The 113904-nt window shown below is 69.7% G+C and carries 94 protein-coding genes and 2 pseudogenes (1 of these 96 only partly in view); 36 read left to right on the forward strand and 60 right to left on the reverse strand.

Annotation, left to right across the window (positions count from 1 at the left end; all coding sequences use genetic code 11):
• Window positions 1-209 precede the first annotated feature (209 nt).
• The 11 genes from tagF to phnD (AB6807_RS35965) form a co-directional block, all read right to left on the reverse strand.
• Entirely contained in the window at window positions 210-848 is a 639-nt protein-coding gene (gene tagF / locus AB6807_RS35915) for a type VI secretion system-associated protein TagF (protein WP_371088315.1), read from the reverse strand.
• Window positions 845-4456 (reverse strand): type VI secretion system membrane subunit TssM, encoded by a 3612-nt coding sequence (tssM, locus tag AB6807_RS35920; protein ID WP_371088316.1) that lies wholly within the window; start codon window positions 4454-4456, stop codon window positions 845-847. The genes tagF and tssM overlap by 4 nt, the downstream gene beginning before the upstream one ends.
• Entirely contained in the window at window positions 4453-5826 is a 1374-nt protein-coding gene (locus AB6807_RS35925; RefSeq protein WP_371088317.1) for a DotU family type VI secretion system protein, read from the reverse strand. Before AB6807_RS35925 ends, tssM begins: the two co-directional genes overlap by 4 nt.
• A 31-nt stretch (window positions 5827-5857) precedes the next feature.
• Window positions 5858-7189: a type VI secretion system baseplate subunit TssK gene (tssK, locus tag AB6807_RS35930; protein ID WP_116913942.1), complete on the reverse strand. Its 1332-nt coding sequence runs from the start codon at window positions 7187-7189 to the stop codon at window positions 5858-5860.
• A 187-nt stretch (window positions 7190-7376) separates the two neighbouring features.
• The gene (locus tag AB6807_RS35935; protein WP_371088318.1) at window positions 7377-7829 is read right to left on the reverse strand and encodes a DUF2628 domain-containing protein; all 453 of its coding nucleotides are present in this window, start codon (window positions 7827-7829) and stop codon (window positions 7377-7379) included.
• Between the two features lie 137 nt (window positions 7830-7966).
• Window positions 7967-9007 (reverse strand): DUF6708 domain-containing protein, encoded by a 1041-nt coding sequence (locus AB6807_RS35940; protein ID WP_371088319.1) that lies wholly within the window; start codon window positions 9005-9007, stop codon window positions 7967-7969.
• Window positions 8968-12009, reverse strand: a complete 3042-nt coding sequence (locus AB6807_RS35945; RefSeq protein ID WP_371088320.1) for a T6SS effector BTH_I2691 family protein — start codon at window positions 12007-12009, stop codon at window positions 8968-8970. Before AB6807_RS35945 ends, AB6807_RS35940 begins: the two co-directional genes overlap by 40 nt.
• A gap of 46 nt (window positions 12010-12055) precedes the next feature.
• On the reverse strand, window positions 12056-12976 hold the full coding sequence (locus AB6807_RS35950; protein WP_371088321.1) for a hypothetical protein: 921 nt from the start codon (window positions 12974-12976) through the stop codon (window positions 12056-12058).
• A gap of 9 nt (window positions 12977-12985) precedes the next feature.
• Complete coding sequence (locus AB6807_RS35955) at window positions 12986-15451, reverse strand: type VI secretion system Vgr family protein (RefSeq protein WP_371088322.1); 2466 nt, start codon at window positions 15449-15451, stop codon at window positions 12986-12988.
• Between the two features lie 154 nt (window positions 15452-15605).
• Window positions 15606-16637, reverse strand: coding sequence for a phosphate/phosphite/phosphonate ABC transporter substrate-binding protein (phnD, locus tag AB6807_RS35960; protein WP_371088392.1), 1032 nt, complete (start codon window positions 16635-16637; stop codon window positions 15606-15608).
• A 68-nt stretch (window positions 16638-16705) separates the two neighbouring features.
• Window positions 16706-17785 (reverse strand): phosphate/phosphite/phosphonate ABC transporter substrate-binding protein, encoded by a 1080-nt coding sequence (gene phnD / locus AB6807_RS35965; RefSeq protein WP_371088323.1) that lies wholly within the window; start codon window positions 17783-17785, stop codon window positions 16706-16708.
• Window positions 17786-17982: 197 nt separating this feature from the next.
• Here phnD (AB6807_RS35965) and AB6807_RS35970 point away from each other — a divergent pair, with 197 nt between their 5' ends.
• From AB6807_RS35970 to AB6807_RS35985, 4 genes are all read left to right on the forward strand, one after another.
• A complete protein-coding gene (locus tag AB6807_RS35970; protein ID WP_286517192.1) occupies window positions 17983-19872 on the forward strand; it encodes an ATP-binding protein in 1890 nt (629 codons plus the stop codon).
• 227 nt (window positions 19873-20099) lie between these two features.
• Window positions 20100-21221: an ABC transporter substrate binding protein gene (locus AB6807_RS35975; protein ID WP_371088324.1), complete on the forward strand. Its 1122-nt coding sequence runs from the start codon at window positions 20100-20102 to the stop codon at window positions 21219-21221.
• Window positions 21218-23191, forward strand: a complete 1974-nt coding sequence (locus AB6807_RS35980) for an ATP-binding protein (protein ID WP_371088325.1) — start codon at window positions 21218-21220, stop codon at window positions 23189-23191. The genes AB6807_RS35975 and AB6807_RS35980 overlap by 4 nt, the downstream gene beginning before the upstream one ends.
• An 87-nt stretch (window positions 23192-23278) precedes the next feature.
• Window positions 23279-24121: a hypothetical protein gene (locus AB6807_RS35985; protein ID WP_371088326.1), complete on the forward strand. Its 843-nt coding sequence runs from the start codon at window positions 23279-23281 to the stop codon at window positions 24119-24121.
• Here the strand turns inward: AB6807_RS35985 and AB6807_RS35990 are convergent.
• Entirely contained in the window at window positions 24010-25914 is a 1905-nt protein-coding gene (locus tag AB6807_RS35990; protein WP_371088327.1) for a glycosyltransferase family 2 protein, read from the reverse strand. The two genes, AB6807_RS35985 and AB6807_RS35990, sit on opposite strands and share 112 nt — an antisense overlap.
• A gap of 107 nt (window positions 25915-26021) precedes the next feature.
• Here AB6807_RS35990 and AB6807_RS35995 point away from each other — a divergent pair, with 107 nt between their 5' ends.
• Window positions 26022-26909: a hypothetical protein gene (locus AB6807_RS35995; RefSeq protein ID WP_371088328.1), complete on the forward strand. Its 888-nt coding sequence runs from the start codon at window positions 26022-26024 to the stop codon at window positions 26907-26909.
• A 10-nt stretch (window positions 26910-26919) separates the two neighbouring features.
• Here AB6807_RS35995 and AB6807_RS36000 read toward each other — a convergent pair whose 3' ends face one another.
• From AB6807_RS36000 to AB6807_RS36020, 5 genes are all read right to left on the reverse strand, one after another.
• Entirely contained in the window at window positions 26920-32505 is a 5586-nt protein-coding gene (locus tag AB6807_RS36000; RefSeq protein ID WP_371088329.1) for a filamentous hemagglutinin N-terminal domain-containing protein, read from the reverse strand.
• A gap of 2 nt (window positions 32506-32507) precedes the next feature.
• The gene (locus AB6807_RS36005; protein WP_371088330.1) at window positions 32508-34229 is read right to left on the reverse strand and encodes a ShlB/FhaC/HecB family hemolysin secretion/activation protein; all 1722 of its coding nucleotides are present in this window, start codon (window positions 34227-34229) and stop codon (window positions 32508-32510) included.
• 123 nt (window positions 34230-34352) lie between these two features.
• A complete protein-coding gene (locus AB6807_RS36010) occupies window positions 34353-36521 on the reverse strand; it encodes a CHAT domain-containing protein (RefSeq protein ID WP_116912366.1) in 2169 nt (722 codons plus the stop codon).
• A 213-nt stretch (window positions 36522-36734) separates the two neighbouring features.
• Window positions 36735-38930: a catalase HPII gene (katE, locus tag AB6807_RS36015; protein ID WP_371088331.1), complete on the reverse strand. Its 2196-nt coding sequence runs from the start codon at window positions 38928-38930 to the stop codon at window positions 36735-36737.
• Window positions 38931-38962: 32 nt separating this feature from the next.
• Window positions 38963-39112, reverse strand: a complete 150-nt coding sequence (locus AB6807_RS36020; protein ID WP_165840442.1) for a hypothetical protein — start codon at window positions 39110-39112, stop codon at window positions 38963-38965.
• 389 nt (window positions 39113-39501) lie between these two features.
• On the opposite strand from AB6807_RS36020, the gene AB6807_RS36025 reads away from it, so the two are divergent.
• The gene (locus AB6807_RS36025) at window positions 39502-40317 is read left to right on the forward strand and encodes a transglutaminase family protein (protein WP_286517181.1); all 816 of its coding nucleotides are present in this window, start codon (window positions 39502-39504) and stop codon (window positions 40315-40317) included.
• Window positions 40318-40455: 138 nt separating this feature from the next.
• Here AB6807_RS36025 and ligD read toward each other — a convergent pair whose 3' ends face one another.
• The 3 genes from ligD to AB6807_RS36040 form a co-directional block, all read right to left on the reverse strand.
• Entirely contained in the window at window positions 40456-43053 is a 2598-nt protein-coding gene (gene ligD / locus AB6807_RS36030) for a DNA ligase D (RefSeq protein WP_371088332.1), read from the reverse strand.
• A gap of 15 nt (window positions 43054-43068) precedes the next feature.
• Window positions 43069-44061 carry a Ku protein gene (locus tag AB6807_RS36035; RefSeq protein ID WP_371088333.1) on the reverse strand — a complete coding sequence of 331 codons (993 nt, stop codon included), beginning with the start codon at window positions 44059-44061 and terminating at the stop codon, window positions 43069-43071.
• Window positions 44062-44134: 73 nt separating this feature from the next.
• Window positions 44135-45151, reverse strand: a complete 1017-nt coding sequence (locus AB6807_RS36040; RefSeq protein WP_371088334.1) for a succinylglutamate desuccinylase/aspartoacylase family protein — start codon at window positions 45149-45151, stop codon at window positions 44135-44137.
• Between the two features lie 188 nt (window positions 45152-45339).
• Between AB6807_RS36040 and AB6807_RS36045 the strand changes: the two genes are divergently transcribed.
• Entirely contained in the window at window positions 45340-45603 is a 264-nt protein-coding gene (locus tag AB6807_RS36045; RefSeq protein WP_286517177.1) for a hypothetical protein, read from the forward strand.
• A 41-nt stretch (window positions 45604-45644) separates the two neighbouring features.
• On the opposite strand, the gene rpe is transcribed toward AB6807_RS36045, so the two are convergent.
• On the reverse strand, window positions 45645-46340 hold the full coding sequence (rpe, locus tag AB6807_RS36050) for a ribulose-phosphate 3-epimerase (protein WP_116912373.1): 696 nt from the start codon (window positions 46338-46340) through the stop codon (window positions 45645-45647).
• Window positions 46341-46400: 60 nt separating this feature from the next.
• Here rpe and apaG point away from each other — a divergent pair, with 60 nt between their 5' ends.
• From apaG to AB6807_RS36070, 4 genes are all read left to right on the forward strand, one after another.
• The gene (apaG, locus tag AB6807_RS36055) at window positions 46401-46796 is read left to right on the forward strand and encodes a Co2+/Mg2+ efflux protein ApaG (protein WP_116912374.1); all 396 of its coding nucleotides are present in this window, start codon (window positions 46401-46403) and stop codon (window positions 46794-46796) included.
• A gap of 123 nt (window positions 46797-46919) precedes the next feature.
• Window positions 46920-48938 (forward strand): site-specific recombinase, encoded by a 2019-nt coding sequence (locus AB6807_RS36060; RefSeq protein ID WP_371088335.1) that lies wholly within the window; start codon window positions 46920-46922, stop codon window positions 48936-48938.
• Complete coding sequence (locus tag AB6807_RS36065) at window positions 48935-50206, forward strand: cation:proton antiporter (RefSeq protein ID WP_116912376.1); 1272 nt, start codon at window positions 48935-48937, stop codon at window positions 50204-50206. The genes AB6807_RS36060 and AB6807_RS36065 overlap by 4 nt, the downstream gene beginning before the upstream one ends.
• The gene (locus tag AB6807_RS36070) at window positions 50203-51411 is read left to right on the forward strand and encodes a YbdK family carboxylate-amine ligase (RefSeq protein WP_116912377.1); all 1209 of its coding nucleotides are present in this window, start codon (window positions 50203-50205) and stop codon (window positions 51409-51411) included. The genes AB6807_RS36065 and AB6807_RS36070 overlap by 4 nt, the downstream gene beginning before the upstream one ends.
• Window positions 51412-51453: 42 nt before the next feature.
• Here the strand turns inward: AB6807_RS36070 and AB6807_RS36075 are convergent, their stop codons facing one another.
• Window positions 51454-52452 (reverse strand): GlxA family transcriptional regulator, encoded by a 999-nt coding sequence (locus AB6807_RS36075; RefSeq protein ID WP_371088336.1) that lies wholly within the window; start codon window positions 52450-52452, stop codon window positions 51454-51456.
• Between the two features lie 112 nt (window positions 52453-52564).
• Between AB6807_RS36075 and AB6807_RS36080 the strand changes: the two genes are divergently transcribed.
• Together AB6807_RS36080 and thiL are read left to right on the forward strand one after the other, a co-directional pair.
• Entirely contained in the window at window positions 52565-53191 is a 627-nt protein-coding gene (locus tag AB6807_RS36080; protein ID WP_371088337.1) for a cysteine hydrolase family protein, read from the forward strand.
• A 27-nt stretch (window positions 53192-53218) separates the two neighbouring features.
• Window positions 53219-54175, forward strand: coding sequence for a thiamine-phosphate kinase (gene thiL, locus AB6807_RS36085; protein ID WP_371088338.1), 957 nt, complete (start codon window positions 53219-53221; stop codon window positions 54173-54175).
• Between the two features lie 46 nt (window positions 54176-54221).
• Here thiL and AB6807_RS36090 read toward each other — a convergent pair whose 3' ends face one another.
• Complete coding sequence (locus AB6807_RS36090) at window positions 54222-54932, reverse strand: DUF3053 domain-containing protein (RefSeq protein WP_371088339.1); 711 nt, start codon at window positions 54930-54932, stop codon at window positions 54222-54224.
• Window positions 54933-55044: 112 nt separating this feature from the next.
• A complete protein-coding gene (locus AB6807_RS36095) occupies window positions 55045-56505 on the reverse strand; it encodes an MFS transporter (protein WP_371088340.1) in 1461 nt (486 codons plus the stop codon).
• 132 nt (window positions 56506-56637) lie between these two features.
• Between AB6807_RS36095 and AB6807_RS36100 the strand changes: the two genes are divergently transcribed.
• Genes AB6807_RS36100 through AB6807_RS36115 form a run of 4 tightly spaced genes read left to right on the forward strand, consistent with a single transcriptional unit; the run spans window position 56638 to window position 58611 of the window.
• Window positions 56638-57216 carry a phosphatidylglycerophosphatase A gene (locus tag AB6807_RS36100; protein ID WP_371088341.1) on the forward strand — a complete coding sequence of 193 codons (579 nt, stop codon included), beginning with the start codon at window positions 56638-56640 and terminating at the stop codon, window positions 57214-57216.
• 5 nt (window positions 57217-57221) lie between these two features.
• On the forward strand, window positions 57222-57776 hold the full coding sequence (locus AB6807_RS36105) for a CinA family protein (RefSeq protein WP_371088342.1): 555 nt from the start codon (window positions 57222-57224) through the stop codon (window positions 57774-57776).
• Between the two features lie 29 nt (window positions 57777-57805).
• Window positions 57806-58300 (forward strand): nuclear transport factor 2 family protein, encoded by a 495-nt coding sequence (locus AB6807_RS36110; protein ID WP_116912384.1) that lies wholly within the window; start codon window positions 57806-57808, stop codon window positions 58298-58300.
• Window positions 58297-58611: a GNAT family N-acetyltransferase gene (locus AB6807_RS36115; protein WP_371088343.1), complete on the forward strand. Its 315-nt coding sequence runs from the start codon at window positions 58297-58299 to the stop codon at window positions 58609-58611. Before AB6807_RS36110 ends, AB6807_RS36115 begins: the two co-directional genes overlap by 4 nt.
• Here AB6807_RS36115 and AB6807_RS36120 read toward each other — a convergent pair.
• Window positions 58601-59800, reverse strand: coding sequence for an MFS transporter (locus AB6807_RS36120; RefSeq protein WP_371088394.1), 1200 nt, complete (start codon window positions 59798-59800; stop codon window positions 58601-58603). The genes AB6807_RS36115 and AB6807_RS36120 overlap by 11 nt on opposite strands.
• 58 nt (window positions 59801-59858) lie before the next feature.
• Window positions 59859-60650 (reverse strand): UPF0149 family protein, encoded by a 792-nt coding sequence (locus AB6807_RS36125; RefSeq protein ID WP_371088344.1) that lies wholly within the window; start codon window positions 60648-60650, stop codon window positions 59859-59861.
• A gap of 55 nt (window positions 60651-60705) precedes the next feature.
• Here AB6807_RS36125 and AB6807_RS36130 point away from each other — a divergent pair, with 55 nt between their 5' ends.
• A complete protein-coding gene (locus AB6807_RS36130) occupies window positions 60706-62397 on the forward strand; it encodes an FMN-binding glutamate synthase family protein (RefSeq protein ID WP_116912387.1) in 1692 nt (563 codons plus the stop codon).
• A gap of 64 nt (window positions 62398-62461) precedes the next feature.
• Entirely contained in the window at window positions 62462-63367 is a 906-nt protein-coding gene (locus tag AB6807_RS36135; protein WP_371088345.1) for a hypothetical protein, read from the forward strand.
• Window positions 63368-63459: 92 nt separating this feature from the next.
• Here the strand turns inward: AB6807_RS36135 and AB6807_RS36140 are convergent, their stop codons facing one another.
• The 15 genes from AB6807_RS36140 to AB6807_RS36210 all read right to left on the reverse strand — a co-directional run bounded on the left by AB6807_RS36140 (window position 63460) and on the right by AB6807_RS36210 (window position 79776).
• Entirely contained in the window at window positions 63460-65802 is a 2343-nt protein-coding gene (locus AB6807_RS36140; RefSeq protein ID WP_371088346.1) for a spermidine synthase, read from the reverse strand.
• 8 nt (window positions 65803-65810) lie between these two features.
• Window positions 65811-67031, reverse strand: coding sequence for a TadE/TadG family type IV pilus assembly protein (locus tag AB6807_RS36145; protein WP_371088347.1), 1221 nt, complete (start codon window positions 67029-67031; stop codon window positions 65811-65813).
• Window positions 67032-67058: 27 nt separating this feature from the next.
• Complete coding sequence (locus AB6807_RS36150; RefSeq protein WP_371088348.1) at window positions 67059-67403, reverse strand: DUF192 domain-containing protein; 345 nt, start codon at window positions 67401-67403, stop codon at window positions 67059-67061.
• A 19-nt stretch (window positions 67404-67422) separates the two neighbouring features.
• Window positions 67423-68310 (reverse strand): type II secretion system F family protein, encoded by an 888-nt coding sequence (locus AB6807_RS36155; protein WP_116912392.1) that lies wholly within the window; start codon window positions 68308-68310, stop codon window positions 67423-67425.
• Window positions 68311-68328: 18 nt separating this feature from the next.
• Entirely contained in the window at window positions 68329-69186 is an 858-nt protein-coding gene (locus AB6807_RS36160) for a type II secretion system F family protein (RefSeq protein ID WP_116912393.1), read from the reverse strand.
• Entirely contained in the window at window positions 69183-70823 is a 1641-nt protein-coding gene (locus AB6807_RS36165; RefSeq protein ID WP_286517161.1) for an ATPase, T2SS/T4P/T4SS family, read from the reverse strand. The genes AB6807_RS36160 and AB6807_RS36165 overlap by 4 nt, the downstream gene beginning before the upstream one ends.
• Window positions 70824-70887: 64 nt before the next feature.
• On the reverse strand, window positions 70888-72555 hold the full coding sequence (locus tag AB6807_RS36170; RefSeq protein ID WP_371088349.1) for a type II and III secretion system protein family protein: 1668 nt from the start codon (window positions 72553-72555) through the stop codon (window positions 70888-70890).
• A gap of 55 nt (window positions 72556-72610) precedes the next feature.
• Window positions 72611-73579, reverse strand: coding sequence for a Flp pilus assembly protein CpaB (gene cpaB, locus AB6807_RS36175; RefSeq protein ID WP_116912396.1), 969 nt, complete (start codon window positions 73577-73579; stop codon window positions 72611-72613).
• Window positions 73580-73585: 6 nt separating this feature from the next.
• Window positions 73586-73810 carry a hypothetical protein gene (locus AB6807_RS36180; RefSeq protein WP_371088350.1) on the reverse strand — a complete coding sequence of 75 codons (225 nt, stop codon included), beginning with the start codon at window positions 73808-73810 and terminating at the stop codon, window positions 73586-73588.
• 17 nt (window positions 73811-73827) lie between these two features.
• A complete protein-coding gene (locus tag AB6807_RS36185) occupies window positions 73828-74559 on the reverse strand; it encodes a hypothetical protein (protein ID WP_286517157.1) in 732 nt (243 codons plus the stop codon).
• A gap of 35 nt (window positions 74560-74594) precedes the next feature.
• Window positions 74595-75590, reverse strand: coding sequence for a hypothetical protein (locus AB6807_RS36190; protein ID WP_371088351.1), 996 nt, complete (start codon window positions 75588-75590; stop codon window positions 74595-74597).
• Entirely contained in the window at window positions 75587-77449 is a 1863-nt protein-coding gene (locus AB6807_RS36195; protein ID WP_116912399.1) for a pilus assembly protein TadG-related protein, read from the reverse strand. Before AB6807_RS36195 ends, AB6807_RS36190 begins: the two co-directional genes overlap by 4 nt.
• A gap of 60 nt (window positions 77450-77509) precedes the next feature.
• Window positions 77510-77815, reverse strand: a complete 306-nt coding sequence (locus AB6807_RS36200) for a Flp family type IVb pilin (protein WP_116912400.1) — start codon at window positions 77813-77815, stop codon at window positions 77510-77512.
• Window positions 77816-78011: 196 nt separating this feature from the next.
• Window positions 78012-78956, reverse strand: coding sequence for an AraC family transcriptional regulator (locus tag AB6807_RS36205; RefSeq protein ID WP_116912401.1), 945 nt, complete (start codon window positions 78954-78956; stop codon window positions 78012-78014).
• 388 nt (window positions 78957-79344) lie between these two features.
• Entirely contained in the window at window positions 79345-79776 is a 432-nt protein-coding gene (locus tag AB6807_RS36210; RefSeq protein ID WP_116912402.1) for a putative toxin-antitoxin system toxin component, PIN family, read from the reverse strand.
• Window positions 79777-79946: 170 nt separating this feature from the next.
• Between AB6807_RS36210 and AB6807_RS36215 the strand changes: the two genes are divergently transcribed.
• On the forward strand, window positions 79947-80465 hold the full coding sequence (locus AB6807_RS36215; RefSeq protein WP_371088352.1) for a surface-adhesin E family protein: 519 nt from the start codon (window positions 79947-79949) through the stop codon (window positions 80463-80465).
• Here the strand turns inward: AB6807_RS36215 and AB6807_RS36220 are convergent.
• Window positions 80462-81739 carry a class I SAM-dependent RNA methyltransferase gene (locus AB6807_RS36220; RefSeq protein ID WP_371088353.1) on the reverse strand — a complete coding sequence of 426 codons (1278 nt, stop codon included), beginning with the start codon at window positions 81737-81739 and terminating at the stop codon, window positions 80462-80464. The two genes, AB6807_RS36215 and AB6807_RS36220, sit on opposite strands and share 4 nt — an antisense overlap.
• Window positions 81740-81821: 82 nt before the next feature.
• On the opposite strand from AB6807_RS36220, the gene AB6807_RS36225 reads away from it, so the two are divergent.
• The 4 genes from AB6807_RS36225 to AB6807_RS36240 all read left to right on the forward strand — a co-directional run bounded on the left by AB6807_RS36225 (window position 81822) and on the right by AB6807_RS36240 (window position 85716).
• Window positions 81822-83666, forward strand: a complete 1845-nt coding sequence (locus AB6807_RS36225; RefSeq protein WP_371088354.1) for an ATP-binding protein — start codon at window positions 81822-81824, stop codon at window positions 83664-83666.
• A gap of 142 nt (window positions 83667-83808) precedes the next feature.
• Window positions 83809-84402, forward strand: coding sequence for a cytochrome b (locus AB6807_RS36230; RefSeq protein WP_371088355.1), 594 nt, complete (start codon window positions 83809-83811; stop codon window positions 84400-84402).
• Window positions 84399-84995, forward strand: a complete 597-nt coding sequence (locus AB6807_RS36235; protein ID WP_371088356.1) for a YceI family protein — start codon at window positions 84399-84401, stop codon at window positions 84993-84995. The genes AB6807_RS36230 and AB6807_RS36235 overlap by 4 nt, the downstream gene beginning before the upstream one ends.
• A 79-nt stretch (window positions 84996-85074) precedes the next feature.
• Window positions 85075-85716 (forward strand): YceI family protein, encoded by a 642-nt coding sequence (locus AB6807_RS36240; RefSeq protein ID WP_371088357.1) that lies wholly within the window; start codon window positions 85075-85077, stop codon window positions 85714-85716.
• Window positions 85717-85758: 42 nt separating this feature from the next.
• On the opposite strand, the gene AB6807_RS36245 is transcribed toward AB6807_RS36240, so the two are convergent.
• On the reverse strand, window positions 85759-86004 hold the full coding sequence (locus AB6807_RS36245) for a hypothetical protein (RefSeq protein ID WP_132748990.1): 246 nt from the start codon (window positions 86002-86004) through the stop codon (window positions 85759-85761).
• Window positions 86005-86141: 137 nt separating this feature from the next.
• On the opposite strand from AB6807_RS36245, the gene AB6807_RS36250 reads away from it, so the two are divergent.
• On the forward strand, window positions 86142-86798 hold the full coding sequence (locus AB6807_RS36250; RefSeq protein ID WP_371088358.1) for a LysE family translocator: 657 nt from the start codon (window positions 86142-86144) through the stop codon (window positions 86796-86798).
• A gap of 45 nt (window positions 86799-86843) precedes the next feature.
• On the opposite strand, the pseudogene AB6807_RS36255 reads toward AB6807_RS36250, so the two are convergent.
• The 7 genes and pseudogenes from AB6807_RS36255 to argS all read right to left on the reverse strand — a co-directional run bounded on the left by AB6807_RS36255 (window position 86844) and on the right by argS (window position 95024).
• Window positions 86844-88446 (reverse strand): annotated as a pseudogene (locus AB6807_RS36255) (phospholipase D family protein).
• 43 nt (window positions 88447-88489) lie between these two features.
• On the reverse strand, window positions 88490-90100 hold the full coding sequence (rpoN, locus tag AB6807_RS36260) for an RNA polymerase factor sigma-54 (protein WP_371088359.1): 1611 nt from the start codon (window positions 90098-90100) through the stop codon (window positions 88490-88492).
• Between the two features lie 17 nt (window positions 90101-90117).
• The gene (gene lptB / locus AB6807_RS36265) at window positions 90118-90912 is read right to left on the reverse strand and encodes an LPS export ABC transporter ATP-binding protein (RefSeq protein ID WP_116912413.1); all 795 of its coding nucleotides are present in this window, start codon (window positions 90910-90912) and stop codon (window positions 90118-90120) included.
• Entirely contained in the window at window positions 90909-91634 is a 726-nt protein-coding gene (gene lptA, locus AB6807_RS36270) for a lipopolysaccharide transport periplasmic protein LptA (RefSeq protein WP_371088360.1), read from the reverse strand. Before lptA ends, lptB begins: the two co-directional genes overlap by 4 nt.
• A 143-nt stretch (window positions 91635-91777) precedes the next feature.
• Window positions 91778-92425, reverse strand: a complete 648-nt coding sequence (locus AB6807_RS36275) for a thiol:disulfide interchange protein DsbA/DsbL (protein WP_116912415.1) — start codon at window positions 92423-92425, stop codon at window positions 91778-91780.
• A gap of 149 nt (window positions 92426-92574) precedes the next feature.
• Window positions 92575-93330 carry an SPOR domain-containing protein gene (locus AB6807_RS36280; protein WP_371088361.1) on the reverse strand — a complete coding sequence of 252 codons (756 nt, stop codon included), beginning with the start codon at window positions 93328-93330 and terminating at the stop codon, window positions 92575-92577.
• Window positions 93331-93338: 8 nt separating this feature from the next.
• A complete protein-coding gene (gene argS / locus AB6807_RS36285; RefSeq protein WP_371088362.1) occupies window positions 93339-95024 on the reverse strand; it encodes an arginine--tRNA ligase in 1686 nt (561 codons plus the stop codon).
• Window positions 95025-95159: 135 nt separating this feature from the next.
• Between argS and AB6807_RS36290 the strand changes: the two genes are divergently transcribed.
• Window positions 95160-95504, forward strand: a complete 345-nt coding sequence (locus AB6807_RS36290; protein WP_116912417.1) for a hypothetical protein — start codon at window positions 95160-95162, stop codon at window positions 95502-95504.
• A gap of 82 nt (window positions 95505-95586) precedes the next feature.
• Here AB6807_RS36290 and AB6807_RS36295 read toward each other — a convergent pair whose 3' ends face one another.
• The 5 genes from AB6807_RS36295 to AB6807_RS36315 form a co-directional block, all read right to left on the reverse strand.
• On the reverse strand, window positions 95587-96039 hold the full coding sequence (locus tag AB6807_RS36295) for a DUF2214 family protein (protein ID WP_116912418.1): 453 nt from the start codon (window positions 96037-96039) through the stop codon (window positions 95587-95589).
• 91 nt (window positions 96040-96130) lie between these two features.
• Window positions 96131-97057 (reverse strand): LysR family transcriptional regulator, encoded by a 927-nt coding sequence (locus AB6807_RS36300; protein ID WP_371088363.1) that lies wholly within the window; start codon window positions 97055-97057, stop codon window positions 96131-96133.
• Between the two features lie 92 nt (window positions 97058-97149).
• Window positions 97150-98130 (reverse strand): tripartite tricarboxylate transporter substrate binding protein, encoded by a 981-nt coding sequence (locus AB6807_RS36305; protein WP_116912420.1) that lies wholly within the window; start codon window positions 98128-98130, stop codon window positions 97150-97152.
• 5 nt (window positions 98131-98135) lie between these two features.
• On the reverse strand, window positions 98136-99353 hold the full coding sequence (locus AB6807_RS36310; RefSeq protein ID WP_371088364.1) for a CaiB/BaiF CoA transferase family protein: 1218 nt from the start codon (window positions 99351-99353) through the stop codon (window positions 98136-98138).
• On the reverse strand, window positions 99346-100293 hold the full coding sequence (locus tag AB6807_RS36315; protein WP_286517141.1) for a hydroxymethylglutaryl-CoA lyase: 948 nt from the start codon (window positions 100291-100293) through the stop codon (window positions 99346-99348). The genes AB6807_RS36310 and AB6807_RS36315 overlap by 8 nt, the downstream gene beginning before the upstream one ends.
• A 150-nt stretch (window positions 100294-100443) precedes the next feature.
• On the opposite strand from AB6807_RS36315, the gene AB6807_RS36320 reads away from it, so the two are divergent.
• Window positions 100444-101196: an IclR family transcriptional regulator gene (locus tag AB6807_RS36320; protein ID WP_371088365.1), complete on the forward strand. Its 753-nt coding sequence runs from the start codon at window positions 100444-100446 to the stop codon at window positions 101194-101196.
• 291 nt (window positions 101197-101487) lie between these two features.
• Here the strand turns inward: AB6807_RS36320 and hisC are convergent.
• Window positions 101488-102471 (reverse strand): annotated as a pseudogene (gene hisC / locus AB6807_RS36325) (histidinol-phosphate transaminase); the annotation flags it as partial.
• A 203-nt stretch (window positions 102472-102674) separates the two neighbouring features.
• On the opposite strand from hisC, the gene AB6807_RS36330 reads away from it, so the two are divergent.
• Both AB6807_RS36330 and AB6807_RS36335 read left to right on the forward strand, forming a co-directional pair.
• Entirely contained in the window at window positions 102675-104849 is a 2175-nt protein-coding gene (locus tag AB6807_RS36330; RefSeq protein WP_371088366.1) for a malate synthase G, read from the forward strand.
• A gap of 229 nt (window positions 104850-105078) precedes the next feature.
• Window positions 105079-106437 (forward strand): MFS transporter, encoded by a 1359-nt coding sequence (locus AB6807_RS36335; protein ID WP_371088367.1) that lies wholly within the window; start codon window positions 105079-105081, stop codon window positions 106435-106437.
• A gap of 82 nt (window positions 106438-106519) precedes the next feature.
• Here AB6807_RS36335 and AB6807_RS36340 read toward each other — a convergent pair whose 3' ends face one another.
• Both AB6807_RS36340 and AB6807_RS36345 read right to left on the reverse strand, forming a co-directional pair.
• Window positions 106520-107278 (reverse strand): hypothetical protein, encoded by a 759-nt coding sequence (locus tag AB6807_RS36340; RefSeq protein ID WP_371088368.1) that lies wholly within the window; start codon window positions 107276-107278, stop codon window positions 106520-106522.
• Entirely contained in the window at window positions 107271-107417 is a 147-nt protein-coding gene (locus AB6807_RS36345; RefSeq protein ID WP_371088369.1) for a hypothetical protein, read from the reverse strand. Before AB6807_RS36345 ends, AB6807_RS36340 begins: the two co-directional genes overlap by 8 nt.
• Window positions 107418-107703: 286 nt before the next feature.
• On the opposite strand from AB6807_RS36345, the gene AB6807_RS36350 reads away from it, so the two are divergent.
• Both AB6807_RS36350 and AB6807_RS36355 read left to right on the forward strand, forming a co-directional pair.
• On the forward strand, window positions 107704-107925 hold the full coding sequence (locus AB6807_RS36350; protein WP_286517135.1) for a hypothetical protein: 222 nt from the start codon (window positions 107704-107706) through the stop codon (window positions 107923-107925).
• Complete coding sequence (locus AB6807_RS36355; protein WP_116912429.1) at window positions 107922-108500, forward strand: fasciclin domain-containing protein; 579 nt, start codon at window positions 107922-107924, stop codon at window positions 108498-108500. Before AB6807_RS36350 ends, AB6807_RS36355 begins: the two co-directional genes overlap by 4 nt.
• Before the next feature lie 58 nt (window positions 108501-108558).
• Here AB6807_RS36355 and AB6807_RS36360 read toward each other — a convergent pair whose 3' ends face one another.
• A complete protein-coding gene (locus AB6807_RS36360; RefSeq protein WP_371088370.1) occupies window positions 108559-109488 on the reverse strand; it encodes a LysR substrate-binding domain-containing protein in 930 nt (309 codons plus the stop codon).
• Window positions 109489-109570: 82 nt separating this feature from the next.
• On the opposite strand from AB6807_RS36360, the gene AB6807_RS36365 reads away from it, so the two are divergent.
• The 5 genes from AB6807_RS36365 to AB6807_RS36385 all read left to right on the forward strand — a co-directional run bounded on the left by AB6807_RS36365 (window position 109571) and on the right by AB6807_RS36385 (window position 113632).
• The gene (locus AB6807_RS36365) at window positions 109571-109972 is read left to right on the forward strand and encodes a DUF2917 domain-containing protein (RefSeq protein ID WP_371088371.1); all 402 of its coding nucleotides are present in this window, start codon (window positions 109571-109573) and stop codon (window positions 109970-109972) included.
• Window positions 109973-110100: 128 nt separating this feature from the next.
• Window positions 110101-111285 (forward strand): acetyl-CoA C-acetyltransferase, encoded by a 1185-nt coding sequence (locus tag AB6807_RS36370; protein WP_371088372.1) that lies wholly within the window; start codon window positions 110101-110103, stop codon window positions 111283-111285.
• Window positions 111285-112088 carry an enoyl-CoA hydratase-related protein gene (locus AB6807_RS36375; protein ID WP_371088373.1) on the forward strand — a complete coding sequence of 268 codons (804 nt, stop codon included), beginning with the start codon at window positions 111285-111287 and terminating at the stop codon, window positions 112086-112088. The genes AB6807_RS36370 and AB6807_RS36375 overlap by 1 nt, the downstream gene beginning before the upstream one ends.
• Window positions 112089-112154: 66 nt before the next feature.
• Complete coding sequence (locus AB6807_RS36380; RefSeq protein ID WP_371088374.1) at window positions 112155-113411, forward strand: 6-phosphofructokinase; 1257 nt, start codon at window positions 112155-112157, stop codon at window positions 113409-113411.
• The gene (locus AB6807_RS36385) at window positions 113408-113632 is read left to right on the forward strand and encodes a cysteine-rich CWC family protein (protein ID WP_371088375.1); all 225 of its coding nucleotides are present in this window, start codon (window positions 113408-113410) and stop codon (window positions 113630-113632) included. Before AB6807_RS36380 ends, AB6807_RS36385 begins: the two co-directional genes overlap by 4 nt.
• A gap of 10 nt (window positions 113633-113642) precedes the next feature.
• On the opposite strand, the gene AB6807_RS36390 is transcribed toward AB6807_RS36385, so the two are convergent.
• Window positions 113643-113904 carry the end of a putative zinc-binding metallopeptidase gene (locus AB6807_RS36390; RefSeq protein ID WP_371088376.1) on the reverse strand. 1151 nt of this gene lie beyond the right edge of the window, so only the last 262 of its 1413 coding nucleotides appear in the window; its start codon lies beyond the right edge, outside the window — the gene reads right to left on this strand; it ends in the stop codon at window positions 113643-113645.

The raw sequence follows: 113904 nt of genomic DNA on the forward strand, positions 1-113904 counted from the left end.
CGGATCAGGGCTCGCAGCTGTTTGAGCGAAGCGAGTTCTGCGAGACCCCGCGAAACGCGAGCACCGCAGGTTGCCCGCAGCGAAGCGGAGGGACGCAGACAGTGGGGTCGCCTTTTCTTTGCTTACTTTCTTTTTGCGAAGCAAAAGAAAGCAAGTCGCCTGCCGGGGCGAGACCCGGCCTCGGAAAGCAAAAGAAAGAGCGGCCTTCATCACCCCTCCTCCGCAAAGCCAAGAAACAGCGCATCGAACTGCGCCCCGTTCGGCAACCCCTTGCAAGGCACCCTCAGCCCTTCGGCAACAGAAGGATCCCCCAACCAAACAGAAGCCCCCGCCGCAGGCAATCCAACCGACTCCACAACATGCGCCCCTTCAGCACCAGAAGAATCAGCAAACAACCGCTCCAGCACAGCATCGAAGCGCAACGCATCCAGATCCCCATCGAGCCCTTCCAGCGCAGCCTGCGTCGCCAACGCCCACCACCGCAACGCAGCAGCCAGCGCCTCCCCCCGCAACGCGTCCCCCACAGCCTCATCGAGCTCCACGCAAAGCGTGAAAGGAAAGTACCGCCCCACCCCATCCACCGAAGGCATCAACACCCCGATCCACCCCCGCGCCCCGGCCACCCGGGGCCCCAGCGCAAAACACCAGATCGGCGCTTCCAGATACCGCTCGGTCCAGTCGGCATGCCGGTCGCGCAGCCCCGCCAACCCGCGCTGCAGCCACGCATCCCACACCGAGCGAAACGACTCCGGCAACCGCCGATGCGCAAAGTCCCCCATGCCCGGCAACTTGCCGAACCACCCGGGCAGCGCGGTGGAAACAAAGGGCGACGAAGCGGCCAGGGTCACAGCCCCTCCGGACACGAAAACTCCCGCAGCTCGCGCAGGCGGATCGGGTGCTGCACGCTGTTCGTCGTCACCTCGAAGCGCGTCTTGCGCGCGCCGACCTGGAAGGTGATGAAGAACTTCTCCGGCGCATCGCCCGCCTCGAGCTGCCCGTCGTCCAGCGCGCGGAACAGCGCCCAGGGCCCGTCCACGGCCGCGCCCGAGCTGCCGGTGGTCGACGGCGGGCTCACCTGGATGCGCACCTGGTTGCTGCCCTTCGGGCCCGGCCACTGCACCGCCATCGGTACCACGGGGCCATGCGCGTACTTCACGAGCTGGCCGTCGACGTCGAGGATGAACTGGGTGATGCCCGCGTCCATCTCCACCGGCTTGAAGTCCAGCCGCATCGACGGGCCGCGCCCGCCGCCGCGGAAAAAGATCTCCTTGATGCGCGCGGCGCGCTCGAACTGGGCCAGCGCCTGCGTGGTGACGGCGCCGCGCTCGGCCACGGGCTTGTAGCGCCAGGGCTTGGTGCTGGTGTCGACCAGCGCGGCCAGGCGCTTCTGGAAGAAGTCGTCCATCAGGCCGCCGGGGCCGAACATCTGGCCGAAGTCCTCGGGCAGCACGTCGCGCTTGCTGGCCTGCACGAAGGGGTAGCGCCCGGCGATGGCGCGCGCGCAGAACTCGGCCACGGGGCGCAGGTCCTGGCTGAGGTTGCCGCGCTCGGCCACCTGCGCCTGCGTGGCGCCGGCCTGGCTCAGGTTCTCGACCATCGAGCGCACGGGCTCGGGCAGCCGGCCGGCGTCGGACTTGAGCTTGCCGGCCACGTCGCCCGGCGGCGGCGAGGTGCGGCCCTTCACGGCCGTGTCGACCGCGTTGAGGTACACGTACACCTCGTTGAAGAGCTTGAGCGCATCGTCGATGGGCGCGGGCTGGTTGGGGCCGCCGGCGGTGACGAGGCGGCGCAGCGACTCGAAGCGGTCGTCCACGATGCTCTCGATGCGCTTGCCCGGCGCCACCTGGCGGCCGGGGTCGCCGCCGAACAGGTCTTCCAGGCCCTTGCGGGTGTTGCGCACGGTTTCGGTGGCCTTGCTAACCACGTCCTTGCCGGCATCGGCCGCGGGAATGAGCGTGGTCTGCCTGACCACCGCGCGCAGGAAGTTCGCGAGTGGCGAATCGACGCCCGAGAGAATGCGCGCGGTCTCGATGTTCTTGTCGAGCCCGCTCACGCGAATCAGCCGCACGTCGGCCAGCAGGGCCTCCCACTGCTTCACGTACTCCTCGAGGTACAGGCGGCGCACGCGGTCGGTGAGCGCGCCCAGCGCGGCCACGTCGCGCAGGCGGTCGGCGGCGTTGCGGTCCTGCCCCAGCACCCACGGGTCTTCGTTGGCCAGCAGGCCGGTGAGCACGGTGACCTCGTTCTGGAAGCGCTTGTGATACCCGTCGTAGGTGAACATGCCCGGCACGCCCTCGGTCAGCGGCTTGCCGCTGATGCGCTCGAACACCAGCGGGCCCGAAGGGCCGGTGGCCTGGGCCACGCTGAAGGCGGGAATGTCCTTGGTGGCGCGCTGGCGCTTCAGGCGGCTGAACACGCGCTGCTCCAGCGGGTAGCTCGCGAGCACGGCACGCACGCTGCGCACCAGGTTCTCGTCCATCTTCAGCGGCGAGCGCGGCGGGCCCTGGGCGATGAGCACGTCGAGCTGGTCTTCGAGCTGCCTGCGCTGGTCTTCGGGAATGCCGCGGTCGAGGTTGCGCGACCAGTCGAGCGTGATCCAGGCCTTCAGCGCCTCGGGGTCGAAGTGCTCGGGCTGGTAGAGCATCAGGTAGCTCTTCAGGGCCTCGTAGGTGAACTCGAGGTTGTCCTTCTGCGCGGTGCGCAGCTGGTCTTCGATGCGCTTGGCAATCTGCGGCAGGAAGGCGTCGTTCAGCGCGCGCTGGTGCGTGAGCATGGCGGCGGCGTCGAGCTTGTCGCCCTGGTACAGGCCCAGCGTCATCGACAGCGGCTCGTCGCCCTGGCGGTTGTCGGGCGTCTTCCAGATGTCGCGCAGGCTCTGCAGCACGGGCGCGACCTCGACCAGGTTCTGCACGCGCGCGGGCAGCGCGGCCAGGTTCTGCCTGGCGGGCTCGACGCGGGCCTCGACCGACTTCAGGTAGTTGAGGTTCTGCAGCGTGCTGTAGCCCCAGGCCGCGAGCAGGCCGACGGTGACCAGCGTCATGGCGGTGACGCCGATCACGCGCAGCGTGTGGCGGCGGCGCTCCAGCTTCACGTCGGCGCCGGCCAGCCGCTGCTCGGGGAACACCACCTCGCGCAGCAGCGCGGTAAGGAAGTAGCTGCGCCCGCTGCTCTTCTGCGGCGGCAGCATCGCGCGCTCGATGCCGAAGCTGCGCGCCAGGCTGCCCATCACGCGGTCGATGGGGCTGCCCTCTTGCGTGCCGCTGGTGAAGTACACGCCGCGCACCCACGGCGGCTGCGCGAAGCGCGAGCCGGTGAACACCTGTTCGAGCAGGTCGGACAGCAGCGAACCGATGGAGCCGAACTGCGCCGGAAAACCGAAGATGGCCGCGCGCCGCGTGCCGTCGGTCTCGCGCTGCATGCGCGCGATGAGGCCGTCGTTCACGCGGTCGTGCAGCAGCGCGAACTCGCGGTGGAAGGCGGTGGACAGGCCCTTTTCCTCGGTCTGCACGTTCTCGTCGGCCGGCAGCGTGAAGCCGAAGACCTGCGCGCGCTGCTCCTTGCCGAGGTCGTCGAAGTAGTCGGTGAAACCGTAGAGCAGGTCGCTCTTGGTGACCAGCACGTACACGGGCAGCCGGGTGGTGAGCTTGCTGTCGAGCTCCAGCAGCCGCGCTCGAATCGAGGCCGCGAGCTGCGTGCGCGCCTCGGCGCCCTGGCTCAGCAGGTCGGCCACGCTCACGGTGAGGAACACGCCGTTCAGCGGCCGGCGCGGGCGCGCCTTTTTCAGCAGGCCCAGGAAGCCTTCCCATGCGCTCTTGTCCTCGGCCTGGTGGCTGTCCTGCGTGGTGTAGCGCCCGGCGGTATCGATGAGCACGGCCTCGTCGGTGAACCACCAGTCGCAGTTGCGCGTGCCGCCCACGCCGCGGATGGCGCCGGGACCGAACTTCTCGGCCAGCGGAAACGACAGGCCCGAGTTGACGAGCGCGGTGGTCTTGCCCGCGCCCGGCGCGCCGATGAACACGTACCACGGCAGGTCGTACAGGTAGCTGCCGCCCGAGATCGACATCCAGTCGCGCCAGCCGGGCTTCTTGCCGGCGGCGTGCAGGCGCATCTGCTTGAGCGTGGCGACGGCCTCGCTGAAGCGGGTGTCGAGAATCTGCTGTTCGCCGCCCACGGGTCCACCCGACGCGCCCGCCCTGGCGGCGGGCGCTTTCATGAGCCCGTCGGTCAGGTGCCGGCTCGCACGCCGCGCGCGCCAGCGACGGTACAGCGCGCGCAGCAGCACGACGAGCACGATCACGCCGATGACGACGGCGCGCACGGTTTCGCTTTCCAGCGGCGCGAGCGAGCCGATCTTCACCAGCGGGCCGATCCACCACACCAGCACCGCGACCACGAGCAGGGCCAGCAGCGTGAGCAGCAGCGGGCTGAACAGGAAGCCGAAGATTTTCTTGATCATTTCCCGGCTCCTGGAACGGGAGCGCCTGCCACCGCAGGCGCAGCTGGCGCTGCCGCAATGCGGTCGGGCTCGGTCAGCAGCACGATGTCGACGCGGCGGTTCCTCGCGCGGTTGGCGGGGCTGTCGTTGGCGGCCACCGGCTCGGCGTCGGCCTTGCCGTCGGAGCGCATGCGCGCCGGGTCGACCAGCGTGGTGAGCGCGCCCTTCACGGCGTCGGCGCGCGCGGCCGACAGGTGCCAGTTCGACGGATAGCGCAGCGAGCGGATCGGCTGGTTGTCGGAGTGGCCGGTGATGAGCACGTCGCCCTTCACCTCGGCCAGCGCCTGCCCGATGCGGCGCAACACCGGCAGCGACTGCGCCATCGGCTCGGCGCTGCCGGAGCCGAAGAACGAGTCGCCGCGCAGGCGCACCGTGCTGCGGTCGGCCTCGTCGGTCACGGTGACCAGGCCCTGCTTGATCTCGGGTTCGAGAAAGCGCGCGAGGCGCGGCGTCTTCGCGGGCAAGGCGGGCGGCGCGATCTGCAGGTTGGGCGCGCGCAGGCTGGACACCGCGGCGTACGTGGTGTCGGAGCGGTAGTTGAGCGTGAGCCGCAGCGCGAACCACGCAAGCGCCAGCAGCAGCGCGAAGCCGGCCGCGAACACCCACAGCGGCAGCGACTCGCGCAGCCGCACCGTGCCCGCGCCCTGCCCGCGCCAGTGCGGCGACAGCTCGGGCTCGACGGCGGGGCGGTCCTTGGCGATCAGGTCGGCCAGGCGCTGGCGCACCGAGTCGAGCTGCGCGCGGCCGTTGTCGACCACGCGGTAGCGGCCTTCGAAGCCGAGCGCGAGCACGCTGTAGATCAGCTCCAGCAGCGGGCGGTGCGCGGGCACGTCCTGCGCGAGCTTGGCCAGCAGCTGGAACACTTTTTCGCCGCCCCAGGTCTCGTTGTGGAACTGCACCAGCAGGCTCTGCTTGTTCCAGCCGGCCTGCACGCCCCAGGGCGTGTTGGCCACGGCCTCGTCGAGCGCGGTGCACAGCACGTAGCGCGCGGCCAGCACCGACTCGTTGCTCACGCCCGCGCGGCGCGCGTTGGCATCGAACTGGTTGACGGCGTCGGCGGTAGAGGCGCGCAGCGCCGGCACGTTGGGCGGCTGCACCAGGTTGCGCAGCTTGCCGATCAGCACCAGCAGCTTGCCCGCGGCGGAGACCAGCGGGTTCAGCAGGCCGAGCTCGCCGACGTCGGCGGCGGGCGTCGGGTCGGCGCCGCCGAAGAAAGGTGCGGGTGAGGCGGACGACGCCGCCGGCGACATGCCGCCGGGCGTCCGCGGCTTGGGCTTGATGACCGTGCGCTCGGACTCGAAGGCCGCGAAGGGATCGGGAGGTGTGCTCATGATGGTGGTCCGCGTCCTTCAGCCGTCGCGGCTAGGAACGAATGGCCCAGAACGCCAGGTCCAGGCCGGGGAAGTCGCCCGCGATGTGCATCGCGATACCGCCCGACTGCTCCAGCTGGCGCCACAGGTCGCTGTTGCGCGTGTCGAGCTCGAAGTAGTTGGCGCCCGTGTGAAACGGAATCTGCCGCGGCGCCACCGGCATCGGCGTGAGCGTGACACCGGGCAGCGCGAGGTTGACGAGGTCGCGGATGCGCTCGACCGGGCCGATCTTCACCTGCGTGGGAAAGCGCGCGCGCAGCGCCTCGCTCGGCATGTTCGCGTTCACCGCGAGCACGAAGGTGGCCTTGCGCTGCAGCTCCACGTCGGTCACCACCGCCACGCGCACGCCGTGCTTGCGGTCATGCAGGTCGATGCGAATGGCCGACTGCTCCAGCACCATCGACAGGCTGCGGCGCAAGTCGTCCATCACCGGGCGAAAGCTCAGCGCCAGGTCGTCGTGCACGTAGGGGCCGAAGCGCGCCACGCGGCGCGAATCGCGAAAGCTCGCCAGGTCGCCGGCCAAACCCAGCGCGTGCTCGAAGAAGTGCTGCGGGTGCAGCATCGCGCTCTTCGCGAGGTGCGCGAACACGGCCTCGTTGCGGTTCACGGCCTGCAGCAGCATGAAGTCGGCAATCTCGGCCACGCCGCCTGTGCCGCCCTGCGTCATGCGCCCGGCCAGTGCTTCGCCGCGCTGGCGCAGCAGGCCCAGCAGCTCGTCGAGCCAGGCGCGGATGACCGCATGGCCCGCCACGTCGAGCAGCGGCGGCAGCATCGCGCGGTCGAGCTGCACCTGGTTGTCGACCCGGCGCTCGACCACGCGCACCACGCCCAGCGTGGTCCAGGCGTCGGTCGCTTCGCTGGCGCGCATCAGGCGCGTGTGGAGCTGGCCGAGCTGCAGCATCGCCGTGCGCTCGCCGGCGGTGTTCGAGTCGGGCACTTCCGATTCGAGCACCCGGTGGCGCACCAGCTCTTCGTAGGCCTCGGCATCGGCCTCGCGCGCGCCGGCGCGGCGCAGCGGCAGCGCCAGCACGACGGCCTCGTCGCGCAGCGATGCGGGAATGTCTACGGGTTCGGGCAGCGGATCGACCGCCGGCATGTCGAACACCGTGCCGTCGGCGAACATGCCCACCGCGCGCACCAGCGCCAGCTTGCCCAGCGTGAGCGCGGCGGTATCGATCTCGAGCTCGGCGAAGCCCCAGGCGTAGGGGGTGGTCGAGCGCAACAGCACGTGCCGCGCATGGTCGCCATGACGCTCGCTTTGCTGCAGGTGCTGAGGCTGCAACAGCATCCCCTCGCTCCAGACCACTTTTGTTCGCCAACTCATCCGCGCTCCGTCAACGGCAAGGGTGCCGGGAAGAAAGAAACACGAAGTTTCAGCCGCGGGGGAGCGCAGGCAAATCCGCCTTAAGGCCTATCCAATGGCCTAGGTGGGGCGGATTGGAGGTACGGCGAAGGGAGTAGATGGAGGGGGAAGGCCCGCCGCCGGGTCTGGGGCGGCGACGGGCTTCGGATCAACCGGCGAGCGTGCCGGCTTGGGCGGCTTCGGTCGCTTCGATCGCTTCGATCGCTTGGGTCGCTTGGGTCGCTTGGGTCGCTTCAGGTTCGGGGCTTTCGACGCGCATCCAAAGTGCCTCCTGCGCATTCGCGGCACGGACCACGTCCACGCATGCGTAGCCCTTGCCGACCTGCCAGCTGCCGCGCAGCGAATTCCCGATGCTGCCGAGCACGATGCTGTTCACGATGCCGAAGAGCGACGCAATGACAAGGGTGGTGGCATTGCTTGCGCCCAACCCAGGCGCACCGAACCCGATCAGCATGCCAAATGCGAGGACGCCGAGCGCCAGCGGCCACACGCCGTGGCACAACGCCCATATCCAGCCGAAGAGAAAAGCCGTCCAGCTCCAACCCTCCTTGATGGCCTCCCTGTGCCCTGACGGGTGCTCGAATACCTTGTAGATCTTCATTTTTTTGAACTCACGTTTCCCTGGTTTTTTTAGTCACGGCGTTTGGCCGCCTCCACGACGTCGGCGCCTTCGGCCTGACGAGGTCCTCCTTCTTTTTTTTCTCTCCCGGTTTGGTGGTCAGCCCGACAACGGCCGGGCTACAGCTCGGGCGGTGGACCGGGACGCAGGCTGCGATGTGTGTCGGTGCGCAGGTCGAGCTCGTTGATCAGTCGGCCGATGGCGCGCTTGATCTCTGGGGGCCATTCGACCTTTTGCGCAGTCCAGACGGTCAGCCGGTTGAAGAACAGCCAGGTCATGTACAGCGGCACGGTGACAGGCATGGCGATGTACCTGTAGAGCGTCTTCCAGGGCTGTTCCTTCCAGCGCCTGGCGGGTTGATCGAGGAAGGGGACGACGGCGCCGAAGTCGCTCCAGGGGACGTAGGCGCCCATGTTCGAGACCGGAGGCAATTCGCCTTCGACGAGCGGTGCGGAACCTTCCTCCATGTAGCGGCGGATGTACTCCCACAGTGCGGGTACGAAATCGACGTCGGCGAAGATGATGTGGTCCACGATGGTGGGGTCGTCTTCGCTCCTGCGCACCAGGAAGACCAGGTGATGCAGTCGGCGAGCGGAGGCGGTGCTGGCTTGCAGGGTGGTCTGGTGCTCGGCGTCTACCAAGTCCCAGTCATAGGCGACGAGCCTGGACTTGCGCGGGCCGAAGAATCCCCGGCGGCGCCCGCCGGATTGCAGCACCTTGTAGATGTTGCGATGCCTACGGTCGAAGTAGATGGGGCTGTCGACGGGGGCGAAGAGTTCGAGGTAGGCGAAGAATGCGAAGAACATCCAGGAGCCAAGGAACCCAAAGGCAAGAGTTGCATATCCTTTGTGTTTGAGCAGCCCGTCAAGAAAAAACTCGACGATGACCCAGTTGAAAAGCACCGCCATAACGAAGCAATCCGCGAGGTAGTGGCCGCCAGCACCTGTCAGATGGATCCGATGAAATTCGATGGTTTCGGGGTACACACCTGTCAGACGACCACCATGACTTGCGACGTCACTCGCGCTGCGCCGCTTGCCGAAGCGCTCCGCGAGACCGACCGTTTTTCCATCGTTGCGGTCCGCGTCTGTACTGCGCCCGCCGACATTGAAACCGCCAATCATCGAGCGCGACCAAAACTGTTGTTCATGGGATCCCATGGATCCAGAGCTGGTTGAGGCAAAGGCGCGGGGTGTGCTTTCAGCAGCCGGATGATTTCTTGGTCGTCGATGGCTTTTTGACCCAGTCCCAATATTTGCTCGTACTGCTGCAGTTCCATGTCAATGCTGGTGTAGGGGCCGTCACCATCGCGGCCAAAGTAACCTCGCGCAATCCAACGTTGCAGCTCGGTGCGCTCAGCGAGCACTGCCCATACGGTTGCTACCACGCCGCCAACCAACAGCAGCAACGCCGTACCGCTGACTACGCTGGCTACCCCGGCTACCAGCACTTCGGCGCTCATTCCAACAAGCACGGTCAGGAAAACTCGCTGCAGCCCCTTTTTCAATAGCGTCTCTGCAACCTGTTGCGCTGCCGTTCCAAGCGCGAGGTTGGTCGCACCGCGAGTCACAATGTTTCGATAGATCAGCCGCATGGCAATGCCATTCAAGGCAAATGCAAAGCCGGCTGTCGCATGACCCACATACGCGACCACGTCGCCGTTGCGTTCCGCTTCCTGCGCCTTGCGAAACGACATCACCATATTCAACAACCCGCCGGCCACACCCGCCAACGCCGCCCCCGCCCTGAGCCGGCTCAAGGAACCGCTGACCCGCGCCATCGCCGCGCCCGCCGCGACCCCGTTCCGCGACACCATCTGCATCTGAAGACCCGCGGCCCGCAAGTCCAGCGCACCGCCAATGACGCCCGCGCTGCCGTCCGCCACGCTGAGCAAGCGGTCGAGCAGCTTGCTGTTGTCGCCCTTGTCCAGATCCTTCAACAGGTCCCGTAGGGACCATATAAGACCCAGGCCCTGCACGATCATCACGGCGCCGGCAAACGCCTGGTCGGTTCTGAGCAGCTTCGCCTCGTCGTGCACGGCCTCCTGGGCGACATAGGCGTTGACGTTCCTGACCGTCGCCCTGTCGTAGGTCTGCAGGTCGGTGGCCTTTACCTGCTGCTCGAACTGCGCCATGTTCAGGCCGCCCAGGCTGCGCGCCGACGCGCCGGGCAACTGGGGCGCCTCGCTTGGAATCAGGCGCAGGTTGCCGGTCTGGGCTTCGAGCATGGCCATCTGCCTGACGACGATCCGGCTGCCCACTCGCTTGTTGCTCATCGCGTTGCGGTCGGCAGCGGAGTAGTCGAAGGGGTTCTTCTCCATGTATTCCAGCACCTCCTCCATCAGCCACTCGAACCGGATGACGACAGGAATGCTCGGCTTGCCGCCTTCCGCGGCGGTGCGCATGGCACCGAGCAGCGTCTGCTCGGCAAGCGCGAGGGCTGGCAGCCGCTTCAGGAACTTCTGGGCTTTCTCCGGGATGGTCAATCCGTCCGCCCATTTGAGGCTGGCGCCGAACTGAAATGCCGCCGCTGCAATGGCGCTCAGTTGCCCGGCGCACAGGCCCAGCACAAGGGCGTTCATCCAGCTGTACCTGGGCCCCCATTCGGCGGTGACCAAGCCCTTGAAGATGTCCAGCGCCTTGTCGCGCATGTTGTTCTCGTTGTCGCGGTCGGCATCGCCGATCAGCATGGCATGCACCCTGTCGATCACGCTCTTCTGGTTGCCGAACATGGCTCGCAAGGCCACGGGGGCCTGGTCGGTGATGGCGTTGCCGAACACCTGCTCCAGATATTGGGCGTGGCAGCCGGCTTTGCTCAGCGGCTGGGGCGTGTGGATCTGGCAGCTCTCCGCGGCATAGATGGCGCCCGGGCTCATGGGGGCTGTCCGCTTGTTGGGGTCGTTCTCGTCGAAGTGGTGCGCGAAGTAGTGCTGCGTTGCGAGGGCGTTGGCCGCAAGGAGCCAGTCTTTCTCGTGCAACGCCAGGCGATCGGCCGCCATGCACTGTTCAGCGTCGAACCGGTGCCTCCAAGCCTGGCGCTTCTTGTCGTCGATCTGGCCGGCGAGCGCCCGCCATTGAACGGCGCCTTCGGAGCGTCCGTTGAAGTCGGCGCGCCGTTGGCGTGCAAGGCGGTCGGGGCCGATGAGCCGGCCGTTGGCACTGCCGTCCGGCGCCGTTCCCTGGGTGGCCATCCAGGCGTAGCCGCGCTCGCGGACGCTTGGCGCTGCGTTCGATATTTCCTTCCAGCGAGCCTCCGACATGCGCCCTGCGAGCGCCGACTGCGCGTCGGCCATGGCACCTGCTTCGATGGACGCCTTGAGGCTGCTCAGAAGCTGGTTTGTCATCAACGGCCATGCCACGTCGGGCGCCAGCAAGGCCTCCTTGTCGCGCCTGTCTCGCGCCAACCGAATGCCATTGAGATCAGCCGCAAGCCCGACCGGATCAGGAACCGCCACCACCATCGGCGGCCCTTCATGCCCCTCGCTCTGCATGCGCATGACCTCGGCCATGGCACGCGCGGCCTGCATCGACGAGACGCTGCCGGCCGGGTAGAACGGCGTGGCCTCTTCATCGAGCCCGCCGTGCTTCAAGTGCTGCAGCGCGTAGTCGGCCACGTGCGTGTGGAGCAGCGGCGCCTCGGCCACGAAGCCATGCGCAGGCGGTTTTTCGGCCAGGTTCACCGAGACCATGCCGGCCTCTTTCGGGCTGCGTGCGACCTGGGCTTTGAGCTTGTCGCTCCACCAGTTCATGCTGAAGCCGATCCAGACGCTGGCGATGCGCTTCGGCTCGGCGATGCACAGGGTGCGCGCGTCGTGGGGGTGCGTCATCTTCTTGTCGCACGCGAAGCTGCTGTCCTCGAAGACGAATCCGCCCTGCGGAATCAGCGCTCCCTTGTCGTGCACCCTGTAGGCCAGCCATCGACCGATCTGGCCTTCGGGCTTCTCATTCGGGAAGAAGACATAGACGTACCCCTCGCGCCGCAGCAGGCGCAAGGCGTACTTCGACTGCGCCTCGAGCTTCGGCAAGCCGAACGCCTCGACGGTTGCGGCGTGGGTGTCGAGCGCGGCCACGCCCTGGGGCGCGATGTCGGGGTCCGTCGCCACGGCCGTGGGCCGCACCAGCAGGATCGAGAGGCCGCTCTTTTCGCATTTCTTGCAGGTCATGGTGTTCGGTAGAGGCTGAAGTCGGGCAACGGGCGAGTGTCTTGAATCAAGACCAATGGCTGCGAAGTGCTTGCAGGCGGTCGGCCAACGGCTGCCGGGTCTGGAGGGTTCGGTCGATGCGGCCTTGCAGTTCGGGGAATTGCTCGAACGCGGGAAAGCGCAGCGCCTCGACCACGTAGGCCGCAAGGTCCTCGGGTTCGCGCAGCCCCCGAAAGCGGGCGCGCTCCAGTGCCTTGGCCACCTGGTTCAACGCGTCGTCCGGCAATGGATGGCAAATGCCCTGCCACGCCATCAGGCTGCGATTGATGGCCTCGGCATCAGCCACGAGCCGCCAGTGCGCCACGGTCAATCGCAAGGCGCTTGTGGCAGCCCGCCCGGGTCGGCCGTGCAGCGCCTGCAGCTTGAAGTTGGTGTCCAGGTAGATCCAGTGCGCCATGCCTGCCAGTTGCTGCGTCCAGTCGATGACCGCGGTTTCGACCGACAGCGCAGGCGGGTTCAGCAGCGCCAGCACGCGGCGGTCGGCCAGCCTCAGGCACCGACCGTTGCGCGATCGGTCGCCCGCCGCCAGCAATGCGCCGACTTGTCGCGCCAGGGCCGGGCCATCGTTCTCGGCATGCGGTTGCAGCCAGCCGCCGATGCGGTACGCGCCGCTGCCGTTGACGCAGGCATGCAGGTGCTCGCGGGCGGCCCACACGATGCTCTGCACCAACAACGGATCGTGGATGTCCTCGATCTCGATCAGGTACGGCCACTGTGCGTCGGCCACCTGCGTGTCGCCCTGGGGCACGGCGTGGCGCTTGTGCGTGTCGATGCGCGGTTCCACATCGCCCAGGAATGGGTCGATCAGCAGGTACACGGGGCCTTCGTGCAGCCGTTGCCTGAGCGACGTCGCGAGTGCATCGACGAGGGTTTGCGGCAGCTCGCTCCACGGCCATTGGGTCGCGAGTTTGTTGGGGGTCGTTGGCATGGCGGGCATTCAGATCACCCCTGCGCCGCCGGCCACTGCCTTGCTGTCGGACGCCGAGCAGCCCTTGTACGTTTGCGACGTCAGCGGGGCGCTGGCCGGCCCCGCCTTGACGTGGCTCGCCGCATGCTCCACCCACCCTCCCGCAGTGCCGTGCAGGATGCCCGCGTCGCTCCACTCGGTGAAACTGCCGCCGCCATTGACGACGACCTTGACCGGCGCGTTGATGCGAATTTCGCTCGTCGTGCTGGTGATGCGCACGGCCTTCCTCGCGGTCAGGTCGATCTTGTCGCGGTGCGCCTCGATCTGCACCTTGCCGTTGCCCGCGATCCAGTTCATGCCACTCTTGAGCGCGAACAGGCGAATGCCGTCCTTGGCGCTCACAAGCAGGCGCTTACCGGCGCTGATGCTGGCATGGCCCTCGCTCGACACCGCGATGTGTTCGCCCGCCTGGAGATGCAGGCTGCCCGATGTGGTGGCGGCCACGCCCGCGGCGCTGGCGAGCACGAGTTGCGGCTTTTCGAGTTCGGGGGAGCGGCTTCGGGAGGTCTCGGTGCCGCTGCCCTTGATGGCGCCTGCTTGCGACCCGAGGGCCTTGGAGACGGCGGCCTGGTCCTCGTCATGCGCCTGTGCCGTGGCAGTCGCGGCGGCATCGGCCAGGCCCTGCTGCAGCGCACATGCGGCGTTCAGCCGCGCGATCGTCTCTCCCATGTCCTTGGCATGGCGAGCCGCATCGGGCCGTGCTTCGGTGGTGATGAGCAGTCCGTCTTGCGCGCGCAGCACGCCGTGCCCGTCCGTGCGCAGTTCGAAGCCCTCGCCTCTCGCCTCCTTTCGCCCCGCGTTGTCCTCCACTCGGGTGATGCTTCCCAGGCTCAGGCTCGAACTCTGGTGGTCGCTTTTCAGTTGCGCCTGGATGCGGCCCTCGGTGTCGTCCATCAGCAGATGGTTCGATCTGCCCGCCGCGCCGTTTCCGCCACCGTCCTTCGTCAACTCCCGGCTCCTGAGGCCGCTCAGCGCGCTCTGCCCCGGCAACGCCCATGGCGGCAGGTTCGCCTGGTTGTGCACCCGCCCCGTGCAGATCGGCAGGTCCGGGTCGCCCGAGATGAAGTCGACGATCACCTCCTGGCCGATCCGAGGAATGTGGATGCCGCCCAGCTGGTTGCCCGCCCACGGCGAGCTCACGCGCAGCCAGCAGCTGCTGTGCGCGTCGTTCCCGCCGAGCCGGTCCCAGGGGAACTGCACCTTGATGCGGCCCAGCGCGTCGGTCCAGATATTTTCTCCGGCCGGCCCGACCACCACGGCCACCTGGCAGCCGCCCGCGCGGGGTTTGGGCTGGGTGAGCGCCGGGCGCAGGGGTTCGGTGACGGGGTGCGAAGTGAAGTCGACGCTGACGCGCCATTGCTGCTTTTCATCGGCGCTGTCCTTGCGCTGGCTTTCTTGCGCGACGTTCTCTATCAGGAAGCGGGTGGACAGGACCAGGTATTCGGCGTTGGCGGACTCCCTGGGGTGCTTCTGCAGCCTGAAGGTGCGCCCGGCTACCATGCCTCGGAGGTTGCCGCTGGCCTGTGCCCTGGCGCCGTGGGTGCGCAGGGCCTGCATGCGCAGCATCGCCAGCAGGTCGCCTTCCGCCTTCGGATCGTTGTTGCCGGCGCTGCCGGCATTGGGCTGAACGCTGTGGCTGCCGCCGAAATCCGCATGCCACTGGTAGACCTCGCCATCGGCGTGCCCCGTGGGCCTCGGGTCCTTGCGGCTCGTGCCCAGGTCGGCCCGTGGCCGGGTGTAGTCGTAGTCCCGTGCCGCATACCGCCCGCTGGTGAGATGGTGCGTGGGCACGAAGCTGTGGATGTATTCCGCATCCAGCTTCCAGCCCGGGGCGTGGTATTCGACCTCGCGGTACGCGGCACTGTCGGCGGGCTTGAAAGCGCCCATGGCGTCCGACAGCACCAGCCGGTGCCTGCCCTGCGAATGTTCGAAGTGGTAGCTGATGCCCCATTCCTGGCACAGGCGGCTGAAGAACTGGAAGTCGCTCTCGTTGAACTGGGTCTGGTAGTCCCGCAGCGGGTAGGTCTCGGCCAGTCTCTTGTCGACGGGAAAGCCGTAGTTCTCCAGCAGCGCGTCGAGGATCTGCACGACCGTCTGGTTCTGGAAGATCCGGCAGTCGGTGCGCAAGGTGGTCAGGTGCAGCCACGGGCGCAGGGTGAGCTTGTATTGCACGTGGCGGCCCTGCTCACCCGACAGCGCCGCATCGGTGATGAGCGCATTGATCTGGCGAGGTGCCGCGCCATCGAGCTCGATTTCGCAAGAAATCTCCCGTCCCACGAAGTCATCGAGTTCCAGCTCCGCCACCCCCGACAGCCACAGCTCATAGGCAAACAACCCATCGACGCCTTCTTCGCCGCAAAGCCGCACAGGCTCCAGCACCGGGCGACCAAAAACAACAGGAATGGCGGAACAAGAAACAGACAGCGTGCGCGACATCGACGACCTTCCATCACGGACATGAGGTCGCGGCAGTTTGCGGGGGCATCCCCGCAGGCACTGCAAACAATGGTCACGCCAACAGGCGCGTGGCTACAAAGGCGCTGAAAGCAGGAGATATGTCATGGATGCCATCGATGACATGGCCGGCCCGTCATCGGCCGCCGCGCAGCAGCTCGACCTGCTCCGCATAGGTCTTCTCGATGCGCTGCAGCCGCTGGGCGCGCGCCGCCTCGTTGACCCACGCGGCCGCCATGGCGCGCTGCTTGCCGAGCCGGTACTCCAGCAGGGCCTCGGGCAGCAGCGCGCTGTCGTCGACGGCCACGTAGCCGTAGGCGGCGCGCAAAGACTTCAGCACCTCGCGCTCGGCGTTGGCGCGTGCACCCTTGCCCTTGCCGTAGCCGGTCAGGAAGTTCTGCAGCCGCGCCTGGAACTCGGGCGGGTAGTCGCGTCGCACGACCATGGGCGCGCCGGGCGGCGGCTCCGATTGCCAGATGACCTGCAGCCGCTCGGCCTCCACCGGAAACTGCTGGCGAAAGCGCTCGAAGTCGGTGGTGTTGTTGGTGGCCACGTCGGCGTCGCCGTTGGCCACGGCCAGCGCGGTGGCCTGGTGCGTGCCGACGAACTCGCTGCGAAAGCGCGTTTCCATCTCGATGTGGTTCGGCAGGAAGAGCTGGCTCTGCGGCACGATGAAGCCGGTGACCGAGCGGCTGTCGCCGCGCGCGAGCCGCCATTGCTCCGGCCTGGCGAGCATGCCTTCGAGCGTGTTGAGCGGCCCGCTCTTGCGCGCCAGCAGCACGGCGCGGTGCTCGGGCACGTCGGGGTGCCGCGCAATCTGCGCAACCACCTTCATGCGCCGCTGCATCACGGCATCCAGCGCCATCTTGGCCGAGAGGAAGGCCATGTCGATCTCGTCGCGGCCGATGGCGCGGTCGAGCTCCTCGTACGAAGGCACCGAATAGGCGCTCACCGGAATGCCGAGCGCGCGGCTCATGTCGGCCATGAGCGGCGTCCACAGCGCGCGCGATTCCACGGTGCCGCCCAGCGGCAGCACGCCGAAGCGGATCATCGCGAGCGACGGCGCGGCCTTTGCCCCGGCCGGTGCCGCGGGCGACGCCGGCACCGCGCCGGGCGCCACCCCGTGCGTCATGACTTGCGCCACGACTTGCGCCACAACTTGCGCCATCGCCGGCCCGGCCCCTCCCAGCAGCCCGGCACAAGCCAGCAGCCCGGCGGCCAGGCGCGATGCGAACGTCAAGGCGACACGTCCTTCAGCACGCTGACCTGCTCCGCATAGCCGCTCTCGATGCGCTGCAGGCGTGCCTCGCGCGCGGCCTCGTTCACCCATTGCGCGGTCATCGCGGTCTGCCTGGCCAGCTGGTAGGCCAGCTTGGCCGCGGGCTGCAGCGAGCTGTTGTCGGCGGGCAGGAAGCCGGCCAGGTCGTGCAGCGACTTGAGCACCACGCGCTCGGCATCGCCGCGCGGCCCCTTGGCGCGGCCGTAGGCCGTCAGAAAGGTTTGCACGCGCTTGCGCAGCTCGGGCGGGTAGCCGCTGCGCACCACGATCTGCGCATGCGGGATCAGCTCCGACTCCCACAGCACCTGCAGCCGCTCGGCCTCGGCCGGAAAGCGCAGCCTGAAGCGCTCGAAGTCGGCGGTGTTGTTGGTGGCCACGTCGGCCTCGCTGTTGGCCACGGCCAGCGCGGTGGCCTGGTGGGTGCCGACGATCTCGCTCTGGAAGCGGGTCTCCATGGCGATGTGGTTCGGCAAGAACAGCTGCAGCTGCGGCACGATGAAGCCCGACACCGACTGCCGCTCCCCGCGCGCCAGCCGCCAGCGTTCGGGCTGCTCCAGCAGGCCCTTGAGCGTGTTCAGCGGCGGCGTCTTGCGCGCCAGCAACAGCGCGCGGTAGCCCGGCAGGCCATCGTGGCGCACCACCTGGGCCACCACCTTCATGCGGCGTTGCGTCACGGCGTCGAGCGCCATCTTTCCGGACAGGAAGGCCATGTCGACCTCGTCGCGCTGGATGGCCTGCTCCAGCGCCTCGTACGAGTTGACCGACAGCACGCTCACCGGCCGGCCGATGGCCCGGCTGAGCTCGGCCAGCAGCGGGTCCCAGTCGCTGCGCGACTCGAAGGCACCGCCCAGCGGCAGGATGCCGAAGCGCACCGGAGACTCCACGGTGCCCACCACGCCCACCGTGCCCACCGTGCCGCCACTGCCGACCTGGGCCGCGACCCACGGCGGCAGGCCCAGCAGCAAGGCCAGCGCCGTTGCACGAACGGCGCCCGGAACGTGGACAAGGCGAACAAGGCGGCGCAGGAAAGTCAGCATTTTTGAACCGAAAGACATAGAGCCGTTGCGCGTCGATGGGCCTAACATGGCGGCGCGGACGCCATTACATATCAATTGCTAACAATCTTCGTGATGTTTTTCCGGTCTTCCCAGTTCTGCAACGGGCACCCCCGCCGGGCCTCCATGCTCTTGGTGGCTTCGGTGGCTTCGGTGGCCTCGGTGCCCCTGGCAGCCCCATGAACTGGAACTTTCGCGTCCTGCGCGGCTTGGCCCGCCTCACCTTCGCCCAGCAGCTGATCCTGCTGGCGCTGGTGCCGGCCACGCTGGCCACGCTCACGGCCATTGCCGTGCTCACGCGCCAGCACCTGGGCAACCTCACCGAGCTGATGCGCGCCAACGCGCAGACGGTGGCGCTGCAGGTGGCCACCGTGGCGCAGGCGCCGCTGGCGCGCATGGACCGCCGCGCGCTGCAGCGCACCGCGCAGTCGGGCACCTTCCAGCCCAACGTGCAGCAGGTGCAGATCTGGACCGAAGACGGCGAGATCGTCGCCAACTCCGAGACCATGGACCGCGCCCGCAGCGAAGGCCTGCAGGTGGTGGTGCCCATCGTGAGCGACGACGGGCGCCACAGCGGCAAGGTGATGGTCGACATGAGCCTGGCCGCCGTGCAGGGCGCGCGGCGCTCGGTGTGGCTCAACGTGGGGCTGGTGCTGGCCGTCAGCCTGCTGTGCGTGGCGCTGGCCGGCTGGTGGGCGGCGCGGCGCATCAGCGAGCCGATCCGCGCGCTGGGCAAGGCGGTCGACCGCCTGGGCGCGGGCGAGAACGCCAGCGTGGCCATCGAGGGCACGTCGGAGGTGCGCCACCTGCAGCACGGCTTCAACCAGGCCGCGCGCGCGCTGGCGGAAAGCCACCGGCTGCTGCAAAGCCGCATCAACGAGGCCACGGCCGAGCTGGCGCGCAAGAACGGCCAGCTCGAGGTGGCCAGCCAGGCCAAGACCCGCCTGCTGGCCGCCGCCAGCCACGACCTGCGCCAGCCGCTGCATGCGCTCACGCTGTTCTCCGACGGCCTGGCCAACGGCGAGACCGACCCGGTGAAGCTGCAGCGCATCGGCCACATCCGCGAATGCGTCGACTCGCTCGACCGGCTGTTCTCCGAGCTGCTGAACCTGTCGCAGCTCGACGCCGGCGTGCTGCAGCCGCAGTGGATCGACTTTCCGCTGGACCGCCTGTTCGACGAAATCAGCCGCAACTTCCGCCCGGTGGCCGAGCAGCAGGGCCTGCGGCTGGTCGTGCGCAAGACCGAGCTGTGGGTGCGCTGCGACTACGTGATGCTCTCGCGCATCCTGAACAACCTGGTGTCCAACTCGCTGCGCCACACCATCGACGGCGGCGTGCTCATCGGCGCGCGGCGCCGCGGCAAGGGCGTGCGCATCGACGTGGTCGACACCGGCGTGGGCATCGCCAGGCAGCACCAGGCGCGGGTGTTCGAAGAGTTCTACCAGGTGGAGCCCACCGGCCGCCAGGCGGCGCGCGGCGCGCGCGGCATGGGCCTGGGCCTGGCCACGGTGCGGCGGCTGGCCGACCTGCTGAACACGCGCGTGGAGCTCAGCTCCCGGCCCGGCAAGGGCACCTGCGTGCGGGCGATGGTGCGCTCGGCGCAGGCAATGCTGCCCTCGCCCGTGCTGGCGCCCGCGCTGGCCGCCATCGAGGAGGAAGAGAGCCTGGCGAACGTGCGCATCCTGGTCATCGACGACGAGCGCACCATCCTCGAAGGCCTGAGCGTGGTGCTCGCCAACTGGGGCGCCGAGGTGCTGGCCGCGCAGACCCGCGCCGAGGCGCTGGCGCTGGCCGACGGCTGGGAGCAGCCGCCCGACGTGGTCATCAGCGACCTGCTGCTGCAGGGCGGCGACAACGGGCTGGACGTGATCGCCGCGCTGGAGCGGCATCCGCGCGGCATCGGCGCGGGCACGGCGCGGCTGCTGGTCACGGGCGAGACCAAGCCCGACCGGCTGCGCGAGGTGGCCAGCGCGGGCATCACGGTGCTCTACAAGCCGGTGTCGCCGCGGGTGCTGCGCCAGGCCATCCAGGCGCAGCGCGTGGTGGCGGCGCAACTGGTCGGCGCGTAGACCGGCATGCGGGTGCCGCCGATCCACAGATCGGCGTAGGCGCGGCGCCGGGTAAGGCCCTGGGTAGTCCATCTGAGATAGGCCGAGCGGCTGCCGCGATGTGCATTTCGTCACGTGCAGCGGCCCTTGCGGGCGCGGGCATAGGCTGACATAAGCCCTCCGCCTTATCGCGCGAAGCCGGGCCCGTCCTTACATTGGACCATCGCCCCTTGCTGCGAAAGCAGTCCATGCCCGTTGCCGTGAAACCCGCTCTCCCGCCGCTTTGCGCAAGGCTGCTCACCGCCGCCCGCAAGGGCGCGGGCGCGTCGGCCGCGCTGGTGGGCCTCGCGCTGGCCCTGGGCGTGGCGGTGGCAGACGCCGCGGCCCCGGCCACCAACCTCACGGTGCTGATGGGCGACGACGCGGCGGCGTCCTCGGAGTTCGTGCAGCAGCTGCGCGCCGACCAGGGGGCGGGCGGCAAGTTCGAGCTGGTGCGGCTTCCGTCCTCACCTTCATCGCCTTCATCCACCCCTGTGGCCGGCGCCGACCCGCAGGCCGCCGAAAACACCGACACCGAGCGCGCGGCCAACGCCGGCGTGCGCACGCGCAGCCTGCGCACCGCCGAGACGCCATTGACCATGGCCGTGGGCCCCGCCGCCGCGCGCGCTGCCGTCGAGCGCCCGGGCCAGGAGCCGCTGGTGCTGGCGATGCTGAGCCGGCTCGACTACGAAGCCCTGAAGGCCAGCAGCCCCGCCCTCAAGCGCGGCGACCGCCGCGTGGGCGTGCTGCTGCGCGACCCGGCCATGGCCGACCAGCTGGCGCTGATCAACGCGGTGCTGCCGCAAAAGCGCCGCATCGGCGTGGTGGCCACGCCCGAATCGGAGCCGCTGGTGCGCGAGCTGCAGCGCGCCGCGCAGGGCGCCACCCCGGCCTGGGACGTGCACGTGGAATACGCGCCCGACCCCACCTCGCTGGCCAACGCGCTGCGCCAGGTGGTGCCGCAAAGCGATGCGCTCATGGTGCTGCCCGACCTGATCGGCGACAGCCAGGCGGCCACGCTGTCGGTGCTGCGCGCGGGCGCCACCGCGGGCCTGCCGGTGTTCGGCGCCAGCGAGGGGCTGGTGCGCTCGGGCGGCCTGGCGGCGGCGGTGTCCACGCCGTCGCAACTGGCGCAGCAGGCGCGCCTGCTCGGCGTGAAGGTGGCCAGCGCGGCAAGTTCGGCAAGCGGCACGGCAGGCAACACCGCCTCGCCGCTGGTGGAAGCGGCCACGCCCGCCACCGTGCGCGTCAACGCCACCGTGGCACGCGGACTCGGCCTGCGCCTGCCGGAGGAACGGGAACTGACCGAACGGCTTGCGGTTCCGCGATGAGCGCCCCCCTGCCCCCCGACGGCTCGGCAAGCGCCGCGGCAGCCGGCGCCCACACCCTGGTGCTGCGCGGCAACCTGCAGCGCGACCTGTTCCGCCTGGGCGTGGTGCCGTGCGCGGCGGTGGCGCTGGCGCTCACCGGCTGGTTCACGCACAACCGGCTGCAGACACTGGAGGCCGCCTTCGACGCCGAAGGCCAGGCCGTGGCGCGCCAGGTGGCGGCCATGTCCGACCTGAGCCTGTACGCGGGCGACCTGCCGGCGCTGCAGAACGTGGCCAACGCCGCGCTGCGCGGCGGCCAGGTGGCGCGGGTGGAAATCAGCAACAGCGCGGGCGTGTACGTCACGGCCGGGCCCAAGACCACCTCGCTGGCGCAGCTGCGCATGTTCACCTCGCCGGTCACGCTGCGCGAGGCCTCGCGCGCCAGCGCCTTCGCGCCCGCGGGCTCCACCGCGGCGGGCGAGACGCCCATCGGCCTGGTGCAGACGTTTCGCGACACCACCGCCTACACGCGCGAGCGCAGCCGCTCGCTGTTCGCGGGCGTGGGCATCGCGCTGGTCGCGCTGCTGGCGGCGTGGGCCTCGGTGCGCCACATGGCGCGCAACGTGGCGCGGCCGCTGCGGCGCGTGTCGCGCACCGTCGCCGCGCTGGAGGCCGGCCACTTCGAGGTGCGCTGCGGCGTGGTCGAGGACGGCACCCCCAACGCGTCCCGCACGCACGAGCTGGCGGTGCTCGCGCACGACATCGACCGCCTGGCCGAGCGCCTGCAGAGCAACCGCGAGATCAGCGAAGAGCGCGTGCGCGAGGCCACCGCCGTCGCGCTGCAGCGCATGGCCGAGGCCGAGCAGGCGGCGCTGTCGCGCGCGCGCTTCCTGGCGGCCGCCAGCCACGACCTGCGCCAGCCGCTGCACGCCATGGGCCTGTTCATCGACGGCCTGCTGCCGGGCGCATCGCCCGCGCAGCGCCCGGCCGTGCTGCGGCTGCAGGAAAGCACCGAGTTCATGGGCGTGCTGCTGGACGACCTGCTCGAAATCTCGCGGCTCGACGCGCAGGTGCTCACCCCGTCGATCACCAACGTGTCGCTGGCCGCCCTGTTCGACCAGCTCGACGCCCAGCACGCCGCCACCGCCGCCGAGGCCCGCGTGCGGCTGCGCTGGAGCGACCGGGGCCTGGTGGTGCGCACCGATGCGGCCATGCTGCAGCGCATCGCCGGCAACCTGGTGGCCAACGCGCTGCGCCATGCGCCCGAAGGCGGCACCGTGCTGGTGGCAGCGCGGCGCTGCATGACAACCGGTGTGGGGGGCGGCGTGGCGCAGGTGCGCATCGAGGTGCGCGACAACGGCGTGGGCATCGCGCCCATCCACCAGGGCCGCATCTTCGAGGAGTTCTACCAGGTGGCCAACACCGAGCGCGACCGGCGCCGCGGCTTCGGCCTGGGGCTGGCCATCTGCGCGCGCATCGCGGCGCTGCTGGGCACGCGCATCACCGTGCGCTCGGCGCTGCAGGCCGGCAGCACCTTCGCCTTCACGCTGCCCGCGGCGCGCGCCGCCGACGTGACGCCGCCCGCGCCGCCGGCGCTGGCCGTGGCCCCGCTGGCCGGCCTGCGCTGCCTGGTGGTGGACGATGACCCGGCCATTCTCGACGGCAGCCGCACGCTGCTGGAGCAATGGGGCTGCCAGGCCGAATGCGTGACCACCGGCGCCGAGGCCATCGCGCGCATGGGCACCGGCGACGTCGCCTTCGACGCCGTGCTGTGCGACCTGCAGCTGGCCGGCGAGGGCGACGGCGTGGACGTGATCGACGCCGCCAAGCGCCTGCAGCCCGACGCGCTGGCGGTGCTGGTGTCGGGCGCCACCGGGCCCGAGGTGCTGCAGCGCCTGCGCCACGGCGGCGTGATGCTGTTGACCAAGCCGGTGGCACCGGCCAAGCTGCGCGCGTTGCTCACCACGCGCCGGCATGCGCACGCGGCCTGAGGGCAACAGCCGACCATTGCCCATTGCCCATTGCCCATTGCCCCATTGCCTATCGCCTCGCGAGACACAGAGACACCCCCACCGCCCATGCGCCCCCTCGACGCCCTGCAGCACATCCGCCCCTTCATCGCCACGCCCAGCTACACCGGCCAGCTCACCAGCGACTACGTGCGCAGCCTGCTCGGGCTGGTCAACCTGGCGTGGCGCCACGGCTTCGCGATGCAGACGCGCTTCCTCGACGGCGACAGCCTGATCCCGCGCGCGCGCAACCGGCTGGTGGCGGAGTTCATGGCCGACGAGCGCTGGACGCACCTGTTCTGGATCGACGCCGACATCGGCTTCGAGCCCGAGGCCGCGTTGCGCCTGCTGCTGGCCGGCCGCCCGGTGGTGGCCGGCGTGTACCCGCACAAGAGCGACGGCTGGCCGCGCGAGGGCCTGGCGCAGGCGCTGCCAGCGGGCAGCACGCGCGAGGACTTCGAGGCACGCCACGCGGTGTTCCCGGTGAACCTGAAGGCTCCCCGCGTGGACGCCGACGGATTCGCCGAAGTGCTCGACGCGCCCACCGGCTTCATGCTGATCGAGCGCAGCGTGTTCACGCGGCTCGCGCAGGCCATGCCCGAGCTGCGCTACACGCCCGACCACATGGACGATGCGGCCGCCGCCGCGCAGGCGCACTACCGCTTCTTCGACGTGTGGGCCGAGCCCGGCAACGGCCGCTACCTGAGCGAAGACTTCGCCTTCTGCCGGCGCTGGCAGTCCGTCGGCGGACAGGTGTTCGTCGACACCCGCTCGCGACTGACGCACACCGGCACGCGCACCTACCGCGGCGACTTCGCGCGGTCGCTGGTGGCGTCCGCGGGGCCCTCTGTTGGGCCATCCACGGGCTCGGCCACCGAGGCTGTCGCGGGGCCTTCCACGGGGTCGCCCTGAAGCAGCGCCGCCAGCTCCCGCGGCAGGCTCTCCAGCGCGTAGCCGCGCCCCGGCGCCACCGCCGCGAGCCGCAGCGCCGGCCCTTCCTCGGCCAGGTAGTCGTAGCCCATGGGCTGGAGGCAGCCCTCCGGGTCCAGCCGCCGGTACAGGTCGCGCCGCGCGACGCGGTCTTCGCGGCGGATCATCTTCAGGTGGTACAGCCGGTAGTAGCTGCGGTACATCACGCCGTGGCGCGCCACCGCGTCGGGGTACCACGGCCCGTGCAGCGCGGGCGCGTTCACGAAGCCGATTTCCTGCGGCAGCCGGAACAGGCAGGCGCGCGACTTGTGCTCCCACGGGCCGTCGACGCGGAAACGGTCGGGCGCGTCCCACAGCTCGCGCATCGCGAGCGACAGGCAAGACAGCTGCGCCTCGGACAGCGAATCGACGATGTGCTGCAGGTTGTGCAGAAAGAGCGTCTCGTAGCGCTCGTCCGCATCGCACGACAGCACCCAGCCGGCGCCGTGCGCGCGGGCGCTTTCGAGCACGCGGCGGCGGTTCTCGCGCTCGTTCCATGCATGCGGCTGCACCGGCGGGTTCGACAGCAGCTCCAGCAGCTTGGGCTCGCGCCGCGCGATCTGCGCGGTGTCGTCGCTCGAGCCGTCGTCGAGCAGCACGAAGCCGTCGACGTAGGGGCGCAGGTGCGACAGGCAGCCCTCGAGCAGCGCCGCCTCGTTGCGCAGCTGCATCACGCAGACGATGCGCGGCCGCGCGGTCAGGCGCCGCGGCGCGGGCTTGCTGCAGCGCGGGCAATGAAAGTGCGGCACCGGCTCGTGGTGGACCATGCGCGCGCAGATCTCGCACTGCAGGCGCGAGCCCATCGCGAACACCGAGGCGGGGCGCAGCCAGGGCGGCGCGGGATGAGATGCGCCGTGGGGTGCATCGTGGGCTGCCTCGTGGACCACCTCTTGGAATGTGGGCCGCGGCAACGCCGTGTCCTTGCGGGCGATGCGCGTGAAGTCGAAGCCCCACGCGCGGTCGGTCTGTCCAATTTTTTCACTGCCCGCTTCATTGGCCCGCGCGCTCGCCGGCGTGCAGCGCGCCCAGTCGTTGTCCGGGTCGAACTGCTCGCTGCCGTCGCGCGCCTCGAAGGACAGGTGCAGCAGCTTCAGCTCGGCGCAGGCCTGCAGCTGCCAGCCGGCCATCTCCAGCCGCACGCGAAAGTTGTCGTCGTCACCGCCCCACTGCGCCAGCGATTCGTCGTAGCCGCCGACCGCGTCGAAGGCCTCGCGCGCGCAGCACAGGGAGCCGTAGAAGGTGCGCAGGTACAGGGCGTCGGGCACCGCTTGCGCGAACAGGGCGGCCAGCGCGGCGTCCGATGCGTGCTGCGGTGCCGCCGGCAGCGCATCGAACCGCGCGAAGCCGACGCGGCCGACCGCCACGCCGCGCTCGCCCTGCATGGCCGCATGCAGCGCGAGGGCCGGCGCGTCGTCCACATAGGCCGACTCGGGCGAGTGCACGAACACGAAGCGCCCCGCGCTGTGGCGAACGCCCGCGTTGATCGCGCAGCTCGGCGGGCGCCATGCGTGCACGCGGTCGTTGACCAGCAGCGTCCAGCACACCGCGGGAAAGCGCGCGAGCAGGCGCTGCAGGCCGGGCTCGTCGGCCGCGTCGTCGAGCGCGATCACCACCTCGATGCCGGGGCGCGACCAATGCGGCGCGTTGAGCACCACGACACGCTCGAACTCCGCGAGCTTGCGATAGAACGGCATCACGACGCTGAGCCACGGCCGCGCGGTGTCGGGCGCCGTCATGCGCCACCCCGCAGCGAGCCATCGGCGCCATCGGTGCCGTGGCCGCGTGAGAATGCCTCGTTCACCTGTGTTCCCACCTGTGCTTCCACCTGAGTCATTCCGCCATCATGAACGGTCGCTTCATCAACCTGCAAGCCAGCACCGAACGCCGCGAGGCCATGGAAGTGCAGCTGCGCGCGCTCGGCCTGCAAGGCATCGGCCGCCTGGAGGCGACCGACACGCACAGCCTGCCCACCCACGCGACCTGGCCCAACGCGCCGGTGAGCCCGCGCGAACACGCCTGCTTCCTGTCGCACGCGCGGGCCATCGACAGCGCGCCGCCCGGCGGTTTCTTCCTGGTGCTGGAAGACGACGCGCTGCTGAGCCGCGCGCTGCCGCCGCTGCTGGGCCAGCCCGACGCGCTCGCGCAGCTCGAAGGCTTCGACCTGGTGTTCCTCGAATGCATGCCCAGCATCGCGGCACCCGGCCTGCTGGCGCTCTGGCAGGGGCTGCGCAAGCACCTGCCGCACGACGCGGGCGCGCCGCGCGATGCCATCGGTGGCATTGAAATTCTCGATGCGCGCGGCCTCTACAACTGGGGTGCGGTGGCCTACCTGGTCACGCCCCGGGGCCAGCGCACGCTGCCCCCGCTGCTGCGCGAGGCGCTGGCCGCGGGCCCGGCGCTGGCCTTCGACATGACGCTCGGCGCGCTGCTGCACGGCGAGCGCATCCGCGCGGCGGTGCTCGCGCCCTTCCTGGCCACGCCCACGCTCCGCAGCCACGCGCAGAGCACCATCGACGACCGCCCCCGCGCGGCCGAGAACGACGCGCTGGCCGGCGCGCTGCGGCGGCTGTTCTTCGCCGGCCCGCTCGACGGGCCCGCGCATGACGAGCCCAAGCTTGATGCCCATGTGGGTGCCTACCGCCATGCGCCGCTCACGCAAGACCCGCAACTGCAGCTGCTGGCCGACCTGATGGCGCAGCTGTTCGTCATCGCGGCGCGGCCGGCGCGCTGAGCCCGCAGGCTCAGAAGTCCGCGCAGCCGTTGCGCCGCTCGGTGTTCACGCAGCTCAGCAGGTTGGGCCGCGAACGCACGCGCGACCATTCGCGCGCCAGCACGTCGCCGGCCTGCGAAGCGCGGTCGCCGTCCAGCGGACCGGTCGCCAGGCAGATCGGTGCCTGGCCGATGTTGCGGTCGTAGAGATAGGTCGACGGCAGCTCGCGCACCACGTCCACCGAAGGCAGGTCCGACGGCCGGAACAGCGGCACGGCCGGGCCCGGGTCCACCCGCAGCACGCCCGGCACCACCTTCACCGCGTAGCCCGCGGCCGAGGCGAAGGCGCCGTCGATGGGGTAGCTGCCCGGCGGGCTGCCGAAGTTGGCGGTGGTGCCCGGCGCGCCGCTGAAGCTGGAGGCGTTGTCGCCCAATATCAGCCCGCTCACGCTGTACGTGAAGAACGGGTTCGGCGCGCCCTGGGGCCGCGCGGCGTTGTCGATGGTCACGGTGGCAGTCGGCTGCTGCGCGTAGATGAAGTGGTTGCCGCCCGCGGGCACCGTCACCGTGCACAGGCCCAGGTAGGCGCAGTGGTACAGGTTGGGCAGCGTGCCGGTGCCGGCAAGGCCGCCGCGCGTCTCGCCCACCCAGGTGTCGGCCCAGATGCGCCACGCGCCGCCGTTGATGGCGAAGCTGCCCGGGTTCTGGAAGCGCGCCGCCGCCACCAGGTCGGTGCCCGTGCCGCCGGCCACCGTCGTGCCCAGCGTGAGGTCGTCCGCCAGCGTGCGCACGAACACCGTGTTGGCCGCCATCGACCCCACGCCGGTGGGTGTCGCCTGGTTGGTGGCGGCGTCGAAGCCGTTGACGCTCAGCGCGCCGATGGTCACCGCGTTGGCGTCCACATAGCCGAAGCCGCCCGCGGCGCCGCCGCCCACGGTGGCCACGTTGTTCGCCGGGTTGCGCAGGTCGACGTCGCCCTTCAGCGAGCGCGCCAGCAGGCTGCCGGCGGTGATGGCCCCCGCCGCCGATTGCGCGATGTTGCCGGCCGACAGCAGCCCCACCTGCGACGCATTGATGGCGCCGTTGACCGCGATGTTGCCGCCCGCGTCGTTCTGCAGCGTCAGCGCGCCCGGCGTGGCCAGCGCGCCGGCCACGGTGATGTCCGCCGCCTGCGTGCTGCTGCCCGCCACGATGGTGGGCGCGCTGAGCCGCGCGAACTCGGCACCCGACACCGAGAAGCCGCCCGTGCCCGCGCCGCCGAGCACCACGGGCGTGGTGGTCGCGTCGGAGGCCGCGAAGTTGGCGTCCATGCCGCCCGGGCGCAGGTCGATGACGCCCGCCGCGCTCACCGGCGCGCCGATGACGATGGCGTCGGTGCTGCCGTCGTTCACCGCGCGCAGCACCACGTTGCCGCTGCCCTGCACCACCGGCAGCGCGCCCGGCGCGGTCGGCGAGCCGCCGGCCTCGATGGCCACGCCCGCCCCGCCGTTGGCCGAGCGGCCCGTGATCTCGACGCCGCCGCCGCCCGTGGTGACGATGCGCGCGCCGTTCTCCAGCCGCACGCCGCTGTCGCCGCCTGTTCCCGGTGCGGTGGGCGCCGTGGCGTCGTTGTTGAAGTTGTAGCCGCGCAGCGCGATGGTGCCGCTGCCGCTGGTGATGCTGCTGCCGCCGTTCACCAGCACGCCGTGCGAGCCGGCGAAGGTCGACGAGGCCTGGCGCCGCGCCACGCCCTGCACCGTCACGTTGCCGCTGGTGGTCGACAGCGCCGAGGCCGCGCGGCCGTCGGTGATGACCACGCCGCTGTTCCAGTCCGCCGAGCTGCCGCGGATGTCGATGGCGCCGCTCGAGCTTGCAATCTGCACGCCCGCCAGCCGGACGTTGCCGCCCGCGATCTGCACCGCGCCGCCCGCGCCGGCGTCGCTCTGGCCAACGCGAGTGTCGATCTGCGAATCGACCAGCGTGACATAGCCCGTGGGCGCGCCCGCCTGGCCGCTGTAGAGCGTGACGGCGCCGCCGCCGGTCTGCACGCGCGCGCCGTTCATGTTGATCAGGCCGCTGGTGGGCGTGCCGTTGCCGCGCGCGGTCATGGCGACGCTGCCGCCGCGCGTGTCGATGCTGCCGTTGTAGGTGATGTTGCCGGTCGACGCCGAGGGCGTGCCGTCGGGGTTGAAGCCCGCGTTAAACACCACGTTCAGCGGCCCGCCCGCGCCCGAGGAGCGGATGGTGGTGCCCACGCCGTTGGCCTGGATGCTGTTGCCCGAGACCAGCTCGAAGCTCAGCGGGCCGGCGGCCGCGGTGTAGTCGATGAGCACGTCGTTGGCCAGCGTGATGCTGCCCGAGCCCACGCCGCCCGTGCCGGTGGTGATCTTCACGCTGGAGCCGCCGTTGAGCGCGGCGTTGATGTCGCCGTCCTGGATGGTCGAGTTCGCCAGCGCGTCGAAGGGGTTGGTCGGCAGCGTGCCGCCGCCGGTGCCGTTCACGATGGCCACCGAGAAGGGATCGACCAGCCAGCTTCCGGCGGTGCCCGCCGGCGCGCCCGCGTTCACGCGGATGCCGGTCAGGTCCACGTTGGCGCCCGAAGTCTCGATGAAGCCGCCGTTGCCGCCCGCCGTGCCGCCGCGCGCCGACAGCGTGCCGTGCGCGCGCAGGCTGTTGTCCGCCAGCAGGCGGATGTTGCCGCCGTTGCCGGTGGCACCGGCGCTGTCCGCCAGCACCGACAGCCCCGCTCCCACCGCCAGCATGCCGCCGGTGTTGTCGCTGGTGCGCGTGGAGGCCTGCAGGCGCACGTCGCCGGCCGTGCCCACGCCGCTCGCGTCGGCCAGCGTGCCGGTCGCACCGGCCAGTCCGCCGGCGTAGATGTTGCGCCCGGTGACGGTGATGGCACCGCCGGCGCCGCTGTCGCTCGCGGTGCTCAGCAAGGCATCGTCCTGCGTGCCGCGCTGCAGCAGCACGTCGCCGGTGCCGCCGGTCACCGCGATCTGACCGCCCTCGGCCCGCAGGCCCTGGTCGGCACCGCTCGCGCGGATCCACACCGCCGCGGGCGTGAGGCCTTCGTCGATGGTGCCCGACGGCGGCAGCGGATCGCCGTTGAAGTCGTACACCACGCCGGCGCTGCCGGTGGTGCCCACGATGTCGATGCGGCGGCCCTGCCCCGCCACGACGCTCGAATCGCCCACGATCACGCCCCGCGAGGCCACGATGCTGGACGACGCCGAGAGCTTGCGGAACGCGTCGTTGGCCAGCAGCGCGCCCAGGTCGGCGCCCTTGCCTTCGATGCGCACGTTGCCGCCGGTGGTGATGTCGGTGCCGTTCACCGCCACGCCGACCGGTGCCGCGCGCGACGACCAGTCGGCGACCGGGTCGGCGTCGGTCCATCCGCGGGTGGCGCCGCGCACGGTGATGTCGCCGCTGGCCGATGCGATGCGGCTGCGCGCGCCCGGACCGCCTTCGTCCGACGTCTGCCCCGTCGCCACGCCGGTGCCGCCCAGGCCGCCGACGCCGTCGAGGGTGATGCCGCCGCTGCCGCTCAGGATTTCCGCGCTCGAGATCAGCACGCCGGTGCTGCCCGAGAAGGTCGAGCTCGACACCACGGTGCCGCCCTGCCCGCGCAGGCTGATGGTGCCGCCCAGCGCGCAGCTGGCCGCGCCCGGCGCGCAGGTCGAGATGCGCCCGCCCGTCACCTGCACGCCAGCGCTTTCGTACGGCACGTTGAAGTAGGTGTCGTCGGTGTAGCCAATGGCGCGGCCGTTCTGCGCGTCGCCCTGGCCGTAGAAACGCACGTTGCCACCGTTGGTGTCGATGGTCGCGTCGGTCATCACGATGGGCGCGGTGCGCAGGCCCGATGTGTTGGCGATCGGCATGTCGCCGGCCGGCAGCGGCGCACCGAAGGCGTCGGCGTTGAAGTCGACATTCAACGCGCCCGTCTTCGACTGGATCGCCGAGCGCGCGGACATGCCGATGCCGGTGGCGGAGTCGACGCGCAGCGACGCGCTGCCGCCCGCGTTCTTCACCACCTGGGCCGACGTGTCGAACACCACGCCCAGCGCTTCCTGACCGCCTTCGGCGTTGCGCGCGTTGCTGCTGAGCACCACGTCGGTCGAACGGCCGAGCGCATCGCCGAGGGCCGTGTCGCTCACCTGGCTGGTGGCCGCGCCGCCTGCGCTCGGGTAGGCGCCCGCGTCGTATGCCGGCGCTGTGGGCGTGACGAGGATCTGCTTTTCGGACTGCAGGGTCCACTGCCCGTTGGCCCCACCATTGGTGCCACCTGCCGCGGAGACGGAAAGGTCGCTGCCGACCTCGACCGCGTTCGCGCTGGTGACGATGGTCCCGCCCTTGCCGCTGCCCGAGCCCTGGGCCGACAACTCGCCCGACAGGTGCAGGCCCAGCACGGTGGCCGGGGGCGCCTCGTTGCCCACGCCGGGCAGCGCCGCGTAGCTGGCCGCTTCGATGCGGATCTCGCCGCCAGCGGCATTGCCGGCGCTGCCGTTCGCGCGCAGCGTGGCGCTGGGCGCCACCGACAGGCCGTTCAGCGCAGCCAGCTGCACCGTGCCGCCACCCGCCTCGCCGCTGGCGTCGAGCGTGGCGTTTTCCACGCGCACATTGCCCGCGCTCACCGCGATGCGGCCGCCGGCCACGGTGCCGGTCGACGTGGCCTGCAGCGTGCCGCCGACGCGCACTTCGTTGTCGCTGCCCGCGCTGAGCACGATCTCGCCGTTCTTCATGCCCAGCGAATTGGCGCGCACGGTGCCGCTCTGGTTCACCACCAGGTCGCCGGCCGTGGTCGACTGGCCCACCAGCACCACGCGCCCGCCGTTGGCCTGCAGCGTGCCGCTGTTGGCGACCGCGGCCTTGGTGGCCATGGAGTCCGGCAGGATGTTCAGGCTGGTGAGGCCGTCGCCCCCGATGTCCAGCGTGATCTTTCGCCCCGAGGCCAGCGCCACGGCCTGGCCGTCGGCGGTGATGGTGCCGGTGGCTTCGTTGCTCACGCCCGCGCCCATCAGCACCACCGGCCCGCCGGTGGCGGTGATGTCGCCCAGGTTGCGCACGGTGGTGGTGTCGGCGTTGGCGCGCTCGAAGGTGAGGCTGGTCCTGCCGTCGAGAAAGTTCGCGTCGCTGGTGGTCATGCCCAGCGTGGAGGCCAGCAGGCCGCCCACGTTCACGCTCGCGCCCTGGCTGAACAGCACGCCGTTCGGGTTGATGAGGAACACGCGGCCGTTGGCGGTGAGCTGGCCGGCGATGGTCGAGAGCTCGTTGCCGGTCACGCGGTTCAGCAGGATGCTGGAGGCGCCCAGGCTCTGCTGGATGTTCACCGCGTCCTTGGCGCCGATGGAGAAGCTGTTCCAGTCGATGATCGCGCGCAGCGAGCCCTGCGTGATGCCCAGCGCCTGGCCGCCGCGCGGCGCGAGCGTGGTCACGGGGTTGACCGTGACCATGCCCTGCGTGGCGAACATGCCCGGCTGGAAGCTCGGCAGGATGACCTGCGCCAGCGCCAGCGCGGGCGCCATGCCCATGCACGCGAGCGAGAGGGCCAGCGGCCGCAGCGGAAGCTGCAGCGGGTGGCGCAGCTGAGTGCGCAGCGGGTGGCGCAACGATGGGGTTTGGAGTTTGCGTGGCTTCATGGTCAGAACGCCTTTTGAAGCTGGACGTACAGCCGCGGGCCGCGCTCGGCGCCGTCGGTCAGGGGCCGGGGCGTGCCGTCGCGCCATGCCAGCGTCGCGTTGATCGAGAAATTGCCCGGCCGCGACCAGCTCAGCCCCAGGCCGTAGCCGCGCAGGCTGTGCGAGTTCTCGCCGTCGAACGGCGAGGGGTGGCGCGCCAGCCGGCCGCGCGCCGCGTCGTAGAACAGGAAGGGCGTGAGCTCTTCGTTCACCGACCAGCGCCACTCGACGGTGCCGATCACGCCCTGGTCCGCCAGCAGCTCGCCCGAGGGGTAGGCGCGCACCGCGCGCGCGCCGCCGAGCGCGAGCTTTTCGGACGCATCGAGGTTCTTGCTGGCCCACTGGCCGCCGATGGACAGGTACAGCGAGTGCCGCGGCACGATGGCCTGCAGCCGCGACAGCTGGAAGCTCAGCTTGCTGAAGCCGCCTTCGGTGTGGCGCCCGCCCAGGGCCTGGTCGTCGGCCAGGCTCTGCGGATCGCGGATGGACAGCGAGCCGTGGTACAGCGTGCCCGAGCTGGCCCAGTAGCCGCCGCCCAGCACGTCGTCGCGCCGCTCCCACGTCCAGCCCACGCCGAAGCCGCGCACGCGCTTCTTGGAGTCGAACTCGAACGCGCGGATCTCGTCGTTCAGGTCCTTGCTGTCGGCGCTCAGGCGCAGGAACAGGTTCTGCTGGCGCTGCCGAATGAGCGGGTAGTTGAGCGACACGTCAAACACGTTGGCGCGGCCCTGCGCCTCGAGGTCGGAAAACTGCCCGCCCAGGTCGTAGCTGACACGCGACAGCCCCACGCCCGCGCGCAGCCCGCTGGTGCCGATGGGCGCCTCGTACGACACGCGGCCGAACTGCAGCGCGCTGTTGTTGGAGACCATGACGCGCGCGTCGAGGTTGTCGCCGATGCCGAACGGGCTGAGCCAGCGCGCGGTGCCGCCCACGCGAAAGCGCCCCGATTCCTTGGTGCCGTGGTTGTCGGCCTCGCCGGTGAAGGCCCAGCGCGGCGCGGCCGTGACCTCGACCGACAGGTCGGTGGTGCCGGTCTGCCCGCCCTCTTGCAAGCCAGAGGACACCTTGACGCCGGGCTGGTCCGACAGCAGCAGCATGGCGCGCTCGTAGGCGGGCGCGTTGACGGCCTCGCCGGGTTGCAGCGGCGCCAGGAAGCCGCGCACGCGCGCCTCGCTGAGGGGCGCGTCGGGCGCGACGACCACGTCGACCTTGCCGAGGCGGCCTTCGATGACGCTGATTTCCACGACGCCGTCGCGCACGGTCTGCACGGGCACCACGGCCTGCGCGAGAAAGTAGCCGCGCTCCTTGTAGCGCGCGGTGATGGCCTTGGCCAGCTCCTCGAGGTCGCCGAGCGTGACGTCGCGGCCGATGTAGGGGGCGGTGATGGACTGCAGTTCCTCGTTGCTCAGCGCCTTCACGCCGTTGAGCCGCAGGTCGGTGAGCTTGAACGCGATGCCGGCGGGGCGCGGCGGCGTGGGAAGCGTCTGCGGCGCGGCGGCATCGGTGGTCTGGGCCTGTGCAAGCGGCCGGCTGCAAGTGCCGCAGGGGTCTTGCGTGGGAAGCAGGGTGTGGGGGTCCGCGTCCGCCGCGTGGGTGCGTTGCGTGGCCACCAGCAAGGCGGCACTCACCAGTGCGGTGACTGCGAAGGCAATCGGCGTGGGTCGTTGGCTGGCACGTGTCCTCATCTCGATGCTCCACCCTGCTCTTTTGCTGCTGTTGTGTTGACCGCTTCGGCGTGAGCCCGCCCTGAACAGCGAACCTCGAACCCGGCACAGGGACCGGAAGTTCCAAAGGGGAAGATCGACATGTCAGCCTCCCACCGTCAGGCGCCAGTTGCCGATCAGGTTGAACGGCGCCCAGAAGAAGGGGTGGGACATCTTGGGGTCCTTCAACACCGCGAGCTGGCCGGCCTGCATCGCCTTCTGGATGTCGCGGCCCTTGGCGAGCTCGCCGTAGAGCGTGCCCATGAGCACCGCGGTGGCGTCGTCGGAGACGGGCCACAACGAAGCGATCAGGCTGGAGCTGCCGGCCGAGAGAAACGACCGCGTGAAGCCCAGCACCTCGTCGCCCTGCGCGATGCGCCCGAGCCCCGACTCGCAGGCCGACAGGGTGACCAGCGCGGTGCCCTGCATCGGCAGGTCGAGGATCTCGTGGGCCTCCAGGAAATTCTGCTTGCCGCCCTCGTTGGCCAGCAGGATGCGCGAGTACAGCGGGTCGACCGCGTCGGCCTCCGCGTGCGCCGCCACGTGCATCAGCGGCGAGCGCGAGGCCACGTCGCGGAACTGGGTCTTGGTGGCGGCCGCGCCCATGTACAGCGTGTTGCGCGGGAACAGCTGCGCGAGCTGCTTCACCTCGGTCTCGGCGCCGGGCAGGTCGTACTTGTCCTCGATGCGCGGGTTGCCGAAGGCCACCAGCGAGGCGTTCACGCGCGGCGTGCGCTGCGCGAGCTGCACCGCGATGCTGATCGACGGCGCCACCGCCACCGGATGCGTCTCGATGATGTAGCGGCCGTCCAGCCGCAGCGCCTGGAACGGCAGGTAGTGCAGCGGGCCGTGGGGCACCACGACCAGCCGCTGCCCCGGTGCCAGGCCGAGCGGGCCCAGCAATGCGGCGCCCAGCTTGTCGGCGTTGGCGATGGCCGTGCGCCGGCCGCGCACGATGGAGTTGCGGAAGGTCTCGACCAGCTCGGTCAGGTCGTCGCGCTTCACCGCCACCGTCTTCTCGGCGATGTCGGTGGGGCTCACGATCCACACCACCAGGCGGTCGGGCAGCGAGTGGAACTGCACCACGCGCTCGTCGGGCGCCAGCGTGCGCTGCAGCGCGGCCAGGTCGATGGTGGTGGCGGCCTGCTCGTTGATCTTCGCGCGGCCGCGCACCGCGTCGAGCAGCGCGCGCGAGCGGCTGTGCTCGCTCACCTCGAAGGCCTGGCGCGCGTCGCCCGCGTCGCTGTACACGGCCACGCCGCGCTCGAACACCGACTGCAGGTCGGAGAACAGGCCCATCTTGAATTCTTCGCTGCGAAAGCGCGCGCGCACCTTGTCCACGTCGCCCAGCGCGCGCCCCACGGCCTCGGCCGCGGCCTGCTTCTGGCCCAGCGCGAGCTCGCTGCGGGCCACGCCGTCCCACGCCCACAGGCGGTAGTACTCGGTGTCGGTGCCGACCTGCCGCGCGGTGAGCGCGCGGTACATGTCGCGCGCCTCGGCCGGTTTGTTCTCGGCCAGCAGCAGGCGCGCGCGGGTGCGGTCGAGCAAGGCGGTGAGCGGGGCGTCTTTCGGCGGCGCCATGGTGCCCAGCACCTGGCGCGCCCGCGCCGCGTCGCCCGACTCGATCAGCGCGTTCACCAGCGAGGCCTGCACCAGCGGCGCATAGCGCGGCGAGCTGTTGGCCAGCGCCTCGTCGTAGCTGAGCACCGCGCCCGAGAAATCGCCGCGGCGCGTGCGCACGTCGCCGATCACTTTCTGCGCGGGGCCGACCACCAGCTTGGGGTCGCGCGCCGGATGGCGTAGCGCCTCGCGCGCGAACTCCTCGGCCTTGTCGAGCTGGCCCGAGTAGCTGTAGACGATGGCCAGGTCCCGGTTGGCCATGGCCAGCAGGTTGGGGTCGTTGGTGGCGTTGGCCAGGTGCAGCGCCTTGCTGGCGGCGCGCACGCTCTGGCGAAACTCGCCGGCTTCGGCCAGCGCCACGGCCTGGCTGCAGTACTGGTAGCCCGAGAGCTTGACCGCGTCTTCGCCGTAGAGCACCGCGCCCTGGCTGGTGAGCGCCAGCAGGGTGTCGCCGTCGTCGAGCCGGGACTGCTCCATGCGGCTGCCCGCCGCCTCGGCATTGGCCACCGCCTGCGCGGTGGGCTGCTGCGCCGATGCCGCGGGCGCCAGGCCCGCAAGCAGCGCGCCCGTGACACCCGCCAGCGCGACGGCCCCTGCCGCACGCGCACGAAGGCGCGCAGGGCGCTTCCATCCCCATCTCGAAAACCAAGCCATTGGACCCCCACGCATGGCCCTTCGAGCCCGCCGGAGGCGGGCCGTCGGCGTCGCAGAAGTGCGCGCCGTTCAGGCCTCGTGGGGAAAGTCTAGGAGCGGGGGGGTACCGCGGCTATTCGCAATAAGGTCTAGCGCGAACGGACTACGGCGCCGTAAAGGCGCCGTAGCGAGCCGCCGCGCGCGTGGCCACGGCCACGACGGCGGCTTGGTGAATCAAGCCGGCACTGCGTCCACGTTCGCCCGGTCCCAATGCCGGTGCTTCGCGATCGCGGCGATGAAGTCGCTCGCCACCTGAGCGGCCGCCGATGCATCGCCCATGTTGGTGACCGGCGTTGCCGCCACCACCACGCCGGCGGGCGCGTCGGCCTGTTGCGTGTCGGCCGCGATGCCCAGCGTCGACAGCAGCTGCACGCCCTCGCCCACCGTGCAGATGGCCTTGCAGTGCTTGTAGGCCTCCAGCACGAAGTGCACCGCGTCGCCGATGCCGGCCATGGCGGCCGCGGCTTCGCTGCCCGCGGGCACCAGCACGGCGTCGAACATCACCGACGGTGTGTTGGCGAAGGTCATGTCCACGTCGATCTGGCGCTTCGATGCGCTGGCCACGGTGCCCAGGCGCGGGCCCACCACCTTGCACTGCGCGCCGGCCTGTTCGAGCGCGTCGCGAATGGGCTTGAGCGAAGCCGAATCGACACCGTCGGCCACCAGGATGGCGATCTTGCGCGTGCGGATGGAGCCGTCGCCGGTGTCGGCCATGCTGAGCGCGGGCGACTCGTCGATGGGCAGCGACATGCGGTGGTCGCGGAACCCTGCGCGCCCTGCGGCGGCCTTGGCATCGGGCTCGCCGATGCCCAGGGGCTCGGCCACGCGGCGTGCGAGCTTCTCGTCCACGTGCGCGAGGTTGTCGACCATGCGCTGGCGAATGGCCGGCACCTCGAGCTTCGACAGCTCGAAGCGGAAGGCCGCGATGATGTGTTCCTTCTCGGGCGCGCTCTGGCTGTTGAAGAACAGGCGCGCCTGCGTGAAGTGGTCGTCGAACGAGGGGCTGCGCCGGCGCACCTTGGGCGGGTCGATTTCCTCGGGGAACGACTGGAAGCCGTTGCTGCCGCCGTCCACGCGGAATTCGGTGCCGCTGCCCAGCGTGTTGGGCTCGTAGGCCACCTGGCCGCGCGCGATGGTCTGGCGGTGCATGCCGTCGCGCTGCATGTTGTGGAACGGGCACACGGCCTTGTTGATGGGCAGCTCGTGGAAGTTGGCGCCGCCCAGGCGCGAGATCTGCGTGTCGGTGTACGAGAACAGCCGACCCTGCAGCAGCGGGTCGTTGCTGAAGTCGATGCCCGGCACCACGTGGCCGGGGTGGAAAGCCACCTGCTCGGTCTCGGCGAAGAAGTTGTCGGGGTTGCGGTTGAGCACCAGCCGGCCGATCTTCTGCACGGGCACCATCTCTTCGGGAATGAGCTTGGTGGGGTCGAGCAGGTCGAAGCCCAGCGAATGTTCCTTGTCGGCCGGAATCATCTGCACGCCCAGTTCCCATTCGGGGAAGTCGCCGTTCTCGATGGCTTCCCACAGGTCGCGGCGGTGGAAGTCGGCGTCCTTGCCGGCGATCTTCTGTGCCTCGTCCCACACCAGGCCGTGGATGCCGAGCTTGGGCTTCCAGTGGAACTTCACGAAGTGGCTCTCGCCGCGGGCGTTGATGAAGCGGAAGGTGTGCACCCCAAAGCCTTCCATCATGCGAAGGCTGCGCGGAATGGCGCGGTCGCTCATGGCCCACATCAGCATGTGGGTGCTCTCGGGCATGAGCGAGGCGAAGTCCCAGAAGGTGTCGTGCGCGCTCGCGGCCTGCGGCATCTCGTGGTGCGGCTCGGGCTTGACGGCGTGAATGAGGTCGGGGAACTTCATCGCGTCCTGGATGAAGAACACCGGAATGTTGTTGCCCACGAGGTCGTAGTTGCCTTCGCGGGTATAGAACTTGACGGCGAAGCCGCGCACGTCGCGCACGGTGTCGGCCGAGCCGCGCGAGCCGGCCACGGTCGAGAAGCGCACGAAAACGGGCGTCTTGGCGTCCGGATCCTGCAGGAAGTCGGCGCAGGTGAACTGCGACATCGACTTGTAGACCTGGAAGTAGCCGTGGGCCGCCGAACCGCGCGCGTGCACGGCGCGCTCGGGAATGCGCTCGTGGTCGAAGTGCGTGATCTTCTCGCGCAGGATGAAGTCTTCGAGCAGCGTGGGGCCGCGCACGCCGGCCTTCAGCGAGTTGTGGTTGTCCGGTATCTGCAGGCCCTGGTTGGTGGTCAGGGTCGACGGATGCTCGACGGTGAAGCCTTCGAGCTGCTGCTGCTTGGCGTTGGCGCCATCGCTGGCCTTCGAGGCGCTGGTGCGGCGGCCGGCGGCGGCCTTGTTCTGTGGCGTCATCGTGGACCTGGAGTCTTTCATGGGGAGGGCGCTCAGCCCATTTCGTTGTTGTCGAGGAACATGTCGAGCACGTTGACCACGGCGATCAAGCAGATGCAGCCCGCCACGGCGGCGACGGCCCACACGAGGATTTCGTCGCCCCAGGTGGTGGTGAGCGTGTCGAAAAGCGAAGAAAACTCCATGATTCCCTCCAAGGAAGCAGACAGATCGGAGCCGGGACCGGCGGCAGTTAACGGGTTCGGTGCTTCGCCCGCGCGGTCCGCAGATGCCATCCACGGATGCAGTGCGGGTGTGGGCTGCAAGCGAATTGCAAGGTTATGTTTCGCCCTGCCCCGGGGCCGTAGTGGCGCCCCTCCCCCCTTTGTGGGAGAAGGCGGGCGCACGCGGTAGGAGCGCACCGACAGCGCCGGAGCGGCAACCTACGCGGGGTCGGGCTTCATGGCCGTGGGGCGTGCGCGCGTTCGTCGCATAGCATGGGTGCGGACACTGCAGGCGGCATCAATCGTGCTTGTCGTTCCATGCTTCGCGCACCGGCCGCACCGCCCGGATCACCCAGGGAAGAAAGACACCCATGCAGATCAGGATCGGTTTCGACATCGAACTCGGCGTGACCGCCCCCACCGCATTGATCTACATGCTGCAGGTGCACCCGTCGCGCGCGGCGGACCTGCAAGGCGGGGAGAACATCACCATCAGCCCGCCGCTGGTCACCGACCACTACCGCGACAGCTTCGACAACCACTGCGCGCGCGTGCACATTCCGTACGGCACGAGCAGCGTGCGGCTGCGCAACCACGCGGTGGTGTACGACACCGGCTGGCCCGACCCGGTGGACTACGGCGCCATCGAGCACGGAGCGGCCGACCTTCCCGTGTCCACGCTGCCCTTCGTGCTGCCCAGCCGCTATTGCGAGGTCGACAGCGAGCTGCTGCAGTTCGCCTGGGCCAACTTCCTGAACGTGACGCCGGGCTGGTCGCGGGTGCAGGCCATCTGCGACTTCGTGCACCGGCACCTGCGCTTCGACTACCAGAACGCACGCGCCACGCGCACCGCGTTGGAGGGTTTCCGCGAGGGAACGGGCGTGTGCCGCGACTTCGCGCACCTGGCGATCACGCTGTGCCGCTGCATGAACATTCCGGCGCGCTACGTGACGGGCTACCTGGGCGACATCGGCATTCCGCCGGTGCGCTACCCGATGGACTTCAGCGCGTGGTTCGAGGTGTACCTGGGCAACCGCTGGCACACCTTCGACGCGCGCCACAACACGCCGCGCATCGGCCGCATCGTGATCGCGCGCGGACGGGACGCGGCGGACGTGCCGATCACGATGATGTTCGGGGCGAACACGCTGCAGCGGTTCGATGTGACGACGGAAGAAGTGCTGTAGCAGCGGTATTGCTCCTTCCCCCTTTGGGGGAAGGCGGGGATGGGGGCAGGCCTTCGATGAGGCGCCGCGTGGTCCTGGAGGCCGTCGTGCCCCCACCCCGACCCTCCCCCAAAGGGGGAGGGAGAAAAGCACAGGCCGCTACTTGTAGCCCAGCAGCTTCATCGCCGCGGCCAGCCCCTTGCGGCTGCCCTCCATCGCATCCCACGGCGTGTTCCCTATGTCGAACCGCTCCACCGCGTTCGCCACCGTCCACTGCGACGCGCTCGTCAGCTCCGGCAGCTCCTCCCACGCCACCGGCACCGACACCCCCAGCCCCGGCCGCGACCGCGCCGACCACGCGGCCACCGTCGTCGCGCCGAACCCGTTGCGCAGGTAGTCGACAAACACCTTGCCCACCCGGTTGCGCGGCCCGCTCTTGGCGACGAAGCGTTGCGGAATGGTCTGCGCAAGATGCACCACCACCGCCTGCGAAAAGCCCTTGACGGTGTCCCAGTCGTACTGCCGGCGCACCGGCACCACCACGTGCAGGCCCTTGCCGCCGCTGGTCTTCAGGAATGACGGCAGGCCCATCTCGTCGAGCAGCGTGCGCACCAGCATCGCGGCCTCCTGGATCTGCGGCCACGCCACGCCCTCGCCCGGGTCCAGGTCGAAGGTCATGCGGTCGGGCTTGCCGATGGCGCGCGAGGTGGCGTTCCAGGTGTGCAGCTCGATGACGTTCATCTGCGCCGCACCGATCAGCCCGGTCTTCGTGTCGATCTGCAGCAGCGGCTCGTGGCCCAGGTCGAGCGCGGGGTCGAGCAGCTTCACGCCGGGAATCTCGCGGTTCTGGATGTGCTTCTGGAAGAACAGCTCGCCGCCCACGCCCTCGGGCGCGCGCACCAGCGACACCGGCCGCCCGCGCAGGTGCGGCAGCATGAGCGTGGCCACGCGGTCGTAGTAGGCGGCGAGCTCGCCCTTGGTGGTGCCGCTCTGCTTGTCGATCACGCGCTCGGCGTGGCTGATCTTGAGTGCCATGGGTGGGGTCGCTCCCTTGTCCTTGTCCCTGTGCTCGCCCTTGCGCTTCGGCGCAGCGTCGGCGCCTTCGGCCGGCTGCGCGCGCTCACGGCGGATGTCGCGCGCGGGCTTGTCGGCGCGCAGGCCCTGGAACACCGAATGGCGCACGCGGTCTTCGCGCGTCCATTCGCCGAACGAGACCTCCGCCACCAGCGTGGGCTTGACCCACTGCGCCTTCACGCCCGCCGGCCGGGGCGCGAACGGGCAGTCGTCGGTGGCCAGCTTGTCGAGGCGGGCCTTGATGTCGGCCAGCCGGTTCGCGTCGAAGCCGGTGCCCACGTTGCCGCAATAGAGAAGCTTGCCGGTCACCTCGTCATGCACGCCCAGCAACAAGGCGCCGAACCCCGCGCGCGAGCCCTTGGGCGCGGTGTAGCCGCCGATCACGAACTCCTGGCGCTGCTGGTTCTTCAGCTTGATCCAGTCGGGCGAGCGGCGCGACACATAGGCCGAGCCCTTGCGCTTGCCGACGATGCCCTCGAAGCCGATGCGCGCGGATGACAACAGCAGGTCGCGCGGCGAAGCCTCGAAAGATTCGCTCAGGCGCAGGGGCGCGGGCGGCTTCTTGCCGAGCAGCTTCGCCAGCCGCGCGCGGCGCTCCTCGACGGGCAGCGCGCGCAGGTCTTCACCGTCGAGAAAGGGCGCGTCGAACAGCCAGTAGGCGATGCGCGACGTGGCGCCGCTGTCGAAGGCGTTCTGCAGCGCCTGGAAATCGGGCGCGCCGTTGTCGCCGTCGACCGTGATCTCGCCGTCGAGCCAGGCCGCGTCGGTGCGCAGCCTGGCCAGGGCCTTGGCCAGCGCGGGCAGCTTCGCGGTCCAGTCGTGGCCGTTGCGCGTGAAGCACTGCACCTTGCCTTTGTCGATGCGCGCGAGCAGGCGATAGCCGTCGAACTTCAGCTCGTACAGCCATTCGTCGGGCGATGCAGGCGGCGCCGCCGCGAGGGTGGCGAGCTGGGGCTGGAGCGTGGCGGGCAGCGCGACCTTGCGTGCGACCTTGCGTGCGACCTTGGTGGACGCCTTGGCGGGGGCCTTCGCAGCCGCGGCCTTCTTCGCAGGCGCCTTGGCACTCGCCACTTTCTTCGGCGGCTGGCCCACCTCGTCCACGCCCAGTCCGGTGATCACGCTCGCGGGTTGTTCGGCGAGCACGTCGTACTCGCCGAGCGCGCGCGACTCGCCGTCGCGCTCCTTGATGAGCAGCCAGGGCTCGTGCGACTCGTCGCCCTTGCCGTGCATGCGCACCAGCGTCCAGTGGCCGTGCAACTTCTCGCCGCGCAGCTCGAACTTGAGCTTGCCGGCCGCCAGCGCCTTGCGCGCATCGCTGGCATCGCCTTGCGGCAGCCAGTCGCCACGGTCCCAGACGATGACGCGGCCCGCGCCGTACTGCTTGGGCGGAATGGTGCCTTCGAAGTCCGCGTACGAAATCGGGTGGTCCTCCACATGCACGGCCATGCGCTTCACTGTCGGGTCGAGGCAGGGGCCCTTCGGCACGGCCCAGCTCTTCAGCGTGCCGTCGAGCTCCAGGCGAAAGTCGTAGTGCAGGTGGCTCGCGTGGTGCTTCTGGATGACGAAGGACAGCGTGCCCTTCGTTGTCTTGCCGCCCGTCTTGGGTTCGGGCGTGCGCGTGAAGTCGCGCTTGTCGTGGTAACGCGCCAGCGCCTGGCGCGCGGTCGATGCGGTGGTGCCCATGCCCGGGGTCCGGCGTCAGGCGGCGCGCCGGCTGCGGGCCGTGGGGGTGGCCTTGCGCGCGGGCTTGGCCGCGGGCTTCCGAGGCTTCGACGTGGCCTTGGGTGGAGGCTCATCGTCCTGGTCTTCCGCGTCTTCTTCAGCGTCGTCGGCCTTCGCCCTCGGCTTGCCGCCGCCCTTGCGCAGGCTGCGCTGCAGCAGCTCGGTCAGGTCGATGATCTTGGCGCCGCGGCCTTCGCCGGCGCTGCTTTCCTCGGGCTCGGGCTGGGTCACCGTCTCGGTCTGGCCGGCCTTCACCTTCTTGTCGACCAGCCGCAGGATCTCATCCTTGAACTCGTCCTTGAATTCGTCGGGGTCCCAGTCGGTGCTCATGTTGTCGACCAGCTGGCTGGCCATCTTCAGCTCGCGCTCGCTCAGGCCGGCCTTCTTCACGTCTTCGGAGGGCAGCGGCAGGTCGGCCCAGGGCCGGATGTCCGCGCCCCAGCGCAGCAGGTTCAGCACCAGCCCCGGCCCGGTGGGCACCAGCACCGCCAGGTGCTGCTTGGTCTGGATGACGACGCGCGCCACGCCCACGCGGCCGCTGCGGTGCAGGGTTTCGCGCAGCAGCGCGTACACCTTGGCGCCACGGTTGATGGGCGCCACGTAGTAGGGCCGCTCCAGGTACACGAAGGGAATGCCGTCGGCGGGCACGAAGGTTTCTATCTCGATGGTCTGCGTGCTCTTGGGGTAGGCCGCCGAAATCTCGTCGTCGCTGAGCACCACGTACTCGCCGTCTTCGTAGGCGATGCCCTTCACGATGTGCTCGCGCGCGATTTCCTTGCCGGTCTTCTTGTTGATGCGCTTGTAGCCCACCGGGTCCATGGTGCGCTTGTCGAGCCAGTCGAAGTCGATGCCGTGGTCGGAGGTGGCGGAATAGAGCGCGACCGGAATGTGGACCAGGCCGAAGCTGATCGCGCCCTTCCACAGGACGCGCGGCGTGGTGGCTTTCTTGGTGATCGGCGTGGTGGACATGGGCGCACTCCTTCAGGCTTCGAATGTGCGCCGCCCGTGGCCGGGCGGTGTAGGAGCGCGGCGCCAGCCGTGGTCAGGCGGGGCCGAGGGTGCCTGGAACCTTGGGCAGTGGCCCGAGTTCACGCTCGCTCGGGTGCGCGAAGTAGAACCACTCGGTGCCGGGCAGCGCCACGGCGTTGGGGAACACGATGAAGCCGTCGCCCGGCGCGCTCACCAGTGTGCCGTCGTGGCGCATGCCGATGGGCTCGCCGCGCTGCACGGCGTCGAAGGTGGCCCAGTCGCGCACGAAGCTGTCTTCCTCGTGCAGGCGGTCGGTCACGCTGGCCAGGCGCAGCAGCGTGGGCTGCGCCGACGCGGCCGGCAGGCCGTCAGGCAGCGCCGCCATGCCCAGCAGCGCGAGCGTGCGGCGAATGGCGCGCCACGCCACCTCGGGCGCCTGCGGGTCCAGGTGCTGGCCGCATTCGAGCGTGACGCCGTAGCCGCCCTGGCTGCGGATGTATTCGTTGGTGCCGCGGCCGAAGTCGAGCGCGGCCTCGTCGGCCGGCGCGCCGCCCGCGCGCTGCGCGAGGCCGGCGGCGTAGATGTCGAGCCAGCCTTCCACCACGATGGGCGTGCCGATGTGCAGCGCCAGCTGGCCCTCTTCGAACGAACGGGCGAAGGGCTCCAGCGTGCCGCTGTTGTCGCGCGGGCCGATCATGGAAAACGCCTCGCCCTCGCTCTGGAAGGAATGCAGGTCGAGCAGCACGTCGTGGCGCGCGATGAGCGGCGCCAGCACGTTGGTGATGCGGGCCTCGTAGTCGGCGGGCTGCGCGCTGGGGCGGAACAGCCGGTTGAGGTTGCGCTCGCCCTCGCGCCGCAGGCGCCGTCGCGCGAGCGGGTTGGCCACGGGCACCAGCGTGAGTTCGCCGCGCCGCAGTTGCAGCGCGCCGGCCTCGAGCTCGGCCACGGTGCGCTCGATGCCCAGCGTGCCGGAGACCTCGTCGCCGTGCACCCCGCCCAGCACGAGCAGCCGCGGGCCGGGGGTGAGCGAGGCGAAGGTGTGGATGCGCAGGCTGTCGGTGGCCAGGGCGGCGAGAGGATCGGAGGACATGCAGAGGATTATTGCGGAGGCACCTTGCCGGAAGCAAAGATGGCAGCGGGGTCGCTACGCAATCGATAGCGGCCATTCACATGCCTATTCGCATGCCAATCACATGCCTACAGGGGCAGGCTTGCCTGTCCTACCGGCCTGGCGCCGCGGGCGCGGCACGCTTGCAGCCACTACAAGGAGCAGCCGCCATGAACACGAAGACGAACACGAAAACCCAGCCCAGCGACAAGACCGCCGACGCGAACGACGGCAAGACCAAGGTGCAGCAAGGTGGCGAAGCCGCCCCGCGGCTGCCCAACGAGCACGACCAGTCGTCAGACAGCCAGCAGACGCAGGACGGGCAGGCGCCCGAGGTGGGCCGCAAGGCGCATGACGACGTGGAGCGCGGCGTGGTCGACACCGACCGCGGTCCGGAGGCCGACCGGGTCTACAACGACAAGGTCAAGCGCTGAAAAACAGGCTGAAAAAGGCGCCTGAATGAAGGCGATGAATATCAGGCCGCCGGAATGCTGGCGAGCTGCTTGCGCATGTCGCCGATGACCGCGCCGTAGTCCTTGGCATTGAAGATGGCGCTGCCCGCCACGAAGGTGTCGGCGCCGGCCGAGGCCACGCGCGCGATGTTGTCGACCTTGATGCCGCCGTCCACCTCCAGGCGGATGTCGCGCCCACTCTGCTCGATGCGCTTGCGCGCGAGTTCGATCTTGCGCAGCGCCGAGTCGATGAAGCTCTGGCCGCCGAAGCCGGGGTTCACGCTCATGATCAGGATCAGGTCGATGTCGTCGATGGCCCAGTCCAGCGCTTCCAGCCCCAGCCCGGGGTTGAACACCAGCCCGGCCTTGCAGCCCGCGCCCTTGATGGCCTGGATGCTTCGGTTCACGTGCGGCGAGGCGTCGGGGTGGAAGCTGATGTAGTCGGCGCCCGCTTCCGCGAAGGAGGCGGCCAGCGCGTCGACCGGCTGGATCATCAGGTGCACGTCGATGGGCACGGGCGTGCCGTCGGCTTTCTTGGCGTAGGGCTTGAGCGCGTGGCAGATCATCGGGCCGAAGGTCAGGTTCGGCACGTAGTGGTTGTCCATCACGTCGAAGTGGATCCAGTCGGCGCCGGCCGCGATCACGTCGGTCAGTTCTTTGCCGAGGTGCGCGAAGTCGGCGGACAGGATGGAGGGCGCGATGCGAAACGGGGTGCTCATAACCCCCGATTCTCGCAGCCGATGGAAGTCCGACGAAAGGCCTCCGTTACCATGCGCCCCATGTCAAACAGCCCCTTCAGCGTCCAGGTCGAACCGCGCTACCTGGCCGAGCAGTCTTCCCCCACGGACAACATCTACACGTTTTCGTACACGGTCACCGTCACGAACACGGGGTCGGTGGCGGCCCAGCTGATCGCACGCCACTGGCTCATCAACGACGCCTCGGGCCACCCGCAAGAGGTGAAGGGCCTGGGCGTGATCGGGCAGCAGCCGCTGCTGGCGCCGGGCGAATCCTTCCGTTACACGAGCGGCTGCCGCCTGCAGGCGCCCAGCGGCACCATGCACGGCAGCTACCTGGTGGTGACCGAAGAAGGCGAACGCTTCGACGTGACCATCCCGATGTTCGTGCTCGAGGCCGACGTGGGCGGCGCACCTGTCTCGCGCGTGTTGCATTAGCGCTCCCCCAGGCTTCGCGCACTGCGTGTCGCTTCTCCTCCCCCCTCGCCGGGGGCGACACCGGCGGCCCGGCAAAGCCGGTTCCGCGGTGTCTCTTGAACTGAATTACTGACCCCGACCTTCATGGCTGCCGCATCGCGCGACTTGCAGGGGCTGCTTGCCGGCCTCGACCCGACGGCCGATGTGGCGCAGCGCCACATCTGGCTCATCGACCTCTTCGACTGGCTGCGCGGCGACCGTGCGTCGCCCCAGGCGGCGATGGGCCGCGTGCAGCTGCTGCTCGACGCCATCGAGGCGCGGCCCGAGCTGCGCGAGCGCCTGCGCGCCTGGTGGCGCGCCTTCACGCGGGCGGTCGACCTGACCACGCTGCTGGCCGACTACGGCTTCGCGCCGCGCACCGCCTTCGCCAGCGAACTGGCCGAGCGGCTGCGCCGCAAGATATTGCCGGGCACGCCCGAGACCACCGACGCGTCGGACCTGTTCCGCATGGTGCTGCCGGGCGTGTTCGACGCGGGCTGGATCGCGCTGCTCGACGACACGCAGCTCGCGCGCATCGGCGCGCTGCTGGCAGACACCTCGCCAGACGCCCCGCTGGACGGCCCGCTGGATGCTCCGCTCGACACTTCGGTCAGCGACGCCGCCCCGCGCTGGCGCCACACCGTGATGGACGCCGTGACCTACTGCGCCAGCCAGGTGGTGGCCGCCGGCTTCTCGCCGGAGCTGCGCCTGCGCATGAGCGCCGAGCTGGGCGCCGCGCGCCCCTTTCATTCGCTGATGGCCGACCTGGACCACCTGCGCGAGCAGATGTTCGTGCAGCCGCGCGACGCGCAGGCGCTGCAGGCGGCCTTCGTCGCCTTTCGCGACCGACTCGAGGCCTGCCGCGCGGTGACGTCGTCGGTCTACACGCACCTGGAAGACAACGGCATCTCCGTGGGCCTGGTGTTCCGGCTGCGGCAGCTGCGCGAGCGGGTGCTGCGCATTCGCGAGCTGCTCGACTGCCTGATGTCGCCCACGCCCGCGCCCAGCGTGGCGCGGCTGGTCGGCAAGCTGGTGCTGGCGGGCGGCGAGCGCAACAGCATCCGCGCGCTGATCGCCTCCAACTCGTCGATGCTGGCCGCCAAGGTGACCGAGCGCAGCGCCGAGACCGGCGAGCACTACATCACCCGCGACCGCGCCAGCTACGCGCAGATGGTGAAGAAGGCCGCGGGCGGCGGCGCGCTCACCGCCCTCACGGTGCTGCTGAAGTTCAGCATCTACGCGCTGGGGCTGTCGGCCTTCTGGAGCGGGCTGGGCGCCGGCCTCATGTATGCGGCCAGCTTCGTCGCGATCCAGCTGCTGCACCTGACGCTGGCCACCAAGCAGCCCGCCATGACGGCGCCGGCGCTGGCCGCGCGGCTGCGCGACATCAAGTCCGACGGCGCGGTGGGCGACTTTGTCGACGAGGTCGCCAACCTCGTGCGCTCGCAGGTGGCCGCGGTGCTGGGCAACGTGCTGGTGGTGGTGCCGGCGATGCTGGCGGTGGCGCTGCTGGTGCAGGCGGCGCGGGGGCGGCCGCTGCTCGACGCGGCGCATGCCGCGGCCACGCTCGATTCGCTGTCGCTGCTCGGCCCGACCGCGCTTTACGCGGCAATCACCGGCATCCTGCTGTTTTCGGCCAGCATCATCGCTGGTTGGACAGAAAACGCCTTTGTCCTGCATCGCCTGGACTCCGCCATGCGTTACAACCCCCGCATCGGCGCCTTTCTGGGCGCCGCCCGGGCCCGACGCTGGGCCGACTTCATGCGCACACACATCTCAGGCTTCGCCTCCAACATCTCGCTGGGACTCATGCTCGGACTGCTGCCCGCGTTCGCGGGTTTCTTCGGGCTCGGGCTGGATGTGCGGCACGTGACACTGTCGGCCGGGCAGATTGCCGCGGCGGCCGCCTCCACGGGCCTCGCGGTGCTGCAGCAGCCCGCCCTGTGGTGGGCGGTGGCGGCCATTCCGGTCATTGGCGCGCTCAATGTGAGCGTGAGTTTCTATTTCGCTTTCCGGCTGGCGCTGCGCGCGCACAGCGTGAGCCTGGGCGACCGCGCACGCATCCGCAGCGCGATCTGGGCACGCTGGCGCAGCCGGCCGGTGAGCTTCTTCCTACCTGCATGAACCTGACGAGCTTCTTCAACGATCTGCTGGGCTTCTGGTCCGAATGGGTGCGCCCCTCGGCCGGCCTGCCCACGGTGCTGTGGTCGCTGCTGCTGGCCGCGGCCGCGGCCTCCGGCCACCTGGTGCAGCGCTACCTGGGGCTGCCCAAGGTCATCGGCTATTCGCTGGTGGGCGCGGTGGTGGGTTTTGCCGGCTTCGAGGGCGCCATCTGGCCGCTGCGCGGGCTGAGCCTGTTCCTGCTGGAGCTCGGCGTGGCCGTGGTGCTGTTCGAGGCCGGCGGGCGGCTGCCGCTGCGCTGGTTTCGCCACAACCCGATGGTGCTGGTGCAAAGCCTGCTGGAAGCCACGCTCACCTACTTCGGCGTGTACTGGATATTGACGCTGCTCGGCCTGCCCGAGCCGGTGGCCAACCCCATCGCGCTGATGGCGATCGTCGCCTCGCCCGCGGTGCTGAGCCGCGTGATCATCGACACCCGCGCCGCCGGCCCCGTTACCGAGCGCGCCATGACGCTGGCCACGCTCAACACCTTTTACGCGCTGGCGCTGGGCTACGCGCAGGCCGGGCTCATCGAGCGCGCGCCGCAGACGCTGCTGCAAAAGCTCTACCCGGTGGCGGTGGTGCTGGGCCTGTCGTTCGTGGTGGGCGGCATCATGGCGCTGGCGCTGCGCTCTGCCCTGCGGGTGATGAGCCCGACCAGCGAGAACACCTCCATCCTGCTGCTGGCGATCATCGCGGCCGGTGCCGCGCTCACTGCGCACATCGGCGGCTCGGCGCCGCTGGCCGCGCTCATCGGCGGCGTGCTGCTGAAAACACTCAACCCCAAGCCCTGGGCCTGGCAACGCCAGCTGGGCACGGCTGCCTCGCTGCTGACCATGCTGATGTTCGTGCTGGTGTCCATCGTGGCGGCGCAGGCCGACTGGACATTGCCCGTGGCCAGCGTGGTGCTGGCGGTGATCGGCGTGCGCCTGGTCACCAAGATCGCCGGCGTGGCCATTGCCAATCCCGGCAGCGGCGCCAGCTGGAAGCAGGCGTTCTGGGTGGGCTGCGCGATGTCGCCGCTGTCGTCGATCGCGCTGCTCATCGCCTCCAATTTCGCGACCGCCTCTCCGCTGCTGGGCACCATGATCACGCAGGTTGCGCTGCCCTCCATCCTGCTGATGGAAGTGGTGGGCGCGGTGCTGGCCACGGTGGCCATCCACGCGGTGGGCGAGAGTTCGGTGCCCTGGGCGCCCCAGGCCTTCAGCACCACCGAGGACACGCAGCGATGAGCACGGCAGTGAACACCCCCTTCGACCCCGACAGCGACGACTTCCGCTCGGCCCCGTTGCCGGTCGACCCCGACAGCCGCACCGTCAAGCTCGAGCCCTTCAACAAGTCGGAGGCGCTGTCGCTGGGCGTGGAGCTGGAGCTGCAGCTCGTGAACACGCACGACTACGACCTGGCCCCCTACGCCGAGGACATGCTGCGCCTGATGGCGCAAACCCCGCTCCCCGGCAGCGTGGTGCCCGAGATGACCTCGAGCATGATCGAGATCTCGACCGACATCTGCCACTCGGCGCAGGACGTGATCACGCAGCTTTCGCCCATTCGGGAGGCGCTCATCCGCAATGCCGACAAGCTCAACATCGCGGTGGTGGGCGGCGGCACGCATGCCTTCCAGCAGTGGCACGAGCGGCGCATCTATGACAAACCGCGCTTTCGCGAACTGTCGGAGCTGTACGGCTACCTGAGCAAGCAGTTCACCATCTTCGGCCAGCACGTGCACATCGGCTGCCCCGACGCCGACGCGGCGCTGCTCATGCTGCACCGCATGTCGCGCTACATCCCGCACTTCATCGCGCTGTCGGCGTCGTCGCCCTTCGTGCAGGGGCAGGACACGCAGTTCGACTCGGCGCGGCTGAACTCGGTGTTCGCGTTTCCGCTGTCGGGCCGCGCGCCCTTCACCACCAGCTGGAAGGAGTTCGAGGCCTACTTCGAGCGCATGACCCGCACCGGCGTGGTTCGCAGCATGAAGGACTTCTACTGGGACATTCGCCCCAAGCCCGAGTTCGGCACCATCGAGATCCGCGTGTTCGACACGCCGCTCACGGTGGAGCGCGCCGCGGCGCTGGCGGGCTACGTGCAGTCGCTGGCGGCGTGGTTCCTGCAGGAGCAGCCCTTCGAGCCCTGCGAGGACGACTACCTCGTGTACACCTACAACCGCTTCCAGGCCTGCCGCTTCGGGCTGGACGCGGTGTACGTCGACCCGGCCACCGGCCAGCACATGCCGCTGCGCGAGCACATCCTGATGACGATGACGCAGCTCGAGTGGCACAGCGAGGCGCTGAACGCCACGCAGGCATTGGGCGAGCTGCGCACCAGCGTGGAGGCCAACCGCAACGACGCGCGCTGGCTGCGCGAGAAACAAGGCAAGGAACGGCTGCTGGCCGAGGTGGTGCGCCAGGCCTCGCTGCGCTTTCGCGGGCAGGCCTGACGGGTCTGGTGGGCCTGACGGGCCTGCACCGAGGCCGGGCCTTCAGCCCGGCGCCGCGTCCTGCGAAAACTGCCTGCGGTACGCCGTGGGCGACACCTTGAACGCGCCCACGAAGTGCTTGCGCAGCGACACCGCCGAGCCGAAGCCCGCGTCGGTCGCCACGCGCTCCACCGGCCTGTCGGTGGTTTCCAGCAGCCGCTGCGCCAGCGCGAGCCGCTGGTTCTGCAGCCACTGGCCGACGGTGGTGCCGGTGGATTCGCGAAAGCGCCGCGTGAAGGTGCGCCGGCTCATCAGCGCGCGCCCGGCCAGCGCGTCCAGCTCGTGCGCGGTGTGCAGGTGGCGCCCCAGCCATTCCAGCAGCGGCGTGAGGCGGTCGCGTTCCGCCGCGGCCGGCATCGGCTGCTGGATGTACTGCGCCTGCCCGCCCTGGCGGTGTGGCGCCACCACCATGCGCCGCGCGGCGCGGTTGGCGGTCTCGGCGCCGTAGCGCACGCGCAGCAGGTGCAGGCAGCAGTCGATGCCCGCGGCGGTGCCGGCCGACGTGAGCACATCGCCGTCGTCGACGTACAGCACCTCGGGCTGCAGCGTGACCTTCGGGTATTGCCGCGCGAAGGCCTCCGCCAGGTTCCAGTGCGTGGTGGCCGGCCGGCCGTCGAGCAGGCCCGCCTCGGCCAGCACGAAGGCGCCCAGGCACAGCCCGACGATGGTGGCGCCGCGGCGGTGCGCGGCCTGCAAGGCGCGGATCAGCTCGGGCGGCGCGGGCCGGCCGTCGTCGCGCCACGAGGGCACCACCACGATCTGCGCACGCCGTATCACCTGGAGCCCGTGCTGCACGCCCAGCGTGAAGCCCGCGTTGGTCCGCAGGGGGCCGGGCTCGCTCGCGCACACGCGCAGGCGAAAACGCGGGGTGCCAGCTTCGGTGCGGTCCTCGCCGAACACCATGCAGGGCACGGAGAGATGGAACGGACTGATGCCGTCGAAGGCCACGACGGCGATGGTTTCAGCAGGGGTCCCGGTGGTTTCGACGGCGGCTTTTCGCATGGCCCGATGTTATCGATGAATGGCTGACGGGCCACTTTCGGCGCAAGGCCCGGAAGCGAAGAATCGGGCCATCGACATCCCACAACGACCGAAGCCACCAAGGACCCAGACCATGAGCCAACCCGCACCGCGCCGTGCCCTCGTCGTGATCGACGTGCAGAACGAATACTTCGAGGGCGGCGGCCTGCCCATCGAGTACCCGCCGGTCGCGCAGTCGCTGCCGAAGATCACGCAGGCCATGGACGCCGCGCACGCGGCCGGCACGCCCGTGGTGGTGGTGCGCCACCACGCGCCCAAGGGCGCGCCCGTGTTCCAGGCTGACGCGCACAACGGCCAGCTGCACCCCGAGGTCGCCAAGCGCCCGCACGACCACCTCGTGACCAAGGCGCTGCCGAGCGTGTTCGCCGGCACCGACTTCGCCGAATGGATCGCGCAGAACCGGATCGACACCCTGAGCGTGGCCGGCTACATGACGCACAACTGCGACGCCTCCACCGTGTACGAGGCGCTGCACCGCGGGCTGAACGTGGAGTTCCTGTCGGACGCGACCGGCGCGCTGCCTTACGAGAACGCGGCGGGCCGCGCCAGCGCGGAAGAAATCCACCGCGTGTTCAGCGTGGTGTTCCACAGCAACTTCGCGGCCGTGGCGACCACCGACGCATGGGTCGTGGCGCTGCAGGCCGGCCAGGCCCTCGAGAAGGACAACGTGGTCATGTCCAACCGCCGCGCGCGGGGCTGAGCCGGCAGCCCTTATGCTTCACCCCCCATGGGTGAATTCGACCTGATCACACGCTACTTCAAGCGCCCCGCCGTGCGCTCTCCGCTCGGCGTGGGCGACGACTGCGCGCTGCTGGCGCCCGCGGCGGGCATGCAGCTCGCCGTGTCTTCCGACATGCTGGTCGAGGGGCGGCACTTTCTGTCCACCGTCGAGCCCGCGCGGCTGGGCCACAAGGCGCTGGCGGTGAACCTCAGCGACCTGGCGGCCTGCGGCGCGAAGCCGCTGGCCTTCATGCTCGCGCTCGCGTTGCCGGGCGTGGACGAGCCCTGGCTCGAAGGCTTCTCGCGCGGCCTGTTCGCGCTGGCCGACGCGCACGGCTGCGAGCTGGTGGGCGGCGACACCACGCGCGGCCCGCTCAACATCTGCATCACCGTGTTCGGCGAAGTGCCGGCCGGCGCGGCGCTGCTGCGCTCGGGCGCGCGCGCGGGCGACGACATCTGGGTGAGCGGCACGCTGGGCGATGCGCGGCTGGCGCTGGAAGTGTTCCGCGGCACGATCGCGCTGTCGGCCGAGGCCTTCGAGGCCGCGCGCTTTCGCATGGAGCAGCCCACGCCGCGCGTGGCGCTGGGCCAGGCATTGCGCGGCGTGGCCACGTCGGCGGTGGATGTGAGCGACGGGCTCATCGGCGACCTGGGCCACATCCTGGCGGCGAGCCGGGTCGGCGCCACGCTCGACGCCGATGCCACCACGGCGCTGGTCGCCGCCGAGGCGCCGGGGTTGCGCACCGAGCTGCTGCGCACTTGCGCGCTCTCGGGGGGCGACGACTACGAGCTGGTGTTCACCGCGCCGCCCTCGGCGCGCGAGGCGGTGATGCAGGCCGGCGCGCACAGCGCCACGCGCGTCACGCGCATCGGCGGCATCGAGGCCGATGCCGGACTGCGCATCGTGGACGCGGCCGGCGCGCCGGTGTCGCAGCGCTTCGGCTCGTTCGACCACTTCGTCTGAGGCGCCAAGCCGCGGCGCGCCAGGCGCTTCAGCGTTGACGTGGTGCTCAGGAGCCCCGCACCATCGCCTGCATCTTGCGTTGCGCGGCGTTGATGGCGGCGGACTGGCCGTTCAGCTGCTGCAGCATCTTGTTGAACTCGGCCTGCACCACCGGGTCGGTCACGCTCACCGTGCTGCCCGAGATCTGGATCTTCGACTTGTTCTGCTCGATGTAGCCGCCGATGGCCAGCGCGCTGTCGAACACGGCGTCGAGCGCGGGGAACACTTCCTTGAAGGTGGTCGAGGGCTCGGTCACGGTCTTGGCGTAGGCCTTGTCGTAGACCTGCTTCAGGTCGTCGGGCTGCTTGAGCTGCGCGTGCGCGGCGTCGGCCTTGGCGGTCTGCTGGTCGAGCGCGGTGCGCAGGCCGGCCAGGCCGTCCTTCGCGGCCTTGATGTCGTCGCGGCGCGAAACCAGGTCGCCGATGGAGCGCAGCCCGCCCTTGGCCATGATCTGCGTCATCGGCTGGCTCACCGACTGGTTCATGCCTTCGTTGAAATCGGTGATCACCGCGTAGTGCTGCGCGTAGTCGCCGAAGGACGACTTCTCTTCGGCCGTGGGCTTGGGCACGTGGATGCCGGGCTTGTCGAGCACGCGGGTCTGCAGGTAGGTGCTGAAGGCCTGGCGCTGCTCGGCCTCCTTGTTGCCGCAGGCCACCAGCGCGAAGCTGAAGGCCAGCAGGAGCGACAGGGTCCCGAAACGTTGAACGAAATTTCTCATGGGGCAAGGCCCTCCCGCTTGTTGTGAATGCGAAAAATTATAGGGAGCGCCTTGTTGCGTCGGTGCAGGCGAGCGCCGCGACCTGCGGTGCGCTGCGGCGGCCTGCGGCCCGTCAGGATCCCCGCCGGACCACGGCGCGAAAGGCCAGCCAGACGGCCACCGCGGGCGCGATCGCGAAGCTCGCGAACAGCCAGGCGGCCGCCGACTGCGCACCCGTCACCCCGCCCGGCGTAGTGAGCCCCGCCGCGTTCGCCACCAGCCCCGCCACCGCGGCGCCCACGGCCATGCCGTAGAGCTGCACGGTGGTGATCGAGGCGGAGGCCAGGCCTTCCTCGCCCTTGGGTGCGAGCGACATCACGCGCGTCAGCAAATGCGGCCAGCCGATGCCCACGCCGAGCCCCACGGCCGCCAGCGCGATGGCCACCAGCAAGGTCTCCGCACCCGAGCCGAAGCGGCCCGGCGCGGGCAGCAGCAGCGCGAGTGCCGCGAGGCCCAGCGTGCAGATCACCGGGCCGGCGCGCAGCATGCGGTCGGCGCCCGCGCCGCTGCGGCCCGACGAGCTCAGCGAGCCCACGCTCCAGCCGCCGGCCATCGCCGCGGTGAGGTAGCCCGCCGCCAGCGGCGAGTGGCCGTGCAGCAGCTGCAGGAAGTACGGCACGAAGATCTCGGTGGTGGTGCCGATGAGCAGCAGCGCCACGCTCGCGTAGATGGCGCCCAGCGGCGCGCGCATCGAATACGCGCCGCTCGGCAGCACGCGCACGGCGGCGCGGCTGTCGATGCGCGTGGCCGCGAAGCCGATGGCCAGCCCCAGCGCCACGCCGAGCGCCTGCCACGCCAGGCTGGACCACAGGCCGCTGGCCGCGATCACCAGCACCGAGGCCGCGAGCAGGCCGATCTGCACGGCCGGCACGCGGGGCAGCGTGGCGGGGCGCGCGTGCACCACGCCGGCCGAGGGGCGCAGCTGCACCAGCACCAGCAGCGCCTGCGCGGCCGCCACCGGCAGCAGGAACCAGAAGGCCCAGCGCCAGTGCCCGGCCTGCGCGAAGAGCCCGCCCACCGCCGGCCCGCACAGCGTGGCCACGCCCCACATGCCCGACACCAGCGCCACCGCGCGTGGCCACAGCCGCTGCGCGAACACCAGCTGGATGAGCCCGTAGCTCAGCGCGGCGAGCAGGCCGCCGCCCAGCCCCTGCACCGTGCGGCCCGCGAGCATCCAGGCCATGGCCGGCGCCAGCGCGCAGCCGACGGAGCCGGCGCTGAACACCGCCAGCGCGGCCAGGCAGGCGCCGCGCGGCCCCAGCACCGCGAGCAGCCGCACCGACAGCGTGGCGCCCAGGATCGAGCCGACCACGAAGAGCGTGGTGCTCCAGGCATACCAGTCGAGCCCGCCGATCTCGCGCACCACCGAGGGCAGCACGGTGGTCACGATGTGCACGTTGACGGCGTGCAGCGCCACGCCGCCGGTGAGCGCCAGCGCGCGCCAGCCGTTGCGCCCGCTGAAGAGCTCGCGCCATGCGGCAGTGGGCGGTGGCGACGAAGGGGCTGGGCGCACGGCGGCGGAAGAAGAAGACATGAGGGAATGCGAAGCTCGAAAAGGAAGCCCCGATGCTAGGGGCCCGGGCCCAATTAAACAAGCAATTGCTTTGATTAATAAAATTGCCGGGCCAGCGGGCCGTGCCGCAGATGCGCGACACTCCTGCCCCTGATGCAAGCCGCTTCTTCTACGCCCTCACCCTCGCCCTCCCCCTCCGGCCCCGTGCCCCCACCCCCGATGCGCCGCGCCACGCTGCGCTTCATGCTCTCCCACCCCGCGCACTACATCGCGCTGGGTTTCGGCTCGGGCCTGCCGCGCATCGCGCCCGGCACCGTGGGCACGCTGTGGGCGTGGGCGGCCTTCGTAGTGATGCAGCTGTGGTTCACGCCCGCGACCATCGGCTGGATCATCCTGGCGTCGCTGCCCATCGGCTGGTGGGCCTGCACCGTGACCGCGCGCGACATGAACGTGGCCGACCCCGGCGCCGTGGTGTGGGACGAGGTGGTCGCCTTCTGGATCGTGCTGTGGCTGGTCACGCCGGCCGGATTGCTGGCGCAGGCCATCGCCTTCGGGCTGTTCCGTTACTTCGACGCCGCCAAGCCCGGCCCGGTGGCCTGGGCCGACGGCTTGTTCAAGCAGCGCGACGCGGCGCAGGTGCGCTGGTGGCACGCGGGCTTTGGCATCATCCTGGACGACCTGGTGGCGGCCTTCTGCACGCTGCTCGTGATTGCGCTGTGGCGCGCATGGTGAACCCGATGGACTCTTCGCTTTCTTCTTCGACGCAGCCGGCCCCGGCCGAGCTCAGCAACCTCACGGACCTCGCCGACCTGGATACACCGGCGCTCGTGGCGACGCTGGCCGGCCTGCTGCAGCACAAGGGCTGGATGCTCGCCACCGCCGAGAGCTGCACCGGCGGCCTCATCGGCGCCGCCTGCACCGAGCTGGCCGGCTCCAGCGCCTGGTACGAGCGCGGCTTCATCACCTATTCGAACGAAGCCAAGACCGCGCTGCTGGGCGTGGACGCGGCCGTGATCGCCGCGAACGGCGCGGTCAGCGAGCCGGTGGCGCGCGCCATGGCCACGGGCGCCGTCGCCCGGTCGGTGCCCGCGCGCGTGTCCCTGGCCGTGACCGGCGTGGCCGGCCCCACCGGCGGCACGCCCGACAAGCCGGTGGGCACGGTGTGGTTCGGCTGGTCGGTCGACGGCAGCGTGCGCACCGAGCGCCGCCGCTTCGACGGCGACCGCGCCACGGTGCGCGCGGCCACGGTGCGGCACGCGCTGCAGACGCTGGTCGGGCTGCTCGGCCGCTGACCCCCGATTTTTTTCAACCAAGAGGCCTCATGACCGCAGCCACCAACGCCCAGACCATCGAGCGCTTCTACAGCGCGTTCGCCAAGCTCGACGCCGCCACCATGCAGGCCTGCTACGCCAGCGACGCGCAATTCGACGACGAGGCCTTCTCGCTGCGCGGGCGGCGCGAGGTGGGCGGCATGTGGCGCATGCTGGCCTCGGCCACGCAGGCCAAGGGCGCCGACGTGTGGCGCCTGACCTGGCGCGACGTGAAGGCCGACGACACCTCCGGCAGCGCCCACTGGGACGCGCACTACCGCTTCAGCGCCACCGGGCGCCTGGTGGACAACAGCATCGACGCGCGCTTCACCTTCACGCCCGACGGCCTCATCGCCACGCACCGCGACAGCTTCGCGTTCTGGACCTGGTCGCGCCAGGCGCTCGGCGCGCCGGGCCTGCTGCTGGGCTGGAGCCCGATGCTGCGCAAGAAGGTGCGCGCCACGGCCGCCGCCAATCTTGCCAACTACCTTGCACGCCAACCATGAGCAACACCGACCTCGCCTTTTCGAACAACGAAGCCCAGCACCGCTACGAAGCCGCGCTGAACGGCAAGCTCGCGGCCTATGCCGAGTACAACCTGCTGACCGACGCGATCATGTTCACGCACACCGAGGTGCTGCCCGAACACGAAGGCAAGGGCGTGGGCTCGGGCATCGCGAAGCATGTGCTGGACGAGGCCCGCGCCAAGGGGCTGCATGTGATTCCGGTGTGCCAGTTCATCGCGGGGTACATCCGCAAGCACCGCGAGTACGCCGACCTGGTTCGCCCGGACATCCAGCGCGCCTTCAAGATCTGACGGAATCCCCGGCCGATTCGGCCTTCGGCGCGGGCAGCCACGCGAAGGCCGCGACGCCCGCCACCAGCAGCGCGGCGATGGTGCCCAGCACGGCCGTGAGCGGGTCTGCGCCGTGCGCCGCGGCCACCGAGGCGGCCACGCCGGTGCCCCACTGCATCAGCGCCACGCCGAGGAACATGGCCATGGTGAACACCGCCATCGCGCGGCCGGTGAGCGTGGCCGGGTAGGCGCCGCGCACGTCGGCGTACTGCCACACGATGAAGCCCGAGAGCACGCCGATGAGCACCATGCCGGCGATGTCGAGCCAGGCCGAGTGCAGCACGGCGATGAGCGCGAACAGCGCCGCGTAGCCCAGCGCGCAGACCACGATCCAGCGGCGGCGCCCCGCGCCGTCGCGGTCCAGCCGGCCGAACAGCGGCGCGCCGAACAGCGAAATGACCGACACCGCCAGCGCCACGTTGCCGCTCTGCACCAGCGAGTAGCCGTGGCGCTCCATCATGAGCGGGCCCAGCCACAGGCCGCGCAGCGAGATGAAGGCGGCATACGTCACGGCACCGAGCACCACGATGCCCAGCGTGTGCGGCATGGCGAACAGCGCGCCGAACTGGCGGATGGCATCGGGAATGGATTCCCTGTTTTGCGGCACCGCCGAGGCCGGCTCGTGCACCCAGTGCCAGATGGCCAGCCAGGCCAGCGCCGCGGCCACGGCCAGCACCACGAAGCCCGCGCGCCACGAGTACGCCTGCACCAGCCAGGCGAGCGGCGTGCCGGTCACCAGCATGCCCAGGCCGCCGATGGCCAGCACCATGCCCGACACAGTGGCGAAGCGCGCCGCCGGAAAGTGCCGCGCGATGAACACGGTGCACACCAGGAAGGCCGGCGCGCAGCCGATGCCGATCAGCGCCTGCCCGGCCACCAGCATGAGGTAGCTGGACGACACCGACGACAGCAGCGCGCCGGCAATGGCCACCGGAAACGCCACCAGCACGGTGCGCCGCACGCCGTGCAGGTCGATGCCGATGCCCATGAACAGCTGCATGGCGCCGAACGCGAAGTGGAAGGCGCCCGAGAAGATGCCCAGGGCCTGGGCGGACAGGTGGAAGTCGGCCTGCAGCGGGCTCGCCATGATGGCGCCCACCGTGCGAAAGGCCTGGCTGAGCGCGACCCCGGCGCACAGCGCCAGCACCATCACCCAGGCGGCCCGGGGCGTCAGCGGTTCGCGGTCGGCCACGGCACCGGGTCCTGTGTCAGGCCCCGTGGCACTTCTTGTACTTCTTGCCGCTGCCGCAGGGGCAGGGGTCGTTGCGGCCCGGCTCGGCCTCCTTGCGGATCGTCTCGACCTTCGGGCCCAGGCTCTTCCAGAGCTGGCGCAGGTCGTACACGGCCCAGATGGCGGCGCCGAAGTCGTCCAGGCGCTGCTGGCTCACGCTGGGCGGGGCGTCGTCGCTGTACATCGACAGCGTGGGCTTGGCGTTGTCGTCCTCGGTGAGGGCGACGATGTTGTCCAGCGCGTCGTCCAGCATCTGGGCGGCTTCCTTGTCGCGCGGGGTGGCCCAGTCTTCGGGCCAGTTTTCCACCGCGTACATGAAGCCCAGCGCCCACACCTGCGCGAACGACGGAATCGCCTCGCCGGCGACCTCGGCACGCTCTTCCTCGGGCAGCGAGGCGATGGCGCCGCGGGTGTCGAGCACCTCGGGTTGCCAGCTGCGCTCGTCGTCGAGCGTTTCGACGGGCGCGTCCAGGCCCTCCTCGATCTCGATCCAGCGGCGCTTCCAGTTCCAGACGAACTCCATGTGCTGCGCGGACGAGAAGCTGTCGCCCAGCAGCACGGGCCAGTATTCGGACGGGAGGATGGGGCGGCGCGTGCAGATCAGCGCGGCCATGAAGCCTTCGCAGAACTCCCACTGGGGAATTTCCTCGTCGTGCTCGCGCATGGCGTCCAGGGCCTGGTCGAGCGCGTCGAAATCGTCGGGGCCGAGCGGGGTCTGGGCGGGTGGGGTGGCTTCAAGGGCCGTTTGGGGGTCGGGAATGGTCGTCATGGCAAGTTCGGGGCAGCCCTCTATGATGCAGCAGGCTTCGGTCGCCCCTATATCTATGCCCACGATTATTCCGTTTCCGGCGCGCTACAGCGCCTTCGCCGTGTGCGTCGTCGGTTTGCTGGCCTGCATCGCCTTCGTGCTCGTGTCGCCGCACCTGTGGCTCGCCTGGATCGGCGTGGTGGTGTTCGCGGTGCTCACGGGCACCGGCATCCACGACCTGCGGCAGGCCCGCCACGCCATCCTGCGCAACTACCCGGTCATCGGGCACCTGCGCTTCCTGCTGGAGTTCATCCGGCCGGAAATGCGGCAGTACTTCATCGAGAGCGACTCCGAGGCCGCGCCCTTCTCGCGCGCCCAGCGCTCGCTGGTGTACCAGCGCGCCAAGGGCGAGCCCGACAACCGCCCCTTCGGCACCCAGCTGAACGTGACCATCGCCGGCTACGAGTGGATCAACCACTCGATGCAGCCCACCCAGCTCGCGAACCACGACTTCCGCATCGTCATCGGCGGCACGCCCCAGCAGGACGGGGGCCACCACCCCTGCACGCAGCCGTACAACGCCAGCGTGTTCAACATCTCGGCCATGAGCTTCGGCGCGCTGTCGGCCAACGCCATCCTGGCGCTCAACCAGGGCGCCAAGATGGGCGGCTTCGCGCACGACACCGGCGAAGGCTCCATCTCGCAGCACCACCGCGTGCACGGCGGCGACCTGATCTGGGAAATCGGCTCGGGCTACTTCGGCTGCCGCAACGACGACGGCAGCTTCAGCGAAGAGCGCTTCACCGCCAACGCGCGCGACCCACAGGTGAAGATGATCGAGCTCAAGCTCAGCCAGGGCGCCAAGCCCGGACACGGCGGCGTGCTGCCCGCGCCCAAGGTCACGCCCGAGATCGCCGCGGCGCGCGGCGTGCCGGTGGGGGTGGACTGCATCTCGCCCTCGTCGCACAGCGCGTTCTCCACGCCGACGGAGATGATGCATTTCATCGCCAGGCTGCGCGAGCTGTCGGGCGGCAAGCCGACCGGCTTCAAGTTCTGCCTGGGCCACCCGTGGGAGTGGTTCGGCATCGTCAAGGCCATGCAGGCCACCGGCATCACGCCCGACTTCATCGTGGTGGACGGCGCCGAGGGCGGCACCGGCGCGGCGCCGGTCGAGTTCAGCGACCACGTGGGCGCGCCCCTGCAGGAGGGCCTGCTGCTGGTGCACAACACGCTGGTGGGCGTCAACCTGCGCCACCGCATCAAGATCGGCTGCGCGGCCAAGGTGATCACCGCCTTCGACGTGGCCCGCATGATGGCGCTGGGCGCCGACTGGTGCAATGCGGCGCGCGGCTTCATGATGGCGCTGGGCTGCATCCAGGCGCAGAGCTGCCACACCGGCCACTGCCCCACCGGCGTGACCACGCAGGACCCGCTGCGCCAGCAGGCGCTGGTGGTGCCCACCAAGGCCGACCGGGTGCGCAACTTTCACCGCAGCACGCTGCATGCGCTGCAGGAGCTGGTGCAGGCCGCGGGCCTGGACCATCCGCAGCAGATCACCGCGCACCACATCGTGCGCCGCATCTCCGACACCGAGGTGCGCCTGCTGAGCAACCTGGTGATGCAGGTGCAGCCGGGCGCCCTGCTCGGCGCGCTCGACGCGCAGCACAATGTCTTTCGCACCTACTGGCCGCTGGCCAGCGCGGAGAGTTTCCAGCCCGTCACGCAGGGCCCGCAGGGGCTGGTGTCGGGCTTTGCAATGGCAGCATGAGCGCTGCGCCGGGCCGCCCCAGGCAAGCTCGCGCCGCAGCACGGAGTGCGAAGGTATCGACCTGATGAGTCCTTTGAAACGAGGCGCCAACGGGCGCCTGCAATCGCGCAAGGGCGCTGCTTCGGCGCCCGCGCCGCTCGACGCGCTTGCGCGCGCGCCCGCTGCGGGCGACTACGCCGAGTTCCTGCGCGTCACCCTGCCCCGGCAGGAGAAGAACGTGGCCAGCCACCGCTTCGGCAGCGAACGCGTGTGGCTCAAAAAGGCCGGCCCCCGGCACGGCAAGTGGGGCTACCGCGTGATGGCCGCCGTGGCGCGCATGGTGCGGCTGGACATCATCAAGCCCGTGCCCAACCCCGGCGGCGAGGCCGCCATCGCCACCGAGGCGCGGCGGCTCAAGCAGCTCGCGGCCGCCGGCCTGCGCGTGCCGGTGGTGCTGGCGCAGCAGCCGGACGGCCTGCTCATTTCAGACCTGGGCGAAAGCGGCCGCGCGACCGTGGTGCTGCAGGAGCGGCTCGACCAGGCCGCCGCCGCCGGCCCCGCCGCGCTGCTGGCCGTGTGGCGCGAGGGCCTGGCCGCCATTGCCGCGGTGCACGTGCGCGGCCAGCACCTGAGCCAGGCATTCGACCGCAACCTGGTGCAGTGCCCCGACGGCACCATCGGCTACATCGACTTCGAGGACGACCCCGCCGAGGTGATGACGCTGGCCGAATGCCAGGCGCGCGACTGGCTGAGCTACCTGCATTCGACGGCCATGATGCTGGAGGCCGCGGCCCCGCAGGCCGCCGGGCAGCACTGGCACGCGGCGCTGGCCGGCGTGAACAACGAGGTGCGCGAGCGCATCGCCAATGCCGCGCGGCGCATGAAGTGGGCGCAGAAGCTGCCCGCGAGCCGCCGCTGGGGCCGCGACACGCAGCGCGTGCGCGCCGTGGCGCGCCTGCTGGGGCAGTGGCACCTGGCGCCGCAGGCCTAGGAGCCCGCGCGCTGGCTGGCGATAGTCGCGGTGAACCGCGGTGAGCCGCAGTCAGCCGCCATCAGCCGCCATCAGCCGCCATCAGCCGCGCTTCATTCCCACTTCAGCACGCCCAGCAAGTCGCTGTGGTCGTCCGTCCACAGCGCGGCGCCCGCCGCGCTGACAGGCTCACCGCGCTCCCGCACCACCGGGTCCGCCAGAAAGCGCGCGTCCTGCGTCAGCAGCACGTAGTCGGAGGTGTGCTCCAGCGTCGGGTTGCCGCGCTCGGGCTCGAAGCGGATGCGCACCGCCTGCATGCCCGCGTCGTCGGCCAGCCGCTTCACCACAGGCGCCAGGTCGAGGTGGCGGTTGCTGATGTGGAACGCGATCACGCCGGTCGGCTTCAGGTGCCTGCGGTAGAGCGCGAGCGCCTCGCGCGTCATCAGGTGCATGGGAATGGCGTCGCCGGAGAACGCGTCGACCACCAGCACGTCGAAGCGCCGGGCGTCCTGGGCTGCTTGATCGGCTTGATCGGCTTGACCGGCTTGCGCATCCAGCTCCTGCTGCAACAGCAGCCGCGCATCGCCCGGCACCACCTCGACCTGGGCCACCGAATCGGCCAGGTAGGTGAAGTGCGAGCGCGCGGCCGCCGTCACCAGCGGGTTGATTTCGTAGAAGCGCACCGTGTCGCCCGCGCGCCCGTAGGCCGCGAGCGTGCCCACGCCCAGACCGATCACGCCGATGCGTTGCGCGTCGCCGCGGTTGGTCGTCAACGCCACGCCTGCGCCCGACTTCGGGCCGTAGTAGGTGCTCGGCAGGCGACGGTGGGTGGCGCCGGTGACCTGCTCGCCGTGCGAGATCACGCCGTTCATCAGCCGGCGGTACGAGGTGAGCGCGCCCGGCACGCCGTACTGCTCCACGCGCAGGGCGCCGTAGAAATTGCGCTCGCGCAGCAGGGTGCGGTTGTCGGCCTCGCGCACGTTCGACACGGTGAGCCAGGCCACGGCGACCGACACCAGCGCCCCCAGCAGCCCCGCCCCCACCGCCCACGACCGCGCGCGCCACGCGGTATAGCCGGCCGCGAAGCAGGCATGCGCCCCCACCATGGCATAGAACACCGGCAGCGACACCGCGACCGATGCCAGCCGCAGCCACGCCGCGAAGCCCACCACGACGGCGAGCGCGAACACCAGCCACACCCATTGCTGGCGCGCCCGCGTGAGCCACAGCATGAGCAGCCCCGGCACCGCCAGGCTGGCGGGCAGCTCCCAGTAGCCGTTGAACGCGTGCGGCGCGACCACGCCGGCAAACAGCCCGCCCAGCGCGCCGCCGAGCGCGATCATCAGATAGAAGCGCGTGAGCCGCGCCGCGTCGGGCCGGGCGCGCGCGAGCTCGCCGTTGGCGAACATGCAGATGGCGAACAGCCCCGCGCAGTACAGCGCGATGGCCGCCGCGATCGGCAGCGAGCGCTGCGGCGTGTTCAGGTACCAGCCCATCACCGGCGTGAGCAGCAGGACCGCCGGCCAGAACACGCGGCGCCGATACCAGAAGCCGCTGTCGAAGCACAGCACGAAGGACAGCAGGTACAGCGCGAGCGGCACGATCCACAGCATGGGCACGGAGGCCACGTCCTGCGTGATGAAGGTCGACACCGACAGCAGCGCCACGGTGCCCAGCGCGGAGAGCACCAGCCACAGCGCGTGGTCGGCCCACGACGGTGGCTGCGCGGGCGCCTTCGGCTCGACCGGTGCGGCAACCATCGTGGCCGTGTCGCCTTGCCCGTGTTGCGCCTCTTTCGCCTGCTGCGCCTGCTGCCACCGCGCCACCGACAGCACCGACGCCATCGCCAGCACTGCGAACAGCGCGAACCCCACCGACCACGCCACCGCCTGCGCATGCAGCGCGAACGCCGGCTCCAGCACGAAGGGATACACCACCAGCGCCACCAGCGCCACCAGCGCCGCCACGTTCGACAGCGCGAACAGCCGGTACACGCGCGCTTGCCGCGGCGCGTCGTGCGCATGCAGCCGCGCCACCCAGCTCTGCACCAGCGGCCCGGTGGTGCACACGGCCAGGTACGGCAGGCCGACGGTGGCGGCCAGCACCGCGAGCACGCCCGTGGCCGGGTCGCCCTGCCCGCCCGGCTTGAACGCCGCGTCGGGAATCACCGGCAGCATCGCGCAGGCGGCCAGCAGCAGCACCGCGTGCACCACGGCCTGCGTGCGCAGCGGCCGGCGGGAAAGCTGGTCGGCATAGAAGTAGCCCGCCAGCAGCACCACCTGGAAGAACACCAGGCACAGCGTCCACACCGCGGCCGAGCCGCCGAACCACGGCAGGATCTGCCGCGCGATCAGCGGCTGCACCAGGAACAGCAGGAAGGCCGAGACGAAGATGGTCGACGCGCAGAGCATCGATGCGCGGGCACTGGCACTGGCGTGGGCCGGGGCGTTCTCCATCCTCCCGCTCATCCTCCCGCGCCTGCCGCCCCGGCGCCCGGGTTCGGCACCTTGTCGAGCTGCCCCTTCACCGAGCCGTCCCAGATGGCGGGGCAGAAGGCGTTGCCGTCGCCCACCTTGCCGGCCAGCCCGTCGAGGCCGCGCGCCAGCAGCTGCGAGGCCCACTCGGTGCTGTTGTTGCGCACGAAGGCGGCCACGTTGGTCATGGCGTCGCCCGGTGCCTCAAGCACGTTGGTGCCGATGTTGTCGTTCCACGCCGGGTCCCACTGCAGGCCGATGGCGCGGTCGGCCTTGGGGCCGAACGAATAGAAGGGGTGCCAGTACATCGGCGACTCCATGCCCACCACCCCCTCGGCCGACAGCGGGATCTTGCCGTTGGCCAGGTAGTAGGTGTCCAGCTGGTTCAGCCTGAAGTCGCTCGCCGGCGCGGTGGTGCCGTCGGTGGACAGCAGCTTGAACCACGCCTCGCCCACGTACTGGTAGCCCTGCAGCGCCTTGATGATGATCTTGTTGGCCACCGGAATGCCCAGCCGGTAGCCGTAGTGCACGCGCAGGTGCAGCACGTTGGTCTCGCCCAGCGTCTTGTTCGAGGTGTTGCCGCGCAGCTCGGCGTCGGGCGGCGTGGGGTCGTTGATGCCCGCGGCCGTGCCCAGGGCCTTGGCCTTGTAGTCGTAGGCGAGCGGCTTGCGGTAGCGCATGGTGTCGTTGGGTATCTGCAGGATCCAGCGGTTCTCGCCGAAGTTCTCGATGAAGGACCAGTCGATGAAGGTGGTCTGCGTCGGGTTCAGGTACTCGATGCAGGCCGACTCGATCATGTCCTTGTTGGTGGCGGCCCAGCCGGTGAACATGCCGCCCACGCTGGTGTCGTTCACGTACAGCGGCATCATGCCCTTCACCAGCCCCTGCCACACGCTGCCGCGCGTGAGCACGTTGGTGAGCGTTTCCAGCGCGGCGCTGCCCAGCGTGCCCAGCCCCGGCACGCCCGAGTTGCCGACGCGGAAGATGAAGGGCAGCGGCATGCCGTTGTTCAGCGAGCCCGCGCGCGCGGCCTCGTGCGCCGCGTACTCCAGCGTGAGCTTGGCGCGGTAGATGAGGCCGCACTGCACCACGCACATCACGAACAGGATGATGACGGGCAGCGCGACCAGCGTCTCGGTCATCGACACGCCGTGCTGGGCGCGGCGCTGCATGGTCTGGCGAATGGTTCGACGGGTTCGACGGGTTCGCATGGGTTCTCTCCTTCGGATCGTTCGGCTTCACCAGCCCATCAGCTGCAGCCCCGGGCGCAGGGCCAGCCGGCGTGCCTGGCCCGCGGCCAGCTCCAGCACGCTGGCCGCGCCCAGGCAGATGGCCATGCGCATCGGGTTCAGCCCCTCGACCACGCGCGCCACGCAGCCGTGGCGGTCCAGGAAGACGACGTCGATGGCGTAGCGCATGCCCACCGTGTGCACCGAGCTGCAGCGCGTGATGAGCAGCCCCTCGCTGCCGCTGATGCGCGGCCGCCCGAGCAGCCCGCGCGTGCGGTCCCAGCCGCGCTCGGCCACGCGCACCGGGCCGAACGGGGCCTGCGTGTGGGCGGTGCGAAGGGAGACGATGCGCATGCGGTACGGCGGCGGCGCGTCAGCGCTGCGTTTCCAGGAACTGCATCACCAGCGGGAAGAAGATGATGATGAAGGTCACCGGAAAGATGAAGATCACCAGCGGCCCGATCATCTTCACCGGCGCCTCCATGGCCAGCTTCTCGGCCTGCTGGAAGCGCTCGGTGCGCCGCTGGTCCGAAATGGCGGCCAGCGTGTCGGCCAGGCTCGCGCCCAGCGACTCGGCCTGCGTGAGGTTGGACACCAGGCTCTTGATGTGCCGGTTGTCCAGCCGATCGGCCATGGCGTTGAGCGCGTCCATGCGGCTCGCGCCGGTGCGCATCTCGCGCATCATGCGGTCGAACTCCTGCCCCAGCGCGCCGCCGGGGCCCTTCTGCACCGCCTGCGCGATGGCGCCGGTGAGGCTCAGGCCGGCCTGGCAGCACAGCGTGATCATGTCGAGGTAGCCCGGCAGCGTGCGCAGGATGTCCTTCTCGCGGCGCTTGCGGCGGTCGCGCATCCACAGCACCGGGTAGTACCAGCCCAGCAGGCAGCAGCACAGCGTGACCCACACCTTGGTGCCCGCGTGCGCGTCGAGCAGCCCCGCCGTCCACAGCCCCAGCGCGGCCACCACGATGAGCGACACGATCTGCACCGCGATGAACTCCTCCGCCTTCAGCACGAACTCCAGCCCCGAAAGCTGCAGCTGCCGCTTGCGCTTGACCAGCATCGAGGTGGGCGCGATTTCGGAGGCGTGGAACTGCAGGATGTTCACCACCGGCCACACCACGCGCAGCATGGGCGGCAGCGGGTCCATGTGCGTGCGCTCCGAAGGCCGCGCCTTGCGGATCAGCGAGATCATGTACAGCAGCAGGATCACGCCCGTGGTCGCGCACAGGAAGATGATGGCCAGCAATATCAGCGATCGCATCGTGCGTCTCCTTGCCCGTCAGATGTCGATGGCGACGATCTTGCGGATCATCAGGTAGCCCAGCAGCAGCATGATGCCGGTCACCGTGAGCACCACCCAGCCGATGGTGGTGCTGAACAGCATTCCCATGCTCGGCTGCATCAGGTAGAGCACGCCGCCCAGGAACACCGGAAACAGCGTCATCACCAGCCCCTGGATGCGCCCCTGCGCCGTGAGCGCCTGGATGCGCCCTTCAAGAATCGCCTTGCGCCGCAGCGTCTCGGCCAGCACCTGCAGCGGCTCCGACAGGTTGCCGCCCACCTCCTTCGACACGCGCAGCGCCACCACCACCAGCACGAAGTCGGGAATGCCCAGGCGCTGCGACATCTTCTGGATGGCGTCGTCGAAGCTCACGCCCAGGCGCTGCTCCTTGAGCACCAGGCCGAACTCCTGCCCCAGCGGCCCCACCTGGTCGCGCACCAGCACCTGCAGCGCCACCGACAGCGCGCTGCCCGCGCGCAGCGCGCTGGCAATGAACAGCAGCGCATCGGGCAGTTCCGACTCGATCTGCTTCCTGCGCTTCTTGCGCTGCCAGGCGAACCAGCGCGCGGGCAGCAGGTAGAGCACCACCGCCGCCACCACGCCGCCGATGAGGTTGCCCGTGACCAGCCAGCCCAGCGCGCCGCACAGCGCGATCAGCAGCGCATGGCCCGAGGCGAAGGCCACCGCGTGCTGCGCCTGGAACTCCGACAGGTTCAGCGTGCGGCGCCCGCTGGCCTGCAGCTTGCGCATCATCTTGCCGGTGAGCTCGGGCGAGCGCTTGAGCAGCAGGTAGCCGCACAGCGTGATGAAGCCCATGCCGCTGAGCACCGAGGCCAGGAGCACCAGCGTCTTCATGCGCCCGCCTCGCCGAACAGGAAGTCCAGGTCCAGCTTCAGGCCGTGCTCCTGCAGCCGCGTGAAGAACTCGGGCACGGTGCCGGCCGCGGCAAAGTGGCCCACCGTCTTGTAGTCGGCGTCCACGCCGGTCTTGCGGAACATGTACACGTCCTGCATCTGGATCATGCCGTCGGCAAAGCCGGTGAGCTCGGTGATCTGCGTCACCTTGCGGCTGCCGCACGGAAAGCGCGTGAGCTGCACGATGAGGTCCACCGCCGAGGCGATCTGCTCGCGGATGGCCGCCACCGGAATGTTCATGCCCGCCATGGTCACCAGCACCTCCAGGCGCGACACCGCGTCGCGCGGCGAGTTGCTGTGCAGCGTGGTGAGCGAGCCGTCGTGGCCGGTGTTCATGGCCTGCAGCATGTCCAGCGCCTCGCCGCCGCGGCACTCGCCCACCACGATGCGGTCGGGCCGCATGCGCAGCGAGTTGCGCACCAGGTCGCGGATGGCGATGGCGCCCTTGCCCTCGATGTTGGCCGGCCGCGATTCGAGCGACACCAGGTTGGGCTGGCCCAGCGAGAGCTCGGCCGCGTCCTCGATGGTCACGATGCGCTCGTTGGGCGGGATGAAGTTCGACATCATGTTCAGCAGCGTCGTCTTGCCGGTGCCGGTGCCGCCCGAGACGATGATGTTGAGCTTTTCTTCCACCGCGATGCGCATGAACTCCACCATCTGCGGCGTGACCGAGCCGGTGCGGATCATGCCCTCGTGGCCCATGCGGTTCTTCGGAAACTTCCGGATCGTCACGCTCGGGCCGCGCAGCGCCAGCGGCGGAATGATGGCGTTCACGCGCGAGCCGTCCTTCAGCCGCGCGTCCACCATCGGCGAGCTCTCGTCGATGCGCCGGCCCAGCGGCGTCACGATGCGCTCGATGGCGCCCAGCACCGCGATGTTGCTGGTGAAAGCCACGTTGGTGCGCTCCAGCCGGCCGGAGCGCTCGATCCAGATCTCGTCGAAGCGGTTGACCATCACCTCGGTCACGCTCTCGTCCTTCAGCAGCACCTCCAGCGGGCCCAGGCCGATGGCCTCGTCCAGCAGCTGCTGGCTCAGCAGCGCGCGGTCGAGCTCGGGCGGCAGCTCGCGCGTGTCTCGGATGATCTCGGCGATCAGCGCACGGATGTTGGAGCGCAGCTCCTCGTCCTTCATCTGCGCGGTGTCGATGCGGCGGTTGTCCAGCTGCTGCAGCAGCGTGCGGTGCAGCGAGCGGCGCCACTGCAGCAGCGGGTCTTCGGCCAGCGGCGCGAGCTGCAGCTGCGCGGCCTCCTCCGCGTCGAGCGGCTCGGCGCCCGCGGGGCGCAGCGCGATATCGATGGACACCACCAGCGTGTGGCCGCCGATGATGATTTCTTCTCCCCCCTTCAGCGGCCCGAAGCGCGTGACGCGGTTGCCGTCCACCCAGGTGCCGAACAGGCTGCCCTGGTCCTGCACGAACACTTCTTCGTCGTGCAGCACGAACTGCGCGTGCTGCTTGGCGACGTTCCAGCCCGACAGCACGATGTGGCTGGCGGCGTCCTTGCCGACCTGCAGCTCGGCCACGTCCAGCGCAACCTCGCGCAGCGCCTGCTGGGGGGAATTGACGAAGACCTTGTGCATGGCGTGTGGGCTTCAGCGTTGGAATTCAGGGATGCGGATCAGGGACGCGAATCAGGCGCGCGAATCAGGGCGCCACGGGCTGGCCGGGCGTGCCCGCGGGAACACCCGCCGGCACGCCACCCGCGTCGGGCGTGGCCGGCACGTCGGTCTGCTTCGGGCGCAGGCCTTCGGGGTCGGTGCGGTCTTCGGTGAGCGTGCCGAAGTTGCGGTTCACGTCCTGCTCGATCTGGCGCGCGCGCTCGATGCGCGGCTGGCTCCAGGCCGGGTCGACCACGCGCGGCGTGATGAACACCACCACCTCCTGTTCCTTGTCGGTGTCGTTGTCGGCGCGAAACGCGCGCCCGATGATCGGCGCCTTGCGCAGCCCCGGCACGCCGTCGCTGGCGCGCGTCGACTCGCGGCTCAGCAGGCCCGACAGCACGATGGTCTCGCCGGCCTTGGTGTTGAACTCGGTGTCGGTGCGCCGGATCAGCAGGCCCGGAATGCCCTGCACCGCCACGCTGCGGTCGATGCTGCTCACCTCGGTGAGGATGCTGCCCGAGATGTTGCCCTCGCCGTCGGCAATGGGCTTGATGTTCAGCCGCACGCCGTAGGGCTTGAACTCCACCGAGCCCGCGCCCTGCGTGCTCAGCGCGGGCAGCGGGATTTCGCCGCCGGCCAGGAACTTGGCCTCGCCGCCGCTGCGCGTGGAGAGGTTGGGCGAGGCCAGCAGGTAGGCGTTGCCGCGCTGCACCAGCAGGTTGATGCGCGAGGACAGCGTCATGCCGATGCCGAAGTAGGCCTCCGGCGTGCGCCGGTTGCGGCTGAGCAGCGCCGCGCCCTCGGGGGTGGAGGTGTTGAAGCTCGAGCCCTCGGGCAGCACGCGGTAGCTGCCGCTGGAGGCGATGTCCGAGAACAGCCCGAAGTTGAAGCCGTCGCCCGAGCTCTGCCAGCGCACGCCCAGGTCGTCCAAGGCGGTCTTGCTGAACTCCACGATGCGCACCTGGATGTCGATCATGCGGTCCACGCGGATGCGGTCGGCGGTGGCCAGCGACACCACGGCCGGCGCGTACAGCTGCGCCACCGTGTTCAGCCGCTCCACGGCGGCCGGGTCGAGGTTGTTGCCGTCCAGGATCACGCGCTCGCCGATGCGGCGGATGCCCACGCCCGAGATGCCGCGCGTGATCTCGCGCAGCTCACTGGCGATGCGGTCGAGGTCGACCACGTTCACCCGCACCTGCAGCTTGCGCACGCGGCCGTTGCGCTCCCACACGTGCAGCGTGCTGTCGCCCGCGTCCTGCGCGGTGATGAGCATGTTGGCGCCGTCGAGCACGCGCGCCTCCATGACCTTGCCGCTGCCGATGGCCACGCGCGCCACGCCCGGCATCTTCACCAGCACCATCTGCCCCACGTAGAGCGTGAGGCTGGACGGCAGCTCCTGCAGCACGGTGGCGCGCGCGGCGATGCGCTGCAGCTCGGCCGCGTCGATGGCCGGCGGCGGCGGTGGCGGTGGGCGGATGCCGGGCGAGCGCTCGACACCGCCGCTGGCGGGCGACGGGCCGGGGCCTGGAACCATGGCGGCCCCCGGCGCGGCCAAAGTGCTACCGGACGCACCACCAGACGCACCACCGGACACACCACCGCCCGTGATGCCCTCCACGCCCACGCCCCCACCCATGCGCTGGCCGTGCGCCACGCCCTGGAAAGCCACCACCAGCGTCACCGCTGCCAACCCGCATCGCTTGAGATTCATCGAACTTCTTCAGGAGATCAAAAAATGAGAGGCACCACGAGCGCGGTGAACAGGCTCAGCGCAGCGGCGCCTCGCCCTGCGGCAGCATCTGGCCGAGGCCCAGGCCGGCACCCGGCGCGGAACCCCGGTTGCCCGCGCCGCCGACGATGTACTCCACCCCCGGGCGCGAAGGCGCGAACGAGGGCGGCGGCGCGCGCACGGCACGCTGCGGCCGGAAGCCCGCGACGGTGGCGTCGAGGTCGACCGAGTCCACGCCCGTCTGCATGGTGGCGCGGTCTTCGGGGTTGCGCAGCGTGGCGACGATCTTGCCCAGGCGCTGCGCGAGGATGAGCTTCTGCGCGTCCTGCGGCTGGATCGCCACCGTCACGGTGGAGTAGCGGTTGCGCTCGTAGGGGTCGGTCTCGGCCGAGGCGTCGGAGCGCTTGCGCAGCGAGGCGAACTGCTCGGAGGTGATCTGCCCGGTGGCGCGCACCTCGATGTCCTGCAGCAGCGGCACCACCACCGAGGGCTCGCCCGCGCCGGGCTTGTCGACCACGTACATGAAGTCGATGCGGTCGCCCGCGCGCAGCATGCCCGAGATGGAGCTGATCTCGTCCACCGGAATGGTGATGGCGCGCACGCCCTGCTCGATTTCCTGCGCGAACACCTTGCGCGGCGTGGAGAAGAACGAGGCCAGCAGCGGCTTGCCCGCGGCCACCGGCACCGTGAGCTGGCGCCCGGCGAACTGCGCGAAGGTCTCGGGCGTGAGCGCGTCGTTGTGCACGTACTCGTTGGGCACCGAGCGCTTGGCCACCATGCTGGGCATGACGGTGGTGCCGTCGTTCAGCGCCTGGCGCGCCACCACCACGTCGCGGCGCTGGCTGTCGGCGTCCTTCTCCAGGCTGGCCGCGATCTCGCGCTCGCTGGCCCGCAGGTAGTACCAGCCGAGGCCGGCGGCCAGCAGCCCGAGCACCAGCGCGCCGATGAGGGGAGACAGCCTTCTGACGCTTTGCTTGAACTTGAGAAATCCCGGAGATGGTTTCATGCCTGGCTAGAGAGGAAAGGAAAGGGTGTACGAGTAGGTCGCCCAGGCGTCGCGAAAGGCCTTCAGCAGCAGCCCGACGACGGAACGGTCGGCGCCGGGGAAGGTGGCGAACAGCATCACGGCGAGGATGCCGGCGACGATGACGTACTCGGTGATGACCTGGCCGCGCTGGCGGCGCTGGAGGCGCCGACAAGGGCGATGCGGGGAGCGAAGGCTTCGGTGGCGTGGCATGGTGCGGGCTCTGGCGGCTATTGCCCGTCCGTGTCCGGCGAGGTCTGGCTCGCGATGACGATGTAGTCCGTGTCGCGCCGGGCGATGGTGACCACCATCTCTTCCTGCGCGCGGCGAAACACCAGCCCCGAGCGCAGGCCGCCGTCGATGGTGCGGTCCTGCACCAGCGTCCAGCCCAGGCGGATCATCTGCTCGCGCAGGTAGAGCGCGTTGGTCTCCACGCTCACGCCGTTGGTGACCATCACGGTGCGGTTGCGCTGGCCTCGGTCGAAGGAGAGCGTGTCGGAGATCACCTGCGAGCCGGCCGGGCGCGGAAAGCCGCGGCCGATGCGCGCGGCGCGCGCCTCGGGGTCGGGCACGTCCTCGTACACCACGGCCGCCACCAGCCGGCCCTTTGTGCCCATGCCCGCGCCGGCGCCCGTGGGCGTGGCCCACAGCTGCACCGTGACCTGGTAGGCGCCCATGCGCGCGCCGAGCACGCGCGCCGGGCCCAGCTCGCTGGCGCCGTAGCCGTTCTTGTCGGCGAACCACTTCTCGTAGTAGCGCACCACCTCGGACAGCGGCACGCGCGTCTCGAAGCCGCGGATCTGCATGGGCACGGTGTTCTGCTCGAGGTACTCGGCGATCCAGAAGGTGCTGGCGTCGGGCGGCGAGGGAATGGCCGGCCAGTCGCGTTGCGGCGCCGCGCCGGCGGCCGTGGCGGCGACAAGGCCGATGCAAAGGCACAGCCACGCGAATGCCGCCCGCATGCGCCGCGATGACCACTGCGATGGCGCTCGCGGCCTCATGGCAGCGTGTTGACCACGGGCGTGGGCGGAAAGGCGCGGTAGTAGCGGAACCTGTCCTTCGGGCTGCCGCCGTCGGCATCGGCGCCGCCGCCGGTCTCGCCACCTGCACCAGCCGCGCCGCCCCCTGCCGCGGCCGGCATGCGCTCGAAGCGGTCGAGCGGCGTCTTCTCCAGCGCGTCGCCCGGCGTGAGCCCGAAGGTGAGGTTGGAGTTGGCGAAGGCCGGGTAGACCTGGCTGATCTGGTAGGCCGCCGAATGCAGCCCGCCGCGCAGCTGCTGGTAGAACACGCTGTCGGTGAGCTTCAGCGGCACCAGGCCCTGGATCTTCTTTTCTTCGCGGTTGGTGCCGCCGGCGTTCCAGGCCTCGGTGAGCATGGTCACCTGCTCGCTCATCTCGATCTGCGGCATGAGCGTGAAGCGCGTGTTGGTCTGGATCACGTCGACCTGGTTGCGCATGTAGCCGCTGCTCACGAAGGTGAACTTGCCCAGCGACTGCGTCACCAGGTTGCCCGACAGCGCGCTCTGCGCGATGCGCACCTTGTCCCACAGCACGTCGCTGGCGTTCAGCAGCGACGGCAGCGCCACCGCCGTGCTCGACGCGGTCACGTGCGTGGTGCGCCTGTCGATGGCCGGCTCCAGCGGCTCGAACTCGGCGATGTCTTCCGCATGGATCGTGGCGCCGTCGGTGGAGCGGTCGCGAAAGATGTGGCGGCGCAGGTCGCGCGTGACTTCGGCGTCGGTCTTCTTCACCGCGCCCGACGCGCCGGTCGCGTCTTCGGCGCTGATGCCGTGGGCCTCGGGCATCCACACGGTGCGCTGCCACGCCACCAGGCGCGCGGCGGACACGGTCTGCAGCCGCTTGGCGCCGTACTCTCCCAGCGCCGGAATGGCCGCGAGCGCAAGCGCCGCGAAGCTCGCGATGAGCAGGGTCTCGGTCATGGCATGGCCGCGCGCATGCCCGCGCGAAGCCGATCGCCGTGGGGTGCGCGTCATTCGCCGTTGTCCTCCTCGGCGCCGAGCACCGCGCCGCCCATGGCGACGGCGCGCGCCCACAGCGAGGGCTCGATGTTGTGCGCGTGCCAGTACGGGCTGAACAGGCTGCGGTGCTCGATGTAGCCGCCCGCGAAGCCCACGTTGTACTTGCCGATCTGCGGCGGATCGTCGGCCGAGAAATCGCGCCGCGCCCAGCGGTCCTGCGGCCGGCGGAAGTACACCTGCGCGGTGGACAGCGCCTTGATCTGCTGGCCCGCGAACTGGTCGCGCAGGCCGGTGCGGCCGTCGGGGCTGGCATCGCCGAAGCCCACTGTCTGGCCGGTGCGAACGAGGTTGCCGCCCTTTTGCACCACCAGCGAAAGGGCCGGGCCCTTGTCGGTGTTCTTGCCCCACTTGAGCGGGTTGGCGCCCTTGAAGGCCTGCTCGGCAATCCAGTTGTCGGAGCCGTGCGCCTCCATCGGCGGATGCTCGCGAATGTCCACGTAGCGCGGCAGCGACCAGTTCTGCGTGAGGTTGGTGCCGATGCTGGTGCGCGGCCCGTAGTGCAGCTTCGCGTTGAAGATCAGCACCGCCATGGGCAGCAGCAGGATGTCGCCGTCGCGGTCGGCCGCGGCGCGGCGGAACGAGCCGCGCACCATGTTGGCGGTGTCGCCGGTCTCGTCGTTCAGGCCGCCGTAGGTGCGCGCCTCGCGCGCATAGCTGCGCAGCGTGAGGCGCTGGCCCTCCCAGCTGCTCATGTAGTTGGGCCCGCCCGCCGCCGCCGCGCCCGCGCCCAGGCCGAAGCGCCCGCGCAGCGTGTCGCCCAGGCCGCCGAAGAAGTCGGTGTACAGCGGCGCGAGCGGCAGCTTGATCTCGATGGCGTCGCCCGACTGCCAGCGGATGCGCCCCTCCTCGCGGCCGATGCCGTTGGCCGCCACCAGCTCGGTGCCGCCCTTCCATTCGACCAGCCCGCCGAGCACGTCGCTCGCGAGCCCGCCGAAGCCCGCCGGCGTGGGGCTCTGGCTCACGATGCCGCTGATGGAGCTGGCCAGGCCCGAGCCGATCCAGCTGGCCCAGTCGGGCAGGAAGCGGCGCTTCTTGGTCCAGTCGTCGCGCGTGGCCTGCGCCGCGTGGGCGAAGCGCAGCACCTCGTTGTATTCGTCGGCGTCGAAGGGGCCGCTGGCCGACTGGTGATAGGTGTTGAGGTACAGGCCCAGGTCGGCCACGAACTTGGTCGCGAGGATGGCGGTTTCGCCCGGCGGCACCGAGGCGTCGGGGTCGTTGGCCTTGAGCACGTCGACGATCAGCTGCGGCAGTTGCGCCGCGGTGCTCGCGAGCATCGCGACCTGGCTGGCGGAGATGCCCTGGTTGAGCACGCGCAGCACGTCCACGCCCACCTGCAGCGGCTTGGACACGGGCTCGACGAAACCGGCGATGCGGTCGGCCGTGCGCTGCAGCCGCTGGGCCTGCCCCACGTTCGCCAGGTAGGCCAGGAAGAAGAAGGGGCCGACGACGGGCGTGCGGCTGCGCTCGAGGTTGCGAATGCCCTGGTAGGCCTTGGCGATCACCAGGCCCTCCTGGATGTTCGATGCGCTGGTGATGAACGCGGCCATCGAGGTCTGCACGCTCGCGAGCGTGGCAATGCTCGCTTCGTTGGCCGCCATCGCGCGGTTGGTGTAGGCCAGGTAGTTCAGGCTGCGCGCGGTGAGCACGCTGGCGCTGTAGGTGGTGGCGTCCGCGGTGTTCTGCAGCTTCATCTTCTCGCGCGTGGCGGCGGCGGTGTTGTAGACCACCAGCACGCTGATGAAGACGAAGGGCAGCAGCGCAACGATGTAGACGATCGCCTGGCCGGCTTGCCTGGCTCTGTTCGGCGCTTTCACTGGACGTTGCGGGTCAGTGGAGGGCGAGCGTCTTGCGGACTTGCTGCTTGGCTTGGCGGCTTACTTCGCGCCGTCCGCGCCGCCCTTGGTGTAGGTGCTCATGTTCATGTTGACGTCGGCATTGGTGGAGGCCTTGCCGGCTGCGGTCTGGGCCTTGGTCACTTCTGCGGTGCCGGTCTTGCCGCCCACTTCCTGCGCCATGCCGGCCACCTGGTTGCGCATGGTCTGGCCGAAGAAGCTGAACACGGCGATGGCCGCGATGGCGATGAGGCCGAGGATCACGAGGTACTCGGTCATGCCTTGTCCGCGGATCTTGATCTTCGAGGCAACGTGACGGCTCAACAGGGTCAGGCGATGGATGTGCATGAGAGAAGTTCCTGAAAGGTGGCTGAAAGAAACAGCCCGGATCGTAGGGACGCACTCGCCTCGCGTTCGATAGACTTTTTGCGATTGCCGATACGAATTGACTTTCAGGACACGCTTGTCAAAACACTCGCAGTCTTTAGTTCACTGAACGTTCGCTGAAGGTTCGCCGAGCAGTCATCGAACCGTCATCGAACCGTCACTCGAGGCTTGCAGGAACCGTCGCGCCTTCGAACCGCAGCTGGCTCTGCCTTCTGAATTCGGTCGGCGTCACGCCCTTGATCTCGAGAAACTGCCGGTTGAAGTTCGACACGTTGTTGAAGCCCACGTCGTAGCAGATCGAGGTGACGTAGCGGTCGCTGTGCATCAGCAGCAGGCAGGCCTTGTTCACGCGCACCTGGTTCACGTAGCTGAGAAAGCTGTGGCCCGTGGCACGCCGGAACAGCCTGCTGAAGCGCCCCGCATGCATGCCGAGCTCCGCGGCGATGTCGGCTGCGCTCACGTCCTTCGACGGGTCGTTGGCGATGCGCGTGACGATGTCGTTGATGGCCTCCAGCGGATTGTCGCCGTCGGTCTGCATGCCCGACAGCAGCCTGTAGTCGGTGCATTGCGCGATGTCGGCAAGAAAGTCGCAGAACAGGCTGAAGCGCTTCAGCCCGCGCGCATCCTTCACACGGTGCCAATGTTGCTGCGCGCATTCGGCCATGCCGAAGAACTCGATGCCGTAGCGCGCGCGCTCGAGCATGCGCACCGCTTCGAGCAGCTCGGGAATGCGCTGCGCGGCCTCGAAGATGGGATCGTGCAGGAACTGGATGACGAGGTCGCGCTGCGCGACGCCCTCGGGTGGTGCGTCGAGCGAGATCCAGTTGTGCGGCAGCTTGGGGCCGCACAGCACCAGGTGGCCGGGCTCGAAGGCCCCGATCCAGTCGCCCACGAAGGCCTGCCCCGAGGTGGCCACGATGAGGTGCAGCTCGTACTCCTCGTGGCAATGCCAGCGCGCCAGCGGCGTGGGGAAACCATGTTCCAGGCAACGCACCAGGCCCACTTCGTCGGACGGCTCGTAACCCAGTTCGGTGGAACGGGCAAGCTCGACTTCGAGCTCGGGCAACAGTTGGCGTGGCGATCGCTGGTGTGAACTCGGCATGACTTTGTTTGAAGGACGGAAAGCGTTTTCCAACGACCGGCGCGGGGCGCCAAGGGCGCTCCGGACGGTCGTGGGGTCGTGGTCTTCGAAGTCGGCGTGGCTCGCATCACGCGAGCCCGCAAGCGGTGTGCGTGAACCACTTCGGCGCGGCGGACGATAGTTGCGAGGCCATGCAATTGCCAGACCCTATGCGGGCTACAGCAGTCGATATGCGCGCACGGCAAGCCGCCGGAACAGGCGCGATGCACGCCTGCCGGCATTGTCTAGACAGCTGAACCACGGCAACTCCCTCTGTGATTTGCCGATCAGTAGACGCGAGGGCGCGGCCTGTCTAGAAGCCGAACCGATGCCGTCGCGAAGTAAGCTTTTTTCGCGCGGCGTCGAAAGGCTATGTCGCGGCGAACACCGCCTGCACCACCACGCCTTGCGCCGCCAAACGTTTGCGCATGGTGAGCACCTGCTGGTCCTTGCTGATGAGCAAGGCACGCCGCGCCACCGCCAGGTCGATGAAGACCTGGTCGTCGGGGTCCTTGCACACGCACGGTGCACGCGGGGGCGTGTCGGCCTGCAGGTGCACGCGCGCATCGAAGGCCTCGAGCACGCTGGCGGCGGCCATCTGCCGCTGCGCGAGCCGCTTCACGATGAGCGGATAGCCGAGCACGCGCGCCAGCTCGGTGCGCATGGGGGCGGTCGCGAGCCAGCGCAGGTGGCCGGCGTCGAGCGCGGCCACCAGCGGTGCGCAATCGGGGTTGTCGAACACGAACAGGTCGAGCGCGATGTTGGTGTCGATGACGACGGGGCCGGGTTCTGTCAACGTCATGGAATGTGAGAGGGAATGCTTCGATGTTGCACCATGCGGGGCAAGGTCAGCCTGGCGTAGGTTCGGGGCTGGAAAATGCCGCGGCCCGTCTTGCCCTGCCTTTCCCCGCTTGCTTGATTCCCTGCACCCTTGTCCTTCTTGCGTACCGCTTCCGTCCCGCCGCCCTTTTCATGAAACGACTTCCGCTGCCTTGCCCTGTCCTCGTCGCCCTGGTTGCTCTGGTGGCCTCGGCCGGTGCGCGCGCCGAATGGCTGACGCTCACCGGCTCGCCCGGCGATGCGGCCAGCAGCTACGTGCAGGTCGACCCGACCACGGTGCAGGTCGACGGCTCGCACCGCATCGTGAACCTGCGCCTGAGCCTGGCGCAGGAGCGCACCACGAAGGACGGCCTGCGCTTTCGCTCGTTCAACGCCCGCGTGAACGTCGACTGCGAGGCGCGCAACGCGCGCTATGTGAGCGCTACCTACTTCGGCCACCCTGATTTCGTGGGCGAGCCGATCGCGGTGCGGGTGTTCGAGGCGGACGACGTGCGGCCCATGACGCTGTCCGGCGCGCCGCGCGACCTGGCGGGGCGCACCATCAACGCGGCGTGCAGCGTGAGCGGCAAGGAGCAGAAGGAAGCGGCGGAGCAGCCGGTGCCGGATGCATCGCAAGCACCTCAGCCACCGCAGGCGCCCCGGACGCCTTAGGAAGCGACCGGCTTGCGCGCCGAGCCCGCGACCATGTCGAAGCGGAACAGCCGGCACTCGATGGGGCCGTTCCACATCGGCACGCGGCGCGACTCCTTCAGGCGCATCTGCTTGGGCAGCTTCAGGTCGGGCGTGAGCACCCAGGCGGTCCAGCCGGCGTAGTTCTTCTTCCAGTGGGTGGCGAGCTGCGGGAAGAACTCGCCGCCGTCGCCGCCACCTCCGCCTTCTCCTCGTTCTGACGAATCACTGGCCGATGTCTGCGCCGATTCGCGCGCACCGAAACGCCCCGGGCCGGCCACGCCGCCCACCTCGATGCGCTCGCCGTACGGCGGGTTGAGCATGATCACGCCGCCCTCCGCGGGCGGCATGCGCTGCAGCGCGTCGCCGCCGCGGAACTCGATGGCCTGCGCCACGCCGGCGCGTTCGGCGTTGCGCTCGGCAAAGTCGACCATGCGGTGCGACACGTCGGAACCGAAGATGGCCACGCCGGCCTCGCGCTCAGCCTTTTCAGCCTCGTTCTTGATGGCCGTCCACACATGCGGCTGGAACGGCAGCAGCTTCTCGAAGCCGAAGCGCCGCAGCGAACCGGCCGCGATGCCGCGCGCGATCTGCGCCGCCTCGATGGCGATGGTGCCGCTGCCGCAGCAGGGGTCGTACAGGGGCTGGTCCGACACGGTGCCGGCCTCGGGGTTCCACCAGCCGCTGGCGGCCAGCATGGCGGCGGCCAGGGTTTCCTTCAGCGGGGCGTCGCCCTTGTCCTGGCGCCAGCCGCGCTTGAACAGCGGCTCGCCCGAGGTGTCGATGTACAGCGTGCAGGTGTCGGTGGTCAGGTGGGCGAACACGCGGCAGTCGGGCCACTGGGTCTCGATGCTCGGGCGCACGCCGTTGGCCTTGGCGCGAAAGCGGTCGGCAATGGCGTCCTTGATGCGCAGGGTGGCGAAGTTCAGGCTCTGCAGCGGGCTGTGCTGGGCGGTGGTCTCGATCTTGAAGGTCTGCTTGGGCGTGAACCAGATCTCCCAGGCCACGCCGTTGGCAATGGCGTACAGGTCGTTCTCGTTGCGGTAGGGCGCATGGGCCAGCTCGACCAGCACGCGCTGCGCGAGGCGGCTGTGCAGGTTGAGCTTGAGGGCGTCGCGCCAGTCGGCACGCACGCGCACGCCGCCTCGCAGGGTGAGCAGGTCTTGCCCGGCGCGGCCCGTCAGGGCGTGCACCTCCTGGGCAAGGAATTCCTCGACGCCGGCGGCGCAAGGCAGGAAGAAGGAGAGATCGTTCACGGGAATTTCGCTATCGGGAAGCCCGACCAGGGGACTCCATTGTCGCCGCGTCACAGTCCTTCTCTATATAGTCGATTCGCCGATGAACTCCACCCCCTCCTCGTCCAGCGTGCTTTCGAGCGGGCTCGCCACTGCGCCGGCCGTGGTCGGCGGCGGCAGCGACCGCTTCGAGATCCAGTGCGAGGTGCTGCGGCTGTCGATCCGCCCCATCGGGCCGGTGCTGGCGGTGCAGTACCTGCTGAACTGCGGGGTGGCGGCGTTGTTCGCCTGGCAGTACTCGCTGCCGCGCGCGCTGCTCTGGATGGCGCTGATCACCGGCGTGACGCTCATGCGCGGCTTCTTCCCCCAGCGCCTGCCGGAGCCCTTCTCCCCGCAGACGCTGCGCGCGGCGCAGCGCACGCACACGCTGCGCACGGCCGTCTGGGAGCTGGCCCACGGGCTGGCCGGGCTGCTGCTGTTCAACCCCGAGCGGGCCGACCTGCAGCTGCTGCTGGGGCTGATCGTGATGGGCATGACGCTGTCGTCGGCCTTCTCGGTGTCGTTCTACACGCCGGCCACGCAGCTGGCGATCACGCTGCTGCTGGCGCCGATCATCGTCACCGGGCTGTGGCTGGGCGCGCCGGTGATGATCGCGGTGTCGGTCATCGGCATCGGCCTGACGGCCATGATGTGGAAGCTGGTGGCCGAGCGCTCGCGCCAGCTCGAGGAAAACATCGGCCTGCGGCTCAACGAGCGCACGCTGCGCGAACAGGCCCTGGCCGGCCTGCGCGCCTCCGAGCAGGCGCAGGCCGAGCGGCTGCGCTTTTTCTCGGCCGCCAACCACGACCTGCGCCAGCCGGTGATGGCCATCGGCCTGCAGGCCGAGGTGCTGCGCCAGCAGCTGCACGGCGGCGCGGACATGCAGGCGGTGCAGCACACGGTGGGCTCGCTGGCGCGCGCGCAGCAGGCGCTCGAAGGGCTGACCAACCAGCTGCTCGAGATCGGCCGCATCGAGGCGGCGGTCGACCCGCTGCGGCCCACGGCGGTGGCGCTGGCGCCGCTGCTGCACGAGCTGGCGCGCCAGGCGGGCGAAAGCCGGGTACGGGTGCGCTGCCCGGCGGGCGCGGTGGTGTGGACCGACACCGTGTCGCTGCGCCGCGTGCTGGCCAACCTGGTGGACAACGCCGTCAAGTTCACGCCGCGCGGGCGGGTGCTGCTGGCCGTGCGCGCGCGCCGGCGCGGCGATGCGGCCGGCCAGGCCCCGGCCTGGCGTGTCGAGGTGCGCGACAGCGGCATCGGCATCGCGGCGGACGCGCAGGCGCGCGTGTTCAACGACTTCGAGCAGGTCGGCAACGTGGAGCGCAACCTGCAGCGCGGCCACGGGCTGGGCCTGGCGATCGTGCGGCGGCTGGCGACGCAGCTGGGCATCGAGGTGTCGCTGCGCTCGGCGCCGGGGCGGGGGTCGGTGTTCAGCTTCGAACTGCCGGCGCCCGCCGATGCCACGGGCGGTGGGGACATAGCCCAGGCGGCGCTCGCACCGCCCACGCTGCCAATCGACGGGCCCGACGCCGCGCGCACGCTGCGCCCGGGCCTGGCAGTGCTGGTGGTCGAAGACAACACCGTGGTGGCCGACAGCCTCAGCGCGCTGCTGCGGCAATGGCAGGTGCAGCCGCGCGTGTACGCCAGCGCGGCCGAGGCGCTGGCGCTGGCCGACCTGCGCGCGCTCGACGCGGCGCTGTGCGACATCCGGCTGCCCGGGGCGCTCGACGGCATCGCGCTGGCCGAAAGGCTGCAGCAGCAGAAGCCTTCGCTGGCCATCGCGTTGATCTCGGCGGACATCAACGAGGCCACCCAGCGGCTGGCCACCGAGCGCGGCTGGCATGCGCTGCGCAAGCCGGTGCAGCCCGACGAGCTGCGCAACGTGCTGCTGAAGGCGCAGCGGGGCTGACGCGGGCGGGCCGAGCCTCCCTCGCCTGCCTCGCCTGCCTGTCTGTCTCACTTGCCTCTCTGGCACGGCCCGTGCTGGTGTCATTGCTTCCGATATATGCTCCGCGCACAGGCCCCCGGCGCTGCCGCCGACCCTGCTCCCGATGTCCGCCGACACCCCCTCTCTTCCCCTGGACCCCCTCGTGCGTGCCCCGCGCTACGACGGCTTTGCCATCGCACTGCACTGGCTGCTCGCGGCGCTCATCATCGGCTCGCTCGGCGTCGGGCTCTTCATGACGGGGCTGCCCTTCTCGCCGCTGCGGCTGAAGATGTACAGCTGGCACAAGTGGGCCGGCGTCACCATCCTGGCGCTGTCGGCGCTGCGGCTGCTGTGGCGTGCCGGGCATCGGCCGCCCGCGCTGCCGCCCGGCATGTCGCGCCTGCAGCTGGCGAGCTACCGGGTGAGCCACACGCTGATGTACCTGCTGTTCTTCGCGGTGCCCATTTCGGGCTGGGCCTACAGCTCGGCCATGGGCATGCCGGTGGCATGGTTCGGCGTGCTGGCGCTGCCCGACTTCATGCCGGTGGACCATGTGTTCGCCGAAGCCGCGCTGCAGCCGCTGCACAAGTACTGCGCCTTCGCGCTGGCCGGCGTCACGCTGCTGCACGTGGCCGCCGTGTGCAAGCACCACTGGATCGACCGCGACGGGCTGATGCAACGCATGTGGCCCGCGCCACGCAAGGAATCCGACCGATGAACCCATGCTTTTTCCGCCTGCGGCCCGCGCTGCTTTCGACGGCGCTGGCCTTTGCCGCGGCCCTGCCCGCGCTCTCACTGGCCGAGCCCGCGGCCACCCGGCTGGTGCCCGACAAGAGCCAGATCGTGTTCGTCACCAAGCAGATGGGCGTGCCGGTGGAGGGTGCGTTCAAGAAGTTCGACGCCCAGGTCGCCTTCGACCCGCGAAAGCCCGAAGGCGGCAGCGTGGCGCTGCAGATCGACACGGCCAGCGCCGGCTTCGGCATTCCGATGAGCGACGCCGAGCTGCCCAAGGCGCCCTGGTTCGACGCCACGCACTTTCCGCAGGCGAGCTTCCAGTCGAACGGCATCAAGGCGCTGGGCGACGGGCGCTTCGAAATGACGGGCAAGCTCACGCTCAAGGGCACGGCCAAGCCGGTGACGGTGCCTGTCAGCATCGCGACCACGGGCGGCTACGCGGTGGCCACCGGAAGCTTTACGATCCAGCGGCTCGACTTCAAGGTGGGCGACGGCGAATGGACGGACACCTCGATGGTCGGCAACGACGTGCAGGTGAAGTTCAAGTTCACGCTCGCGGGCTTCGGGCCCCTTTGAAGCCACCGCTCGCGCCCGTGCTCCCCACATGTCATCCCGCTTGTCTCACATGTCTCACATGTCCCCCCTACCCCACGCCATGAACAAGCTCTTCTTCGTTACGGCGCTCTCGGCCGCGGCCTTCGCCGGCACTCCTGCCCTGGCGCAGGACTACACGGCCCCGCCCATCGCCGTCAAACCCGCCGGCGGCCCGGTGAAGAACGCCAGCTACGTGGTCGACCCGACCCACACCTTCGTGATGTACGAGATGGGCCACTACGGCACCACCACCAACCGCGGGCGCTTCAGCACCAAGGACGGCACGGTGAAGATCGACGGCACCGGCACCAGCGGCGCGGTGGACATCACCATGGACATCAGCTCCATCAACACGGGCGTCGACCTGCTCAACCGGCACGTGCAGAGCAAGGATTTCTTCAACGTGGCGGAGTTTCCGACCGCCCGCTTCGTGGCCGATCGCATCGATTTCACCGGCGACAAGGTGGCCGACGTGCCCGGCACGCTCACGCTGATGGGCCAGAGCCGGCCGGTGACGCTGAAGGCCGCGCGCTTCAACTGCTACCTCAGCCCGCTGATCAACCGCCAGGTCTGCGGCGGCGACTTCGAGACCACGGTGGAGCGCAGCGACTGGGGGATTACCTGGGGCCTGAACTTCGGCTTCGAGAACAAGGTGAAGCTGCTGGTGCAGGTGGAAGCGGTGAACCTGAACGCACAGCCCTGAGAGGCCCCGGCCGCTGGACGCGGCCGACGCCTTGAGGCGACCCTAGATGCCGGAGCCCAGGCGCTTGCGGTCGTCTTCCTTGGGCACCTTCAGCAGGTTGCGGGTGGCGAGGAAGGCGCGCGGCAGGTTCAGCAGCACCAGCATCCAGGCGCCGGTGGCCACGGTCATGAGCGCGCCGAACAGCAGCTGCTCGGCCAGCGGGGCGTCGCTCCAGTAGAAGAAACTCAGCAAAAACGCCAGCACCACTGCCCAGGCGGCCAGAAGAATGAGGTTTTTCATTTTTTGCATGGTAGTAACTCCGGTCATCAAAATGTAATCCAAAAGTTACCGAAGTACTACTTAAAGTTTAACTTCCAAGCCGCGATGAACGTGCATTTGTGCACGTTGTTCGCTCATTCGTAACCAAGCGCAGCCCGAAAAAACCAATGAACAACACGCTTTCCCTGCTCGGCATTGCCGGCGCCATGGCCCTGGGCGCGATGAGCCCCGGCCCCAGCTTCGTGATGGTCGCGCGCACGGCCGTGGCCTCCCGCACCGACGGGCTGGCGGCTGCGCTGGGCATGGGCGCGGGCGGGCTGGTGTTCGCGATTGCCGCGCTGGCCGGCTTGCAGGCGGCCTTCCTGGCGGTGCCGGCGCTGTACCTGGCCATCAAAGGCTTCGGCGGCGCTTACCTGGTGTATCTGGGCGTGCGCATCTGGCGTGGCGCGCGGCAGCCGCTGGCCCTGGCCGAGGCGGGTACCTCCGCGAATGCGCAGCGGAGTGCGACCGGCGGCGGCGGCCGGGCGCGCAAGACATTCCTGCTCGGCCTGGCCACCCAGGTCAGCAACCCGAAGACCGCGGTGGTCTACGCCAGCATCTTCGCGGCCTTCCTGCCGCACGACGTGCCGCTGGTGCTGGCGCTGACCGTGCCGGCGGTCATCTTCTGCATCGAGACCGGCTGGTACACGGTGGTGGCGCTGGCGCTGTCTTCGGCGGCGCCGCGCTCGGCCTACCTGCGCTACAAGCTCTGGATCGACCGCGCCGCCGGCGGCGTGATGGGGCTGCTGGGCCTGCGGCTGGTCTGGTCGGCGGTGCGGGACTGAACGCTGAACTCGCCTGAACGCGCATGAACTTGGGTGGAGCCGCTGCTACAGCAGGCTCTCCGGCGTCAGCGGCGCCAGTATCTCGAGCATGGTGCGGTCCCAGGCCCGAGTCGGGCTCCTCGGTCAGCACGGTGAGCTTGCCGGCGTCGTCGCTGGTCCATTCGATGCGCGACTGGTTGCTGCCTTCGGCAAAGCGCAGCCTGTAGGCGCCCTGCTGCTTGAGCAGGTCGAGCAGCTTGAGCATCTGCTGCGCCATCTCGGGGCTGTGGATGATCAGCCCGATCTCGGTGTTGGCCGACTCGGAGCGCGGGTCGAAATTCATCGACCCCACGAACAGCGTGCGCCGGTCGATCACGGCCGACTTGGCGTGCAGCCGCCCCACCGAGGTACCGAACAGGCCCAGCCGCACGCTGCGCCGGGTGCGGCTGGAGCTCAGCTCGTACAGGTCGGCGCCCAGCTTGAGCATGTCGCCGCGATAGCGCCGGTAGGCGGTGTGCACCAGCGGCTCGTCGGTGGCGGCCAGCGAATTGGTGACCACGCTGATCTTCACGTCGCGCCGGCGAATCTCGCGCATCACCTCCAGCCCGGTGGCGCCCGGAATCAGGTACGGCGAGACGATGGTCACCTCGGAGCGCGCGCGGCGCATCTGCTCGACCACGTTGTAGCGCACGCTGTCCACGTCCAGCAGCGGCACGCCGCCGTACGAAGCGGTCTTGCCGATCACGCGGTCGGGCGAGTCGGCATAGGCCTCGGCCAGGTTCCAGATGAGGTTGAGCTTGCCGGTGTTCAGGTCGTCGGCCATGGGGCTGTAGCCCAGCAGGTCGTTGGGCGCGGGCGGCGGCGGGGGCGGCGTGGTGTCGGGGCCGGTGGCGGCCTCGAAGCGGCGCTGCAGCTCGTCGCGCGGCACGTCGGTGGCGACCACCGCGCCGATGGGCCGCACATAGACGCTGTTCCAGTACTGGTCGAACAGGCTGCCCAGCCGCGGGATCAGCGCGCCGGTCACGAAGGTGTCGAGATCGAGAAAGTTCTCGCCCGCCGTGCGCCGGAAGTACTGGTTGCCGATGTTGCGCCCGCCCGCCACCGCCATCGCGCCGTCGGCGATGAACAGCTTGTTGTGCATGCGGCGGTTGACGCGGCTGAAGTCGAACAGCGAGGCCGTGAAGCGCTTCAGGATGCTGCCGCGCCCGGCCGGGAACGGGTTGAACAGGCGCAGCTCGACGTTGGGCGTGGCGGCAAAGGCCAGCAGCAGCTCGTCTTCGCCCGAGGTGTACAGGTCGTCCATCAGCAGGCGCACGCGCACGCCGCGCAGGGCGGCGTCGCGCAGGGTGCGCAGCAGGTAGCGGCCGGTCTCGTCGTTCTCGATCTGGTAGTACTGCACGTCGAGCGTGCGCTGGGCGCGGCGCGCGAGCTGGATGCGGGTGTCGAAGGCGAAGTCGCCGCCGGGCATCAGGCGAAAGCCGCTCAGGTCGGGGTCGGGCTGGGCGGCCAGCGCGATCTTGCCGAGCGCGGTGTCGCCCGAGACGGGCACGGCCTTCACCGGCGGGCGCGGCGCCTCGTCGGGCAAGGTGGCGCAACCGGTGGACAGCAGCACGAACAGCGCCGCCACCATGGCGAACCACCGGAGCCCCCAGCGCGACATCGGCAGCATCGGCGATATCGGCGGCATGGGGAAACGGTGCATCGCCGGCTTTCTACAGGGCCTTGCGCAGGTTGGCGGGCGCGATGCGCAGCGCCTCGCGGTACTTGGCCACGGTGCGGCGCGCGCACTCGATGCCCTGCTCTTTCAGCATCTCGGAAATCTGGCTGTCCGACAGCGGCTTCTTGATGCTCTCGGAGCTCACGAACTGCTTGATGAGCGCGCGCACCGCGGTGCTCGACGCGTTGCCGCCGGTCTCGGTGCCCAGCGCCGAGCCGAAGAAGTACTTCAGCTCGACCGTGCCGAACGGCGTGGACATGTACTTGGCCGTGGTCACGCGCGAGATGGTCGACTCGTGCAGGCCCAGCTCGTCGGCAATTTCGCGCAGCACCAGCGGGCGCATGGCCAGCTCGCCGTGCACGAAGTAGCTCTTCTGCCGCTCCACGATGGCGTTGCTCACGCGCAGGATGGTGTCGAAGCGCTGCTGGATGTTCTTGATGAACCATCGCGCCTCCTGCAGCCGCTGCGACAGCGCCTGGCTGCCCTCGCCCTTGTGCGCCTTGAGCGCGCCGGCGTAGATGTCGTGCACGCGCAGCCGCGGCATGACCTCGGGGTTGAGCATGACGCGGAACTTGACGTTGGTGCCGCGCCCGGTCTTGGTGACGATCACGTCGGGAATGACGATGTTGCGCTCGACGTCGACAAAGCGCCGCCCCGGCTTGGGCTCCAGCCGCGCGATGACCTGCAGCGCCGAGCGCACCAGGTCTTCGTTGGTGCGCGTGAGCGTGGCCAGGCGCTTGAAGTCGCGCCGCGCGAGCAGCTCCATGGGCTGCTTGCAGATGGCGATGGCGGTCTTGCGCACCAGCGCTTCTTCTTCGGTCTCGTCCTCGCTGGCCATGCCGCGCAGCTGGATGCTCAGGCATTCGCCCAAGTCGCGCGCGCCGACGCCGGCGGGCTCCAGGCTCTGCAGCAGGCCCAGCGCCACTTGGAAGTGGTGCACCAGGTCGTCGAACTGGTCGTTGTCGTCGCCGGCCAGGCCCGAGGCGAGCGCGGGCAGCGAGTCCTCGAGGTAGCCGTCGTCGTTGAGCGACTCGATCAGGAAGCGCAGCGCGGCGTGGTCGTTCTCGCCCAGGCGCAGGCTGAGCACCTGGCGGTGCAGGAAGGACTGCAGCGACTCCTGGCTGCGCGCGAGCTCGGTGGCGTCGGCGCGCTCGTCGTCGCCCAGGTTGTTCTGGCGCGCGGGGGCGTCGCTGCCCCACTCGCTGTCGTCGGGCGCCATGTCGACGGTGCCGTCGCCTTCCCAGTCGGGCTCGCGCTCGGTGATCTCGGTGGCGGGGCCGTCGGACTCGGCGGTGCTGGTGGTGCTCTCGGTGGACGCGGTGCTGCTGCTGGCGGTGGGCGCGGAGAAATCGCTTTCGCCGTCACCTCCATCACCGCTGCCGCCGTCGCCGTCGTCGCGCGGCACCGGCGCGTCGGCCGTGTCGAGCCCGAACTCCTCGCGCGCGGCCTCTTCCGCGGTGCGTTCGAGGAACGGGTTCTCGTCCAGCATCTGCTCCACCTCCTGGCTCAGTTCGAGCGTGGAGAGCTGCAGCAGCCGAATCGACTGCTGCAGCTGTGGCGTCAATGCCAGATGCTGCGAGACGCGAAGGGACAGCCCTTGCTTCATGGAGAGCCCACCCGCCCTTACATCCGGAAGTGCTCGCCCAGGTACACGCGTCGTACCTCGGCGTTGTCGACGATCTCCGAAGGCGTGCCTTGTGCCAGCACATGCCCGTCGCTGATGATGAACGCGTGGTCGCAGATGCCCAGCGTCTCACGCACGTTGTGGTCGGTGATGAGCACGCCGATGCCACGTTCCTTCAGGAAACTGATGATCCGCTGGATCTCGATCACCGCGATCGGGTCGATGCCGGCAAAGGGCTCGTCCAGCAGGATGAAGCGGGGCTGCGTGGCCAGCGCGCGGGCAATTTCCACCCGGCGGCGCTCGCCGCCGGACAGCGCGAGCGCGGGCGAATCGCGCAGGTGGTCCACCCGCAGGTCGGCCAGCAGCTCGGACAGGCGCTCCTCGATGTGCGCCTTGGACAGCGGCGCCAGCTTGCCGCTGGCATCGGGCTCCTGCTGCAGCTCGAGCACGGCGCGCACGTTTTCCTCGACCGTGAGCTTGCGGAAGATCGAGGCTTCCTGCGGCAGATAGCTCAGGCCCATGCGGGCGCGCCGGTGAATGGGCATGTGGGCGATGGGCTCGCCGTCGATGGTGATGTCGCCGGCGTCGGCGCGCACCAGCCCGACGATCATGTAGAACGAGGTGGTCTTGCCCGCGCCGTTGGGCCCGAGCAGCCCGACGACTTCGCCCTTCTGCACGTCGAGCGAGACGTCCTTCACGACCGTGCGGCTGCCGTAGCTCTTCTTCAGGCCGCGCGCGACCAGGCGGCTGCCCGGGGTGCCGTTGGCGTCCTGCGTTCCAGCGGTTTCGATCACTTGCGGGTTTCTCCGTCGTCGCTGAGCGTGGTGCTCGGGCGCAGGCCCTTGCCGGGCGCCGGGGTGGGTGCCGGCGGCGCCGCCTTGGCACCGGCGGGAGCGCCGGGGGCCGCGGCGCCGGGCGCGGTCGCGGCCTTGGGCGTGAGGATGGTCTTCACGCGCCCGCCCGGGGTGGACGCGTTGACGGCGGTGTTCGCCGGCACGGTGGAACCGTTGACGGTGTAGGTGTCGTTGCTCTGGTCGTAGACGATCAGCGCGCCCTGGCTCTCGTCGTTCGGCGTGGCGCCCAGCAGGCGGCGCATGACGGCGTTGCGGATGAACTTGACGTTGTCGGCGCGGCTGTCGTACTCGATGACTTCCGACTCGCCCTCGATCCACTCGTCGGGCGCGTTGCGCTTCTGCTTGTAGTAAGCGCGCTTGCCCGGGGCCGCGGTGACCACGCCGTACTGGTAGCCCTCGGCGTCCTGGCGCACGTCCATGCGCGCACCTCGGATGATGATCGTGCCCTTGGTCACCAGCACGTTGCCGGTGAACACGCTCGTCTGCTTGAGGTCGTCGTAGCGCATGGCGTCCGACTCGATGTTCATCGGCTTGGTGCGGTCGGCGGTTTCCGCCACGGCGCCCGAGGCGAAGCCGGCCAGCAGGAATGCGGCGGCGGCCAGGCGGGCGAGGCTGCCCAGGCGATGCAGGAGGGGAGTGGTGGGGTAAGAATGCAATGTCATAGAGGCACGAAACTTGCTCGGCATTGTATGCGGCTGATTGCGTCAGCCCCGCACGCACAGATGAAAAAGCCCGCCGAAGCGGGCCATGTTTCCCTTGCAAAAAGGGAGAAAGACTGCGCCGGAAACCGGGCGCAGCCCCGGGCTCAGCCCTTCTTGGCTTCGCCGATCAGGTAGTTCACCACCTGGAGGACCTTGGTCATGTTACCGGCGGTCTCGCCATCCACATACCAGCGCCCGGCCACGGCCATCGCGGGCACGCCGGCCACCTTGTAGGCGTCGGTCATCTGCGAGGCGCGCTTGGCCTTGCTGGCCACGCCGAAGGAGGTGAAGGTTTCCTTGAACTTGGCGCCGTCCAGGCCGTTGGCCGTGGCCCAGGCAATGATGTTGGCGTCGCCGTTCACGTTCTGGCGCTGGGCATGGATGGCGTTGAACACCTTCGGTTGGTACTCGTCGACCTTGCCCATGGCTTCGAGCGCGTAGTACAGGCGCTGCTTGGCTTCCACGTCGTTGCCCACGAACGGCACCGGAATGCGGCGGAAGGCGACTTCCTTCGGCAGCGTCTTCACCCAGGCTTCGAGCGACGGCTCGAAGTCGTTGCAATGCGGGCAGTTGTACGAGAAGAACTCGACCACCTCGATCTTGCCGGCCGGTGCGTCGACCGGTGCGCGCTTGTCGAGCACCAGGTACTCGGTGCCGGCCTTGGGCGCGCGCGCCTGGGCGTGAGCCGGGTTGGCGGCCAGGGACAGCAGCCCGAGCGAAGTGGCGGCGAGCGAAAAGTCACGACGTTTCATTGAAAGGGTTCTCCAGTTGGTACGGCAGTACTGAGCCGGCGCGCGGCGGGGAGTTCCCCTGCCGCCGGCGCGCCCGGGGCCGTGAATGGTGGCGGCAAACGCGCCGCTGCGCGAAGCTTAAGGGCGAATCGTGTCAGCGTGTCAGCGTGTCAGCGCTGCACGCGCACCAGCGCCGACTCCATGCCGCCGCCGTCCAGGCGGTCCTTCAGGCGGTCGGCGTCGTCCTTCTTGTTGAACGGGCCGGCGCGCACGCGGTAGACGGTGCGGCCCGCCTGCTCGCGCTCGGTGACCTTCGCTTCCACGCCCATCAGCGACAGCTTGGCGCGCTGCGCCTCGGCGTCGTCGGTGGTGCGGAAGGCGCCGGCCTGCACGAAGTACATGAACGGATCGGCGCCGGAGGTGGAGGCCGCCGCTGCGCTGTTGTTGCCGCCGCTGCTCGGTGCGGCCGAGGCGGTGGTCACGCTGCCCGAGCGTGCCCGGGCCAGGTCGCCCAGCGGATCGTTCGACGGCGGCAGCGCATTGGCTTCGGCCGGCACCGGGGCCGCGCGCGTCGGCTTGGGCGCGACCACCACGGGCACCGGCGGCGCGGTCGTGGGCGGCGGGGTGCCGGGCGCCACGGCGGCGGTGGCCGGCTCGCCGGTCACGGGGTTGACCGGGCCGGTGGCGGCCGGCGCGGGCCTGGCGGCTCCGGCCTTGCCGGCCAGGGGCGCGTTCGGGTCCCAGTCGCGGTTCTTGCGGGCTTCGGCCTCGTCCTGCTCGGCGCCGCCCTTCTGGGTCTTGGTCACGAACGGGATCGGCACCTTGGTCACGTAGACCGCGATGCCCAGCGCGACGCCCAGGCCGAGCACCAGCCCGATGATCAGGCCGATGACGATGTTGCCGCGTTGTCTGGTTGTCTTCTTCATGGTGAGGTTCACATCTTGCTCGGCGCACTGACGCCGAGAATCGCGAGGCCATTGTGCAGCACCTGCGCGGTCGCGGCGACCAGCGCCAGGCGGGCCAGCTTGACCTTCTCGTCGTCCACCAGGATGCGCTCGGCGTCGTAGTAGCTGTGGTAGCTGGCGGCCAGTTCGCGCAGGTAGAAAGTGACGTCGTGCGGCGCGAAATCCTTGGCCGCGGCGGTGAGCATGGCCGGGTACTTGGCCAGCAGCAGCATCAGCGCCTGGGCGGCCGGGCTTTCCAGCGGCGACAGGTCCACGCCCTTCAGCGTGGCCGCGTCGCCGCCCCAGCCGGCCAGCACCGAGCAGATGCGCGCATGCGCGTACTGCACGTAGTACACCGGGTTGTCGTTGTTCTTCGCGACGGCCAGGTCGACGTCGAAGGTGTACTCGGTGTCGGGCTTGCGGCTGAGCAGGAAGAAGCGCACGGCGTCGGTGCTGGTCCACTCGATCAGGTCGCGCAGCGTGACGTAGCTGCCCGCGCGCTTGCTGATCTTGACCTCTTCGCCGCCCTTCATCACGCGCACCATGGTGTGCAGCACGTAGTCGGGATAGCCCTCGGGAATGCCTTCGCCCGCCGCCTGCAGGCCGGCCCGCACGCGCGCGATGGTGCCGTGGTGGTCGGTGCCCTGGATGTTGATGACCTTGTGGAAGCCGCGCTCCCACTTGGCGATGTGGTACGCGACGTCAGGCACGAAGTACGTGTACGTACCGTCCTGCTTCTTCATCACGCGGTCCTTGTCGTCGCCGTAGTCGGTCGAGCGCAGCCACAGCGCGCCGTCCTGCTCGTAGGTCTTGCCGGCGGCCACCAGCTTCGCGACGGCGGCCTCGACGCGCCCGCTGGTGTACAGGCTGGACTCCAGGTAGTACTGGTCGAAGCGCACGCGGAAGGCCTGCAGGTCGAGATCCTGCTCGCGGCGCAGGTAGGCCACGGCGAACTCGCGGATGGCGTCCAGGTCCTCGATGTCGCCGCTGCCGGTGACTTCGCGGTCTTCGGACTTGACCGTCTTCTTCGCCTTGAAATCGGCCGCGATCTCGGCGATGTAGTCGCCGTTGTACGCGGGCGCCTTCTCGCCGCTGGGCCATTCGGCGTCGCCGGGCTTGAAGCCGCGCGCGCGCAGCTGCGTGCTGTTGGCCAGCGTCTGGATCTGCACGCCGGCGTCGTTGTAGTAGTACTCGCGCCACACGCTCTCGCCCTGCGAGGCGCGCAGGTTGCAGATGGCGTCGCCCAGCGCCGCCTGGCGGCCGTGGCCCACGTGCAGCGGGCCGGTCGGGTTGGCCGAGACAAACTCCACCAGCACCTTCTCGCCCGTGGCCGGCTGCTGGCCGAAGCCCGCGCCCGCCGACAGCACCTCGCGCACGATCTGCTGCTTGGCAGAGGTCTTCAGGCGGATGTTGAGAAAGCCGGGGCCGGCGATCTCGATGGCTTCGACCCATTGGGAAAAAGCGGGGGTGGTGAGCAGCGCGGTGCTCAGGCGCTCGGCCAGATCGCGGGGCTTCTGGCCCAACGGTTTGGCGAGCTGCATGGCGGCCGTGCTGGCGAAATCGCCATGGGCAGCCACCTTGGGCGACTCGAACGCGGCTTTGGAGCCAGCGCCGGGCGAGAGGGATTCGAGCGTGTTCGCGAGCGCCGCGAGCAGCTCCTGTTTGACCAATAGCATCCGGGAATTTTACCGGGGGCAAACCCGGACTCAGTTGACGATCGTCATCCGATTGTTGCCTTGACCCGTTAGGGTGGTCTGCCCCGGGGCGGGGCACCTGTCACACCACCCAACCTTGCAAGGACACATCCCATCATGAAGAAGCTCCTTTCCCTGGTCGCCTCCACCGTCGCGCTCGGCGCCTGCCTCTCGTTCAGCGCCTTCGCGCAGGACAAGGCCGCCGCACCCGCGGCCGCTCCCGCCGCCATGGCGGCACCCGCTGCCGGCGCCACCTGCGACGCCAAGGCCGTGGACAAGAACGGCAAGCCCCTGGCAGGCGCCGCCAAGGCCAGCTCCATCAAGAAGTGCGAGAAGGACACCAAGGCCGCCGCCGCTCCCGCCTGCGCCACCAAGGCGGTCGACAAGAACGGCAAGGCCCTGGCCGGTGCCGCCAAGAACAGCTTCATGAAGAAGTGCGAAGCCGACGCAGCCAAGGGCTGACCGCACGCCCACGGCGCGCCGGACGCGCTGTCGAAGAGGCCCGCCGCGTGCGGGCCTTTTTCATGGAGTCGCCGCGTGGGCGTTACTTGCCGAAGCCCCGCGCGAAGAACACCGCCACCAGCGGGATCACCGCGATGATGTGCGCCTGCATCATCACCAGCCGGCGCGTCTTCTTGATGTCGGCTTCCACCGGCAGCTTGCCGGTGGCGCGCAGCGTCTTGCGCCAGCGGAAGTAGGTGAGCGTCGGAAAGATCGACAGCACGCCCACGATGATGAAAAGCCCCAGCTTCACGTGCAGCAGCGGGTTGGTCCAGTACCACGCCGTGCCCTTCACGCCCCACACCGTGCGCGCGATGCCGGTGGCCAGCACCGCGATGGCCGCGATGCCGTAGACCATGTCGAGCCTGGCCAGCCGCTCCACCACCGCGGCGTTGAGCCACTGCACGCGGCACAGGGCCGCTTCGCTGGAGATGAACACGACCATCGTGAGGATGGCCAGGATGTGCAAATAGGCAAGGATGGCTTCGAGCGTCATTCGATGGCTTTCTTCTCAATGCAGTGGGGTTTGCAATTGAGAACAGATTGTGCCGCCGTGAAGCCGCCGTGAAGCCGCCGTTGCCCCGAAGCTACGCCCTGCCGCCCCAGAATTCCGGATTGCCGTACTGCGCCTTCAGGAAATCGAGCCACAGCCGCACGCGCAGCGGCAGGTGCTTGGCGCCCGCGAACACGGCGTAGATGCCGTTGGGCGGCGCGGCGAATTCGTCGAGCAGCGGCACCAGCAGGCCGGCGTCGATCTCGGCCTCGACCTCCCAGGTGCTGCGCCAGGCGATGCCGTGGCCGGCCAGGCACCAGTCGTGCAGCACCTGGCCGTCGGAGCAATCGAGCGGGCCGCTGGGGCGCAGGTGAATCAGCTCCTGCGCGCCGCCCCCGGTGGTGATGCGAAAGGCCCAGCCGCGGGTTTGCGAAGCGTCGCTCGACAACGTCAGGCACGCGAAGCGCGACAGCTCGCCGGGGTGCTTCGGCTTGCCGTGGCGCCGCACGAACTCCGGCGTGGCGACGCAGCGGCGGCGGTTGTCGGCCAGCCGAACGCTCACCAGCGAAGAGTCGGGCAGGTCGCCCACGCGCACCGCGCAGTCGAAGCTTTCGCCGGTGACGTCGACCACGCGGTCGCTCAGGTTCAGAGAAATGGTGACCTCCGGGTGCAGCGCATGAAAGCGCGGCACCAGCGGGGCGACGTGGCGGCGGCCGAAGCCGGCCGGCGCGGTCACGCGCAGGTGGCCGCTGGCCTTGACGCCGCCGGCGCTCACGCTGGCCTCGGCATTGGCGAACTCGGTGAGCAGCCGCTGGCAGTCTTCGAGAAAGGCGCTGCCCTCGTGCGTGAGCGTGATGCGCCGCGTGGTGCGCACCAGCAGCTTCACGCCCAGCCGCTCTTCCAGCGCGTCGAGCCGGCGGCCCATGATGGCGGGCGCCACGCCCTCGGCCTTGGCCGCGGCCGTGAGCCCGCCCCGGGTCGCGACCGAGACGAAGGATTCGAGCTGCTTCAAGCGGTCCATGGGGCGGAAACTATATCGTCCTCATCGTCCTCTATCCGTCCGCCCGTCGGGGGCAGGCACCGCCTGTTTGCGCCAGCCCGGTACTTTGGGGCTTATTCCGGGCGAACGCCGGCCGAGCGCACCGCCGCGCCCCAGCGCGCGTGCTCCGCCTTGATGTACTGCGCCGCCTGCTCCGGGCTGCCGCCGACGGGCGTGCTGCCCTCGGCCAGCAGCTGCGAAATGGTGGCGGGCTTGGCCAGCGCCTTGTCGACGGCGGCGTTCAGCTTCTTCACGATGTCGGGGCTGGTGCCGGCCGGCACGACCAGCGCCTTCCAGTCCACGGCCTCGAAGCCCTTGTAGCTCTCGGCCACGGTCGGCACGTCGGGCATCACCGGCAGGCGCTTGGCCGAGGTGACGGCCAGCGCGCGCAGCTTGCCGCCCTTCACCATGGCCAGCGCGCCCTGCGGCGTGGCGAACATGCAGTCGGTCTGGCCGCCCAGCAGGTCGGTGATGGCGGGCGCGGCGCCCTTGTACGGCACGTTCAGCACCTTGAATCCCGCGCGCTGCGCCAGCACCTCGCCGGCCATGTGGCCCAGCGTGCCGGTGCCCGCGAGCGCCTGCTTGATCTCGCCGGGCTTTGCCTTGGCGGCGGCGACCAGTTCGGCCAGCGACTTGTAGGGCGAGTCCGCGCGCACCACCAGCACCACCGGCTGCGAGGCCACCACCGCCACCGGCAGCAGGTCTTTCAGCGCGTCGTAGGGCATCTTGGGGAACAGCGTCGGGTTGATCGCCAGGTTGGCGGTCTGGCCCAGGCCGACGGTGTAGCCGTCGGGCTTGGCCTTGGCGACCACGTCCATGCCGATGTTGCCGTTGCCGCCCGCGCGGTTGTCGACGATGAAGGTCCACTTGGTGTCGTCGGCGAGCTTCTGCGCGACGAGCCGCGCCACGATGTCGGTGGCGCCGCCGGGCGTGTAGGGCACGACCAGGCGCACGGGCTTGTCGGGCCAGGCGGTGTCGGCCAGGACGGCGGTTGCGTTCAGGCATGCCGCGGCCGCGGCGCAGGCGAGCAGTGCGCGCCGGTTGATCAAATACATGGGGGTCAGTCTCCGAAGGTGATGTGTCGTGTGTGGAGCGCAGCGATGTCTTCGTCGCTGTAGCCCACTTCTTTCAGCAGCTCGCGGCTGTGCTCGCCGATGTGCGGCGGCTGCAGCCGGATGCCGGGGCGCTCGCCGTCCAGCGTGAACGGCGCCAGCGGCACCTTGGCCATGCTGCCGTCGTTCATGCGCACCGGGGCCAGGCCGCCGGTGGCGTTCAGGTGCGGGTCGTCGAACAGGTCCTGCGGCTTGGTGATGGGGGCGAAGGGCAGTTCGTGCTGCTCGAACACCGCCGCGAGCTCGGCCGCGCTGTGGTCAGCCAGGTGCGAGCGCAGGATGGGCATCATCCATTCGCGGGCGCGCACGCGGTCGTTGTTGGTCTTCAGGCGCGGGTCGGCCAGCATGTCTTCCAGGCCGAAGGCCTTGCAGAAGATGGCCCACTGCTTGTCGCTCACGGCCGCCAGGAAGATCTGCTCGCCGTCTTTCACCGTGAACACGTCGTACACGGCCCAGGCCGAGATGCGGCTGGGCATCGGGTCGGCGGGCTTGCCGGTGGCGGCGAACTGCATCATGTGCTGCGCCACCAGGAACACGTTGTTCTCGAACAGCGCCGACTGCACCTCGCAGCCCTTGCCCGTGAGCTCGCGCTGGCGCAGCGCGGCCATGGCGCCGATGGCGCCGAACATGCCGCCCATGATGTCGTTCACGCTGGTGCCCGCGCGCAGCGGGTCGCCCGAGCGGCCGGTCATGTAGGCCAGGCCGCCCATCATCTGCACCACCTCGTCGAGCGCGGTGCGGTGGTCGTACGGGCCGGGCAGGAAGCCCTTGTGGCTCACGTAGATGAGGCGCGGGTTGAGCTTGGCGAGCGTGTCGTAGTCGAGCCCCAGCTTCTTCATGGTGCCGGGCTTGAAGTTCTCGCTCACGATGTCGGCCGTGGCGATGAGCCGCAGCGCGGCCTCCACGCCTTCGGGCTGCTTCAGGTCGAGCGCGATGCTCTTCTTGTTGCGGTTGAAGGTCGGGAAGAAGCCCGAGCCCGAGCCCAGCAGGCGGCGCGTGTTGTCGCCCTCGATGGGCTCGACCTTGATCACCTCAGCGCCCAGGTCGGCCAGCAGCAGGCCGCAGGTCGGGCCCATGACCATGTGGGTGAACTCGACGACGCGCACGCCGGCGTAGGGCAGCGGGCGGGCGGCGTTGGCTGTGTTTGCTGTGTTGGCTTCAGACATGTGCGGTGTGTTCCTGGGCAAGACCTTGGACGAAGCCCTTGGGCAGGCCGGCTTCGGGCGTCATGCCGTAGACCGGTTCGCCCGGCAGGCCGGCCATGAGCGGCGCGCGCGCCGCGATGAGTTTCTGGATGTCGATGCCGGTGCGCACGCCCATGGCCTCGAACATGAAGACCAGGTCTTCGGTCACGGCGTTGCCCGACGCGCCGGGCGCATAGGGGCAGCCGCCGAGCCCGCCGAGCGAGGCGTCGAAGGTGCGCACGCCCTCGTCCCACGCGGCCAGGCAGTTCGCGATGCCCAGGCCGCGCGTGTTGTGCATGTGCGCGGCGCCCGCGTGTTGGCCGAGCTCGGCGCGCAGGCGCCTGAACAGGCGGCGCACCTGCGCGGGGTTGGCGTAGCCCACGGTGTCGGACAGGCCCGATTCGTCGGCGCCCGCTTCGATGCACTGCGCGGCCAGGCGGATCACGTCGTCCTCGGGCACCAGCCCCTGCAGCGTGCAGCCGAACGCGGTGGAAATGCCGGCTTCGAGCTTCACCTGCGGCGCGATGGCGCGGCGCAGCTCGGCGATGGCGCGCACCTCCTCGACCATTTCTGTCGGTGTCTTGCGCACGTTGGCCAGCGAATGCGCCACGCTGGCAGACACCGGCATCGTGAGCTTGTGCACGCCCGCCTCGAGCGCGGCCTGCGCGCCCTTGCGATTGGGCACCAGCGCCATCACCACAAGGCCGGGCAGCGTGACGGCGTGGCGCACCACGTCGGCGGCGTCGGCCATCTGCGGCAGCAGCTTCGCGGGCACGAAGGAAGCGACCTCGATCTCGCGCACGCCGGCGGCGTAGAGCGCGTCGATCCAGCGAAGCTTGTCGGCGGTCGGCATGGTGGCCTTGACCGATTGCAGGCCGTCGCGCGGGCCGACCTCGCTGATGAGGACGTCGGGGGATGTCATTGGATTCGTCTCCTTGAAGCGATCTATGGGTGGATCGCTTGACAGTTCTATCTGACAGAACTAAATTCCGTTAAACAGAATTAGACCGCTGATCGACTTTCACTGTCAAGTCCGCGGGCAACCGCTCGCGGCACGCCGCCACCCCACGCCATGCCACGCAAAGCCCAGACCGAATCGGTTTCCGACCTCAACGCCGCCCCCGGCGGTGCCGCCGCCGTCGACCGCGCGCTCAGCCTGCTCTCGGCCTTCCAGCCGGGCGACGAGGCGCTGTCGCTCGCGCAGTTCGCCGAGCGCACGCAGCTCTACAAGAGCACCGTGCTGCGCCTGCTGGCTTCGCTGGAACATGCCCGGCTGATTCGCCGGCAGGACGACGGCCGGTACGCGCTGGGCATGGAAATCGCGCGGCTGCACGGGCTGTACGCCGCCTCGCAGTCGCTGGAGCACATCGTGCTGCCGGTGCTGCGCGCGTTGGCCGCGGCCACCGGGGAAAGCGCGGCGTACCACGTGCGGCAGGAACAGGGGCAGGGCCAAGCTGGCGGCTGGGCGCGGCTGTGCCAGTTCAGGGTCGATTCGTCGCACGTGGTGCGCGACCACGTGCGCGCGGGCGACCTGCTGCCCAACGACCGGGGCGCGGGCGCGCGGGTGCTGATCGCCTTCGGCCCGCCGGCCGGGCTGCCGCGCGGCGCGAAGGAGCGCGCGCTGTACGACGGCATTCGCGCGCAGGGCTACTGCGCGCTGGTGGGGGATCGAACGGCCGAGCTGGCGGGTATCTCGGCGCCGGTGTTCCATGCGGACGGCAGCCTTGCGGCGGCCGTGACGCTGACGATGCCGACGCATCGCTATGACGAGCGGTACATCGAGCCTGTGCGTGCGGCGGCGAAGGAGCTGGGCGGGCTGGTCTGAGGGCGCTGCCTTGCTCCTTCCCCTTCCGGGGGAAGGTTGGGATGGGGGCGAGCGGCGCTCGCTTTGCCCGCCGCGCTCCATCGACTGCCGCGTGCCCCCACCCCTGCCCTCCCCCAGCGGGGGAGGGAGAAACACGCAACACCGCGCGCCTTTTTCTTGCTCCTTCCCCCTCTGGGGGAAGGCTGGGATGGGGGCAAGCGGCGCTCATCTTGCCCGCGGCGCTCCATTTACCGCCGCGTGCCCCCACCCCTGCCCTCCCCCGGCAGCGGAGGGAGAAATACAAACAACAGCTCAGCCCAGCGCCGCCAGCACCGCCTCGTTCTGCTCCGGCAACCCGACAGTGATGCGCAGCCATTCCGGCAGCCCATAGTTCCCGAGCAGCGACACCTCGATGCCAGCCGCCAGCAGCCGTGCGTGCACGGCCTGCGCGTCGCCCACCCGCACCATCAAGAAGTTGCCCGACGACGGCACGAAGCTCAGCCCCAGCGACTGGAAGCCCGCCGCCAGTTGCTCGCGCCCCGCCGTGTTGAGCGCGTACGTGCGCGCCAGAAAGTCCGCATCGCCCAGCGCCGCCACCGCAGCGGCCTGCGCCGGCGTCGTCACGTTGAAGCGCGGGCGCTGCGCGTTCATGCGCAAGGCCAGCGGGGGCTGCGACACGCCGTAGCCGATGCGCAGCCCCGCCAGGCCGAAGGCCTTGGAGAAGGTGCGCGCCACGACCAGGTTCGGCAGGCGCCGCACCCATTCGACGCTGTCATATCGCTGCGCGGGCGACAAGTACTCGGTGTAGGCCTCGTCCAGCAGCACCGTCACGTGCGAGGGCACCGACTGCAAGAAGGCCAGCAGCGGTGCGGCGTCGATGAAGGTGCCGGTCGGGTTGTTCGGGTTGGCGACGAACACCAGCCGGGTGTCGTCGCCGATGGCGGCGCGCATCGCGTCCAGGTCGTGGCCGAACTCGCGCGCGGGCACGACGGTGGCCCGCGCGTGGGCGTGCGCCGTGGCCTGCGCATAGACGATGAAGCCGTACTGCGAATAGACGACGCCCTCGCCCGGCTTCAGGCTCACCTGCGCCGCGAGCTCGAGCAGCTCGCTCGATCCGCTGCCGAGCGTGAGCCAGTCGGGCGGCACGTCGAGCCGGGCCGCCAGCGCCTTCTTCAGCGCGGTGCCGTTGCTGTCGGGGTAGTTGCCGGCGCCCTCGAGCGCCGCGGCCGCCGCGCGGCGGGCCGACTCGGGCATGCCGAGGGGGTTTTCGTTGGAGGCGAGGAGGATCATGGAGGCGGGGCCCGGATTTGCTTAAGAAGTTAAATATATCCGGCAGCGCCATGGTTCTTATCGGTGCCTACCCTTTGCACCTGGCATTGGGCTGCCGTCGATTACCTTCATTTTTGTCACAGATAAATCCCGCCTGCACCTCTTACTGCCCAGCAAAGTATCGAATAAAGTTCATCCCAAGATTGCATCTTTCTCAAGGAGAAACCCCCATGACCGCACGCACCACCGCCCACGGACTCCAGGTCGCGACCGAGCTCCACCGCTTCATCGAGGACAAGGTCCTGCCCGCCACCGGCGTGGCCAGCGACGTGTTCTGGAAGGGCTTCGACGCCATCGTCAGCGACCTCGCCCCGAAGAACATCGCCCTGCTCGCCGAGCGCGACCGCCTGCAGACCGAGCTCGACGCCTGGCACAGGAAGAACCCCGGCCAGATCGGCGACATGCCCGCCTACCGCGCCTTCCTCGAGAAGATCGGCTACCTGCTGCCGGCCCCCAAGGGCGCCAAGGCCACCACCGAAAACGTCGACTCCGAGCTCGCGCTGCAGGCCGGCCCGCAGCTGGTGGTGCCCATCCTGAACGCGCGCTACGCGCTGAACGCGGCCAACGCGCGCTGGGGTTCGCTGTACGACGCGCTCTATGGTACCGATGCCATCTCCGAAGCCGACGGCGCTGAAAAGGGCAAGGGCTACAACCCCGTGCGCGGCGCCAAGGTCATCGAGTTCGCGCGCAACGTGCTCGACCAGGCCGCGCCGCTGGAAAACGGCTCGCACAAGCAGGCCACCGGCTACAGCGTGAAGGACGGCAAGCTGGTCGTCGCGCTGCAAAGCAGCAGCACCGGCCTGGCCGACGCCTCGCAGTTCATCGGCTACCAGGGCGACGCCGCGGCGCCGTCTTCGGTGCTGCTGAAGCACAACGGCATTCACCTGGACATCCGCATCGACCGCGGCACGCCCATCGGCAAGACCGACGCGGCCGGCGTGAGCGACCTGGTGCTCGAAGCCGCGCTCTCGACCATCCTGGACCTGGAAGACTCGGTGGCCGTGGTCGATGCCGCCGACAAGGTGGTCGCGTACGCGAACTGGCTCGGCATCGTCGAGGGCACGCTGACCGAAGAAGTCGCCAAGGGCGGCAAGACCTTCACGCGCGGCCTGAACGCCGACCGCGAATACACCGGCGCCGACGGCAAGGCCGTGAAGCTGCACGGCCGCTCGCTCATGTTCCTGCGCAACGTGGGCCACCTGATGACCAACCCGGCCATCCTCTACGCAGGCGGCAAGGAGATCCCCGAAGGCATCCTCGACGCCGTGGTGACCACCACCATCGCCACCATCGACCTGAAGCGCAAGGGCAACTCGCGCACCGGCAGCATCTACATCGTCAAGCCGAAGATGCACGGCCCGGCCGAAGTGGCCTTCGCGAGCGAGCTGTTCGGCCGCGTCGAGCAACTGCTGGGCCTGCCGGCCAACACCGTGAAGCTGGGCATCATGGACGAAGAGCGCCGCACCAGCGTGAACCTGAAGGCCTGCATCGCCGAAGCGGCCGCGCGCGTGGCCTTCATCAACACCGGCTTCCTCGACCGCACCGGCGACGAGATGCACACCGCCATGCAGGGCGGCCCGATGATCCGCAAGGGCGACATGAAGTCCAGCGCGTGGATCGGCGCCTACGAAAAGAACAACGTGCTGGTCGGCCTGTCGTGCGGCCTGCGCGGCAAGGCGCAGATCGGCAAGGGCATGTGGGCCATGCCCGACCTGATGGCCGCCATGCTCGAGCAGAAGATCGGCCACCCCAAGGCCGGCGCCAACACCGCCTGGGTGCCCTCGCCCACCGCCGCCACGCTGCACGCGCTGCACTACCACCAGGTGAGCGTGACCGCGGTGCAGCAGGAGCTGGAGAAGATCGACGCCGACGCCGAACGCGACAACATCCTCGACGCGCTGCTGCAGGTGCCCATCGCCGCCGAGGCCAAGTGGACCGACGCCGAGAAGCAGCAGGAAATCGACAACAACGTGCAGGGCATCCTGGGCTACGTGGTGCGCTGGATCGACCAGGGCGTGGGCTGCTCGAAGGTGCCCGACATCCACAACGTCGGCCTGATGGAAGACCGCGCCACGCTGCGCATCTCCAGCCAGCACATCGCCAACTGGCTGCTGCACGGCGTGGTGACCAAGGCGCAGGTCGACGAGACCTTCCAGCGCATGGCCAAGGTGGTGGACGAGCAGAACGCGGGCGACGCGCAGTACCTGCCGATGGCCGGGCACTTCGACACCTCGGCGGCGTACAAGGCGGCGCAGGACCTGGTGTTCAAGGGCATCGAGCAGCCCAGCGGCTACACAGAGCCGCTGCTGCACGCATGGCGCCTGAAGGTGAAGGGCGAGGCTTGATGCCTGGTCAGGCAAGGCCATGAAACGACGGCACCTTCGGGTGCCGTTTTTTTGTCCGCTTCCTCAATAAAAGAGGCGCTGCTTGTGCCGCTGATTTCCGAGACGTCGTCGCGGAAATTTCATACTCCGCATCAGCCGCAAGCGCCCAGCGCCGTCACCGCCGCGACCCCTCGCGCGCCTCGATCCATTAGCATTCAGGCCGCCTCCTCTCTCCTCCCGGCCTCCCCTCATGAACCCGAACGCGGCACCCCAGCCCGCGGAGCGCACCGGCGACGCCGCTGCGAACTCACGCCCTTCCCTTTTGCCTCGCTTGTCTCGTTTGTCTCGTTTGTCTCGTTTTTCAAATTGGTCGTCCTCGGCCTCGGCCATGCTGGTCGCGCTGGCCTCGGCCTTCGCGTTGAGCCAGGCCTTCCGCACGGTCGGCGCGATGATGGCCACGCCGCTCACCGGCCACTTCGGCCTCACGCCGCAGCAACTCGGCATCTGGGCCGGCACCTTTCACTTCGCGTTCGGCATCATGCAGCTCGCGATGGGCGTGTCGATCGACATGTTCGGCGTGCGCCGCACGGTGCTCACCGCGTTTCCGCTCGCCGTGGCGGGCGCCGTGCTGTGCGCCGTGGCACCCAACTACCACGCGCTGCTGCTGGGGCAGGCGCTGATCGGCGTGGGCTGCGCGCCGGCCTTCCTGGCCTGCACGGTGTTCATCGCGCGGCACTTCGATGCCTCGCGCTTCACGGCCATGTCGGGGCTGGTGATGAGCATGGCCGGGCTGGGCATCGTGTTCACCGGCACGCCGCTGGCGCTGCTGATCGAGGCCGCCTCGTGGCGCGCGGGCTATGCGGTGCTGGCAGGCGTGGCGGTGCTGTCGTGGCTGGTGATCTTCTGGCGCGTGCGCGAGCCTGCACATGCTGCGGTCACTGCGGTCGCTGCGGTCACTGAAAGCGCACCGGCCGCGCCGGCCGAACGCCAGTCGCTCGGCAAGGCCGTGCGCGAGCTGCTGCCGCTGTTCGCGATGCCGCACACGCTGGGCCTGGTCTGCTTCGCCTGCGTGTCGTATGCCGCGTTCATCACGCTGCGCGGCCTGTGGCTGGGCCCGGTGCTGCACGAGCGCCATGGCCTGTCGCTGGTGGCCAGCGGCAACGTGGCGCTGGTGATGACGGTGGCCGGCATGATCAGCCCCGCGCTGTTCGGCCGCATGGACCCGGGCGGCAGCGCGCGCACGCGCTGGATGATGGGCTGCGCGCTGGCCGGCGCATTGATGTTCGCGGCCATGGCGTTCACGAATTCGCGTGCGGTCGACATCGGCCTGCCGATCGTCTACGGCCTGCTCTCCGGCTACAGCGTGCTGCAGTACGCGTACACCAAGAACGCCTACCCCGCGGCCATGACGGGCCGCGCGCTGGCGCTGATGAACATGGCGATGTTCCTCGGCGTGTCGCTCATGCAATGGACCACCGGCGTGGCCGCGTCGTGGGCCGTCGACCACGGCGCGGAGCCGTTTCGCGCGGTGTTTCTCACGGTGGCCGGCATGCTGGCCGCGGGGACGCTGGCGTTCCTGCTGCTACCGCGCGCGCAGGGCGCGCGCTAAGTCCCGAGCCCACGCGCGCGGGGCGTGCGCCAGGTCCCGAGCCCCCGCGCAAGGCTCCGCAACAACGCCGGCCGCGTGGCCGTCAATGCGCATCGCCCAGCCGCGCACGCACCTCGCGGCGGCTCAACTGCCGCTTGCCCACGGCATACACGAACGCACGCGCATAGCTCACCGGCCGGTGCGACATGCCTTCCATGACGTGGCACACGCCATGGCGCGTCCCCAGGCAGCCGCGCATCACGTCGAAGCGCTTGTCGTTGTCGGCCACGCCGCTGGAGGGAAACGCCGCCAGGCGCACCTCGAACCAGCAGCCGTCGACCCGGTGCCACTCGGTGAAGTCGTCCACGACCACGCGCTCCGGCGGCTGCGCCCTGCGTTGCTCGGCGGCGCGCTGCCGCGCCTTCTTCAGCCGCAGCCGGTTGGGCAGCAGGATGCCGGTGGCCGGATGCACGAACAGCTCGACGCGCGGCGCGTCGGCAAGCGGCACCTGCGCGCGGTTCCACCGGTGCGAAGGCACCCACACCTCGCCGTCGCGCAGCACCGCCTTGCGTTCGACGAAGTCGTCGATGTGCTCGAAGATGTGCGCCTGCACCGTGCTGCGACGATCGATGCCGCTGCACAGCTGCGCATACACCTTGTCCCACGGCCGGTGCACCTGCTTGTGCAGCCAGCGCCTGAGCGGCGCGAGGTTTTCGTTGAGCCCCTTCGGGCGGTCGTAGCCGCGCTTCATGCCCAGGTGCGAACCACGCTCGCGGCTGTTGCGAAAGCCGCGCCCGTCGCCCTGCACGCCGCCGCCGCGGCGCGGCCGCTCGACGATGACCTTGCTCATGTCGTCACGCATCGTCGCCTCCACGTCCCACGCGTCCCACGCTGCGCGCGGCCTTCTGCAACGCCACCTTCTGCGCACGCCGCTCCGCGCGGTGCGTGCGCAGGTGGCGCCCGGCGCCCTGGCTGGACTCGCGGCGCGCCATCGCGGCCACCACGGGATTGCGAGGTGCCGCATTCGGCACCGAAAAATAAAACCGGCCCAGACGCTTGTCATCGTCGCGGGCCCTTCGTTGAGCACTCATATGTGCGCACACTCCAGAAACAGGAAAGCCCCGGCGAATGGCTGCGCGGGGCCTTTGTCGATGGGCCTCGGCGGGTGCGTGGATGCACATCCGGCCGGGGCGGTCGGTGTGCGGGTCAGGTGTTCAGGAAACGGTTCATTGATTGCGTTGTGCGCCCGGGAGGTCGATCGTCACCGGGCGCGGTGAAAAGAAACTGTTGCTGAAAAACGAAGGGCGGATTCTGTCGAGCACGCGTTCGATGCGCAAGCGCGCCCTGCGCGGCTGTGGCGCAAAGCCGACGCGCCACAAATCTGAAACCGGGTGCGAATCCAAACGCGAAGCGCTGCCGTATTCGATTCAAGCGCATCGCGCCTCCGAGCTGATGGCGGTTTCCACAGACACCTTCCAAGAACCATTTCTATCCAGGAGCCTTCAATGAAAAAACTCATGATTGCAGTCGGCGTTTCGGTCCTGCTCGGCGCTTGCGCGGGCGGCATGGGCATGAGCGGCAGCGGCAGCACCGCGATGTCGTCGAACCCGATGGTCGGCGGCGCCGCGATGTACCCGACGAAGGACATCGTCGACAACGCCGTCAACTCCAAGGACCACACCACGCTGGTGGCCGCCGTGAAGGCCGCGGGCCTGGTCGACACGCTGAAGAGCCCGGGCCCGTTCACCGTGTTCGCACCGACCAACGCCGCTTTTGCCGCGCTGCCGGCCGGCACCGTCGACACGCTGCTCAAGCCCGAGAACAAGGCCACGCTGACCAAGGTGCTCACGTACCACGTGGTGCCCGGCAAGATGGACGGCCCGGCCCTCATGAGCGCCATCAACGCAGGCGGCGGCAAGGCCGTGCTGAAGACCGCCAGCGGCGGCACGCTGACCGCCACCATGAGCGGCAAGGACGTGCTGGTGACCGACGCCAAGGGCGGCACCGCGATGGTGACCATCGCCAACGTGTACCAGTCGAACGGCGTGATCCACGTCGTGAACAAGGTGCTGCTGCCGGGTTGAGCGCGTTAAGCGCAGGGCGCCGGCGCGGCGGGCTTTCATCGGCCTCGCTGCGTCGCTTTCATCTCCTGCGCTTCATCTCCTCTGCTTCATCGCGCAGCCACTGCGCGAACTCGAGCGCGTCGCGGTTGCCCGCGGCGCGCTTCGACGTTTCGACGAAGTAGCCGCGCCGCGACACGACCTGCTCGCCCAGCGGCGCCACCAGCCGGCGGTCGCGCAGCAGCTCGCGAAGCAGCGGCAGCCTCCCGATGACCACGCCCTGCCCCGCCACCGCGGCGGCCACGGCGTCGGCGTATTGCGTGAAGCGCAGCGTGCTCTTCATGCGCAGGTCTTCCAGCCCCATCACCTTCAGCCACGGCTCCCAGTCGGCCAGCGGCGCCTCGCTGTGGTCGGGGTACTCGACCGTCAGCAGCGTGAGCTGGGCCAGGTCGGCCGGCGTGCGCAAGGCGTCGGCCAGCGCGGGCGAACACAGCGGCACCACCGACTCCTCGAACAGCGCGGGCCCCACGCCCCTGCCGATGGGCGTGAGCCGCACCGCGATGTCGATGCGGCTGCGCTCCATGTCGAGCACGTCGAGCGTGGCCGACACGCGCACGTCCACCTGCGGATGGCTGCCGGTGAAGCGCGCGAGCCTGGGAATGAGCCACAGCGACGCGAAACCCGGCGTGGTGGTGATCGCGACCTGGCGCGGCGCGGAGGCCGCGCGCACGCGCGCCGTGGCGTCGCGCAGCCGCTCCAGGCTGTCGGTGACGGCGCGCTGCAGCACGCCGCCGGCCTCGGTGAGCGCGAGCGCGCGGTGTCGGCGCTCGAACAGCGCCACGCCCAGGCTGGCCTCCAGCTGCTGCATCTGGCGGCTCACCGCCGACTGCGTCAGGTGCAGTTCGCCGGCGGCCAGGGTGAAGCTCAGGCGCCGCGCGGCGGCCTCGAAGCTGCGCAGCAATTCGAGCGGCGGCAGCTCGGCGGCGGAGGCTTTCGCATTCTCTGGATGCATGCAACGAGTTCCGAATGACCGCGTGTAAAGGGCGGGCCGGCTCACTATATTCATTCGTATCCCGAATGCAATGGAGCTTGCCATGAGCACCACCTTCACCACCTTCACCACCTTCACCACCTTCACCACCTTCACCACCCACACCACCCACGCCGCCTTTTCTTCCTACCCGTCCTCGGACGCCTCGCGCTTCCACGTCAGCCTGCCGCACCGCGCGGTCTTCGCCGTGCCCGACGGCGCGGGCGTGGGCATCGAGTGCCGCAGCGGCTCGGTGTGGGTCACGCTGGACCGCGACCCGCGCGACATCGTGCTGGCGCCCGGCGAGCGCTTCGAAAGCGACGAGCACCGGCGCGTGCTGGTCTCCGCGCTGGAGGCGTCGTGCATCACCGTGTCCGACGCGCAGCCCGAGGCCATTCCGCTGGCGCGCCGCACGCAGGCGCGGTCGCCTTGGCGACTTCTGCCCCACGGGTTGTCCCCGGCTTGACCGGCCCCCGTGGGCGTCGAACCATCGATGCCCATGAGTCCCGACGCAAAGAAGGCCGCCGTTGTCAGTGACGGGCGGCCTTCTTGCCTTGGGGCACCCCGCATTCCCGTTACCTGAAGGACATGAACATGGCAGAGGCATACATCGTGGCCGCGGCGCGCACGGCCGGCGGCCGGCGCGGCGGCAAGCTCGCGGGCTGGCACCCGGCGGACCTGGCGGCGCAGGTGATCGACGCGCTGGTGGCGCGCAGCGGCATCGACCCCGCGGCGGTCGAAGACGTGATCCTCGGCTGCGTGAGCCAGGTGGGCGAGCAGGCCACCAACATCGCGCGCAACGCGGTGCTGGCGTCGAAGCTGCCCGAGTCGGTGCCGGGCACCTCGGTCGACCGGCAATGCGGCTCGTCGCAGCAGGCCTTGCACTTCGCGGCGCAGGCCGTGATGTCGGGCGCCATGGACGCGGTGATTGCAGGCGGCGTCGAGAGCATGACGCGCGTGCCCATGTTCACGCCCAACGTGCTGCCGGCCAAGGCGGGCCTGGGCAGCTACATGAGCCCGGCCATGAAGGCGCGCTACCCCGGCGTGGAGTTCAGCCAGTTCACCGGCGCGGAAATGATCGCGAAGAACTACGGCATCGAGAAAGAGGCGCTCGACCGCTACGCGCTGGAGAGCCACCACCGCGCCATCGCGGCCACGCGCGCGGGCGCGTTCAACGACGAGATCGTGCCCATCGACATCCTGCTGGCCGACGGTTCGGGCTCGCCCAGCGGCGAGCAGCACACGGTGGACGAAGGCATCCGCTTCGAGGCCACGCTGGAGGGCATCGCGGGCGTGAAGCTCATCGCCGAAGGCGGTCGCTGCACCGCGGCCACGGCCAGCCAGATCTGCGACGGCGCCAGCGGCGTGCTGGTGGTGAACGAGCGCGGCCTGAAGGCGCTGGGCGTGAAGCCGCTCGCGCGCATCCACCACATGAGCGTGATGGGGCACGACCCGGTCATCATGCTGGAGGCACCGCTTCCCGCGACGCAACGCGCGCTGAAGAAGGCCGGCATGAACATCGCCGACATCGACCTGTATGAAGTGAACGAGGCCTTCGCGCCGGTGCCCATCGCGTGGCTGCAGGCGCTGGACGCCGACCCGGCAAGGCTCAACGTGAACGGTGGCGCCATCGCGCTGGGCCATCCGCTGGGCGCCTCGGGCACCAAGCTGATGACCACATTGATCCACGCGCTCGGCAAGCGCGGCAAGCGCTACGGCCTGCAGACCATGTGTGAAGGCGGCGGCATGGCCAACGTGACCATCATCGAGAGGCTGTGATGGCCGAGCAGCCATTCATCCTGTACGCGCTGGCCGACGGCATCGCCACGCTCACGCTGAACCTGCCCGCCAAGCTCAACCCGATCGCGCGCGACCTGCAGGTGGAGCTGCGCGACACGCTGGAGCGCATTCGCGACGACCGCGCGGTGCGCGCCGTGATCCTCACCGGCGCGGGCAAGGCCTTTTGCGTGGGCGCCGACCTGAGCGCGATGGCGCCGGGCGAGGCCGGCAAGTCGCTCGGCACGCAGACCGCCGAGGCCATGCAGGCGCTGAGCAACCCGCTGATCGAAACGATGCGCACGCTGCCCGTGCCGGTGGTGGCCGCGGTGAACGGGCCGGCGGCCGGCGCGGGCGTGGGCCTGGCGCTGGCCGCCGACGTGACCATCGCGGCGCGCAGCGCGTACTTCTACCTGCCCTTCCTGCCCAAGCTGGGCATCGTGCCCGACCTGGGCTGCACCTGGGCCATTCCGCGCCGCGCCGGCCGGGCGCGCGCCATGGGCATGGCGCTGCTCGACGAGCGCGTGGGCGCGGGGCGCGCGGTGCAGTGGGGCCTGATCTGGGCCTGCGTGGACGACGAGCAATTGATGGAAGAAGCCAGGGCCATCGCCCAGCGCCTGGCGCAGCTGCCGGCCCATGCGGTGGTGGAGGCGCGCGAAGCCTTCGAGGCCTCGGAGCGCCACACGCTGAAGGAACAGCTGCACTACGAAAGCGAACGCCAGCGCGAGCTGATCGACAGCCCCAGCTTCCGCGAAGGCGTGAGCGCGTTCCTGCAGAAGCGGCCACCCGTATTCGAGCGCCGCTGACTGCACCCGACAAGCGCTGACATCCTGTCACTGGCGCCTGCCGGAGGGCTGCGGGAGAATGCCCGCATGACGATCTCCAACGCCTTCTACGCCCAGTCGGGTGGTGTCACCTCGGTCATCAACGCCTCGGCCTGCGGCGTGATCGAGACGGTGCGCAAGCACCCCGAGCGCATCGGCAAGCTCTACGCGGGGCGCAACGGCATCATCGGCGCGCTGACCGAGGAGCTGATCGACACCGGCGCCGAATCGGCCGAGGCCATCGCGGCGCTGCGCGGCACGCCCTCGGGCGCCTTCGGCTCGTGCCGCTACAAGCTCAAGTCGCTGGAGAAGAACCGGCGCGAGTACGAGCGGCTCATCGAGGTGTTCAAGGCGCACGGCATCGGCTACTTCTTCTACAACGGCGGCGGCGACTCGGCCGACACCTGCTTCAAGGTGAGCCAGCTGTCGCAGTCGATGGGCTATGCGCTGCAGGCCATCCACGTGCCCAAGACCATCGACAACGACCTGCCGCTGACCGACTGCTGCCCGGGCTTCGGCTCGGTCGCGAAGTACGTGGCGGTGTCCACCATCGAGGCCTCGTTCGACGTGCGCTCGATGGCGGCCACGTCGACCAAGGTGTTCGTGCTCGAGGTGATGGGCCGGCACGCAGGCTGGATCGCCGCGGCCGGCGGGCTCGCCGCGGACCAGGGCATTCCGGTGGTGGTGCTGTTCCCCGAGATCGAGTTCGACAAGGCCCGCTTCATCGCGCGCGTCGACGAACTGGTGAAGCAGCACGGCTACTGCTCGGTGGTGGTGTCCGAAGGCTGCCACCACCCCGACGGCACCTTCCTGGCCGAGCAGGGCACGCGCGACGCCTTCGGCCATGCGCAACTGGGCGGCGCGGCGCCGGTGGTGGCGCAGATGGTGAAGGACGCGCTGGGCCACAAGTTTCATTGGGCGGTGGCCGACTACCTGCAGCGCGCGGCGCGCCACATCGCCTCGGCCACCGACGTGAAGCAGGCCTACGAGCTGGGGCAGCGCGCGGTCGAGCTGGCGCTGGAAGGCCGCAACGCGGTGATGCCGACCATCGAGCGCATCTCCGACGTGCCTTATGCCTACCGCCTGGGCAGCGCGCCGCTCGAATCGGTCGCCAATGTCGAGAAGCCGATGCCGCGCGACTTCATTTCGGACGACGGCTACGGCATCACCGAGAAGTGCCGGCGCTACCTGCTGCCGCTGATCGAGGGCGAGGATTACCCAGCCTACAGCGGCGGGCTGCCGGTGTACGTGACGCTGAAGAACACGGTGGTGGCGAAGAAGCTGCCGGCGTTCGAGATCGCATGACGACCGCGGTGGCAGCCCCGGGGCTTATCGACGCCACGCGCTGCCCGCTGTGCGGCGAGCTGAACCGCTGCGCGATGGAGACCGAGCGCGAGACGGGCCAGCCGCAGCCGCCGTGCTGGTGCATGCAGGCCGACTTCAGCAACGCCCCGCTCACCAACCTGCCGCAGGAGATGCGCGGGCTGGCCTGCATCTGCGCCCGCTGTGCAACAGGCGCGCCGTGAGCCACGCCGGTCAGGATTGAGATTGAGTCTGTGACTGCGACGGAGCCAGCTCGGGCATCGGCGCAAGTTCAGGCATCGGCGCCAGTGGCGCAGCTTCGGCCGGCGCAACATCGACAGGCTCGGCCACGGGCGCGCCGATTTCACTGGCCACCACCATCGTCGGCGCGCTGCCGGGACGCTGCTCGGTGATCACGCGGTGGATGAACTGCAGCTTGCCCACCGCCGCGCGCGGCAGCACGAAGGGGTAGTAGTCGGGCTGGCCCATGCTGCGC

This window comes from Variovorax sp. RCC_210 (assembly GCF_041355175.1).
Lineage (GTDB): Bacteria > Pseudomonadota > Gammaproteobacteria > Burkholderiales > Burkholderiaceae_C > Variovorax.

What these genes read in the sequence shown, in the direction of transcription:
- tssM (WP_371088316.1), bottom strand. Translation starts at nt 4,456, where the DNA reads ATGATCAAGAAAATCTTCGGCTTCCTGTTCAGCCCGCTGCTGCTCACG.
- AB6807_RS35925 (WP_371088317.1), bottom strand. Translation starts at nt 5,826, where the DNA reads ATGAGCACACCTCCCGATCCCTTCGCGGCCTTCGAGTCCGAGCGCACG.
- tssK (WP_116913942.1), bottom strand. Translation starts at nt 7,189, where the DNA reads ATGAGTTGGCGAACAAAAGTGGTCTGGAGCGAGGGGATGCTGTTGCAG.
- AB6807_RS35935 (WP_371088318.1), bottom strand. Translation starts at nt 7,829, where the DNA reads ATGAAGATCTACAAGGTATTCGAGCACCCGTCAGGGCACAGGGAGGCC.
- AB6807_RS35940 (WP_371088319.1), bottom strand. Translation starts at nt 9,007, where the DNA reads ATGGGATCCCATGAACAACAGTTTTGGTCGCGCTCGATGATTGGCGGT.
- AB6807_RS35945 (WP_371088320.1), bottom strand. Translation starts at nt 12,009, where the DNA reads ATGACCTGCAAGAAATGCGAAAAGAGCGGCCTCTCGATCCTGCTGGTG.
- AB6807_RS35950 (WP_371088321.1), bottom strand. Translation starts at nt 12,976, where the DNA reads ATGCCAACGACCCCCAACAAACTCGCGACCCAATGGCCGTGGAGCGAG.
- AB6807_RS35955 (WP_371088322.1), bottom strand. Translation starts at nt 15,451, where the DNA reads ATGTCGCGCACGCTGTCTGTTTCTTGTTCCGCCATTCCTGTTGTTTTT.
- phnD (WP_371088392.1), bottom strand. Translation starts at nt 16,637, where the DNA reads ATGGCGCAAGTTGTGGCGCAAGTCGTGGCGCAAGTCATGACGCACGGG.
- phnD (WP_371088323.1), bottom strand. Translation starts at nt 17,785, where the DNA reads ATGCTGACTTTCCTGCGCCGCCTTGTTCGCCTTGTCCACGTTCCGGGC.
- AB6807_RS35970 (WP_286517192.1), top strand. Translation starts at nt 17,983, where the DNA reads ATGAACTGGAACTTTCGCGTCCTGCGCGGCTTGGCCCGCCTCACCTTC.
- AB6807_RS35975 (WP_371088324.1), top strand. Translation starts at nt 20,100, where the DNA reads ATGCCCGTTGCCGTGAAACCCGCTCTCCCGCCGCTTTGCGCAAGGCTG.
- AB6807_RS35980 (WP_371088325.1), top strand. Translation starts at nt 21,218, where the DNA reads ATGAGCGCCCCCCTGCCCCCCGACGGCTCGGCAAGCGCCGCGGCAGCC.
- AB6807_RS35985 (WP_371088326.1), top strand. Translation starts at nt 23,279, where the DNA reads ATGCGCCCCCTCGACGCCCTGCAGCACATCCGCCCCTTCATCGCCACG.
- AB6807_RS35990 (WP_371088327.1), bottom strand. Translation starts at nt 25,914, where the DNA reads ATGACGGCGCCCGACACCGCGCGGCCGTGGCTCAGCGTCGTGATGCCG.
- AB6807_RS35995 (WP_371088328.1), top strand. Translation starts at nt 26,022, where the DNA reads ATGAACGGTCGCTTCATCAACCTGCAAGCCAGCACCGAACGCCGCGAG.
- AB6807_RS36000 (WP_371088329.1), bottom strand. Translation starts at nt 32,505, where the DNA reads ATGAAGCCACGCAAACTCCAAACCCCATCGTTGCGCCACCCGCTGCGC.
- AB6807_RS36005 (WP_371088330.1), bottom strand. Translation starts at nt 34,229, where the DNA reads ATGAGGACACGTGCCAGCCAACGACCCACGCCGATTGCCTTCGCAGTC.
- AB6807_RS36010 (WP_116912366.1), bottom strand. Translation starts at nt 36,521, where the DNA reads ATGGCTTGGTTTTCGAGATGGGGATGGAAGCGCCCTGCGCGCCTTCGT.
- katE (WP_371088331.1), bottom strand. Translation starts at nt 38,930, where the DNA reads ATGACGCCACAGAACAAGGCCGCCGCCGGCCGCCGCACCAGCGCCTCG.
- AB6807_RS36020 (WP_165840442.1), bottom strand. Translation starts at nt 39,112, where the DNA reads ATGGAGTTTTCTTCGCTTTTCGACACGCTCACCACCACCTGGGGCGAC.
- AB6807_RS36025 (WP_286517181.1), top strand. Translation starts at nt 39,502, where the DNA reads ATGCAGATCAGGATCGGTTTCGACATCGAACTCGGCGTGACCGCCCCC.
- ligD (WP_371088332.1), bottom strand. Translation starts at nt 43,053, where the DNA reads ATGGGCACCACCGCATCGACCGCGCGCCAGGCGCTGGCGCGTTACCAC.
- AB6807_RS36035 (WP_371088333.1), bottom strand. Translation starts at nt 44,061, where the DNA reads ATGTCCACCACGCCGATCACCAAGAAAGCCACCACGCCGCGCGTCCTG.
- AB6807_RS36040 (WP_371088334.1), bottom strand. Translation starts at nt 45,151, where the DNA reads ATGTCCTCCGATCCTCTCGCCGCCCTGGCCACCGACAGCCTGCGCATC.
- AB6807_RS36045 (WP_286517177.1), top strand. Translation starts at nt 45,340, where the DNA reads ATGAACACGAAGACGAACACGAAAACCCAGCCCAGCGACAAGACCGCC.
- rpe (WP_116912373.1), bottom strand. Translation starts at nt 46,340, where the DNA reads ATGAGCACCCCGTTTCGCATCGCGCCCTCCATCCTGTCCGCCGACTTC.
- apaG (WP_116912374.1), top strand. Translation starts at nt 46,401, where the DNA reads ATGTCAAACAGCCCCTTCAGCGTCCAGGTCGAACCGCGCTACCTGGCC.
- AB6807_RS36060 (WP_371088335.1), top strand. Translation starts at nt 46,920, where the DNA reads ATGGCTGCCGCATCGCGCGACTTGCAGGGGCTGCTTGCCGGCCTCGAC.
- AB6807_RS36065 (WP_116912376.1), top strand. Translation starts at nt 48,935, where the DNA reads ATGAACCTGACGAGCTTCTTCAACGATCTGCTGGGCTTCTGGTCCGAA.
- AB6807_RS36070 (WP_116912377.1), top strand. Translation starts at nt 50,203, where the DNA reads ATGAGCACGGCAGTGAACACCCCCTTCGACCCCGACAGCGACGACTTC.
- AB6807_RS36075 (WP_371088336.1), bottom strand. Translation starts at nt 52,452, where the DNA reads ATGCGAAAAGCCGCCGTCGAAACCACCGGGACCCCTGCTGAAACCATC.
- AB6807_RS36080 (WP_371088337.1), top strand. Translation starts at nt 52,565, where the DNA reads ATGAGCCAACCCGCACCGCGCCGTGCCCTCGTCGTGATCGACGTGCAG.
- thiL (WP_371088338.1), top strand. Translation starts at nt 53,219, where the DNA reads ATGGGTGAATTCGACCTGATCACACGCTACTTCAAGCGCCCCGCCGTG.
- AB6807_RS36090 (WP_371088339.1), bottom strand. Translation starts at nt 54,932, where the DNA reads ATGAGAAATTTCGTTCAACGTTTCGGGACCCTGTCGCTCCTGCTGGCC.
- AB6807_RS36095 (WP_371088340.1), bottom strand. Translation starts at nt 56,505, where the DNA reads ATGTCTTCTTCTTCCGCCGCCGTGCGCCCAGCCCCTTCGTCGCCACCG.
- AB6807_RS36100 (WP_371088341.1), top strand. Translation starts at nt 56,638, where the DNA reads ATGCAAGCCGCTTCTTCTACGCCCTCACCCTCGCCCTCCCCCTCCGGC.
- AB6807_RS36105 (WP_371088342.1), top strand. Translation starts at nt 57,222, where the DNA reads ATGGACTCTTCGCTTTCTTCTTCGACGCAGCCGGCCCCGGCCGAGCTC.
- AB6807_RS36110 (WP_116912384.1), top strand. Translation starts at nt 57,806, where the DNA reads ATGACCGCAGCCACCAACGCCCAGACCATCGAGCGCTTCTACAGCGCG.
- AB6807_RS36115 (WP_371088343.1), top strand. Translation starts at nt 58,297, where the DNA reads ATGAGCAACACCGACCTCGCCTTTTCGAACAACGAAGCCCAGCACCGC.
- AB6807_RS36120 (WP_371088394.1), bottom strand. Translation starts at nt 59,800, where the DNA reads ATGGTGCTGGCGCTGTGCGCCGGGGTCGCGCTCAGCCAGGCCTTTCGC.
- AB6807_RS36125 (WP_371088344.1), bottom strand. Translation starts at nt 60,650, where the DNA reads ATGACGACCATTCCCGACCCCCAAACGGCCCTTGAAGCCACCCCACCC.
- AB6807_RS36130 (WP_116912387.1), top strand. Translation starts at nt 60,706, where the DNA reads ATGCCCACGATTATTCCGTTTCCGGCGCGCTACAGCGCCTTCGCCGTG.
- AB6807_RS36135 (WP_371088345.1), top strand. Translation starts at nt 62,462, where the DNA reads ATGAGTCCTTTGAAACGAGGCGCCAACGGGCGCCTGCAATCGCGCAAG.
- AB6807_RS36140 (WP_371088346.1), bottom strand. Translation starts at nt 65,802, where the DNA reads ATGGAGAACGCCCCGGCCCACGCCAGTGCCAGTGCCCGCGCATCGATG.
- AB6807_RS36145 (WP_371088347.1), bottom strand. Translation starts at nt 67,031, where the DNA reads ATGCGAACCCGTCGAACCCGTCGAACCATTCGCCAGACCATGCAGCGC.
- AB6807_RS36150 (WP_371088348.1), bottom strand. Translation starts at nt 67,403, where the DNA reads ATGCGCATCGTCTCCCTTCGCACCGCCCACACGCAGGCCCCGTTCGGC.
- AB6807_RS36155 (WP_116912392.1), bottom strand. Translation starts at nt 68,310, where the DNA reads ATGCGATCGCTGATATTGCTGGCCATCATCTTCCTGTGCGCGACCACG.
- AB6807_RS36160 (WP_116912393.1), bottom strand. Translation starts at nt 69,186, where the DNA reads ATGAAGACGCTGGTGCTCCTGGCCTCGGTGCTCAGCGGCATGGGCTTC.
- AB6807_RS36165 (WP_286517161.1), bottom strand. Translation starts at nt 70,823, where the DNA reads ATGCACAAGGTCTTCGTCAATTCCCCCCAGCAGGCGCTGCGCGAGGTT.
- AB6807_RS36170 (WP_371088349.1), bottom strand. Translation starts at nt 72,555, where the DNA reads ATGAATCTCAAGCGATGCGGGTTGGCAGCGGTGACGCTGGTGGTGGCT.
- cpaB (WP_116912396.1), bottom strand. Translation starts at nt 73,579, where the DNA reads ATGAAACCATCTCCGGGATTTCTCAAGTTCAAGCAAAGCGTCAGAAGG.
- AB6807_RS36180 (WP_371088350.1), bottom strand. Translation starts at nt 73,810, where the DNA reads ATGCCACGCCACCGAAGCCTTCGCTCCCCGCATCGCCCTTGTCGGCGC.
- AB6807_RS36185 (WP_286517157.1), bottom strand. Translation starts at nt 74,559, where the DNA reads ATGCGGGCGGCATTCGCGTGGCTGTGCCTTTGCATCGGCCTTGTCGCC.
- AB6807_RS36190 (WP_371088351.1), bottom strand. Translation starts at nt 75,590, where the DNA reads ATGACGCGCACCCCACGGCGATCGGCTTCGCGCGGGCATGCGCGCGGC.
- AB6807_RS36200 (WP_116912400.1), bottom strand. Translation starts at nt 77,815, where the DNA reads ATGCACATCCATCGCCTGACCCTGTTGAGCCGTCACGTTGCCTCGAAG.
- AB6807_RS36205 (WP_116912401.1), bottom strand. Translation starts at nt 78,956, where the DNA reads ATGCCGAGTTCACACCAGCGATCGCCACGCCAACTGTTGCCCGAGCTC.
- AB6807_RS36210 (WP_116912402.1), bottom strand. Translation starts at nt 79,776, where the DNA reads ATGACGTTGACAGAACCCGGCCCCGTCGTCATCGACACCAACATCGCG.
- AB6807_RS36215 (WP_371088352.1), top strand. Translation starts at nt 79,947, where the DNA reads ATGAAACGACTTCCGCTGCCTTGCCCTGTCCTCGTCGCCCTGGTTGCT.
- AB6807_RS36225 (WP_371088354.1), top strand. Translation starts at nt 81,822, where the DNA reads ATGAACTCCACCCCCTCCTCGTCCAGCGTGCTTTCGAGCGGGCTCGCC.
- AB6807_RS36230 (WP_371088355.1), top strand. Translation starts at nt 83,809, where the DNA reads ATGTCCGCCGACACCCCCTCTCTTCCCCTGGACCCCCTCGTGCGTGCC.
- AB6807_RS36235 (WP_371088356.1), top strand. Translation starts at nt 84,399, where the DNA reads ATGAACCCATGCTTTTTCCGCCTGCGGCCCGCGCTGCTTTCGACGGCG.
- AB6807_RS36240 (WP_371088357.1), top strand. Translation starts at nt 85,075, where the DNA reads ATGAACAAGCTCTTCTTCGTTACGGCGCTCTCGGCCGCGGCCTTCGCC.
- AB6807_RS36245 (WP_132748990.1), bottom strand. Translation starts at nt 86,004, where the DNA reads ATGCAAAAAATGAAAAACCTCATTCTTCTGGCCGCCTGGGCAGTGGTG.
- AB6807_RS36250 (WP_371088358.1), top strand. Translation starts at nt 86,142, where the DNA reads ATGAACAACACGCTTTCCCTGCTCGGCATTGCCGGCGCCATGGCCCTG.
- rpoN (WP_371088359.1), bottom strand. Translation starts at nt 90,100, where the DNA reads ATGAAGCAAGGGCTGTCCCTTCGCGTCTCGCAGCATCTGGCATTGACG.
- lptA (WP_371088360.1), bottom strand. Translation starts at nt 91,634, where the DNA reads ATGACATTGCATTCTTACCCCACCACTCCCCTCCTGCATCGCCTGGGC.
- AB6807_RS36275 (WP_116912415.1), bottom strand. Translation starts at nt 92,425, where the DNA reads ATGAAACGTCGTGACTTTTCGCTCGCCGCCACTTCGCTCGGGCTGCTG.
- AB6807_RS36280 (WP_371088361.1), bottom strand. Translation starts at nt 93,330, where the DNA reads ATGAAGAAGACAACCAGACAACGCGGCAACATCGTCATCGGCCTGATC.
- argS (WP_371088362.1), bottom strand. Translation starts at nt 95,024, where the DNA reads ATGCTATTGGTCAAACAGGAGCTGCTCGCGGCGCTCGCGAACACGCTC.
- AB6807_RS36290 (WP_116912417.1), top strand. Translation starts at nt 95,160, where the DNA reads ATGAAGAAGCTCCTTTCCCTGGTCGCCTCCACCGTCGCGCTCGGCGCC.
- AB6807_RS36295 (WP_116912418.1), bottom strand. Translation starts at nt 96,039, where the DNA reads ATGACGCTCGAAGCCATCCTTGCCTATTTGCACATCCTGGCCATCCTC.
- AB6807_RS36300 (WP_371088363.1), bottom strand. Translation starts at nt 97,057, where the DNA reads ATGGACCGCTTGAAGCAGCTCGAATCCTTCGTCTCGGTCGCGACCCGG.
- AB6807_RS36305 (WP_116912420.1), bottom strand. Translation starts at nt 98,130, where the DNA reads ATGTATTTGATCAACCGGCGCGCACTGCTCGCCTGCGCCGCGGCCGCG.
- AB6807_RS36310 (WP_371088364.1), bottom strand. Translation starts at nt 99,353, where the DNA reads ATGTCTGAAGCCAACACAGCAAACACAGCCAACGCCGCCCGCCCGCTG.
- AB6807_RS36315 (WP_286517141.1), bottom strand. Translation starts at nt 100,293, where the DNA reads ATGACATCCCCCGACGTCCTCATCAGCGAGGTCGGCCCGCGCGACGGC.
- AB6807_RS36320 (WP_371088365.1), top strand. Translation starts at nt 100,444, where the DNA reads ATGCCACGCAAAGCCCAGACCGAATCGGTTTCCGACCTCAACGCCGCC.
- AB6807_RS36330 (WP_371088366.1), top strand. Translation starts at nt 102,675, where the DNA reads ATGACCGCACGCACCACCGCCCACGGACTCCAGGTCGCGACCGAGCTC.
- AB6807_RS36335 (WP_371088367.1), top strand. Translation starts at nt 105,079, where the DNA reads ATGAACCCGAACGCGGCACCCCAGCCCGCGGAGCGCACCGGCGACGCC.
- AB6807_RS36340 (WP_371088368.1), bottom strand. Translation starts at nt 107,278, where the DNA reads ATGCGTGACGACATGAGCAAGGTCATCGTCGAGCGGCCGCGCCGCGGC.
- AB6807_RS36355 (WP_116912429.1), top strand. Translation starts at nt 107,922, where the DNA reads ATGAAAAAACTCATGATTGCAGTCGGCGTTTCGGTCCTGCTCGGCGCT.
- AB6807_RS36360 (WP_371088370.1), bottom strand. Translation starts at nt 109,488, where the DNA reads ATGCATCCAGAGAATGCGAAAGCCTCCGCCGCCGAGCTGCCGCCGCTC.
- AB6807_RS36365 (WP_371088371.1), top strand. Translation starts at nt 109,571, where the DNA reads ATGAGCACCACCTTCACCACCTTCACCACCTTCACCACCTTCACCACC.
- AB6807_RS36370 (WP_371088372.1), top strand. Translation starts at nt 110,101, where the DNA reads ATGGCAGAGGCATACATCGTGGCCGCGGCGCGCACGGCCGGCGGCCGG.
- AB6807_RS36375 (WP_371088373.1), top strand. Translation starts at nt 111,285, where the DNA reads ATGGCCGAGCAGCCATTCATCCTGTACGCGCTGGCCGACGGCATCGCC.
- AB6807_RS36380 (WP_371088374.1), top strand. Translation starts at nt 112,155, where the DNA reads ATGACGATCTCCAACGCCTTCTACGCCCAGTCGGGTGGTGTCACCTCG.
- AB6807_RS36385 (WP_371088375.1), top strand. Translation starts at nt 113,408, where the DNA reads ATGACGACCGCGGTGGCAGCCCCGGGGCTTATCGACGCCACGCGCTGC.